We start from the raw sequence: 115,343 nt of genomic DNA, 5'->3' as shown, positions 1-115,343 counted from the left end.
CGGATTTCGGCATGGATAAAGCTTCATCCAGTCCTGTTTTTTGGGAGTTTTTCAAACCTGCTGGTGATCTGATCTACGGTTATCTGGACTACACATTTAAGGTGTTTAAGATTAATGGTAATCGTCTGGAAGAACAGAAGATTAGCCTGCCGATGGGCGTCCGCTTTTTTGACATGAAACCTGATCGCCACGGTGTCCTTCACTTTGCAAGTAATAAGGGAATATGGCGACTGGATGACCGGCGGGAGGTTGTACAGGTTCCCGTGAAGGGTTTGCCTGATAGCGATTTATCCAGGGTGTTTTTTGACAACCAAAATAATCTGCTGCTAGCTTCTGAAAATAAGGTATTTCTGGTGAGGCAAAAACAGTCGGGAACCGGGGACAAAGACGCTCTTTTTGTAAATAAGCAGGTTATGATCCATGGAGCTAATCTGGTGTTGGAAATTTCGGTCGGCAAAAACGGGGATTACTGGATCAATACGCGCAATGGCCTGACAAGGCTCGACCATCAGCTGAATTTTATTCAGACAATCAATGAAAAGAGCGCGCCTAATAACCTGAATTCCAGCGCGTCGCTCAGCTCTTTCATTGACCGTTCAAACTGTCTTTGGATAGGGACTTCCGGTGGTGGCGTTAATTATTGCGATTTGAATCAAAAGCTTTTTTATACCATTCACAATGTTCCCGGACAGGTTAACTCATTGAGTGGAAACCATATCCGTTCGGTACTGGAAGACGGGGATAACCTTTGGATCGGGACAAACGCGAACGGGCTTAATTTATACAATTTGAAAACGCAGCGATTTTCCTTTTACAACACCTACAATGCGCCCGTAAGGTTGAAAAATGACGAGATTACTGCGCTCACTTTTGATAATGACCATAACTTGTGGATCGGCAGCAATGCAGGGATTGAGATATTGCGGCCTGACAGGAAAACGCTGTGGAAACCTGCGGGATATGATGGCTTTCCCAAGATTAATATTAACACGCTTGCCAAAGATTGTTTCGGGAATATCTGGTTTGGCAACCTGGATAATTTTGGCGTGATATGGAAAGATGGGGCTGGCCAACATCGTGTTAAGATGTACACCGAGGGACATTTCATTTTGCCAGACGAGACCAAGCCCCAATTACTGGTTTCCAGCCGACAGGGTGTTAAGCAGCTATTAATCGATGGGGAAGGAAATATCAGCAAGGCCTTCTATTATAAAGCTTCCGCAAAAACAGGCTCTTTAAGCTCCGATTACATTACTGCGATCAGCCGCCAGAACGACAGCACTTATTGGGTCGGCACGATCGGAGGTGCGCTGAACCGGTTTTCACTGGATACAAAAGACAATTCCCACAAATTCCGCTCGTTTGGGTCTCAATACGGCGTTTTTAATGATGTTGAAAGCATTGAAACTGACAACGCGGGAAGTATATGGATGGGTGGTGATGGACTGGAACGGTTGGACCCGGCCAATGGAAAGGTGATCAGATACGATAAGAATGACGGTTTACAGGGAAATAGCTTCAAAATCAGGGCTTCTTACAAAGGAGCGGATGGGAGGCTGTATTTCGGCGGGATCAATGGCTTAAATTACTTTTATCCCGAACAGATTCGGGCAAACAAAATTGAGGCGAAACCAATCCTGACCGATATTTTAATCAATAATAAAAGGCCCGTGTATGCTGCGGAAGATTCCTTGCAAAATACGCTTCACGAGGCGGTGGGTTATGATAACGAAGTCGAGCTTAACTATTTACAAAACAATTTTGTGGTCGCCTTTTCCGCCATGCATTTCGCCAATCCCATGAAATGCAAGTACCGGTACAAGCTGGCCGGCTTTGACAATGAATGGAATTATACGGACGGCAGGCGGCCAACCGCTGCATACAGTAACCTGGATTACAAGGCTTACAAGCTGATCGTGGAGGCAACTAATAACGACGGAGTTTGGAGTAAAAACAGCGCAGAAATTGCAATTCTCGTGACGCCGCCATGGTGGAAATCGGTCTTTGCAAAACTTGTTTATGCATTGCTAGTTTTGTCTGCGATTTCGGGCATTTACATTTACCAGGCAAGGTGGTATCGCTTGAAGAGGGAAATGGAGGTGCGCGCGATCAATGAAAAGAAAAGGGAGGAAATCCACGCGCAGCGCGAAGCGCTTTCTCAACAGCAACTTGCGTTTTTTACCAACATTTCGCACGAATTCAGGACCCCGCTGACATTGATATTGGGGCCATTGGAAAATCTGATCAGCCAGAACCATAATGCAGTCCTGGATAATTCCTATCAGCTGATGCTGCGCAATGCGAAAAGGTTGTTTAACCTGATTAGTGAGTTGATGAATTTCCGCAAGGTGGCAGACAGCATGATCAAACTGCAGGTACAGCGATTGAAAATCAATCCGTTTTGCTGGAACTTGATCACAGAATTCCAAAATGTAGCTGACAGCAAAGACATTGATCTTGAATTCATTGACCACACTGAAAACCATGCAGATGTGCCGCTAACGGGCTTGTTGGACGTCCATATAATTGAAAAAATTCTCTTGAACCTCTTAAACAATTCATTCAAATACACCCAGCGGGGAGGGCAGGTTTGTTTCGAGATTTTTACGGACATCAAGCGTTTCAAACCCTCTTTCAATGCTGGTTTTGATCTGCTGAATGAATCGCATCGCGCTGAAAAATACCTGTATTTCCGCGTTGCGGATTCGGGCATTGGTATTTCAAGTGAAACGATTACCCACATTTTTGATCGCTATTACCGGATCAGTCGGGACCATCTTGGTTCCGGTATTGGACTGGCATTGGTAAAAAGCCTCACCCAATTGCATAAAGGCGACATTTACGTTTACAGCGAGCGCAACAAAGGGACAGAGATCATTATTGGAATCCCTCTGGGCGATGAAAATTACAGTGAAGCGGAAAGAGCAACCTCAGAAAGAGGCCCGGAAGTGCGGCTGGAAGCTGTTGATCATTCTGTTTTAATGCCGATGACCGAAGCTGATCGGGAACGCATCTCTGCGCCTTCACCGGTTGACAAGCGCATTCTGATCGTGGATGACAATGAGGAACTCGGGACTTTTCTCAGACAGGCTTTTGAGAAAAATTATTACATATACCAAGCCGAAGATGGTCAGACGGCATTGGAAATCGCTATTGAAAAAGTGCCTGACCTGATTATAAGTGATGTGATGATGCCTGGAATGAACGGGATAGAGCTTTGTAAAGCAGTAAAGGACCGGTTTGAAACCAGTCACATTCCGTTCATCATTCTGTCAGCAAAAGATGCGCTGGCTACCAAGATCGAAGGAATGGAATCGGGTGCTGATTATTATTTTGCTAAGCCGTTAAGTATTGATCTGCTGCTGCTTACAGTCCACAACATTTTCGAGCAAAGCGCAAAATTGAAATCTAGATTTACTAATAATCATCTCTCAGAGGCAACCGAACTCGTGCATTCAGAGAAGGATAAGTCTTTTTTTCAAACGCTTTTGAAACTCATTGAAGATCACATTGAAGATCCCGAACTGGACGTTGATTTTTTATGCAAGCATCTGTATATCAGTCGTACCAAGCTTTATCAAAAGATCAAAAGCATTACAGATCAATCTGTTGGGGATTTTATCCGGACTGTCCGCCTCAAAAAAGCGATCCAGATCATGACGCATGAAGACATTCCGTTGAGCAAGGTCGTGGAAAGGATTGGCTTGCAGAGCAGTTCCAGTTTTTCCAAAATTTTTAAAAAGGAATATGGGAAATCGCCTTTGCAATTCATGCAGGCGCTACGGCAAAATCCTGTGCTTAAAACGGATTCAAACACACCCTGACAAATAAGCAACTCACGAAAAAGAAGCCAAACAAAATCTGCAATGACCACAAAACGAATCAAGACGATTTTTCATCTTGCAATCATGATCCTGGTTGCCTGCAACAAAATTCAGGCCCAGAAAAAACCTGTTTTTACAAAATATGTCAACACATTCATCGGTACCGCCCCGCTCACTGATCCGAAAATATTAGGTTATAAGCTGCCAGAAGGCTGGCGTTCGTGGGCTGGGCTGACGTTTCCGGGAAGTTCGTTGCCCAATGCCATGGTGCAGTTGAGCCCGATGACAGAATACGGCTCGGGAGCGGGATACGAATATGAAGATTCGCTGATATTGGCCTTCACCCACACCAATAAAGGACATTGGAACCTTTGCAACATTCCGGTTTTGCCTTTATCGAATCCGGGAGCAAAGGTTGGCTCGCGGTTCAGTCATAAGAAAGAAAGCGCTGCGCCGGGGTTTTATCAAGTTTATCTGGATGATTATGAGGTTAATGTAAGGCTGACATCTACGTTGCGGGCTGGCTTTCACCAATACGAATACAAAAACAGTAAGGGAAGGCAAATCCTTTTTGATCTGGCCAAAGCCAATAATAAAATCTCAAATTGGAATATTGAAAAGGTCGGTAACAATGCGGTGCAAGGTTACCAGCAAACGGGTGAGAAAGTTTACTTCTATGCCAGCCTGAATACGAATATCGAAAGGTTGGAAGAAAAAGAGGAAGGAGCAAAGACAGGTTACGCAATCATTCATATAGTGGATGGTAAAGGGCCCGTGGAGCTTAAAATCGGCATTTCGTTTGTCAGTGTAGCGAATGCAAAGGAAAACCTGGAAAAAGAAATTGGCACAAAAACCTTTGACCAGATCCGTAACGAAGCCACTGGAAAATGGGAAACATTGCTATCCTTGATCCAGGTAAAAGGCGGAACGGACAAGGTAAAACAAATGCTTTATTCCTGCCTGTACCGCTCGTTCTTGTGGCCAGCGTTACGCAGCGATGTGAATGGTGAGTTTACAGATGCCAAAAAGCAGGTCGCAAAAACGGACTTTGATTATTATACAGAACCCTCATTATGGGACACTTACCGCAATAAAGATGTGCTGCTAGGACTGATCTCGCCAAAGGTTACATTGAATGTGATCAAATCCATGAAGGATGTCGGGGACAAAAAAGGCTTTATTCCAACTTTTTTCCATGGCGATCACGGTGCGTCATCCATTGCCGGAGCTTATCTGCGCGGAATCGATGATTTTGATATAAAGGGCACTTATGAAATTCTTTTGAAAAACGCCAATGTGGAAGGCGGCGCACGTCCCTACATTAAGGAATACAAAACATTGGGTTTCATTCCCGATCCGGACATTGCCAATCCCGAGGTGGAAACCAAAGCCGCTGCCGGTGTTTCCAAAACGCTGGAATATTCTTACGATGACTATTCTGTGGCGCAAATTGCAAAAAGCCTCGGCGACACTGCCAATTACAGGATCCTGATGGCCCGTTCGAAGAATTACAAAAATATGTTTGATCCTTCGACAAGGTTTATGCGCGGTCGGCTTGCCAATGGTGATTGGATCAAGCCTTTTGACCCGCAATATCCCTACTATGAATACATGTACCGCGAAGCAAATGCCTGGCAGGTTTCGTTTTTTGCGCCGCACGATATGCCCGGATTGATCGCGTTGTATGGCGGTCCGAAAGGTTTTGAATCCAAGCTGGATTCGCTGTTTACCGTGCCCTGGAATCCTAATCACATTGCGCGGAACATTGAAACAATGGTGGGCCAGTATTGCCACGGCAACCAGCCGGATCACGAAGCGCCGTTTTCCTATCATTTTATCGGCAAACCCGAAAAGTCGCAAAAGCAGCTCGACAACATACTGAACAATCTTTACGGAATAGGGGAAGACGGCCTGGCGCTTTGCGGGATGGACGATGCGGGCGAAATGTCGGCGTGGTATGTTTTTACGTCGCTTGGTTTATACCCGTTTTCGGCCACAGATCCGGAATACCTGGTAACAGTTCCACTTTTTGACGAAGTTAAATGGAGAACCAGCAACGGGAAGGTTATCACGATCAAAAAACCGGGAAATGGCAGGGCATTGACAGCGATAAAAGTGAACGGAAAAGAGAATAGTGGTTATTTCGTTCCGCATGAGTTGTTTAAAACTGGCGGTGAGATTGAGATTGTGACGAGATAGAACTAACTTCTCGATTAGGTTTATCATTCGCTCGGCCGTATTAACAATCAATGAAAAAGAAGCTTGTCCATCATTTGTTGGTAATATTGACAATTATCAGCAACTTGTTTTTTACCGGCTGCGCTGTTAAACGGCAATCTGCCCAACTTTTATTGAAGGCTTCGCCCTGGCACTTTCCAGAAGAGGCAGCACTAGCTACTCTGTCGCCGGAACGATTAAATTCATCTTTCACGGCTCCGTCTGGTAGCAGCAGTTTTACGGTTAAAATGAGTTTTCGCGTACTCTAAGAAAATGACACGGCTCAACACGCTGGCGGCAGGAATTGCCCTTACGGTCAGTTTTTAAAACGTAACAGCTGCCTTAATGAATCCTGTGAGATCGCTAAAAAGTGAGTAGCAATCAAGTTACTGCGCTCGCTCCTTCTCAGATTTGCCTACATCCTTGTTCCGGTAGCTGGATTGTTTTAAACGACCTAAATTGTACGAAATCGAGATTCGGACGTAGTGGGCATTGTACTTTCTGCCGTACACGATGTCGGTGGAGCCTAGCTTGTATTCTCCCGCTGCCCGTACCCCGTGAAATAGATCGTTAGCTTCGAGATTGCAGGTCAATGCATTTTTCAAGAATTTTTTTTCCAGACCGATGTTGACCGACGACTGATCTTCCCGTAAATAAATGCCGTCTTGCTTTTCGCTTTGGTACCATGCCGTGGCGTAGAGCATGATCCAGTTACCTAGGTTAAAGCGGTTTTGAGAGTATAGGTAATAATATGGCTTTTTGGCTCGTCCTGCAAAAACCCCGGCATTATCGATAGCATTATTGTAGCTCATGCTCGCCGTATTCGTAGAGTTCCACCACTTTGTGTTGACCGTTTTGCTGATCGAAGAAAAGTAGGCGTGTTCTTTGCGGATATTGGCACTCCGCAGAATGTACACGCGCGGATCATGCTCTGCCTGAAAAGCACCGCCGCTGATCAAATTGAGGGTATAGTTGTAGCCTGTCTTCATACTCCAATTATTTAAGGCTGCACCGAGCTCGAAAGCATGCACCTGAGAGGGCTGAATGCTGGGGTTCCCCTGAATGGAGGTGAAGCTGTCCTGATAAATAACGAATGGGTTGAGCGACTGGTACGAAGGCCGGTCGATCCGGGAAGAAAAGGTGAAGTAAGCGCTGACCTTCTCTGAAAATTTGGTGGTCAGCGAAGCATTGGGAAAGACATTAACGTACCGGTCTTTGAGTGCGGCTCCCTCTTTAACACTGGTCAGCAACGTATAGTCGGTTAATTCTGCCCGCATTCCTAGGCTATAGTCCCAGCCTTTCCTGATGCGGCCCCGGAAGTTAACGTATCCGGCAGGCACCCGCTCTGTGTAGTCAAAATCGCTTGAAAGCTTGTCGTCCTTTGTTGTCGTTCCGTTTTTGCTGATGTTCAGGAAAGTGGTGAACGAGTAATTGTTTACGTATGCCAGCTTGCCGCCAGCTTCCAGGGTGCCACCCATTTTAAAAGCCTTGGCGTAATCGGCCTGAATGCTCAGAATGCGGATGTTGCCTTCTCCCACATTGTTGATTAACGCCGTATTCTCCGTCCCTGCTACGGTTCCCGACTGCTGTATTTTGTTGTCGAAATAGTGCCGGTAGGAAGCGTAATGCCACCCAACAAATAGTTTTGAACCTAAACTGTCAATATCCCTTGCGTAGTTGGCATTGAATGTATTGTCCAACGACAACTCATCCCAGGCTAAAGTGCTCGTATAAAGTCCGGTTTCGTGGTCGACGATGGTATTAGAGCTCAGCTGGTGGCCACCCAGTTTTTCATAAGCCCCGGTGTACTGAAAAGACAGGTAACTGTTTCGGTCCAGGTCGTATTGAAGGCCCAGGCCATAGTTGGAGTAATTATCGTACTTGTATTGCCAGTCGGTGGTGAGCTCGGAGCTAAAAAGATCGTGTGGCGCGTTTCGGACACGGGTCGTTTTTAATATCATACGGTCATTACCTAGCTGCAAACCATAATTGCCGTTCACAGACCAGGCTCTCTTAGCGTAGCCCAGGTCGATGTTGGTCCGGTTGTCATACCCGGCAAACTTACTGTACGAATGGTAGTTTTTTAGCATGGCCCGGACATCCTCGTTGGCATTACGCCTGGTAATGATGTTGATCACCGCATTGCCCTGGGCGTCGTAGCGAGGGCCGGGATTTGTAATGATTTCGATCCTGACAACGTTGGTGGGCGAAAGGGTCGACAGCTGATCGCTGGATACCCGGACTCCATTAATAAAAAGTATTGCGTCCCCCTTCCCGAAAATACCGATCTGGCCCTCGGCATCGTACACCACACCGGGAGACCGGCTCAGTATCTCATCGACCGAAGTACTTGTCGCTAGGGGGGTGTTTTCGATATTTATTTCGATCGATCCATCGCTTCTTTCCCGTGCCAAGGGCGCCTTGGCCGTCACGACCACTTCTTTCAATTCATTGGCGGACCGCCGCAATATGATATTTCCTACATCTACCTGGGCACTGCCTTCGTAAAGAACGGTCAGGTAAGTATCGGGGAATACAAGGGAAGTGATTTTTAGAAGCACTTGCTGTTGATCCAACCCGGAGAGTTCAAATTTACCTTCTAGAAAAGATGTTCCCTTGACAATGCTGGAATCCTGAGGATTGATAATGATTGCGTTACCTAAAACGGCTTCTCCTCCCGTATCAATAACATTGCCCTTTATGGAGGTAATTGTTTGGGCGTTAGAACAGACGGTGAAAGCGAAGAGGCAGGCAGCGATGAAGATGATCGGGCGGCTTGTCATAGGATTTGTGTAAGGCGAATAATCGGTACGACTGTAAAAGAACCGAGGAAAGCCTTCGCGCAAGCGAAAAGTAGATCAATCGCCACTTGGCGCAGCCAGCGGAGGTTTAAGCAGGGAAGTATGGTTTACATCCACGCGAACCGCCTGTCTGACGCCTTGCATGGTTCAATTGACTACTTTTGTTTAGTATCGTCTTATTTGACGTTACCTTGCTACATCGCAATGAACACCCTAGCAAGTTTATACCATCGATGGGACACCCCTTTACTCAGGAACCTGATTTTCTGGGCGGTAATCTTTTTATTCCACCTGATCACGACCAATCAGGTGTTTTACAGCAACGCTATGCACCTGGTGGGGGCAATGTCCCTCATAACTTTGCTCCAGATCGGAGTCGCCTACACCACGCTCTACGGATTGATCCCCAATTTTCTGAACAAAAAGCGGTTTTTTGTCTTTGGCATTTTGCTGATATTATTACTATTCATTGCCGCAGTTGGCTACCACGCGGCCAATTACTATTACTTTGAACCTGCTTACCCGCAATCCTACGCAACACGTTTTGAAGCATTTGGCTACCAATCCATGTTCGAACGGATTACTGATATTTCCCTTACCGCCAGCAAAGCCATTTTCTTCTTCTCGCCTACCGTATTGATGCTGCTCTTTCAGTTTTACCGCGACCAGCAGCGCCTTTCGGAAATCAACGAGCAGAAAAAGACTTCTGAACTTACGGCCCTCAAGCACCAGCTAAACCCTCATTTTCTATTCAATACGCTGAATAACGTCTATGCCCTGGCTGTTAAAAAATCGGATAAAACTCCCGAGGTCATCAGTAAATTATCGGATATCTTAGACTATGTGCTGTATCGGTGTAACGAAGATTACGTACCACTTGGGAAGGAAGTCGAGCTGATCGAAAACTACCTGACCTTAGAAAAAATACGCTACGGAAAGCGGGTTGCCGTTACATTTAATCCATCTTACGGGCAGGAAATGAAGATCGCCCCTTTATTGCTATTGACTTTTGTAGAAAATGCCTTCAAACACGGCGTCAGCCAGGAGATCAACCAGGCAAGTATTGACATCATGTTACATGCTCATAAAAACACAATTGTCTTTTCTATCAAGAATACCATCCCAACTGATGCAGCCCAGGATAGCGAAGCAAAACCGCCTATTGGCCTGAAAAATGTCAGAAAGCAACTTGAACTGTTATATCCCAAAGCCCACCAACTGCGATTGGACGAAGCGAAGGATACTTATATGGTTACGCTAGACCTGAAAACACTATGACCTACACCTGCCTGATTGTAGACGACGAAGAACTTGCCCGCGAGTTGATTGCCACCCATTTGGAGAAACTAGCGGAATTCGAAGTAGTGGACGCTTGTGCTAATGCCCTGGAAGCGAGGAAGGTGTTGCAGCAGACACCAGTGGATCTGCTTTTTTTAGACATTGAAATGCCACTGATGAAGGGGACGGATTTTTTCAAGAATCTGCTCCATAAACCCAACGTTATTTTCACTACTGCGTACCGGGACTATGCGCTCGACGGCTTTAATTTGAACGCAGTAGATTATCTGCTGAAGCCGATTACTTTCGAGCGCCTGTTTCAGGCCACTGAAAAGTTCCTGAGCCAGCGGTCCGAGACGCTTCCTGATTTGCCCAGAACACCTCGGAAAGACTATATCTTCATTGGAAAGAACCGGAAACAGGTAAAGTTACTGCTGGACTCCATCTTGTTCATTGAAAGCTTTAAAGACTACATCACTATTCATCTGCCTGACGAAAAGCACGAAATCAAATATAGCATCTCTGCCTTTCAGAAATTGCTGGACGATCGCTTTATACGTATTCACCGCTCGTATTTAATTAATGTACACAAAGTCACCGCCTACACCAAGCAGGACATCGAAATCCAGGTGCATGAAATCCCGATTGGCGAACATTACCGCACGTTGGTGCAACAGTACTTTAATCAGGTGTGATGGCTCATAACATTCACTACACTTTCCGCCATTTCATTTTTTCTTCAAAAAGTCATGTTGTTTCCCTATTCACTTAGGTAGGCAATACGGTTTTGCATTATATTCTATCAGGTAACCTGATCAATCCTTGGCTTAGGACGGACTACTGATTAAGGTGTGTTCAATTGAAACAAGTTAATTTTCCGGCTTCTGTTTTATGTTTACGCCCTCTAGGTTTTCCGGTGTACGGCGCTTTTTCAACAACGGTTCAGGCGATATCACAAATTCAAAACCGGCTACTCCTTCATGATCAAAGATGGAAGCTGTGAAGATGCGTTTACTTGCGCTGTAATCAATTCCTCCTTTTGACAAGATTACTTCCAATGGCAGAGAACAACCCCGACCGGTCCGGACAATCGAGAATGCGTTTGGCTCATCTGTCGGGATCTGGTAAAGGTTCTTGATTTGTGTTTTCCTTGATTAGTGCCCACCTGAAGTTTTGTGGTATCAGGCTCATTCCCAATTCTTCAATCGTAGCTGATGGGAATATAATTTTGGTTGACTTGTTCAGGATTAATTTTGATAATATTTCTTGAAAACTGCCTGTCTGGTGAAAAATAGCAAGTGGCTCAATGGCATGTCACTGCATATGTTTTTCAAGAATTAGTTAGCACAAACAAAAGCCATAAACATACATTTCTTTTGTTCGCTCTGTTCGAATCTGGACACTGGCTTTTTTAAAGATTAAAGCTATATAGCTGTAAATTAGACATTTAACATTGAGTGATTTTTTGGTATACTATTTGATCGACATTATCGGAGTTAATCGCTTTTGATATGAAACGAACATTCCTCGGGGAATTTGAAGAGATTGTTTTGCTGACAGTCGCCAGCCTGCGTGAGAATGCATATGCGGTGACGGTGACCCAGGAACTTGAAACCAAAACCGGCCGGCAAGTCGGATTCAGCTCGGTGCATACGACCTTGCAGCGTCTGGAAGAAAAAGCCTACCTGACATCGGTCATGGGCGGGGCAACCGCCGAGCGCGGCGGGCGGCGAAAACGCTTTTTTATGGTCACGGCATTAGGACAAAAAGTTTTGAGTGAAGTCAAAACTGTTCGCGATGAACTTTGGAGCACGCTTCCGTCCGAATTTCAGCTAACAAACGGTTAAATGAAAAAGACAGCTCCCCCACATTGGGCCACCAAACTCATCGCCCGATTTTCACATCCCGATGCTTCCGAAGAAGTGCAGGGAGACTTATTGGAAATGTACGAGCATTGGGTACGTACCGTCGGCACCGCTCGGGCCAGCCGACGCTATATTTTAAATGTTTTCAAACTTATGCGGCCTTTTGCCAAAAGCACAGAGTCGCAGCAATATTCCAAAACCTATTCATTCAGCCCAGTCATGATCCGTAACTACTTTAAAGTCGCACTCCGAAACCTCATCAAAAACAAAGGTTATTCCGCTATCAATATTGGCGGCCTCTCCGCAGGAATAGCTATTGCCGTGCTCATCGGACTTTGGGTCCACGATGAATTTTCTTTTGATAAATACCACCAGAACTATGACCGGATAGCCAAAGTAATGCAAACCGTCACAGTCGAAGGTGTGCAATATCATGGTGAATACATGCCGGCGCCGCTTGGGAACGAGCTTCGCACGCAATATGCGGATGATTTTAAATATGTGGTAATGTCGTCTTTTAACGATGAGCACATTCTGGCTTATGGAGAAAAAAAGTTTACAAAAACAGGAAATTACATTAGTCCGGAAGCTCCGGAGATGCTCTCGTTGAAAATGCTTCAGGGGACCCGCGCCGGATTAAAAGAACAGAATTCGGTCATGTTGTCCGAGGGAGTGGCGCATGTACTTTTTGGCGTAGAAAATCCGCTTGGCAAAATCGTAAAGCTTGATAATGCGCTGAACCTGAAAGTGACCGGCGTTTATGAAGATCTGCCCTACAACACCGAATTCCGCGACTTGACGTTCATTGCGCCGTGGGATTTGTATGTGTCAACCCAAAACTGGGTCAAAGTGGCCTTGGAAGGCGAGCAGTGGGACAACAATTCTTGGCAGATCCTGGCGCAAATCAATCCAAATTCCAATTTTGAGTCCGTATCTCAAAAAATCAAAGGCGTTAAATTGAAACATGCGCCGCATACTGCCTACCTGAAACCCGGGCTTTTTCTACACCCAATGGAAAAGTGGCATTTGTACTCGACCTGGGATAACACGGGAAATGTGACGGCCCGTATCCAGTATGTGTGGCTATTCAGCATCATTGGCGCATTTGTATTACTGCTGGCGTCCATCAACTTCATGAACCTAAGTACTGCCCGGTCCGAAAAGCGGGCTAAGGAAGTTGGCATCCGAAAAGCGATCGGCTCCTTGCGCGGCCAGCTGATCGGGCAGTTTTTAAGCGAATCATTACTGGTGGTGGCCTTCGCATTTGTTTTATCAATTGCATTGGTGGTTTTACTGCTTCCTGCATTTAATGCACTGGCCGACAAGCAGATCCTATTCTTATGGACTAGTCCGAGGTTCTGGCTGGCGGGAATCACATTTTGTCTCATTACGGGTCTCATTTCAGGAAGTTACCCCGCGTTGTACCTGTCTTCTTTTCAGCCGATCAAGGTATTGAAAGGCACATTCTCACTGGGCCGTTTTTCAGCAATGCCGCGCAAGGTGCTTGTAGTATTGCAATTCACGGTTTCGGTAACGCTAATCATTGGTACGATCATCGTTTACCGCCAGATCCAACACGCGAAAAACCGTCCCATCGGTTACGATCGTAGTGGGTTGATCGATGTGGAAATCAATACTCCCGAGCTGTGTACGCAATATAATGTGTTCAGAAGAAGCCTGCTGGAAACAGGGGCGGTCGTCGAAATGTCCACATCGTCCACGCCGCCGACACATACCAATTCTAACAATGGAGGTTTTGAGTGGGAAGGTAAAGACCCGAATTTTAAAGATAATTTTTCGACCGTTGCGGTTACCCATGATTTTGGTAAAACAGTCGGCTGGCAGTTTGTGGAAGGCCGGGATTTTTCCAGATCATTTTCGACAGATTCCACGGGGATGGTCATGAATGAAGCCGCATTGAAATATATGGGTTTCAGAAAACCGTCGGATATGATCGGGAAATACATGAAATGGAACGGGGTAACCTTTACCGTGGTGGGTGTGATCAAAGACATGCTGATGGATTCGCCATTTAAACCCGTGGGACCTGCACTTTTTATGGTTAATTATGGCTGGGCAAATGTGATCAATATCAAGCTCAGCCCCGCCCTGCCTGCCCGTGAATCGCTGGACAAGGTTGAAGCCGTTTTTCACAAGCTTAATCCGGGAAGTCCGTTCGATTTCAGGTTCGCCGACGATCAGTTTGCAAAAAAGTTTTCTACCGAAGAGCGCATTGCCAAACTAGCCTCTGTGTTTGCCAGTTTAGCGGTGATGATCAGCTGTTTAGGATTATTTGGCCTGGCCTCCTTTACGGCCGAACAGCGGACGAAGGAAATCGGCGTCAGGAAAGTTCTTGGCGCATCGCTTCCTAATCTGCTGGCACTCCTGTCCAAAGATTTCATGCTGCTGGTGATCATCTCCTGCCTTATTTCCATTCCATTGGCATGGTACATGCTTAACCGATGGCTGTTGAGTTACGAATACCACACGGAAATATCGTGGTGGATTTTCGTGCTGACAACATTGGGCGCATTAGCCGTTACACTTCTTACAGTCAGCTATCAGGCGATACGCGCCGCACTGCTTGACCCAGTAAAATCGTTAAAAACAGAATGATATCCTGATTAATGGCGTCCTAAATTAGAACCGATATTTGATGATGTCATTAACATGGATTCTTATATTAATTGTAGAAAAAAAGTTGTTTGTAAAATATCTTTCTAACTACCAATGCTCTACGGAAACCTGGGTTATTGACGCACGATGGAGTGCATATAGGTATAGTTGTAATGTGGCCATAGCCGGCAGTGTGGTCAACTTCATAGTTCGTCTCACGGAACGTCCGAAATCTGATTCACGGAAATTTTCTGCTGACTTACGATACCCGGTATCACGATTGGAGGTTTTGAAGCATCCCCTAATAAGAATTAAATTGCAGTAAGCTTAGGGAACAGGTTAGAAGATGCGCTCGGCTTTAAGATATTTACCTGAGATTAAACGAAAGTTTAGACTTGCTTTGTCGTATTCTTTGTTTTGCCTTCATTTGGGATGTCGCCTCTATTGTCAATTTAATTATGCTTATGTACGATACTCTACTTTACTTAAAAGATAACGCAGTCTTAACCTTGAGAAATTCCGCGCTGCTTTGGATCCTGTTGTGCCTAATCTTTTCAGCGGCTTCGAATGCTTTGGCGCAACAACCCTTCATCACTACCTGGAAAACTGATAACCCTGGCAGTTCGAATAGCACATCCATCACAATTCCAACCTACGAAGGAAGCTACAATTATGAAATAGACTGGAATAATGACGGCATCTACGACCAGTCCGGTGTGACGGGTGGCGTAACCCATGATTTTTATGCATCCGGAATATATACGATTCGCATTAGAGGTGCTTTCCCAATGCTATTTTTTAATAATAACGGAGACAGGCTTAAACTGCTCGATGTCGGGCAGTGGGGAGATGTAGCATGGGCGGATATGACGCGTGCTTTTGCCGGTTGCGCCAATCTGAGCGTCAGCGCTACTGACTTGCCTAACCTTTCAGGAGTAAAAAGCATGTCAGGCATGTTTACTGAATGTACCAAGTTGAATGGCCCTGCCAACATTGGCAACTGGAATACCATTAGTGTGACCGATATGAGCGCCATGTTCAGACTTGCGACAAACTTCAACCAGCCAATCGAGAATTGGAACACAGCCAACGTGACAACGATGGTTGCCATGTTTTCGATAACGGCTTCGTTTAACCAGCCCATCGGTAACTGGAATACCAGCAACGTGAACTATATGGACGACATGTTTGGTGCTGGCGTTGCCTTTAATCAACCGATTGGCAATTGGAACACCGCTAATGTTAGTAGTATGGGTGGGATGTTTAACGGTGCTAGTTCCTTTAATCAGTCCTTGGGTGGCTGGTCACTCAATCAATATGTTCTTTTAAGTGATATGCTAAATAATTCTGGCTTGGATTGCAATAATTACAGTGCTACCCTGATCGGATGGAACGCAAATCCCTCGACACCAAACAACCGCTCCCTCGGTTCTATTAACTTGCTATATCGAACCCAAGCCGAGGCTGCGCGCAGCAACCTAACTACCACAAAAACCTGGTTAATCGAGGGTGACGAAGCTTCTGCGAGTGATTGCTCTGCCTTGCCAGTAAAATGGATCACATTCATTGGGAATATACAGGAAAACAGTGTCGTGCTATCTTGGGAAACTAGTTCAGAGATAAGCAATGAAGGTTTTGACATTGAAAAGAGTGCCAACGCGAGAACCTTCGAAAAAATCGGTTTTGTAGATGGTGGTGGAGAATCAAAGACCAAAAAGGTATATCATTTTGCAGATGTAAACCCACTACCAACCACTTATTATCGACTCAAACAGCGTGATATTGATGGGAAATTTGAGTATTCAAAAATTATTTCTGTAAAAAAGTCGGAGGGAAAGATAGTTCTTTATCCCAACCCAACCAGCAACGAGTTCAATTTAAGGGGTTTAAGCAAACCGCAGATATTAATCATTATAAATGCTGATGGTAAAGTTGTATGCAAACAACAATGGTCGCCTGGCAATACAGTAAAAATGGGCCATCTGCTCGATGGCTTGTATTTTCTTTTAATTGACGGTGAGACAAAAAAGGTTGTTGTGCGAAAGGTAAGTAATTGATTAATCTATCTATCGGGCTAATAACGGCTGATTGACGTGCGAGTTAAGTCTTTGAATAGTCATCAATGATTAGGAAGATTTGTTTCATTGACAGCGTGCTAATAAGACAACGGTAATGAGCCCGAAGCAGGTTACTTAATCAAATCATCATACATTGAACCTGTCTCATAACCTCTGAATGTGACATGGAATCTCAGCCAGCTCACGTCATATACCCGCCCGTCGCATGAAAAGAGCGTTTTTTGAGATAACGCTAAGCAATATAAATGAGTATTTAAGCTGCTTACCGAACTATGTATAAGGGATAACGAGCACGTGTAAATTTCAAAGTCAATGCTGATAACAAATTTCTCTTATGGAGCCAAAAAATAATTTGCGCAGCTTAGATAGGCAGATCAACGTGTTCCTTCCCGCGATTTCCTTGATTTGTATCCTATGTATTTTCATATCGTGCAACAAACAGGACCGCACAACGGTCATCTATGGCAAGGTAACTGACCAAAATCACCAAGCAGTCGATAGCATTTTAGTAGTGGCAGGTGGACTGTGGGACTTTAATATAGAGGTTGTGAAGCAAATTTATACCGACGAGAATGGAAATTATGAGCTGGTTATTGACGTCCCTAAAAAATATATCAAGCTTAATGTTTGAATTCCCTACCTACCGGTTGAAAATCCAAAATTTCAATGGAATTACGATGTGGATAAAATCTGGAAAAACGGAGACCAGACTAACAATTGTTGTACTGCATCCATTGGAGAAAAAACGGAATATAACTTTCAATTGATACCTCGGAAATAATTTATCCCTAATTCGCAGGCTAACTTGTGCAAACTGACAAGCTAATCATGTAATTGGACAAGCATTAAAATTTGAGGAAAAGTTAAACTACAGACGTCTCAAATAACGTCCGAAATGTGCGACGTGACTTGGCATCTAGAGAAAGATGACCGTCTCAATTTGGAGGGTTCTCTGACGCTGATTGACTTGAACTTCGGATAAACCTTTCATATTAAGCATCAATAAACAGAACACGACCCTGAAAGCGCTTTTTGGAGAGTTCTTCGTTTTATACAAGCACAGCTCACTTTTTGCCATTTTGTACAGATTACCAGCAACACTCGGTGCAGCTGGTAATCGATAGTAGAATTGCATTTAACCGGGAATCGTTTTAGGCTTGCTATTTCAACTAGTCTAAGTAAATATTTAACAAATTAGCTTATAACACAGTCTACTATAAACCTTATACAATGAACTTGCAGTTAGGTGCATTTAATAGTGATATTCAGGTAGGATTAATGATCACTGAACTGTAATTCATCCATGAAAAAGATAGTATTATCAAGCTTTGGTTTTTTTATTCTTCTATGTTGTGCCCAGGCTCAGAAACCTGAATTACCAAAGCTGTCTGCGGGAGACTACTTCAACAACTTTCAGAGATTCACCAATGAGAGTCCAAATATAAATGCAGCGTTCATCAATGTTCAAAAACTAGCATCCAATCCGGAATATGAACCCACTGCAACGTTTTTAATTCATAATAGCTTCGCACAGGATTTTGTTCAACGATCGGGCGAAGGCGAAGCTCCGCAGGAAATCCTTGCAAAACGAAGATGGATTGCCAGGCCAATTCTGGATAAAATGCTCGTAGACACTTCGATACTTGTAAAGCAACAAGTACAACCTTTGTTTTTGCTGATTAAAGTTCAAGAAGCTGCAAACGATTTAGAACAGTTAACCAGGCTGACAAATGAATTCATTACTTCAGAAATTGATGGACATGACGTTTATCGTTACCGGGCTGGCAGATATGGTTTGAGTATACTGAATGTAATACGGAGACATTCCGAATTGACCGCATTGTCACTAAGACTAACTAATAAATTAGAGGCTCGCCTTCGACAGGGGCAAGTAATTGTAACTGACTCATCCAGCAGAGCCGATCTGGATAAACGAGCGTGGTTCCGATTTTTATTTGCCAGTGTTAATTTTTTGAAATCAGAACAAACGACTGACCCCCAGCAAAAAGAAACCCTGCTAAAAGCTGCATTTGAATACAGCCCTGATCTCGTTGATAAGAACCATCAATCTGGATACTTCTATGACATGCGAATGCTTTGGGGCAATGAAAAAGAAGGATTTCAGGATGAATATCTAAAGTTTATCACCGCAAGTACGGATAAAAAGCAAGTTATGATCACGCTTTTGAAAATGGCACTTGTGGAACCTTCATTTAAAGAAAATTTAAGGGCTGTTCACGGGGAAGTTATGCCAGGTACAAGTTTCGGTGACTACTGGAAAGAAGGAATTGATGCGTCGGCAATTAAAGCTCCTCCCGTTACCTTGAAACTTCTGGCTAAAAATCAGTTTTCAAGTCAGTCATATTCTGGCCAATGGATATTAGTTGACTTTTGGGGAACCTGGTGTAAACCATGCCGTGAGGAACATCCGGCTTTGCAAAAATTTTATGACTCGACAGCCGTCAAAAAATCAAAAAACATTACTCTTCTAACAATTGCCTGTCGAGACACAGAGGAGAAGGTTATGGTGTATATGACAAAAATGAGGTATTCGTTTCCAGTAGCTATGTCGGATAACAAGATCGAAAAATCATTTAAGGTTCTAGGCTATCCGACAAAAATTTTAATCACTCCAACTGGTAAGTACATCACGGTACCGTTTGGGGTAGATTGGGTTAGTTTTGTAAACAAATACGTGGAAACGAACTGAAATAAATGATGTAAAATCGGTTTGTTTTAAACCTCTGCATTGTTTTATTTAGTCGCACGGAACCTCCGTTATTTGGTACTCATTCTTGCTTTAGCTATATCTCTTTCTAAAAGAACTGGGGGCATAACTTTTCTTAGGTTAAATTGATGTCCTTTGCCGTTGTAATTACCGCGCTTTTAAGACATAGACGGAAGGTTTTATACCCCAATATTTCCCTGGCTTTGCTTCGCATACTAGTTTCCATATGGTCTATAGCAATTAAATGTAGAACCGCGGGGATATATCAATTATTATTGTTAAGCTATTTATAGCCAACGGCTTGATGAAGGTTTTTTGCCGGAAAGTCGCCGACAATCACCTGTGCCGGTCAATCGATTTTAAAACCATCGCACCTGAGCTTTTCGATCAATGTAACCGAATCCTCCCGCATATTTAATACAGCGGGGATGTTCCTTTGCATCAGGTTTCGGGCTTCCAGGCTTGCCGAGAGTTTATAGAACGTCTGTGATACGACGCGGTAGAGAGCCATTACATTCAGTGTGATTGTGTCGTCAGAAATAGAAAGCATATCAGTGCTAGTGTTATCTGGAACGAAGAAAATTTCTGTGCCTGATACTTTTGTGAAGAAACTATGCATCAGACCATGTCGATAAATTGAGGATAGCAGCTTTTGCTTGCCAATAGTATATTCCCGTTTGGCATAGGTCAGAAATGCCTTTAGCTTTTGTTCGAAATTATTCGAATTTTTCGGCTCTATCAATGCCCCAAAGAAGTTAATAGTCGCAAATAAGGACATTGCCATCGGTACGGCGCAGCGCGCAGTACCTGGATTGAAATTGTAAAGTGGATTGGTAACATTTCGGGTAGTCGTCGCTTCTCCAACAGTATCACGGTATAAAAGAAATTAAACGGTATCCCCAATTAAACCTTTAACTGCAATTCACATCTCACAAACATTGGGTACCATTAACCAGATTGTGAATATGGCTTTGCTCGACAAATACGATAACCCATTGACCGCGCGGCAGGCTGCCCACCTATTGCGAAGAATTACCTTTGGAAGCTCACAAGAAAGTATTACGCAGTTAGCCGGAAAAACGACTGAAACGGTTGTTGGATTTCTTCTCTCCAAAACTACTGCCCCTGGCCCTCCAAAAGATCCGGCAAATAAAACGTTTCATGACTTGCCCTGGGGTTATCCGGCCACAGAAGAGATGGAACAAAATAAAAATGATGCGATCAGGTGCGCTCTCATCAAAGGCTGGTGGATCGGACAAATGTTACAGCAAAAGAGCAATATTATCGAAAAGATGACGCTTTTTTGGCAAAACCATTTTGTTTCAACCGCTACTGATGTATCGGACGCAAGGTTTATTTACGGTCAATACCAATTATTGAGAAAACATGCACTAGGCAATTTTAGGACTTTTGTGATTGACATCACGAAGGATCCGGCCATGTTGTGGTATCTGAATGGCAACGAGAATGTGGTTGGGAAACCCAATGAAAATTATGGGCGGGAATTGCAGGAATTGTTTACCATCGGGCAAGGTAATTACGATGAGAATGATGTAAAAAATGCGGCTAGAGTGTTGACAGGCTGGCGCCCGGTAGGATTTAGGAACACAGCATCCGCGGAAGTCACCGTAGAATTTCGGGCCCTACGACACGATACGGGCAATAAGATTTTCTCATCTCATTACCAGAACACGGTCATCAAAGGACGTAATGGTACGTCGGCGGGGGATTTGGAGCTCGGTGAGTTGGTTGATATGATCTTACGCCAGGACGCAACCGCATTATTTATTGTCCGCAAAATTTACCGCTGGTTTGTGCAAGCTGAAATTTCACCGCTGATTGAAAATGAGGTGATTAAACCTTTGGCTGCCCTATTCCGAAACGATTATGAGATAAAGCCGGTACTATCGCAACTCTTTAATTCGCAACATTTTTATGATGCTAAATTAATTGGCTCCCAGATCAAATCACCTCTGGAACTCGTGATCGGATCGCTTTCCCACTTCAACCAAAATGTCCCGGACCCGGTTAAGGACCGCGGAACGTATGATCTTTTTACACAATATCTTGCCGCCAAGGCAAGGGAACTGCAAATGGAAGTTTTTGACCAGCCAACTGTTTTTGGTTGGCAGCCTTATTATGATACCGATTTCTATGAACTCTGGATCAATTCCACCACGCTGGCTCTGAGAGGTGCATATTCAGATGCTATAATTAAAGGTATACCTGCATTAAAAATAAACATCAACTCGCTGGATTTAGCAAAGAAGGTCTCAGATCCATCCAACCCAATAGTCCTGGTCAATGAATTGACCAATTATTTATTTGCTTTTGACCTCACACAAAGCCAGAAGGATTATTTAATCGACGAAATATTAATTCCTGGCCTACCCCGCTACGAATGGGGTGTGGAGTGGAACCAATATATTTCTAATCAGGGTGATATCTTGAAAAGAAATTCGGTAAAAAGGAAAATCGACAACATGTACCAATACCTACTTCGTCTCGCGGAATTTCAGATGGGATAAAGATGATATGGGACACAAAATGTTAAAAACTTACTTCACAACTAAACTCCCCGGCCATGAAACGTCGTGATTTTCTTCAATATGCAACATCGTCGTTCTTTCTTCCATTGGTGCTGGATGGATATATGGCCAAAGCGGAAACGAACGCCAGTTCTACTTTCATGAAGGCATTGCTGGAACTGGCCGAGATAAACGATAAAATCCTGGTCGTAGTCCAGTTGAACGGCGGAAACGACGGCCTGAATATGGTGCTTCCCCTTGACCAGTACAGTACGTATACAGGTAATAGTTTCAGGGCAAATATTGCCATTCCCGAAAATAAGGTTTTGAAATTAAATGGCTTGCCCCAGACAGGGTTACATCCATCCATGACCGGTCTCCAAACCCTTTTCAATGAAGGGAAAGTATCTATCATACACGGAACAGGTTATTCGAACCCAAACTTTTCCCATTTCCGGTCCAGCGACATTTGGCACACCGCAGTGGAGTCGGATCAACTTTCAACGTCTGGATGGCTGGGACGATATCTTGAAGAAAGCTACGAAGACTTCCCTGATGCATTCCCGAACGCCGAATTCCCTGATCCACTAGCCGTTCAGATTTCATCAATATCTTCTACTACTTTCAACACGAGCGGGGCCTCTGGTGCACTTGCTATTAAAGACCCGGATACTTTTGCTAGAATTGTCGGAGACAAGCCGGTGATAGATCCCGGTACATTACCTGATACGCCGGCGGGAAAATATACCGCCTATATCCGGCAGCAACAAACATCCTCAGTAGCGTACGCTGGTCAATTGAAAGCGGCATCAGATAAGGGAAAAAATCTTGTGACTTATGCAACCGGCAATCCATTAGCTGAGCAACTTAAAATAGTGGCCAGACTAATTTCAGGAGGCCTTCAAACCAAAATATATTACGTTACCCTCGGCGGATTTGATACACATTCCCAGCAGGTGGACGCCACCGACACCACCAAGGGGGAGCATGCTAACTTGCTGAAATACCTTTCCGACGGCATTAAGGTGTTTATGGATGACCTCAAAGCAAATGGTAAGGATGACAAAGTCGCCGGGATGACATTCTCAGAATTTGGCCGTCGGGCCATTTCAAATGGAAGCAAGGGGACAGATCATGGCTGGGGATCGCCGTTACTCGTTTTCGGCACCGGTGTCAAAACCCAGGCCATCGGAAAAAACCCTGACCTCAAAGACCTGGATGGGGACAATATTAAAATACAAAATGATTTCAGACAGGTGTATGCCAGCATCTTGACCGACTGGCTGGGTGCATCAGAAGCCACCGTAAAAAGTGTATTATTTGAAAAGTCTTTTGCCAATCTGCCCATTTTCCGGGAAACAGTCCTCGCAACAGAGCCTACTTCTACAAGTCTGGCAAGTATTTATCCCAATCCTGCTTATGACCAAGTTGTCCTGGAATCGGAGATCCTAATTCCAGGGAAAGATAAGTTGACATTGACGGATATTCATGGGAGGGACTTTCCTTTGCAGGTTACCTACTTGTCCAATACCAAAATCCTCATTAACACATTCCATTTATCCTCCGGAAAATATTTTGTCAGATTAAAAAACGATGCTCATTCGATCGTCAAGCCACTGGTGATTTTGAGATAGCATACGGACATTGCCTGCCAGGCCCTTAGATAGCCAGGAATCCAGGTGGCACTCCCGATTGCAAATGGGGTGAGCAGGCTTTATTTAGATTCAGTGATCAACCATTGTACTGCTGACATAACTTTTGGGTCGTTCGGAATATCTTTCATTTTATTCACTGCATCCATATAGCTTTCGGGCTGCAAGGCATTTTTATAAACCTTACCGGAGTTGGGACAGTCTCAGATAACAGAATCTCACTTGAAATGTACAAATCACTTTCAAGCAATTTAAAGAAAGTCTTTAACCGGATAGGCTACTTTTATGTCGGAAAAACAGCAGAAGAAAGATTGAAAGAAGGTTGGCGCTTAGTCACAAATGAAAAAGTTTCCAGGATTTACGACTACTATGAGTGGTCGTCAGGCCCATATGGTCTGGTTTGGCGGTTACAGTATGGCACCAGTTTTTCAATATGTTGCCGCAATTTTGAGTGCATCACGTGGTTGTGCATTTTGGGAGGGATAAATATTGGGTATTTCTGTATTTATTCAAATAGCCATCCTTTCATATTACCATTTTGATAGTACGACGCACGAAGTATTGGGAGTAGGACAGGGGAAGTGTGACAGGCTGGGCAAATGTTCGTGTGAAATAGGAGAATGCCTAGCATAGGTTTTGATACGACAAGCATAGATTTGGATAAGTGTACCCGTCAAATCTTCCTGAATTTTGCTTACTTAAATCAAAAGCTAAAAACACGATGAAAATCATTGTCACAGGGTCATTAGGCCATATTAGTAAACCGCTCGCCGAAGAGTTGGTAAAAAAAGGACATCAGGTAACACTAATCAGTAGTAACCCGGATAAGCAGGCTCCCATTGAGGCGATCGGTGCTGTGGCGGCGATCGGTTCGGTAAAAGACGCCGATTTTCTGACAGACACATTCAAAGGCGCCGAAGCAGTCTATACGATGGTCCCGCCGGTCAGTTATTTTGACCCTCATCTGGATCCAATTGCACATTTCAGCAAGATTGGGAATAATTATGCGGAGGCTATTCGCCAGGCCGGCGTCAAACGGGTCGTGAATTTAAGCAGCTGGGGCGCGCATCTGGATAAGGGGAATGGCGGGATTGCGGGCGCTTACTATCTGGAGCAAATTCTCAATACACTTCCCGGCGAGGTCAGTCTGACTCACGTGCGCCCAACTTCTTTCTACTACAACTTGTTCGGTTTCATTCCGTCGATCAAAAACGCGGGCGTGATGGCAGCGAATTATGGCGGGGACGACCGTACCGTTCTGGTTGCTCCGACAGACATTGCCGCTGCTGTGGCCGAGGAATTGGAAAATGCAGTTCCGGGCAGAAACGTGCGGTACGTCGCGAGTGATGAACTTACATGTAACGAAGTAGCCCGCATTTTGGGGGAAGCAATCGGAAAGCCCGACCTGCAATGGATTGTGGTTCCGGGTGAACAGGTACAAAGTCGGCTGGAAGCTGCGGGCATGCCGCCGCACATGGCAGCAACATTGGTAGAACTGCAGGCGGGCCATCACAGCGGGCTCATTGCAGAAGATTATTTTGTAAACCGTCCGGCCAAACTAGGCAATGTGAAAACAACTGATTTTGCCAGAGACTTTGCAGCTGCTTTTCACCAGAAATAACGATCTTGTGCTATGACGAACGGACAACTTTACCACATCCAAAGCATCAGTGAGTTTCATCATTTCCGAAACCAGCCGGGGCCGGCGCACCCGCTGGTCAGCGTGTTGCAGTTTGAAGATATGCGTGAGTTGTCGGGCAACCATCCCCGCAGCTGGGTCCTCGACTTCTATGCCATTGCATTGAAAAGGAATTTTAATGCAAAACTGAAATACGGCCAGCAGGTTTATGATTTTGACGAAGGCGTTCTGACATTCATGGCGCCAGGACAAAAGATCGGCATTGAGGCGGGACCTGATGAAATTATTGACCATTCGGGATGGTTGTTGCTCTTCCATCCCGATTTTTTATGGCATACACCGCTGGCGAAGTCGATTAAGCAGCATGCGTATTTTGACTATTCTGTCAGTGAAGCATTGTTTCTTTCTGAGCAGGAAGAATCGATTATTACAGGAATCATGCAAAATATTCGCCAGGAATATCATTTGCATATTGATCAGTTTACCCAGAACATCATTATTGGACAGCTGGAAGTGCTGTTGAACTACGCCGACCGTTTTTACCAGCGCCAGTTTACCACCCGCAAAGTCAGCAGCCACGATATCCTTACCCGGCTTGAAAACTTGCTTACAGACCGATTTGAAAGTAAAGTATTGGCAACAAAAGGACTTCCAACTGTATTGCAAATCGCCGATGCATTGCATGTTTCGCCCAATTACCTGAGCAGCTTATTAAAAACAGAAACTGGTAAAAGTACCCAGCAGCATCTTCACGATCAGATCATTGCCGTGGCTAAAGAGAAACTCTCCGGGACCAATCTGTCTGTGAGCGAAATTGCATATGAACTGGGCTTCGGTTATCCACAGTCTTTTAGCAAATTGTTTAAGACCAATACGCAGCTGTCTCCCGTGGAATTTCGGCAGTCTTTTAATTAGTTTTTCGTGTTACCCTCTTAACTTTTTTTGCTTAGGAGTTGATTTAAGCAATGGGGTTGCGAGATAAAGACTACGAAATCCCTTTTTGCCAAATGACAAATCATTCCATTTTTGCATATAGCACCTTTGACCCGTTGAACATCAAAAATCAAAAAAAATGGAAAAGACAGTCTTAATCACAGGGGCTTCGGCAGGAATTGGAAAGGCAACGGCAATATATTTGGCACAGAATGGCTATAATGTATATGGTGCGGCGCGCAGAATAGAAAAAATGGAGGATTTGAAGGGATACGGAATAAAACCGATTTCTTTGGATGTCACAAGGGAAGAAAGTCTTGTCGCATGTGTTGAGCAAATTTTAAGAGAAGCCGGAAGTATAGATATCCTGGTAAACAATGCGGGTTCAGGCTATTATGGTGCATTGGAAGATATGTCGATATCGGATGCAAAATATCAGATGGAAGTAAATGTTTTCGGCGTGGCCCGGCTGATTCAATTGGTGTTGCCGTCAATGCGGAAAAACAATTTCGGTAAAATCGTGAATTTATCATCGGTGGGCGGCAAGGTAACTTTGCCCATGGGCGGTTGGTATCATGCCAGTAAATTTGCGATTGAAGGATTGAGCGATGCACTTCGTAAAGAAGTAAAGTCTTTCGGAATTGACGTAATTGTGATTGAGCCGGGAGGTACAAAATCAGAGATGATCGGACACGGGACCGAGTATATGATGAAGGTCTCTGGAGAAACGGCGTACGGCAAGCTGGCCAAAGGGGTAAGCAAAATGTATGAGAAAATAGAAAAAGACGCTGCCGAACCGATCGTCATTGCGAAGCTCATTAAGGAAGGGATCGAAGCAAAGAATCCGAAAACGAGATACGTCGGTGCTTCGGGGGCAAAACTGATGCTGTTTTTTAGAAGGATCTTGTCGGATAAACAATTTGACAAAATGGTAATGAGCCAAATGAATTAACCCCAATGGAATTGTTGGTTATGGAAGCACTCATCAACTACTTATTGCAGTTCGGCAATTTGAACCCAACCCAAATTGATTTAATCAAAAGCAGGGTTGTGTTTAAGGAAATCAAAAAAGACGAATATTTTCAGGAAGCGGGGAGAATACCGCGCGAGATTATTTTTCTGCTCAATGGGATCATGAGGATCTGTTATTACAATAACAAAGGCGAAGAGATTACGAAGTACTTCATGGAAGAGAATCATTTTCTGGCAGACATCAACAGCTACAATCAAGAGATTCCATCGACCGAATACATCCAGGCTGTTACAGATTGCTCATATTTTATTCTGTCAAAGAACGCAATGAGAGAGTTGTCAATGACCATCATAGAATGGGATAATATCATCTCTAAAATAACTGCCAAAGGTTTGGCAGATAAAGTGAACAAAATCAGCCCAATGATGTCGGAAGATGCAAAAGAGCGATACCTTTCATTTTTGGAAAAATTCCCAAATCTTGCAAACCGTATCCCGCTTTCTTATCTGGCCTCTTACCTGGGAATCACACAGTCCTCGCTGAGCAGGATACGAAGAAGTATTCGTTGACTTCTTGCGCAGTATTGGTTCCAAAGGTAAGGCGTATATGCTGTGCGCTTCGATGTGAAGAATTTGAGCGTCGGCGATCACCTCGTCTTATCCTATCTTCGGCAGCATTGTCATTTCCATGAATTACAAAGATTATTCTCATAATAATGATAGTGTTATGGAACTATTAAAATAAAATGGTGCAAATTTGATCGTAAAGTCCTTCTGCCAACAAGAAGGCCAGCCAGGATATGCAAATAAAGATGTCGATTTCAAGATCGCGCGACTGGGAAGACGAGCAAAGGCTTTGGCAAGATTTCAAGGCGGGAGACAGAGACGCCTTCGATTTGTTATATCAGCAGCATATTCAACAACTTATTCGGTACGGATTTAAAGTGACGCGGGACAGAGACCTGATCCAGGACTGCATCCAGGATCTTTTCGTGGAATTATGGGAATCCCGGCAAAGCATTGCCAATGCCCATTCTATTAAGCATTATCTTCTCAAAGCATTACGCTATAAACTAATCAGGAGCTCCGGGCACACAGTCACCGAACCCCTCCCCGAAAACGAATTCCCCGCAGACGATGAAACCATCGAAAACAAAATACTGAGGGAAGAAACCGTATCTAGGCAATCCAGGCAACTGACAGACGCCTTGAAGCAGCTCCCCAAGCGCCAGCAAGAAGCCCTTCATCTCAGGTTTTTTCAGGAATTAACCAACGAACAGGTAGCGCAGGTAATGGGCGTAAACTATCAGTCGGCCTGCAAATTTATTTACACTGGACTAAAAACGCTTCGTGACCTGCTCCTGCTTTCGTTTCTTCTTCCGGTTGCCTTTTCTGTCTACAAAGAAATTTTAAAAATTTTTTGAAAAAAATGGATTAATAGAAGTTGTTTTCTGCACTGGTACATGTACAGAAAACAACTTCTATGCCCCGCGACTTTTCATCCTTCGATATCGAAGATTTTGCTTTCGACGAAACCTTTCAAAACTGGGTGCTTGATGAAGTTTCATCCTACCGGAATTTTTGGGAACAATACATGGACGATAATCCCCATCAGACCGAAAAGATATTAGCTGCTCGTACGTTGGTGCAGGAGTTAAATACCGTGAACCACGGGATTTCTCATGATGCATTTGCTAGGGAGATTTGGGAGAATGTCCAACGTCGTATTCAAACGCCTGCCCGCGATTTGTGGAGTCAATGGTCGGTATGGCGGGTGGCGGCATCGATCAGTTTTCTGATAATGCTTGGTACTTCCCTTTGGTGGCTGCGTTCCGGTCGCACGGATGCCAATCAGCAAGCTTTTTACGGGTCAACGAAAAATGGACTGGTAGAAGAGGTCAACAATTCGGACCGGACGCTTCAAATTCGCCTCAGCGACGGCAGCGTGGTGAGCCTTGGGAAAAAAAGCCGCCTGGCATATCCCAGTCAATTTGAAAAGAACCAGAGAGTGGTCTATCTGAGCGGAGAAGCTTTTTTTGATATCCAGAAAAACCCGGATCGGCCCTTCCTTGTATATGCCAACGAAACGGTAACCAAAGTGCTCGGTACCAGTTTTCGGATCAAAGCATTCAAAAATTCTCCGAAGGTCATCGTGGCCGTGCGATCGGGGCTTGTTTCCGTTTTTGCTAAAAAAGATTTTGAAGATAATCCGCAGAATGCAAAGCGCACAGGACTGGTGTTGACACCAAACCAGCAGGGTGTTTTTTCAAGAGACGACTTGCGGCTCAGCAAAACGCTGGTTGAGCAACCGGTACTCCTTTCGCCTGCGAGCCAGGAACCATTGTTTGAATTTAACAATGCGCCGGTTAGCGAGATATTTACCGTTTTGGAAAAGGCATATGGCGTAGAAATCGTATACGATGGCGACCTGCTTGCAGGCCGAGAGCTCACCGTTAGTATGGAGGATGAGTCTCTGTACGAGAAGCTTGACATTGTTTGCAAAACATTAGGCCTGGCTTACGAAATCGTCGACACGCAGGTAATTATCGAAAGCAAAGCCCAGCGATCACCGAAATAAGCCCTTAATTATCGTTACCCCCCAGTTTAATAATAAAGCCGGTAATGTTTCCAGCATTACCGGCCCAAATACATCCATAGCCGGATGCAGTAAGTGCGTTGCAGATCCAATTTCCATTAAACCAACAAAACATTCAAAAGTATGAAAAAACTTCGACCACCCCTTCGGGTTATTCTGGTTATGATTAAATTTTCCTGCATCCCGCTATTTCTTGCCGTACTTACGGTGGGGGTGAGTGCCGCCAAAGAAGGCCACGCCCAGGAGTTATTGACCCGCCCTATGTCCCTGAATGTTCAAAACCAGGAGTTTGCGGCCGTGCTGTCAAAAATTGAAAAAGCATCGGATGTCAAGTTCAGTTATGAGCCATCGCTGATCAACAGTAAAGGCAAAGTCAGTCTCATTGCCCAAGCCGAGCCGCTTTCCCAGGTTCTTGACCGACTATTAAAGCCGAATCAGCTCGCTTATGATGTGTCAGGTAAGTACATTATTATTACCCCTGCGACGGGCCAGACAGGGTTCGGAAGCTCCGTGCAGTCAATACCAGACGTGCCGGTTCCAATAGACATTACGGGAAAAGTTACCGATGAAAATGGCGCGGGCTTACCTGGTGTTAGTGTTGTTCTCAAAGGCACTCAAAAAGGAACGACCACCAATGCTGCCGGAACCTATACGATTGCGTCCACCGAAAATTCGCCTGTGCTTGTTTTTTCTTTCGTCGGCTACCTGTCCCAGGAAATTACAGTTGACAGCCAAACAAAGGTTTATATTACCCTCAAGGTTGATAACAAGTCCCTCGAAGAGGTGGTGGTGATCGGCTATGGTACCGTCAGGAAATCGGATATGACCGGTGCCGTATCTTCGATCTCGACTGACAAGTTTTCAGAACAGAACATTTCGCGGGTCGATCAGGTATTGCAGGGTAGGGCTCCGGGCGTCATCGTGACCAACACAGTTGGCGCGCCGGGGGCTGATGTGACCGTCCGGATACGCGGGGCTAACTCTGCGTTGGGAAGTAACGAGCCGCTTTATGTCATCGATGGTTATGTGGGTGCGGATTTTAATCTGATCAATCCCAACGACATCGCCACACTGGAAGTGCTGAAAGATGCTTCATCCACGGCCATTTACGGAAGCAGGGGATCAAATGGTGTGATCATCATCACTACCAAGGGTGGGAAAAAGGGTAAGCTCAGGCTTACTTATCAGGGGCAGATGTATCAGTCGGAGGTGATAAAAAAATATGATGTGCTTAGCGCGGCGGATTTTGCTAAGGTAGTGAATGAACGAAATACAGCTCTCAACCTAGCACCAGCATTTTCTCAGGAACAAATCAATGCATTTACCCAAAATGGCGGATCTCGCTGGCAGGACGACATTTTTCGCAAGGCTGTCGGACAAGATCACCAGTTGGGCATTTCCGGGGCCACTGAGAAAACCTCGTTCCTGATATCTGCAAATTATCTGAACCAAAACGGGGTAGTCGAAAACTCGTACTTCAAGCGTTATTCGCTCAGATCGAACATGACCACCCAGTTGAACGACAAGTTGTCGTTCAGGCTGAATGTCTTTGGCGCAGGGTCGACCAACTTCAATACCCAAATCCGGACCGGATCGTCCAGTAACCCGATTGTGCAATCCTTATCGTGGGCACCTACCACCCCGGCGTTCGGGGCTGACGGAACATATACGATCAATGACCCGACCAGTTCTAATAAGCCCAATCCACTGGCATTGATCTACGATCAGGAAAATATTCTGGAAAAATCATCTATAAATGCGATTGGAGGCTTGAAATATGAATTCATCAAAGGGCTATCCCTCAACGTGCAATATGTGGTGGATTATTTGGCGCTGACCAATAAATCGTTTAGCGGAAAGTATGTGACGAATTTTAATCCGACAGCCGGACAATCCAATGGTCGTCAGCTCACCCTGCAAAGTACCAGTTCCCTGAATTTCGACCGTGTTATCAACAACATCCATAAAATCAATGCAGTAGCTGTTTTTGAAACACAGGAATTTACGGGGAACTATTTTAATGCAAATGCAACCGGACTGAAATTTCCTGAACTGAAATATGACAATCTTGGCCAGGCAAGCGCCTTCACCACCGGGTCGAACTTCACCAAATGGTCGTTGCTTTCACTATTGGGGCGGGTGAACTACTCTTTGAAGGACCGTTACCTGCTTTCCGTATCGGTTCGGCGCGACGGCTCTTCCAAATTTCGCGGAGATAACCGGTACAGTACCTTCCCCGCCGTGGCCTTAGGATGGAACCTGGCCAATGAGCCTTTTATTGAAAACCTGGATTTGTTTACCACTCTAAAACTGAGGGGCAGCTGGGGCAAAACAGGTAGCCAGGCAATAAGTCCGTATGCGACCGAATCTGGCTACATTACCAACATTTTCTACGCCTTCAACAGCACGGGACTGTCGTCAGGTATCCAACTCGGTAATCCAGGTAACAAAGACCTTCGCTGGGAAACCACCACACAGCGGGACCTTGGATTGGAGGTTGGACTGTTCAACGGTAGGCTTAATATGGAGTTTGATTACTTTATCAAAAATACGACCGACCTGCTGCTAAACCGTCCATTGCCGTTGTATGCTGGTGGAGGCAGCATTGCATCCAATCTGGGTGAGATCGAGAACAAAGGCTGGGAATTTTCAATCGGTGCGACGATCCTGAAAGTGAACGACTTGTCATGGAAAACAGACTTCAATTTTTCCAAAGTAAAAAACAAGGTAGTTTCTCTAGGCAATGTAGCGACACGCATTTTTTCTTCCCCCAATGTATCCGGGATCGCGTCTGCTCCCGAGTTTGTATATCAGCCTGGGCAACCGCTAGGTTCGATATGGGGGTTAAAATACCTGGGAACCTGGAAACCATCCGAAGCGCAGGAAGCGGCTACATTCGGCAATAAACCAGGCGATGCCAGGTATCAGGACCTGAATGGAAATATGCTCATTGGCGCGGAGGATTTTCAGATTATTGGCAGCGGTATACCGCAAATGGCGGCGGGCTTCAACAATACCGTTACCTATAAAAATTTTACGCTGAACTTTTTTTTCCAGGGGATTTTTGGTGTAGATAAGCTGAATTACTCGCGCGGAGCAGCATTAATGGCCGAGCGCGATACCCGGCAGGCGATCTTATCTGAAATACAGGAAAGGTACATTCCTGGTGTGAATGAATCGTCTGATTTCCCGGCATTCAGCGTCAGCAATAAAATTCAGACGCAATCGACCATGTTTCTTGAAAAAGGAGATTTTATCAGACTGAAAAACCTGGGCTTGTCCTACAACATCCCGAAAGTGATCCCTCAGATCGAGGATATTAAATTGTCGGTCAGGGTTGCCAACCTGCTCACTTTCGCCAAGTACAAAGGCATCGATCCGGAAACCAATTCGGTGGGAACGACTACAGATCTGAACCAGGGGGTCGATTATGGCTCTTATCCCAATGCAAAGACCTACACGATTGGCTTGTCCGTGACTTTTTAAAAAAACCTGAACATGAAAACAATTACTATTCTGCTATTTGGCGTGTTGCTCATCACTGCTTCGGGCTGCAAGGACTTTCTCGAGGAGGACCTTCGGGGGAAAGTGGTGGGTACTGGCGTACTTGAAACCGAAGCGGGCCTGGAAAGTGCTTTGACGGGAGCCTACAAAGGTCTGGCTTACACCTGGACATATGGTTTCAACGGGGGTGCGGCGGCCGATGCCGCGATGGGCGCCGACGACATTACCTGCCCGCCAAGCGCACAATTGCAAACCGAGTTTGAAATTTTGAATGTAAGCACCAACGAGGTGGCGACCAAACCAATCTACCAAGGTTGTTATAAGGCCATCCAGGGCGCCAATAATGTGATTGCCAACTATGAAAAAACAAAAGGCGATGCCAACCGGATTAAAATCATCGCTGGGGAAGCACACTTTCTTAGGGCTTTGAGCTACTACTGGATGGTTCGTTATTATAAGGACATTCCGTTGATCACCAATCCGGATTTCTCAATGGAGCTGCTCAAAATTAAAAGATCCAGCGCCGTCGAAGCTTATAAACTCATCGAGGCAGACCTGGCCAAGGCCGAAACTTTGCTGCCCAATCTTAAACGGGACTATGGAAGGCCGGGTTTGGGATCGGCGAAAGCATTGCTGGCGGACGTGTATCTGACACAGGCTGGTTGGCCGGTCAAAAACCAGTCCAAATACGCGATGGCGGCCGCAAAGGCCAAAGAAGTGATTGATAATAAACAATTGTACGGCTTTGATCTGGTGCCCTCTATTGCTACGCTGTTTGAAAATGATCCTGCTAAAATTGGTAATGTGGAAGACGTATTTGCTGTAACCACAAACAAAGCCAACGGCACAACAGCTAATTCGCTTCTCGGTCAGTACTACATGCCTAATGACATCGGTGGCTGGAATGTAGCTTATGCTGAACTGAATTTTTTCAAAAATTTTCCTGAGGGCGCGAGGAAAGATGCAACCTTCGCTTATACCTATAAAAAAGCCGACGGAACTGTATTGACTTGGCAGCAACTTAGCAGCAAGCGTCCGTATTACAAAAAACGCTTCATCAATGCGAGCAGTCCACCAGTAACCTGGGAATCATCTTTGCCGATCTCATTAATACGTTACGCTCACGTGCTCACAATTTATGCAGAAGCCAAGGCGCGTTCGGGCGGCGCCGACGAGCTTGCCTATGCGAGTGTCAATGCCATCCGATCCAGGGCTGGTTTAGCACCATTGAAGGGTTTGAGCGCCGAAGCTTTCGCCCAGGCAGTCGTACAAGAACGTGCCTGGGAATTTGCTGCCGAAAACACGCGGTTTTTCGACCTTGTCCGGCTGGAAATGGTCAAAGAGGCTAATTCTGACCGGGATCCTTCGGAAACAGCATTGAATCTTACTTCAATCACGGAAGCCGATTACACTTTTCCGTTTCCAAGTACCGAGTTTCTGATCAATCCAGATTTGTAACCACTAGTGAAGTATTATTATCAAATGTTCAATTACTTTTTTTTTATGTTGTTGACGGCTGCCAGTATAACGGCTGCCGGGGCGCAGGTATCTATACTTCCCGCCGACTCGTTGGCTTTCACTGCAAATACAAAAAGCGCACCAAAAGCAACCTTTCGACAGGTCATTGTAAACAACCAGCCATTTAAGTCAGCCTATCACATCGACACCGGCAACGAGGCGGGCCTTGAGCGCTTTACCTTGTCCTACCCCATAGATGAGGCTGTTCGCGAAGGTGATGTACTGCTGCTTTCGTTATACAGCCGTTCGTTGCAAAGCAAAAAGGAAACCGGAGAGTCTTTCATTGAACTATCATTAGATCGAACAATTGCGGGCAAGTACGAATGGCCCCCATTGCTTGAGCGGGGGATTTCGTTCGGCTCAGAATGGCTTCAAACACAAATCCCTTTCGTTGCTAGTAAAAATGTGCCAAGGGGAACCTTATCGCTGGTTATAAAATGCGGTGGCTTCCCTCAGGAATTTGAACTGGCCGATGTGTCGCTGATTAATTACCAGCAAACTAAAAAGCGGAGTGATTTACCGCGAAGTATTGTTCATTACGATGGCGATGCGCCCGATGCACCCTGGCGAAAGGCCGCAGAAGCGCGTATTGAAAAGTTCCGAAAAGGTGACTTGAAAATTACAATTCTTGACAGCAATGGTAGACCGATACCAGATGCTTTGGTTTCGGTAAATCTCAAGAAGATTGCCTTTGGCTGGGGAACCGCAACAAACTCGAAGCTGATTTTGGATACGCTAAACCCTGAGACCAAGCAATACCGAGATACGCTGTTGCGCTACTTTAACAAAGTCGTTTTTGAAAATGAGATGAAGTCAAAGTATTGGGCTACGTCAAATCATGAACAGACCAAGAAGGTCGTAGCATGGCTAACCGCACATGAAATACCGGCTCGTGGGCATGTGATGGTATGGCCATCATGGCAGCATTCACCCAACCTGGTAAGATTCAAGGAGGATACGGATGCACTGGACGCTGGCATTCTGGATTTGATCCAAGATCAGACGAATGTAATGAAGAAGCAATTTGTTGAATGGGATGTTGTCAATGAGCCCTTCGCCCACCACGATATTACCGATGCTTTGGGAGGAAGAAAGAAGTTGGTGAACTGGTTTTTGGCCGCCCGTGAAAACACACCCGGTGTAAAGTTATTTTTAAACGAATACACCATGTTTCATAGTGAAGGTCGGGGCAGCGAAGACTTTTACGACAACTTGAACTATCTAATTACTAACCACGCCCCGATTGATGGTATCGGAGAGCAGGCGCACATTGGAGGAACTCCGCCAGGCATCGAATTTATAATCAAAAAATTAGATCGTTTCGGCATGTTCGGCCTTCCCATTCAAATCACCGAGTTTGACATTACCAGTGACGACGATGATTTCAAGGCTCGTTATATGCACGACTTTATGACCGCTATATTTAGCCATCCGGCTACAATAGGTTTTATGCAGTGGGGTTTTTGGGAGAAAGCTCACTGGATACCGGCAGCGGCTTTGTGGGACAGGGACTGGCATATACGGCCACAGGGGGAAGTATTCAAGCATCTGGTTTCGGAAGCTTGGACAACCCATGTTAATGGTGTTACCGACAACAACGGTCAGTATATGGTACGAGCGTTCAGCGGAGAATATGAGATAACAGTCAGAAAGGGTAACCGCCATCTTATTCAACACACCAATTTAACTTCTAAGGGGGAAACCCTTTCGATTAAATTGGAATAGAGACGGTACTAAATTCCATTTCAATGGAACAAGAATTTAAAAAGGACAGGCGTGAATTTTTTAAGTCATCTGCATCCCTCGCGGTGGCGGCTACCTTTGGGTCACTTTTGGATGTTTTGAAAGACAAACCTCGCTTGTCTTTTTCTACCCTTGGGTGTCCAGGATGGTCTTTCAAGAAAGTAATTCAATCCGCTGTCGAAAATGACTATCAAGGGATAGAATTAAGAGGTATACTTGTGTAAATCTAGGCTCATCGGCCCAGATGCACATTTTGGAACCGACTCTTCGAAATTGGTGATGCGATTGGCTGAAACCTATCTGCTAAGGGCAGAAGCGTATGTGATGAAAGGCGACAAAGTCAGCGCCGCGGCAAATATAAATGCTGTAAGAGCGAGGCACGAAGTATTTTTCATTAGTTTTCAGAAATAAAAGGAGCAAACCAATATAAAGAATCTTTCATGCAAAACAGACGTGATTTTATTAAAAATGCCGCCATTAGTTCCATAGGCATCGCAACCGGTGGATCTGCTTTGGGGTTCAGTGCGAAAAGCTATCGCCGGATCATCGGGGCCAATGAATTGATCAGGGTGGCAACTATCGGAGTGAACAGTCGGGGCAACAGTATGGGAGGGACCTTCGCAGGTCAGAAAGGTGCCGAAATCGGTACTGTTTGTGATGTGGATGAAAGGGCGATCCCCAAAGCCATTGAATTCATCAAAAAAATAAAACCTACTGCGGACCCTAAGTCGGAAAGAGATTGTCGGAAGATTCTGGAAGATAAAACTATTGACGCGATTTACATTGCAACACCCGACCACTGGCATGCACCCCTCACCATCATGGGATGCCAGGCAGGCAAGCATGTGTATGTTGAGAAGCCATTGAGTCACAATCCGAGAGAAGGGGAACTGGCTGTACAAGCCGCGCGAAAATATAATAAAGTCGTACAAATGGGGGCTCAACGACGGTCAGCGCCCATTCTGACCCAGGGGATTAACGAGCTGCATAAGGGTATCATTGGTCGGGTGTATATGGCCAAAGCCTGGTACACCAATAAACGCAAGGCAACAAATCTCAAACCAGGCACGGTGCCTTCCTGGCTCGACTATGAGCTATGGCAAGGCCCAGCGCCGCGTATGGCTTACAAAGAAGGACTGATCCATTACGACTGGCATTGGTTCTGGCATTGGGGGACCGGCGAAGCACTCAATAATGGCACCCATGAGGTAGATGTAGCACGATGGGGGCTGGGGGTTGATTACCCGATCAGGGTGAGTTCCATGGGTGGACGTTACGAATTTAAGGATGACTGGGAAACACCCGATACCCAGGTGATTATCATGGATTTCCCAAACAGGGTTTCTTTGATGTGGGAATCGCGCAGTTCTAACGGCCGTAAGATCGAGGGCCTCGACCGGGGAATTATTTTTTACGGTGAAAATGGCAGCCTTGATACGGGAGGCGACAGCTACAAGGTGTATGATCTGGACGGGAAATTAGTAAAAGAGATCAAAGCTGCTGGTGAGGGCGAAATGGCTGGTAGAAACACGGCCAGTCCAAGCCTGGGCATGGATAGTCTTCACGCCGCAGACTTTTTGGATGCGATCAAAAACAACAGACGTCCTAATTGTGATGTTGAAATAGGGTACAAGAGTGTACTGTCCATGCAGTTGGGCAACATTGCCTGGCGGGTAGGGCATAGCCTTGAAATCGATCCGTCAAATGGGCATATTGTGGGAGATAAGGAGGCACAGAAGCTGTGGAGCCGAGATTATGAAAAGGGCTGGGAGCCAAAAGTATAGTTAGTACTTCTTAATGTCGGGGTATTCTTATCTGTATTGAATCGTTGCCGCCCGCCTGCGGGACGATTGCTTGAAGAAAGTCCTATTTTACCATATATTAAAATATATAAATTATGACATCGGAAAAACTCGCACTTATCACAGGCGTCAGCCGGGAAATGGGACTTGGCTACGAAACTGCAAAGCAACTTAAAGAACTGGGTTATAAAGTAATTATAACAGCTCGAGAGTTTGAAAAAGTAAAAGAGCTTGCTGAAAAAATAAATGTAATTGCAATGGCTTTGGACATTACAGACGACCAAAGCGTTGAGCAGCTTGCTCATTATATTGAAAAACAATTCGGGAAACTTGATGTACTTGTAAATAATGCGGGAGCATTCTTTGACCAGGATGGTGAGCCGCTTTCGGCAGACATACAATTTATTAAAGAAGCTATTGACACCAATCTTTTAGGTGCTTGGAGAATGATAAAATCTTTTGAGCCATTACTTCGAAAAAGTGAAAACGGAAGAATTGTAAATGTCTCAAGTGGTGCAGGTTCGTTTGGTGACCCGGTATTTGGTTTGGCAAATCATTTCAGTAAAGTTCCGGTTTATGGCATAACAAAACTGGCTTTGAATGGCCTAACCGTAAAACTTGCTCGACAACTTAAAGACACGAAAATTAAAATCAATTCCGTTGACCCTGGTTTCACAGCAACTTATGCAGGCACTGAAAATTATGGGGCACGACCCGTCAGTGAGGGAGCAAAAAGTGTGATTTGGGCCGTTACAATTCCGGACAATGGACCAAGTGGCGGGTTTTTTAGAGATGGAGAAACGTTGAGTTGGTAAAACGAATAGAAGAAACTGTTGAACTCGCAACGAAAAACGTAAAGGCAAACCACTACCGACAATAATGACTTTACCCGGCAAAAAGCGGTAGCGGGTAATATTGGGTTCCAGCAATAATATTCAGTCCGGGTAAAAGCTGTGATGGACCTCGGACTATGGATCCTCAAAGATAGAGCTGCCTCGGAAAACAACCCGTCGCGCCGGGGCGTTCATCCTGACCGTAGAGGAGCCGAAGGCAGAGGGAAATTTCTCTGTTTTGCACGACATCATTCTATTCAATTTCATGGCATATTAGGAGATGCTGGTCGTAGGCGAGACATTCACGGTGGGTGGTAAGGTCACGGAAGTTCAATAATCTTAGCACATTTTTTCCGGATCCAGAAATGAGGGTTTTTATACTTGGCGTAGTTGTATTGTTATTCTGCGGTCAAACCAGGGCCCAGCAGGTCTCCAAGCGACTTTACATTGCCAATGACGATCATACTGACTACATGTGGACAGGTAATGAAGCCCAATACGATTCTGCATTCGTACATATGCTGGATTATTATTTAGATCAGATCGATTCCAGTAAAAATGAGCCTGAGGATTATCAGGCAAGATTTAATTGTGATGGCAGCTTTTGGGTTAATGCATATAAAAAGTACCGCTCTCCTTCGCAATTTGACCGGCTCGTCAGTGCAATCCGCTCCCGTCACATTAGTGTGCCGCTCAATTCGCTGGTGAGCACTTACGGCGCCCAGCCGACGGAAGCAGTAATTCGCGGAATGTTCGATGCAGGTATGATGGAGCGCAGCTTTGGGGTTCGTTTTCCATTGGCCGTATGTATGGAAAACCAAACCATGCCGCTTGGATTGAGTGCTTTATGGGCAGGTTCCGGTGCGAAATACAGCTGGAAAGGCATTTGCGGATGTGCCAGCCGCATGCTCAAAAGCAGTTTTACCGGTAGAAAACATCAATTATACAACTACACCGGCTTGGATGGGTCTGCGGTGATCATGAAATGGTACAACCTCACGGGAAGCAATACATCGCTGGGCGGATACGCCGAAGCAAGGCTGGACAAAAAGCCTAAAAACATCGATAACGACCTGCTGCATAGCATTAAGCTCCTCTCAGCCATGGGTGATTCAGCAGCAGGCAAGGCGAAATACCCGTTCGATGCGGCAGGAGCATTCGGATATGGCTGGGACGACCTGGCCACTTATGTGTCGCCGCAGTTTATCAATGCGGCTAAAAAGAGCACAACGGCCCAAGCGAAAGTACGGGTATCCAATGAGGAAGACTTTTTCGAAGATATCAATAAGCATTATCCCAAGCTGCCTTCCGAATCGCTGAGCTATGGAAATGAATGGGACACATACAGCGTTTCTATGAACGAAACGACGGCCCGAGTCAGGCGCGCGACCGAAAAACTGCGCACTGCCGAGGCAATGGCTTCCATTGTTTCAATCCGCGACAAGCACTTTGGTGAAAACCTGAATAATGCCAAAAATACAGCCTGGGAGTCCTTCGGACTCTATTGGGAGCACGACTGGACCGCCGATGGACCTGTTTCGCAAAAGGAGCGGGCTCAATGGCAAATCAAAATACAGCAACGCATTACAGCTTACACGGATTCCCTCTTCAATCAGGCCGCGCAAGCACTGGGTAAGCAGCTCAGGCAATCAGCCAATCCACGTTTTTATGTATTCAATCCATTGAACTGGGTTCGTCATGACGTCGCCGATCTGTTATACGACGGAGCATTCCCTGTTCAGGTGGTTGACCTTCAAAGCAACAAAGAAGTGCCCAGCCAGTTGATGATCAAAGGCGGCAGGAAATATTTACGCATCCGCGCCGAAAATATTCCATCAGTTGGGTATAAGGTATTTGAGATCAGGAAGGGGACAGGCCAGCGCTTTCCGGCAGCTGCAACGCTCTCAGGCGATTACCTCAAAAACACGCGTTACCGGATCCGCCTGCGGAAGTCGGGTGTGATTACCGAGCTGATAGACAGTCTTGCAAACAGCCGTCAGTTAGTGAAAGCCATCGATGGTAAATACCTCAACGATCTGGGATCGACGGGTATTGACGAGGGTAGTCCGCTGGTGATCGAAAACGCAGGGCCGGTATCGGTAACCTGGAAAGCGATATCGGGTAATCCGCTCCCACATACAGTGCGAGTGACCCTGTTTAAAGACAGCCCCAGAATTGAGATAGAAGATAGCATTCAGGCCAATTATAAAGATCTCAAAACCTGGGCTTTTTCCTTTGATATGCAGCAGCCTACCACCCGCCACGAAGAGCTTGGATCAGTATTAACGGTCAAAACCGACGATAATGGTGGCCATTACGCAAGCCAGAATGCGCGATACGATTGGCTTACATTTAACCACTTTGCCGACATGAGTGAGAAAAATTACGGGGTTAGTTTATCAAATGTGGATTGCAGCTTCTTTAAGCTAGGTAACAGCACGCCCGATTCGCTTGATGCAACATCTTCACAGCTTCATGCCCTTGCCGGCGGGCGCACGGATTCACTTAAAGATACGGCCATGCTGGGCATTCCAGACCAGTTTGGCCAAAAGGACTTCCTCTACCAATTCGCGATCCAGGCGCACCAGAAAGAATTTGATCCGCTTACTGCCATGAAGTTTTCGCTCGAACACCAAAATCCGTTGAAGGCGGCGATCATTACAGGTACCAATTCGGCCAGTGACGATCTCACATTTTCACTGCTCTCACTTGATAATCCAAATATGTTGCTATGGAGCGTAAAACCTGCCGAAGGCGGCATTGAAAACGGACTGATCACCCGGTTCTGGAATATGAGCAGCAAACCTGCTAATGCCCGCATCACGCTTCAAAGGCCCGTCCGGGCGATATGGCAGACTACGCACATTGAAACCGATGAAAAAAGGCTTTCTTCGGCGGGTGAGGCGCTAAGGGCGACATTCAATCAGCAGCAGCTGAAGACATTTAGGTGGTTGCTTAAATGATCTTTAAATATTTAACATTACCATCAACACTTAACCAGATCCTATCATGCATGATATAAAAAACCTCTTGGACCAGTCCCAACACAGAAAAGCATCAGAAGAATCAAGACGCAGCTTTCTGAGAGTAGTTGGTGTGGGCTCCGCGGGCCTTTTTAGTGTCGAGGATTTTTAGCATCATATAGCGGGCGAAATGGAAGAAGGAATCCAAGGGTTTGGTAGACGTCCGGGATTTTAACTTCCGGCCCCAAAAATGAGATAAGATCAATTGGAGAGAACCTCCTGAAACGCCGAAGTAAAATAATAGAGATAATTGCTGTTTCGATGACTAAGCAATCTATTTTAAGAAAGGACCAATGCTAAGGAAAATATCTTGATTATTTAATGCAACCCAGACCGAAACATATCCAGCCAAAATCAGCCAAAGCAATCTCGGTAAAAAGCACCAGAATGATTTTTTTGATATTGGATAACTCATCATTGTAACAAGTACAACCACTAGTAAGCCCAGGAGCGTGTCGACAGCTCCAAGTATCGGGCTCTTTAGGTAAAAGTAGAGGAATGTGAAAATGGCAAATAAAATCCAGGCAATGTATTCCAGCAAAATGATCGAACGCCGGTTTTTTGTGTTTGCGGGTAAGTTTGAAATGGTGTAGAGGCCAATCAGGGATGTAATATTAAGAAACAGCCACATGGGTGCGAATAGCCAGTCTGGAGGTGCCACACTTGGCTGACTGAAATTATTGTAAAAGGCTTCGTCGCCATTATATCCTGCCGGAATGAACGAAATGATATTTGCTACAAAAAATATCATTACACAATGCCACCATTTTAATTTTTTTGGAGGACTTTGAAGATTTGACCTTTCAGCGACTGACTTTTCCATTTGTCGACGGACTATTGTTTTTAACTGGATATAATAAGTTATGTCTAAATGAGGGCTATTATGAAGTCAATAGTGATTACTTTGAATTTTTAGAAGGTCAGAAAGCTGAGACCCGCTGTCATTCATGCAGTAAATATAAAACAATTTAGTTTTATATTTACAACAATTTAGTTATAAATAAATGATGGAAGTAAAAAATTCATACTTACCGCTCATCATTGAATGGGAAAACTATCTCACTATCAGCAAGAAAGCGGATATCACAGATTTTGCGTTTTGGCTATTGGCAAAGGGCAAAGTCGAAGAAAAGAATGAAGAAGCGGATTTGGAAGTCTACTTTGATAAAAATTCGGAAGCGCATCATTATGCGTATAAGAGTTCAGATGCGGCTTTTCTTGTATGGAGGTTAAGTAAATTCATCCGATACTACACAAAACCCGTACTCTTGGAAAATGAATTGGCAAGTCAAGACGATTTTGCGATTCTTGCGCATATCGACTATAGAAAGTCCTGCTCGAAGAAAGAGGCTATCGATGCAAATATGATCGATTCCACTACGGGCATCGAAATTATCAAGCGTTTAGTAAATCAAGGCCTGGTCTCGGAAAAGATAAACCAAGACGACAAAAGGCAAAAGTTGGTTTCCCTTACCGAGAATGGCAGACAAAAGCTTTATAATATCTTCATCGGTTTTTCCAAAATCCCGGATGTAATGGCTGAACTGAACATTGAACAACGAGAATTGTTAATTCAGACACTTAAAAATTTGGACTCCTATCACACTAAAAACATTGATAGTTTTACTAGCAGCAAGAAACGGACCTGATACATCCAGGCTCCTCGATCCGTCCAATGGGCATATTGTGGGAGACGAAGAAGCCTAGAAGCTTTGGAGCCGCGATTACGAAAAGGGCTGGGAGCCAAAACTTTGAGTTGGCAATCATGGAATTAAAAGACGGCGTACATACTTTCTATGCCAAGTCACAAGAGGAATCGCGGAAATGGTTAAAGGAAAATCACCAATCAGAGAAATCTGTTTGGCTCATTATCTATAAAAAAGAGAGTGGGAAACCAAGCGTTAACTACACAAACGCGGTGGATGAAGCTTCATGCTGAAGCGACCAGAGACAAAACAAAAACGAATAGAAGAAACGGTTGAACTGGTAATGAAGAATGTGAAGGCAAATCACTTCCGCAATAATGGCTAATGCCCAACAAAAAAGGTGCCGGGCATTAGCCAAGTTTCTGGCTGATCTGCATCGCCGCGTCGCGCAGCGCCAGGATAATTTCTTTTTGCCGGGCTGCCGAGCAACGGTATTCCGGCAGAAAAACGCTTAATCCCGCTGCGACCACTGCATTGGCAAATATCGGCACAGCAAAGCCCCGCACCTGCGTGTTTTTCAAATGTGTCGTGCAAATGCCTTCCCGCCGGATATTGATCAGCGCTTCGAGGAGGGACATTTTGGTTGCAGCACCTTCCCAGAGTTCGGGATCAGGCAGCCCGTTGCGCAGAATCAAACGTTCCAACTCCTTCTCAGGCAGGTAGGCAAGTAGCAGCCGTCCACTGGCCGTTTCATATACATTGCGCTCCGAACGGATCTGTACCTGTATGTCTTGCGTGGAATGCACGGCATGCAGGATATACCTCTTTTGATTTCTTAAAACACCTAGCAGGCACGACTCATTCAGCTGAGCTGTCAGCTGACTCATCGTTTCGCGAGCGGCACTAACCAGGTCTTGCTCGTAGTTCACCTCGTTGGTGAGCCGGTAAGCAGCAAGTCCCAGCCGGTACCCCTTCTTTTTGCCCACGTGTTCCAGATACCCCTTGGTAATCATCGTATTGATGATGTTGGACGCGGTTGCCTGATTGAGCTGCAACTCGTGCGAGATCTCTGTAAGCGTCACAGCTTGCCCGCTGCGTTGCGCAACCAATTCCAGAATGTCCAGCGCCTTAATAATTACCTGTACCATACTTTATCATTATGAGAGTAAATTTAGGAAATAGATGTGGTTGACACAACGTTCGTTACTATTTTTGTGAAAACAAACACTTTAGATTATTTCTTCGAAATGAAGATTAATTCGTTGATTAACTGTGTATTACATGGATATTTGACCTATAATGTGACTATCGTCTCTTGAAAATTTTAATTAAAATAAATTTATTATACTAAAAATGTTGCCTTGATTGGTTTGTTTATTATTATTGCAATGTGAAAGTATTATTCATCATTGTTGAAGTATATAAACAAAGTAATCCAATGGAAACAATCTTTATCAGCAAGTCGGCCCGGTGGCTTTGTGTGTGCATGCTGCTGTGGACAGGTTCTGTTTTTGCCCAAACGATAACGGGCAAAATTGCCGACGAGAGCGGTACCAAGCTACCGGGAGTGAGTATCGTATTAAAAGGGACGCAAAAGGGCACTTCTTCAAATGCCGACGGAGCTTATTCGATTGAGGCCTCAGGGCTTTCGTCTACGCTGGTTTTCTCCTATGTAGGATATGTCAGCCAGGAAATCAATGTTGCCGGTCGCACGCAGATTGACGTCACGCTGGCAGAGGACAATAAGTCTCTCAGCGAAGTGGTCGTAGTAGGGTATGGCACGCAACAGAAAAAAGACTTGACCGGCGCTATATCATCGATTTCGGCTAAGGATATTGTGAAAACACCCGTTTCAGGCTTCGATCAGGCTTTGCAAGGGCAGGTAGCGGGATTGCAGATATCAAGTTCGTCAGGCGCGCCCGGCGGCAATACCAATATTCTGATCCGTGGGATTGGGTCTATATCGGGAGGGAATGAGCCGCTTTTTGTCATTGACGGTTTCCCGATTTCGGGAGCAGGGGTAGGAAATCCATTGAACACCATCAACCCGAACGACATTGAAAGCATCGACGTGCTGAAAGATGCTTCTGCAACAGCCATTTATGGTTCGAGAGGCTCTAATGGCGTCATCATTGTAACTACCAAACGCGGCAAGTCAGGCAAGGCGCAAATCCAGGTGGATGCGTATGCGGGTGTTCAGCAACTGGGGCACAAGATCGATATGATGAATGCAGAGGAATTCGCGCGTTTTACGATCGACGGCCGCAATAACGGTTATTTAGACAATGTCTTGACCGGTAAAATTACGGACCCGAACAGCGCACGCCCTGCTACATTCCGTATTCCGGTAGATTTACAAAATCCCGCGTCGCTAGGCGCAGGGACAGACTGGCAGGATGAGATTTTTCGCAGCGCGCCTATCCGGAATTTTCAAGTGGCAGCGCAGGGAGGTAGTGAAAACGTACGCTACGCCATATCAGCGGGGTATTTTGATCAAAAAGGAATTATTGTCAACACCGGTTTGAAGCGGTATAGCTTCCGGGCCAATGTGGACGCCAAAGTCTCAAAGCGGCTTTCGGTAGGGGTGAGTCTGCTGCCCAGCTTCACATCACTGGACAACCTGCCTTTCTCGGGGCACTACGGTGGCTTCGGGATCATCCAAACGGCCATGGGAATTTCACCACATGTGCCCGTATACCGTGCCGACGGCTCTTACGGAAACGAAATCCCTGCTCCCGAAGGCTCAGCTGGTTTTCAAAGCCCGGTTAAAATTGCTAATGAATACAAAAATCCATCTTCTCAATTCAGGTTGCTGGGAAATGCGTATGCCGAGTTTGCCATTTCAGCCGATATCAAGTTTCGTACCACTTTTGGTGCTGATTTAAATTATTTCAAAAACCAGGTATGGGTTCCGTCTACACTAAGTACTTCGGCGCCGATCGGCATAGCGTCGGCAACTGCTACAAGATCAGAAAGCGTCAATTGGCTCAATGAGAATACATTAAGCTACAAAAAGATTTTTGGTAAGCACACCATTGACCTGGTTGGCGGCTTCACCGCCCAGCGTGAAACGAGCGATGCCATTACTGCAAACGCCATCAATTTTCCGGATAATCTGATCACCAATATCAATGGCGGGACTGTCAATAGCGGAACAGAAAGCATTCAGGATTATACGATCCTATCGCTACTTGCCAGGGCCAACTATACCTTCAACGACAGGTACCTGATTACGGCCACACTTCGCCGCGACGGCTCCTCACGTTTTGGGGAGAGCAACCGCTGGGGTACTTTTCCATCCGCTTCCGTAGGCTGGCGCGTATCTGAAGAGGCTTTTATGAAATCGCAGCGGTTTGTCAACGACCTCAAATTCAGGGCGAGCTATGGGTTGACCGGTAACAACGCCATTGGAAATTACCGCGCTATCGGCCAGCTCACCAACGCCCATTACATCATTGGCGATGCCCTCACGCCCGGACTCGCGCGCAGCTCTTTTAACAACGCGCAGCTCGGCTGGGAATCGATGAAACAGCTTGATTTGGGACTTGACCTTTCTATATTGGATAGCAGGATCAATCTGACTGCCGACGTGTACGATAAGCGCAATACAAACATGCTTTTCAACATTTCGACACCAGGCGCGACCGGACTGACCAATGCCGTTGTAAACTTGGGTGAAGTACAGAACAAAGGCCTTGAACTTGCGCTAACGACCCGTAACACAACAGGTGCGTTCAAATGGATGACCAATGCTAATATTACCTTCAACCGTAATAAAGTGCTGGCCATGAGCACAGACGCTGAACGGATTTTCAGTACGGCAAACGGGCAGGTTGCCAACACCCACGTCACACAAGTAGGCAGCCCGATTGGCGTTTTCTTCGGTAGGCGGCAGCTTGGCATTTTTCAGAGCGATCAGGAAGTCGCTGAATACAAGGCTCAGCCCCTTGCCAAAGCAGGCGACGTAAAGTGGAAGGATATTGACGGAAACGGCGTAATTAATGACAATGACCGGGAGGTAATCGGCAGCCCGCATGCCAAGTATTTCTTTGGCTTCAACAATACATTTTCCTACAAAAATGTGAGCCTGGACATCGCTACGAATGGCATGATCGGCTACCAGATCTACGACGGAACCTTCATGATCAACAATGCCGGTGTACAGAACAATACCAAATATGTCTACGACAATCGCTGGATTTCTCCTGAGCAGCCAGGCGACGGCCGGATTGGCAGAACGATCCGAGGTGGCAAGAACACCAACACGGTTTACGGTTCTCAATACCTCTTTAATGGTTCATATCTGCGGATCCGCACCGCTACACTGGCCTACACGCTGCCACAAAAGCTGACCCAGCGTATCGGTCTACAAAACGTTCGTGTATATGCGACCGGAACCAACCTGTTGACCTTTACAGGCTACCGCGGTTATGACCCGGAAGTGAGTGTGTCCAATGATAACCTGCTGGCGTCCCGTTCGGACTTTGGTAACTATCCGATTGCACGTTCCTACACACTCGGTATCAATCTCTCATTCTGAAACCATCATCATGAAAACAAAAATGATATGCTTCTCCATGCTAGCTTTCTGGCTGAGCGCATGCAGCGATTTCCTCTCGGTTCTGCCTGAAACAGAGCGTACCGTGGCCAATTTCTACAAAACCGCAGCTGACTACAATACCGCCGTGGTCGGTACTTATGCCACATTCAAGCATGCCGGTCTGTACGGAACAGGCGGCGGCTCGCTCATCTGGCTGGGGGAAGTATCCACCGACAACACTGAGTATGGCTACACCCGCACGCCGGTCAGCGCCATTGGCTTTGAAATCGACGACCTTAACTATTCACTGTCAAACACTTATTTCCGCGATGCATGGCTGGGACATTATCAGGGAATCGGCCGTGCGAATGCGATCCTGGACCGCATTGGTGAAGCAAATATTGACCCAATACTAAAAAGCCAATATGAGGGAGAAGCGCGTTTTCTGCGCGCATTCTTCTACTTTAACCTGGTTCGCCTTTTTGGTGATACTCAGTTGGTCACCAGCGAGATCAATGATCCCTACGCTACTGCGAACATAGCCCGCTCGCCAGGCACCGAGGTTTACGCGCTCATTGAAAGCGATCTGGCTGCGGCCGAAGAAAAGCTGCCAACTACGATCACCGCGGCTAATGCTGGCAGGGCGTCCAAATGGGCCGCCAAAACCTTGCTCGGAAAAGTATTATTAACCCAGAAAAAATATACGCCGGCAGCTGCCAAGCTGAAAGAAGTAGTGGACGCCAATGTGTATTCTCTTTTGCTCAACTACACAGACGTTTTTGCAGCGTCCACATCTTTTGCCAACAACAAAGAGGTAATCCTGGCAGTCCAGAATAAAACAGGCCAGATCGGTCAGGGAGGAGGTTTTTACACCCTGTGGACACCTTTTGGCGCAGTATCGCCCGACTTCGGAGTGACGGGCGGGCCCGGTGATGGGGTGAATAAGCCAACAGCCGATCTGATCGCTGCATACGAGGCAGGCGATGTACGAAAAAATGCCTCGATTGCCACATCCTATGCAAATACAACCGGCACGGTCATTAACGAGGCTTACCCGATCAAGTTTAAGCAGACAGGCATCATTCGTGGAGAATCGGACGTGGATTATCCCATCCTGCGTTATGCCGACGTACTGCTAATGTATGCCGAAGCTTTGAACGAGCAAGCACAAACCGCTGCCGCGCTGCCATGGATCAACCAAATACGCAAGCGGGTAGGGTTGACCGCGCTGACAGTAACCACACAAGCAGACGTACGGCTCGCTTTGGAAAAAGAACGCCGCGTAGAATTCGCATTCGAAAGCCAGCGCTGGTTCGATCTGAAAAGGACAGACAGGTTCGTACCGGTCATGACCGAAAAGGGTTACCCGGCCAAATCGTTCCAAACGCTCTATCCAGTCCCATTGCGCGAGCTTGAACTGAATAAAACGCTGACTCAGAACCCGGGATATTAATGCTGTTCAAAAACAATAAAAGATAGCAAATGAAATTCTCATACATCAAGTTGCTGATCATGACGGCAATATTTCCCATGGCAAATATATGCGACAGCCTGGCTCAAATGTCAGACTTAAAAGCAGGCAATGGCGTCGTGAAAATTGCCTCTAGCAGGATCATCCATCGTTTTTTTGACACCTCCCCCATTAGCCCATCCGGGAAATACATGGCGCTGTTCCGCATGCCTTATGAGGATCATACGCCAGCCCCTGGAGATGCTGGTGAGGTGGTGCTGGTTGACCTTCAATCCGGCGTTGAGCGCGTTGTGACTACCTCGCGGGGTTGGGAAATGCAGTTGGGAGCCCAGGTGCAATGGGGCGCGAGCGATCAGGAATTGTATTTCAATGATGTTGATATAAGCAGCTGGAAAGCGTTCGCCGTCAAACTGAATCCGCTCACAGGAGTGTCCCGGCGGCTGGACGGAACGGTATTCATGGTCTCCCGCGACGGGAAAAAGCTGGCCAGTCACAATCTGATCAAATCCAGGTACGCGCAGATCGGATATGGGGTGATTATTCCAAAAGAGCTAGCCGCCCGAAATGTCGGAATTCCAAATGATGACGGGGTTTTCATCACCGATACAGACTCGGGTAAGTCAAAACTGCTGGTTTCGATCCAGGATATTTATGACAGGTCGGTTCCTTCCATAGCCATTTCCAATCCGCAAGACTTCGAATATTATTGTTTTCAAGTTAAATGGAACCCCCAGGGAACGCGGCTGTTGACCACAGTTCAATGGTCGCCGGTAGGAGGCGGAGCCAGGAAGAGAGCGGTGATCACTATGAAAGCCGACGGCTCGGACTTGAAAACCGCCGTTACACCCGATCAATGGGCAAAAGGCGGGCATCATGTAAACTGGATGCCGGACGGCGATCATATCTCAATGAACCTCGAACTCGGTGGTAAGCCTGGCTTGGAACTGATCACTGCCCGCTACGACGGCACCGACTTAAAAACGGTCTTTCAGCCGGGTTCGGGTCACCCTTCCTATCACCCGAAAGGCTTGCCACTCATCGTCACGGATGCCTACCCGGGCGAAATGGTAACCGCCGGCGACGGAACGGTGCCCATTCGTCTGCTCAACACAGAAACGGGCATCGAAGAGAAACTGGCCGGTATTTTTCTTTCCAAAGCGGAGGGCGAGTTCCGTATCGACGCGCATCCGGCTTGGGACAATACCGGGAAATATGTCGTTTTTAATGGTTTATCGGATGGCACCAGAAGCGTTTTTATGGCCTCCGTCGACGGTAGCGAACCAACGCCATTGTACCCATGGAAAGTTATTGGGCAACTTAAAACGCGGGATGCGAAACAGATCGGGAAAAGTAGCTGGTCTATCGGCGGAGAGACGCTCGACCGGGATTATACCGATTATCAATCTTATAAAACCTACCTCGGCCCACTGGGCGCGAAGCGTATACGATTGCAGGGAGGTTGGTCCAAGTGTGAGAAGATCAAAGGAGTTTATGATTTTAAATGGCTGGACGCCGTGATCCCGGATGCGGCATCGCGCGGGGTCTTTCCGTGGGTGGAGCTTTCATATGGTAATCCAATTTACGAGGGAGGAGGGGATGCCAGGTTGGCCGGGCACATTCCAACATCGCCGGAGGCATTGCAGGCGTGGGACAATTGGGTGCGCGCCATTGTAACACGCTATAAAGATCAGGTTCCTGAATGGGAAATTTGGAATGAGCCAGACCTGAACCCAACGCATACCGGTCGCGAAATCGGTGCTTTTTACCTTCGTACGGCCAGGATCGTTAAATCTGTCCAGCCAAAAGCCAAGTTGATTGCGCTTGGAATGGCGAGCGTTACACGCCTTGATTTCATGAAGGAATTTATGGACTACCTGAAAGAGAACGACAGTCTGCAATACATCGATCTGCTTACCTATCACGGCTACGCCTACAATCCAGATGAATCTTACCCAAAAATAGAAAAGCTTCGCGAGCTAGTTTGGCGTTACAAGCCCTCCATTGTTTTTATGCAGGGAGAAAACGGGGCGCCTTCAACGCCTAAGGAAGTGACGATCGGCGCCTTGCGTGATCAGGATTGGACGGAGCTGACACAAGCCAAGTGGGACTTGCGAAGGATGCTCGGCGACCATGGCCGGGGGATCGCTACCAACCTGTTCACGATCAGCGACATTCACTATGCGGCTGGTGATCATATGGTGGGTGTCAATACCAAAGGCATTCTCAAGACCAATTCTGACAAAACCATCGAGCGACCCAAAATGGCCTATAAAGCTGCTCAGCACGTGTTTTCACTTTTTGACGATCAGTTGGAGTTGCAGCCAGGTAATCCGGAGGTCAATCAGGAAAACCTGTATGCGTTCCAATATAAAAGCAAAAAAGGAAGTAACCTGCTTACATTGTGGAGTGGCGAAGCCCGCCCAGCGGAAAATTACAACGCCCGAATGGCTGACATTACAGTTACGGGAGAATTCAAGGAGCCCGTCCTAGCAGACCTGATCTCGGGAAAGACCTATGCGGTCCCAAAAGAAAACTGGTCAGTAAAAGACGGAAAGACGACCTTTAAAAGCATAGCGGTGCCGGATTACCCGGTGGTAATTGCGGAAGCTGCATTACTCCATTAAGAAGTCAGGGGATTGACAACATGGTAACCCAACCCTGAAACGAAGCCCGCAAAAGGCGTATCAGCTGTGACGAATGCCCATGTAGAATCAGCCAGCAAACGAAATGAACAAAAATGTAACGCATCCAATGTGCGAATCGGATACTTTCTTCCTTCTGTCTTTAATAACTTTTCTGACTCATGAAGTACAAGAGAATTAAGCGGCTGGATATGAAATTGCTGAATCGAAATTTCAAATCCGTTTATTGCACTTTGAATTTGGATAGCGCTAAGTTCGCCGGTACGAAAGCGGCGAAAAAGGGCACTATAGAATTCTGTTTTGAGCAGTTCACTAAGCCAGACGTGATTTTCGGTCGAGCCGATAAGTTGGTCAACTTTATCCGAACCCGCTTCTGGAAGATAATATTTAACCAATGCCGAAGTATCAAAGAAAAGATTCATATCCTTTCTTCCCGGGAAACAAGAATGTCATTTGAGAGGCCATTTTTCAGAACAGCTAAGGCTTCTCTTACTTGCAAATGCGCCTTGTTCGTTCCCGAAGGCAGTTGTGGGCGACCTTTTAATAATTCGATGTAGCCATATATTAACATGAGCTCCTCGATCGAAAGGGTATCTATTTGATTAATAACCTGTTCCTTCAACATAAGTGTAGTGTAGTTTAAACGCAACTTATTAAAGTTACTAAGAAATAACAAATTGACGAATCGCAGGTCAATTTAAAATATTAAGTATTTAAATGGTCCTTAACCAACTAACATGAACAAACTCCATACCCTGGACTACATCACCATCATCATTTACATGGTTTTAATGTCGGGGATAGGCATTTTTCTGGGGAGGTACGTCAAGAATATCGGCGATTACTTCAAGGGCGGAAGCGGCATTTCGTGGCTCGCTGGCGGGATCAGCAATTTCATGACGAAATTCAGTTCGTTCGTTTTTGTCGCCTATGCCGGGATAGCGTATTCTGATGGTTTGGTAGCTATCACGCTCATTTGGAGCACGATATTTCCTTCTATACTGGCAGTTTTCGTCTATGCCAAACTTTGGAAAAGAGCCGGGATTATCAGTCCGGTGGAGTATCTGGAAACGCGTTTCAATGCACCGATCCGTCAGATATTCTCATGGAGTGGCGTGTTGCTGAAAGTGCTCGATGATATGCTCAAACTTTATTCGATCGGTATATTTGTGACCGCAGCTTCCGGAATACCCTTTGAGACTGCCGTCATTTTCTGCGGGCTTGTGGTGGCCATTTACACCGTGATCGGCGGCTTTTGGGCGGTAATTGTAACGGATGTCGTCCAGTTTGTGATTTTGTTCTTTTCAACATTGATACTGGTGCCGCTTGCATATCATGCAGCCGGAGGGATAGCACATATGCAGGAAGTCATCCCGGATAATATGCAGTTCTTGAATGGGAAAAAAGGAACGCCGTTCTTCGTCTTCGTCTATTACATTCTGATCATCATCAAATACAACGGCAACTGGACATTCATTCAAAGGTTTTATAGTGCCAAAACAGAGGAGGACGGGAAAAAGATCGGTTGGCTTTCCGCAGGGCTCTTTTTGGTTTTCCCGGTCATATTCCTGTTCCCGGCCGTAGCGGCGAGGGTCATTCTGCCAGAGCTGGAAAACCCTGAGATGGCCTATGTGGCTCTTTGCCTCAAATTATTACCGGAAGGGATTATGGGCCTCATGCTTTCGGCAATGTTTGCTGCCACAATGTCCGTACTTAGTGCCGAGTACAATGTCACGGCAAGTGTTCTTACCCGCGACATTTATCAGCGGCTTTTTCGCAAGCATGCCAGTCCTAAGGAAACACTTTGGGTTGCCCGCTTGATGACATTAGCGGTAGGTCTGGTCGTTACGTTTGGCGCGCTTTACGTCGGCCAGTTTGGAGGCGCATTTAAGGCCAACCAGTATCTGACGGGCATTTTTTCTATTCCAATGATTATACCCGTAATCATGGGGATCGTTTTCTGGCGGCCGCAACCCTGGGGTGCCATTGCAACTTTGGTGATCGGCATTGCTACCGGGATTGCTCTGAACCTCAATACCCAGATCAGTTGGGAAATGGCCACCTTTATCGAGATTGTCGTCTGCATTACCGTCTTTCTCGGGTCTGGTTTGGTACTTTCCAGAGACCGCGAGTACAATGTCAGGGTAGTCGAGTTCTTTAAAAAACTGGCTAAACCTGCGCCGAAAGTGAGTGATGTCGACGAGTCCCCGGTCATGACCGGACTAATGATGTTGTATGCCTTTGCGTTTTTGGTGACAGGGACCATGTTTATTTTCATGGGTGTTCCCTCGGCCGGTAACCTCAGTGGCCGTTTGGCAATTGGCTCAGGAATAATCTGTCTGGGTGCGGCAGCCGTTTTCTATCGACGTGGCAGCGGTAAAAGTGTAAGGTAAGGGCTTGTCTTTATTGTTTTTAAATTCGATTTGATGAAATACTTTAAAATTATTAGTGCCTTCTTCCTGGTTAGCATCTGTACGCAAGCTAACATGCTGCGTGCACAGAATCAGCCAGTTGGCGCACAAATTTCGTTCAAAAAGATCGGAGAGGTAAAGGCAAAAAGCACCAACGAGATCATTAGTTCCAATTGGATACTGGGTTGTGAAACGCTCGACCGGGACATGGCCGATTATGAGCAGTATAAGGAATACATTGCCCCACTGGGCATTAAAAGGCTCCGGATGCAGGCCGGATGGGCCAAAACAGAACGGGTGAAAGGCCAATACGACTGGGCGTGGCTGGATAAAATCATCGACGATGCTGCCAGTCGTGGTTTTCAGCCCTGGCTCGAAACGTCTTACGGCAATCCGGTGTACGCCGGAGGTGGAGGTATCAATTTGAGCGCAGGTATTCCCAGCTCAGAAGAAGCATTGAAAGCCTGGGACAAATGGGTTGCCGCATTGGTGACGCGTTACAAAGGCAAAGTGCGGGATTGGGAAGTCTGGAACGAGCCGAACTTTGGCGACAATGAAATCAATGCACCCGAAAAAGTCGCAGACCTGAACATCCGGACGGCCGAAATCATTAAAAGGATACAGCCCGGGGCGCGCATTTCGGGCCTGGCGATGGGGCACATTGACCTGAGGTACGCGGATGCTTTTTTTAAATATATTCATGTAAAAGGCAAAATGGGCCTTTTTGACAACATGACGTACCACGACTATGTCTACAATCCTGACTCCAATTACGGGCATGTTGCCGAATTAAGACGAGTACTTGACAAATACGCTCCACTAGTGAAATTACGGCAGGGCGAAAATGGCTCGCCGTCATTCTCCGGCGGCGGGCGTGGAGCATTGGGCGATTACGACTGGACTGAACTGTCGCAGGCCAAATGGAATACCCGAAGAATGCTTGGTGACCTGGGCCACGATATCGAATCGAGCATTCTGGGTATCATCGATATGAATTATGCGGTCACAGCCGGGCCTATCAAGAAATTGAATGTAAAGGGATTGATCGAATCTGATTCGTCCAAAAGAGCCATTCGGCCTAAAATGGCTTACTATGCTATGCAGCATATCGCTGCCATTTTTGACGATACGCTGATCCGCCTTAAAAACCTGAACCAGACTTTCAACAGCAATGCCAAAACGGCTGCCGACGAGATTAAATTCTCTAAAAGTACGGACAGGAGTATTTCTGTTTACGGATATGAACATGCGACAACCCGTAAGCAGCTTTTTACAATCTGGTCGGACGAGGCCATTCCGGCGAACACCAATGGATTAAGAAACATCACGTTTACATTCTTGACTGCGCAGATCACCCAGCCGGTTTATGTGGACATCATTACGGGCAGCATTTACGAAATACCACAATCGCAATGGAAAAAGGACGGAAATAAGTTGACATTCATGAATATACCTGTTTACGACGCACCGATCCTGATCGCTGACGCATCATTGGTCCACATCAAGTAAAAAGTATGTTTAAGCCAGACTCGCTATTAACCAATTCCACCGGAAAGGTGCTTTTTTACGAAGTGGCTTCCAGGCTGCCCATTATCGATTTTCATAACCATGTTGATCCCAAGCCACTTGCGACCAATCAGCGCGCTGACAATATCTATCAGCTGTGGGTACAAAATGATCCCTATAAGCACCGGGCAATGCGCATTTACGGCATTCCGGAGGCGCTGATTACCGGAAAGGAGGCAACCGATTATGAGAAGTTCCTGGCTTGGGCCGAATGTTTGACGCATACTGTGGGTAACCCGCTTTTTCACTGGTCATGCATGGAATTGCAGCAGGTCTTTGGCATTTACCAGCTTTTGAACACCTCCAATGCTCGCCACATATGGGACGCCAGTCAGGAGCTCCTGGCAACAGACAAGTTCAGGGCGCTAGACATTCTTAAAGGTTTCAACGTAGAGTTGCTATGTACATCGGATGATCTGCTCGATAGTCTGGAACACCATCAGGCTCTGGCACATACGGAGACAGGCGTGACCTGCTTACCCTCGCTTCGTGGCGATAGCATTGTTTCGTTCCAGCCAGATTGGATGGGCCAGTTAGCGATCCAGACAGGCATTAAAATCAATAACCTGGAATCATACAAAGAAGCAGTTGTCAACCGACTTGATTTTTTCGACCAGGCAGGCTGTCTGCTCTCGGATCATTCCCTTGATGCCGGGTTCAATTTCATTTCAACCAGCGAGTCAGAGGCAAGTCTGCTATTCATGCAACTCATCCAAGATGGGGTACTCGCCTTAGCGGATTTGGTAAGGTTGCAATCCCATATGCTTGTCTTTTTGGGGCAGCAATACGCAGCCAGGGACTGGAAAATGCAGCTGCACATTGGTGCCAACCGTTTTACAAGTACCCGGTTGCGCAACCGGCTCGGACCCGCTGGCGGCTATGCTAGTATCGGAAATACGGTCAATGTGCACGCGATCAGTCGTTTTCTGGATGAGCTGGATACGGTTGAGCTTTTACCAAAGACAATCCTTTACACCCTGAACCCGGCTGATAATGCGGTTTTCGCCTCTCTCACCGGTTCTTTCTCGCAGGATCATGTCCGGGGGAAAGTTCAGTTCGGCCCGGCATGGTGGTACAATGACCATCAGGAAGGTATAACCCAGCAATTGATTGCACTGAGCAGCTATGGGCTGCTGAGCACCAGTATCGGCTTTACGACTGATTCGCGCAGCATCCTGTCATTTGTCCGGCATGACTATTACCGGCGCATCCTGTGCAACCTGATCGGGGCATGGTCAGAGGAGGGTAAACTGCCCGATGACCGGGCCGTTTTAGAGCAGCTTGTCGCCAATATCAGTTACCATAACATTCAAAATTGGATCAAAAAATAAGCGCATGGAAATTCAAAAAATAGCAGTGGTTACCGGGGCAGGAGGGACACTTTGTTCCGAAATGGCGAAAGACCTCGCGCGGCAGGGCTATCACGTCGCTTTACTGGGACGGAACCTGGATAAGCTACAAATTGTGGAAAAGCAGATTGGGGCTGCGGGAGGAGTGGCCATTTCAGTGCCCACCGATGTGGCGAATGAGGAGTCTGTACGGGCAGCAAAAGAGGTTATCCAACGAGAGCTGGGGATCTGTTCGGTATTGATCAACGGCGCAGGCGGAAATCAAATGGAAGCATTGACCAACACCACTGAATTTGATGAGCGTGAGCTGCTCGATGACGGTTCCGTGAAGGGCTTCTTTAATCTGAATATGGACGTTTTTCAAAGCGTGATCGATGTGAACACCATGGGCACGGTGCTGCCCAGCTTTGTTTTCGGTAAAGAAATGGCAAGGCATAAGCGGGGCGTGATCATCAACATTGCTTCCATGAACAGCTTCCGTCCGTTGACCAAAGTAGGGGCTTACGGCATTGCCAAGGCTGGTATTGCCAATTTTTCGCAATGGTTGGCGGCCTACCTGGCGCCCGCAGGTATTCGCGTCAATGCGATCGCGCCCGGATTTTTCCTGAATGATCGCAGCCGGAAAATAATGTTCAATGAAGATGGTTCCAAAACGGCCCGTGCGGAAAGCGTGCTGGGCCACACGCCTCAGAAACGTTTTGGCGAGGCGGCCGAACTGCTTGGTTGCATGAACTGGCTGATCAATGATGACGCAGCTGGATTTGTTACCGGGATCATCGTTCCGGTCGACGGTGGGTTTTTGTCCAATGCGGGAGTTTAAAAGATTGATAAAATTGTAAACGATATGAATATGAACATTGAAAATCACACAAATACAAGTATGTCGGGTTCTGAGCAGTACCGGAAAGAGGTAGGAATGATGAACCTGGAACGGTTTATTGCGGAGCGGGAAACGGTTTCGACCAAGCCATTCCCGATTCCGGATAACGAATTGCTGGATCGGTTTGAGCAGCTCTACACAGGCGCAGTCAATGATGTTTTACGTGAATTCTGTCTGCTGCACCAGGCCTTGCCGAACCGGATTGTGCCACTCAGGGAATATCGGACGGTGGCTGGCCTGGCTTTTACCGTTAAAAGTGCGCCGAATGCTAAAATCACCGGAGAAATGGAATTCCGTACCCAAATGCTCGATGCCATGCATGAGAATGCATTTGTCATCTGGGATTCGAGCAAGGACGAGCAGGCGACGATGTGGGGTGGCGTGATGACCGCTACGGCCAAGCAGAAAGGCATCAAGGCGGCTTGCCTGGACGGAGGCATACGCGACACGCACCAGATCCTCGAAGCTGATTTTCCCGTTTTTTATAAATATCGGATCTCAAACGGCAGCCTGGGGCGTTGTCTGATCACCCATTTTCAGACAGTGATCCAGATCGACAATGTGACCATTAAACCAGGAGATGTTGTGTTGGGAGACATTGACGGCGTGCTGATCGTTCCACGGGACATTGCATACGAGGTTTTACTTCGCGCAGAAGAGATCCGTGAAAACGAAAAACAGATTTTCGGCTGGGTTCACAGCGGAGAATCAATTCAGACCATTACGGAGCGGGGAGGATACTTTTAATATGATTCTTTCTTTTTTGTTTTTTGGAAATACGCCGGATGAAAAATGGCAGCTTTGCCGGCAAATGGGCATTGAGCATGCCATCGCTAAGCTCGCTCCTGAACTTACCGGCGATATTGCGATTGATAACTACGAGTCACTTGCACGCTCAAAAGCTATTTTTGAATCCAATGGGTTCAAATTGACCGGAGTGGAAGGGGATCAGTTCGATATGAGCCGCATTAAGCTCGGGTTGGATGGCCGCCAGGGAGACATTGAGCGCTACTGCCGGATGCTCGAAAACATGGGAAAGCTCGGCATCGGCTTGTTATGCTACAATTTTATGGCCACGGGCTGGTACCGGACAGATATTGATTTGCCGGAAAGAGGCGGAGCGGTCGTAAGCGGGTTTTCAATGAAAAAAGCAAAGACTGAGCCAGTCTCCTCACATGGGACATTCAGCGAAAGCCAGATCTGGGAGAACTACCATTGGTTTATCGAGCAGATAATGCCCGTTGCAGAAGCCAATGGTGTAAAAATGGCACTGCATCCCGACGATCCGCCGATAAGCCCGTTGCATGGCATCAGCAGGATACTTACTTCCGCAGATGCAATCCGGAAAGCCCTTTCGTTCTCAGATAGCAGCTCCCATGGCCTTACCTTCTGCCAGGGCACCTATACCACTATGAATGAGGATGTGTTCGGGCTGATCCATGAATTTGGGAGGCAGAAAAAGATCTTTTTCGTACATATTCGTGATGTGAGAGGCACGCCGGAAGATTTTCGCGAAACCTTTCACGACAACGGTCCGACGGATATGTTTAAAATGATGAAAGCTTATCGGGAAATTGAATTTGAAGGGCCGCTCCGCTCGGATCATGTACCGACTATGGCCGGGGAAAGCAATGATCATTTTGGTTATGAAATGAAAGGGAATCTGTTTGGGATTGGCTACATCAAAGGGCTCATGGACGCACTTTGACGTCTGGGAAGCAAAAAAAAGCTGGATTATTTTCCCGAAAAAATGGACTAATTTATCGCGGCCTGCTCATTCATACTAAAAGAGAATACTGTTTCAATCAGGCCGAAAACAGGCTCCGGTCTGTGAAAAGCGGCATCTGAAGCTGCAAAGGCAGTAATCGACGCCGATGCGCTTCCAAATCTGGGGAATTACAAATCGCTTTTTAATACCTTCAACAACAACGAAATTATTTTTACCAGACGCAACGGCGCCAGCAACCAGTTTGAAAAGAACAAATCCCCGATCGGCTTCAACCTCGGGCTCAGCGGCAATACGCCTTCACAGGACCTGGTAGACGCATACGAAGTGAAGGTCAATGCGACTACGGCTGTGAAGTTTAACTGGAATGATCCGGCAATGGCTGCTAACCCCTATGCGAACCGCGATCCGCGTCTTGCTATGTCTATCATTACCAATAACAGCACATTCGGCACGCCGCAGCGGAAAGTGCGGCTCTGGGCGGGCGGTTTGGACGCAAGGCCAATTATCGATGCTTCCAAAACGGGCTACTATCTGCGAAAATACCAGATCGAAAGCCTTAACCTGCTCAATAACAATACCGGCGTGCACAGCTGGATTATCATCCGCTACCCTGAGATCTACCTGAATTAGGCAGAAGCGCTCAACGAATGGCAACGACAGCACTTTTACTTATATACCTACCAAAGTAGAAGATCGGGTCTTTACACCCAAAATGTATCTCTATCCCATTCCGCAGGGGGAGATCAGTATTTCAGGTGCTTTGGTACAGAATCCTTTATGGTAGGATGATCCTGGGATGATGACGGAATAGTCGCAGCTATGAACAGAGAAGAGGCAAATAAACTGTAAATTGTTCATTGAAATCGACTTTTAACCACTCGGCGCATGAACCTTTCTAGTAATACGATATTGATCACAGGCGGTGCCTCCGGGATTGGGCTTGAACTGGCCGAAGCATTTTTAAAAGAGGGGAACGAGGTGATCATTTGCGGCAGAAGGGAAAGTTTGTTGCAAGATGTAAAAACGAAATATCCTCAGTTGCACATCAAGCAAGTGGATTTGTCCGTGTCGGATGAGCGTAAGAGCTTCGCGCAATGGCTGATCCGGGATTTTCCGAAGTTAAACATCCTGGTAAACAACGCCGGTATCCAACGGGAATTCCGGGTTGACCAGGACAATTTGGCGGAGGTGTTTGAAAATGAAAATGAGATCGAGACTAACTTCACTGCGCCAGTTCATCTCACATTTTTGCTATTACCACACTTAATGAGTCAGGCCGATGCGGCGATTGTAAACATTTCCTCCGGTTTGGGTTTGGTACCGCTGGCGATCATGCCTGTTTACAGCGCGACAAAGGCGGCCATGATTTCATTTACAAAATCTCTCCGGCACCAGTTGCAGAATAGCCGGGTGAAAGTGTTCGATGTGGTTCCCCCGATTGTAGACACCGATCTGGATAAAGGGGCGCGGGACCGGCGAGGGCAAACCAATAAAGGTATTCAGCCTGCGCAGGTTGTCAAAGAGACATTAAAGGCCATGAAGGCTGATCAGCTCGATGTTGCTGTGGGGATGGTGAAAATGTTAAAGATTGGTTCCAGGATTACCCCGTCCGGCTTTTTTGCAATCATGAATAAAAAGGCCCGATGAGTTCCGCCGGGCGGTAAGAGTTTATTGGGACGATTTTAAGCTTTGGAAAAATAAACAACCATAAATGACGATGAAGAATTTTACCGCTTGCATGCTATTAGCCATGTTTTTTTTCAAAACAGCATTTGCAGCCAATTACTATGTTTCACCGAATGGCAATGATCAAAACAATGGTAAATCCGAGGCCAAGGCATTTCGTACCATTCAGAAAGGAGCTGATATTGCCGAGGGCGGCGACACGGTTTTTGTCATGAACGGGACATACCATTCCACTTCCGGAGCCATATTGAACGTAAAGAAGTCCGGAAAGGCCGGTGCTTACATTACATTCAAGGCGCTGAAAGGGCATAAGCCCAAAATTACGGCTTCCGGAAACGTCTGGAATGCAGTGGCTATCAACAGTTCTTACATTGTGCTGGAAGGGCTGGAACTGGCGGGCAACAATGCCAATCTTACCTACGAAGGCGCGATGGCCGTTTACAACGAGCATATCAATGGAGGAAAAAACTACCCCTATTATGCCGGGTATAATACCAACGCGATCACAATTGGCGGCCCCAAAAAAGAATCCAGATTTCCGCATCACGTCGCGATCCGGCATTGTACCGCGCACGATTTTCCCGGCGGCGGCATTAACGCCATTCAGGCAGACTATGTCATGATCGAAAACAATGTGGTTTTCAACAATGCCTGGTACATGATGTATGCAGGCAGCGGGATCAGCATTCTGACACCGTATAACAGTGATAGAATTGCTACCTACAAAAACTTTATTCGCAACAACATTGTCAGCAACAATAAAACCACTGTTCCCTGGGTCCAGCTAAAAAGGCTGAGCGACGGGAATGGGATCATTATTGATGTAAACCAGCACGCTTACAGTAATCAGGATGCACCTGCACCAACTGCCGAGGAGGCTTATACAGGCCGGACATTGGTTGAAAACAATGTCAGTTTCAATAACGGCGGGTCGGGAATTCATTCGTTCAAGGCCGACCATGTGGATATCATTAATAACACGGCCTATCACAATGGTACGGTGATGAATTACCCGGATATTTTCACCAACCAGTGCCACGACGTAAAGATCATCAACAACATTATGTATGCGCGGGAGGGCGGTCAGTGCAATTCTATGCCGAAAAATCCGACGGAGATTTATGCTAATAACATTTATTTCAATGGCAAAGTGGGTTTTAAGGGTGAAGGCGACATCGAGGCCGATCCACAATTCGTCCGTCCGTCGACAGATTATGCGAATGCAGATTTTAAGGTAAAAAAAGGCAGTCCGGCTATCGATCAGGGAAATCAGGTTAAAGGTCTTTACAGTCAGAGAGATATCCTGGGTAATAGCCGGCCAAAGGGAGCGGCACCAGATCGCGGCGCTTACGAATGTATGGATTGACAATAATTAATTAGAAGTATGAAAATCAGGATCCTTTTTTGCGGGCTTTTGGTGATGCTGGCGTCGCTGCAAATCAGCGCCCAGCAATATAATATCACTGACTTCGGTGCCAAAACGGACAGTACATTTCTCAATACCCAGGCTATTCAGTCCGCTATTGACCGGTGTTTTGCCGGGGGCGGTGGAGAGGTAGTGGTGCCAGCCGGTCGCTATTTTACCGGCACCATTTTCCTCAAATCCAATGTATACCTGAACCTGATGCCAGGGGCTGTGCTACAAGGAAGTTATGATCCGGCAGACTACCCTGACCATTCGATCCTGGCCGCGAAAAAGTTTGGCACCATCACCCACAATGGGCTGTATGTGGAAAGCATGAAGGCGATTGTTATCGCGAACGGTGCGGCGCATACCGGCATTTATGGAATGGGAGCCATACGGGGTGCTGGCGATGGAAAGGCATTTCAATTGGGGCTGAATAAAGATGGCAGGCCGAAAAATCTGTTTTTTATCAGCTGTACCGATGTTCTGCTCAAAGGCATTCAGGTACTCAATTCGGCACAAGTTACCATTTCTATTTCTGGTTGTGAGCGAGTCAATGTCGATGGCATTTACCTTCGAAGCATGTCCAATTGGAACTGCGATGGTTTGGATATGGACGCAAAGGATGTTACAATCTCTAATTGCACCATTGATGCCGAGGATGACGCGCTTTGTTTTAAAAGTGAGTATCTGGACAAATTCTGCGAAAATATCACGGTCACCAACTGCATACTCTCATCACTGTGCAACGGAATTAAGTTTGGTACCGGCTCGCGGACAGGCTTTCGCAACATCACAGTAAACAATTGCATCGTAAAAAAAGCCTCGTTCAATGGGTACCGTCACTGGAAAATGACGCCGGATCTGGTGGATCATCCCGACGAGCAGAGTGTGAATACGGGCATTGTCATTCTGGGTGTGGACGGGGGAGTTGTTGAAAACATTAATATCTCGAATGTTGTCATGTCAGACGTGCTTAGTCCGATCTTCATCCGCGTTGGGGGACGGTTTATGAATCCTGATAAAAAGCCTTCCGTCATGCGGCACATCAACATACAGAATATCCATGCAGAAAGCAGGAGCGTCATTCCATCTATCATTGCCGGTTTGGAAGGCAGCCCTGTGGAGGATATCCGTCTTTCCGATATTCAGGTTAAAGTCCGGATCGCTGTAAATGCCGACCTTCTCAAAACTTTTCCGTCACAAATAAAGGAAGACGTGAAAGGCTACCCGGAAAACCGTCTGACATTTGGTACCAGGTTGCCTGCGAGTGGGTTTTATATCAGGAATGCAAAAGGAATCACCCTATCCAATGTATCGGTGACACTTCCTGATGATGAGGCGCGGCCAACTTTTGTAATGGATCACGTACAAGGTATTGAATTGAAAAACGTAGAAGTAAATGGCCGAAAATTAAATGGCGATAAAAAAGATGTTTCCCAGTCTGGAAGCTTAAATGTAAATATTGAGAAGTAAACATGTTAAAATATAAGCCGCTTTTTCTTTCCTTATTTTTTTCTTTTTTCCTGATCACCGCGGGCTGGTCGCAGGTGAGCAAGTCCCAGGGGCTCACCACAAGACATTACCAGCTGATCGAAGCACCCACTGGCCCCGAGAAATGGGATGCCTGGCGAAATGAGCTCAGAGCCTGGAAGGATTCCACGCTGCGGCATTTGAACTACAAGGACGAAAATTACCGCAACCCTGACTTCAAATGGGCTTCCAATGCGTATTCAACCTTCTTTTTGATGGCCAATGAAAAGACTCTTTACGATCGGAACGGGAATTTCGACATTCGGGCTTGTCTGCGAAAGTATGAAGATGAATACGGCGGCGTGGACGTAGTGGTGCTGTGGCCGACTTATCCCCAGCTGGGTTTCGACGACCGAACACAATTCGACTTCTACCGGAATTTGCCCGGCGGAATCAATGGTTTGAAAAAACTTTCCGCGGAGCTGCATGCGATGGGCAAAAAGCTAATGATCGCCTACAATCCCTGGGACAACATTGCCAGAAAGCAGGGGATCCGGGATGAGGACGAACTGCTAAAAATGGTGAAGGAAGTAGGCGCTGACGGTGTGTACCTGGATACGATTTCGATTGTAGACGGTTTTTTTGATGATTTACAAAAAGCTAAAAAAGGTGCCATATTCCAGTCTGAGATTCCTATCAACCCCGAAGCATTGAACCTGGTACACCAGTCGTGGCTGGAAGTGGGTTGGAATGAAAAATACAAAAACCTGGAATTTGGCGAAGTGCCGCACCTGGTACGGAACCGCTGGCTGGAACAAAAACACATGATATACCGGCTATCACGGTTCAGTCATGAACAATCAACACTCATTCAAAATGCATGGGTCAATGGCTGCGGACTCGTGATCTGGGAGAATGTGTTTGGGACGGTAAACCCATTGAACCCGCGTGACAAGTACTATTACAAAGCTATACTGCCCGTCCTGCGTCAATACACTCCTTTTTTTACAGAAGGCGAATGGACACCGCTTTTTCCAATCAAGTTAAACCGCGTATTTGCTTCTGAGTGGAAGCTGGGGACTAAAACACTTTGGACGGTCATCAACCGGCAGGAGCAGGGGACGGTCGGGAAGCTTTTTGAGCAGGAGTATGTGAAAGGAATGCGGTATTTCGATCTCATTAGCGGAGCTGAAATATTGACCACCCTGGAAGAAGGAAAAGTCAGTATCTACGCAGATTTCAAGCCCAAAGCCATAGCCGGAATACTGGGTATTCCTGAGGACGAATGCTCTCCGGAATTCTACGCGTTCCTGAAAAAACAAGCTGTCGAGTTTGAGAAGGCAGATTTCAGTACAGCATTTGCGCTTCCAGCGCATACACTCAAACCAGTCAATGCGACTGAGAAATACAAAGTAAGCCTGATCCCGAAGGAAATGTCCCGTATTCCTGTATCTGCGGATTCTGTCAATATGACTTTTGCCTTTCGCCAGCGGGAATGTGGCTTTTACCCGATCGGTAATTATGTGGATTATTCGTACAGCCAAACCCGGAATGAGATCACGACCGGGAAAGTATCTCTTAGATTGCAGCCGTTTGCAATGGACAAAAAGCTGGTAACCAATGCGCAGTTTGCTATTTTCCTGAAAGCATCCGGCTACAAACCCGAGCATCCGGAAAATTTCCTCAAACATTGGAAAGATGGCAAGCCTTCCAAAGGACTGGAGAATCATCCGGTAACATATGTTGATCTCCACGACGCGCGCGCTTATGCCAAATGGGCAAAGAAGCGACTACCCACCGAAGCCGAGTGGCAATGGGCTGCGCAGAATGGGCAGGAGGCAACGGCTTATCCCTGGGGGAACGCGTTGGACTCAACCTTGGTCAATACAGGACAATGGTCGGCTACAACGCCAGTTACGCAATTCGAAAAAGGCAAAACAAAAACAGGCCTTTACGACATGAGCGGGAACGTGTGGCAAATGACCGAAAGCGAACGTACCGACGGATATAACGATTATTGTATTTTGCGGGGCGGCGCCTGGTATATCAACCGGGCTTCCGAGTGGTATGCCGATCAGGGCGCTCAGAAAACCAATTTCGGCGCGAAGTACCTGCTCACCTGGCCGGGACTGGACCGTTGTGCAACCGTCGGATTTCGTTGCGTGGCGGACATGGAATAGTAACTTAAAAAGCAAAATGAAAAAGACATTCTTTATGCTATTGGTATCGACTTTGACCATCTGCCGGGGTTATGGACAGCAGGTGCTGATTGTGGCGGACGAAATTCCAGCCATGGAAGTACTCGCCGGGGCATTGAAAGATTATGAAAATCTGGACAGTAAAATCGTGGTGCAGTCTGAAATGCCAGCCTCGCTTACTGGCTTTCGTGCGGTTGTGATTTATATTCACAAAGACCTTGACCCGGACGCCGAGAGGGCCTTTATTGACTATACTCAAAATGGCGGGCGGCTCATTTGTCTTCACCATTCGGTGAGTTCGATGAAAAGGAAAAATGCGTCATGGTTTACATTTCTTGACCTGGATCTGCCAACTGGAGAGGTGGAATCTGGCGGATATAAGTATGTCGGCGACATTGATATGATTGTCGTAAACCTTGCGCCGAAACATTTCATCACCACGAACAAAATCCGCTACGATTCAACTTTTTCCTTCACACCAGACGTACGGAAAAAGGAAGAAAAGAGAGACGGTTTCGTATTGTCCAGAACAGAAGCATTTCTGAACCACAATTTGCATGTGAACCCCGCCAGAACGATATTGCTGGGGATGATCATGCAGGACAAAAGTGGCAAAAAGTGGATGCAAAGCCGATCGGCCTGGTACATGCCTGCTGGAAAAGGCTGGATTTTTTACAGCCAGCCCGGACACGCCGTCAGCGATTTTGAAAACCAGCACTACGCCCGTATCGTGACAAATATGGTTGTTTTTGAGACTGGGAAGAGGGGGCGTTAATGGATTGTGGGAATTATAGTTTCCTAATATCTATGTCGCTGATCTTACTAACTGTTGGTTGAAGTATCTTGTTAAGATAATGTTCCTGAGCTTGTATTAATGAATTGGCTCATTGTAATGATTTTTGTATTCTGATACTCACTTACAACTAATAAATCTTCATCTCCAGTAATTATGTAATAAGCTTTTTGGTTTTTTTCATTTCGGTACGCATTGATTTCATCCTGGATCTCTTGGGAAGACATTTCTACATCAGGCAATTCTGCGTCGAGTTCTTCAAAGAGTTGATCAATCATGCGATCCTGTATTTTTTTGCAATAGATAGCCGCGCCTTTGCCGGGAAGGCCTCAAAGGTCTTTATGAATTCGGTCTGTGTCATTGCAATACCTGTTCTCATTTCCCTCAATTTTATCATACAGCAATCTAAGTTGCTAGAAAAATCATTGTCATCGAAACACAATATGATTTCCATGCTGATTGTCAGCTATTTCCCAATCAACCGCTCCAACCGCCCCATCATCTTCTTCGACATCAGCTCATTCAAATACTCAATGAAATCAAACAATCTCTCTATTCTCTGAGGTAACATAATTTGCGATGTTTATGCAGGCTGCAACGCCTTCGGTTGCCATATTGCACGAATTTTAGATGCGTCTACACGCTTCCTCGCCTGTGCAAGATCATAATTTTTCTGTACGGCTAACCAAAACTCGGCATCCGTGTTAGGGAATGCCGCACCTAAACGGATTGCCATTTCTGGCGACACCGCAGACTTTCCATTGATAATTGCAGACAGCGTTTTACGGGTTGTCCCCAATACTGCGGCAACCTGCTCAACTGTAAGTTTTTGCCCTATTTCCTCAAAAATCCCGTCAAGGGTTTCTCGAATAAGTTCGCCCGCATGGGCTGGATCAAATAAAGCCATAATAGTACCTCCTGTTTAGTGATAATCTACATCTGCAGCGTTCTCTCCAACAAAACGAAAGATAATACGCCAGTTTCCTGATACTCTGACCGAATAAAATCCTTTTAGATCGCCTCTCAGAGCAGAAAAATACTAAAATACCCACTGGCTTACGTCATTGGAATCCGCGTAGCCGCAGAGCGGCTTCCTGTTTATAGAGAAGTATATATCAAGTTTATTGCAAGGCCCCAGCGGGGCCTCCTGATTTATTTCCAATTCCAAGGAGGCCCCGATGGAGCCAAAAATTTATGATCTTTGATTTTTTTTCTATAAACAGTTAGCTCCTCCGGAGCTTTAAGCTGTTTTTTCTACTTCCCAATCAACCGCTCCAACCGCCCCATCATCTCATCTTTCTCCTTCAACATCCGCTCATACAAAGCAATCTTCTCCTCATGAAGTTGTATCATTTTGTCAATTGGATGGATTGTAGAGTTATTAAAAACAGAGGCTGGTTGAGCACAATTGTCGAAAGTATTATTTGATATTATGTTGATTGCCTGTTGTTCATCAAAATTCCTTATCGCCTCAGCAGGAATCTTCAAAATAGCAGCAACCTGCTCCAAAATATCCGAATCAATCTTTTCCCTCTGTTCGAGCAACGAGACTTTTTGCTGGTTCCAATCTTCGCCGAGCTCGAATGCGAGGTGATCTTGTTTGATCGAGAGCATTTCCCGAAATCGTTTGAGATTCCGGCCTTCGTGGATCTTTGGATTGGAGGTAGTATGTGCCATGTGGAAAGGGTGTTTGGTTAAAAAAGCAATTTATGTAAATATGTCGGGAAGTGTAGGGATAATTTACGGGGGTTTCCAGGTAAAGTACAGGCATCATTCATGGCTAATGCACGTCCGTCCCCTTGTTTTTCCTGTAATGCACCGGTGAAACGCCCATCTGTTGTTTAAACAATCTTGAAAAATAAAACGGATCGTCAATTCCGATCCGGGAGGCTACTTCATTGATGCGAAGATCGCTGAAATGGAGTAGCTGGCATGCTTTCTGGATCCTGAGATGGTTGAAATATTCAATCGGCGCATAGCCCGTATCCTGTTTGAATTTTCTTGAAAAAAAAGAGATCGAAAGATGTGCCGACTGGGCAATATTATCCAGTGTAATGGCGTGGGAAAGATTATCCTGCATAAATTTTACAGCACGATCGGTAGCATTGATCTGGGGTGTGATGTTATTGTTGTGGCTAAAATGCTCCGGCGCGATGAATGTGGACAGGTAGTAGGGCAATGACAGGTTGGCGAGCAGCAGGTTGGCGGCACTGTACCCTTTCAAAAACGTGGTCGCGATCTGTTTGAACACCACATTACGCTCATCCGAAAAACCTACCTGAACAGCCCGAAATGGTTGATTTTCCGAACCCATGATCGCATAGGCAGCATCATTTCCCTGACTTCCATTTAAATGAAACCAATAAATACTCCAAGGGTTTTTTGCATCAGCGCCATAAGAATGGGGTATTCCTGTTGGAATGACGAATAATTCACCCGCTTGCATGTTGATATTTTCGTCCTCGATCCGGATCCAGCCTTTTCCATCCGTACAGTAGAGCAGGATCACCTGCGAAATACCGGCTGGTCGCTGGTAATAGTGGTGTAATGCTTTGGGATAGAAGCCCATACGGGAAATGAACAGCGACCGGATGAGCGGAAGTTCCTCACAATTTGTAACGGCCATTTTCGGAACCTCAATGATCAATTCTCCCTCAAAACCTCTGCTTTTCCTCATCACGCTGTACGAATTTATCCAAATGGCTTACTTAAAATCAAAGGTATAATAATCCATGTTTAGAGTAAAATCGTTCAGTTGATTTTTCCCGGAATAGATGAATTTTGAATGGTAATAGTACAACTGTAAAAGATTTGAAAATCGCTGCTTATGGCCGGGAAAACCAAGCTGTTCTTATTTATATGTTATTTAATCATCTCAACAAACCTCTCCGCTCAGGACATTTACGCAAAATGGACCGCTTCTGAGCTGATCCTTAACAACGGACTTGTAAAGAGGCTGATCCAGCTGCCTGCATCTGGTGGGCATTACTTCACTTCTGAGTACAAACCCGTGGAGGGCGATTTTAAATATTTTGATAAAAAAAGCCCGGAATTTCAGTTTGAGATCAATAGTAAAGTCTACTCCGGGCTGGGTGATTGGACTTTAAAGAATATTGAGAAGATCACAGATGTAAAGTTGGGAAATGGCGCTGCGGTGACACTTTTGAGCAGTAACCATCTGGTGGAGGTTACAGTTAGCTACTTACTGTATCCCGATTTACCCGTTATCCGTAAACACCTCGCTATTAAAAATCTTTCAGACAAGGATGTCCAGCTGGAATCTGTTGATATTGAGAAGTTTAAAGTCACGCCTTACCATGCAACTACATTCAGCTGGATTTGTCACGATTACGGACGTCGTCGTTCTATTGGCCCGTATGATGGCAATATGCAGGATGCATTGGTGACTGTGCATAACAGTGACTGGCAGCAGGGGATTGTCATTGGAAATGAAGCGTCGGGTGTAGTGAAACATACCTCTGCATTTTGGGACGAACCCGTGATCCTGAGCGGTCTGACCCACAAAGATGCCCGCTATCCATTTCGCAAATACATTCGGAAGGGCGAATCCTTCGTGACGCCGCAGGTTTTTACCATGGTCTACAACAATCACAGAGACCCGGATGAGATACTGAACACCACTGTACCTGATTTCGTAAGAAAACACATGGGCATAAGGTTATGCGAACTGGCGCAGAAGCCGACGTTCGTTTACAACACCTGGATGCCTTTTCGCAAAAATATCAACGAAAAGCTGGTGATGGAGCTTGCAAAGGCAGCCGCAGATGCCGGAATGAAGGAATTCATCATCGATGACGGCTGGGCCGATAACTATGGCGACTGGCTCATTGACAAGAAAAAATTTCCCAATGGTTTGAAGCCGGTCTTTGACTATATCAAATCGCTGGGCATGAAGCCGGGGCTCTGGGTCAGCGTAGGCAGCGCATCGCCTGACAGTAAAGTCTACAAAGCGCACCCGGAGTGGTTTGTGCTGGATGAAAAGCAGCAGCCTGCCAACCTGCACGAAGATGACCTCAATATGCGGACAGCCTGCTTTGGTACGCCTTGGCGTGGATACATCAAAGATGTGTTGCTCAAACTGGCCCTGGAATACGGCCTGGAATATTTGAAACTGGATTTTACGGTCGTTACCAGCACTTACCGATTTGGTAATAAGGTAACGGGCTGTTATGCAAAGGGCCATCCGGGGCATCGCGACCATCACGAATCGCTGTATGCCAATTACGAAGAGGTATGGAAGCTTTTTGACGAGCTTCATGTGGCCAAACCGTCGCTCTTTATCGATTGTACTTTTGAAACGATGGGCGGGCTGCAGCTGATCGACTACGCCATGCTCAAACATGCCGAAGGTGATTGGCTCTCCAATTTTTACGGGCCGGGAACACACGTTGACTTGCGGGTGCGAAACATGGCATGGTGGCGTTCGCCGGCTGTGCCAGCAACGGCTTTGGTAATCGGAAATCCAGAAATGCAGGACGAGGGTTGGGCATTACACATTAAATCACTGGCAGGCGCATTGCCTATTATGTTGGGCGATCCCAGAAAACTGTCCGGCGACGACCTGAAAAAGTATCGGGGGTATGCCGATTGGCTGCAATTAATGGAAAACCGGCATCAAATCATGACCTACCGACAGGATTTGCCGGGTTTTGGCGAACCCAAAGAAGGTGCTTGGGACGGGTTTCAGCGGATTAATACAGAGTCCAAATCCGGGGGCACCATCGGCGTATTCCGGCAGGGCGGTACGGATCGGGAGCGGCAGGTGACTATCCAATATCTGGATCCCGCCAAACGATACCGGATTGTGGAGGCGCTGACTGAAAAGGACGTTGCCTCGGGAACGGGAAAAGAGCTGGCTCAATCCGGGTTCAATGTAAAGCTTGATGAATTATACGACGGAAAATTATTTGAAGTAACAGCAGAATAATCACGAAATTAAACATACAAGAACATGCCAAAGCAAACATTGACTACCGACCAGATTGAACAGTACAACATAGATGGCTATCTGATCGTCAGGGGATTTTACAATGCTGATGAAGTTGCCAAATTGTATTCCATTGCTATTGACGACAGCGCGATCAGCAAGCACGCGATCAATGTAAACGATAGCGCGGGCAAGCGCAGCAAGCTCTCGCTTTGGTACAAACCCGGCGATGATGTGTATGGATTACTGACTCGTGGCGAGACATTAGTTGCCGCTGTCGACCAGTTATTGGACAGCCAGCCAGGAAATGAGCAGCATTCGGTATGTCATTACCATTCCAAATTGATGCAGAAAGAACCCAAGGTGGGCGGGGCGTGGGAATGGCACCAGGATTATGGGTATTGGTATAAAAACGAATTCCTGCTGCCCGACCAGATGATGTCCGTAATGTTTGCAATCACTGACGCCAATGAGGAAAATGGCTGCCTGCAGGTCATTAAGGGATCTCACAAAATGGGTAGGGTGGAGCATGGCTTTTCGGGAGAACAGGTAGGTGCTTCGCAACGTTATGTGGATCTTGCATTGCAAACCATGGAGCGGGTGTATGTGGAGCTCAAAGCCGGTGATGTGCTGTTTTTTCATAGCAACATCCTGCACCGTTCCGAAGCCAACCTATCCGACAATCCACGCTGGTCAATGATATCGTGTTACAATCGATCTACAAACATTGGTTACAATGAATCCTCTTCATCGTCGGCAAGCATCACACCGATTGAGATCGTACCGGACGAAGCACTGCTCACCTGGGATACTGCTGGCTTAGTCGAGGATGGAGCAGATTTTCTGAGTAAGGAGGGGGATGTATCTTTGAAGTGAGCTACTATGGCAGTTACAATAACGACCGGGCGTGATGTGAGTACCGGCAACTACGAAATCAACAAGGGTTACGTCTACCTCATCAGTACCATTGCGGCTTTGGGTGGGTTGTTGTTTGGGTTCGATCTGGTGATCATTTCCGGTACTGTTTCATTTTTTGCCGACCATTTTCGGCTTAGTGAGCTTGAAACGGGTTGGGCGGTGGGCTGCATTAATCTTGGTGCTGCGATCGGCGCTGTGATTGGGGGTAAGCTGAGCGAAACGCTGGGGCGAAAGAAGTTGCTGATGCTTTGTGCTGTACTTTTTGCATTAACCGGTGCAGGTACTGGTTGGGCTGGTTCGTTTCCACTTTTTGTGTTTTTCAGGATGCTGAGTGGAGTGGCGGTCGGTGCAGCTGCGCTGGTTTGCCCGATGTATGTAGCCGAAATTTCGCCTTCTGCCATGCGCGGCCGGATGGTGTCGTTTTACCAACTATCCATTGTGATTGGCATTTTATTAGCCTATCTGTCTAATTATCTGCTGCTTAATACGGGTGAAAATAACTGGCGCTGGATGTTTTCTTCTCAATCCGCGCCTTCATTGTTTTTCTTTTTTGGCTTGTTTTTTGTGTCCGAAAGTCCGCGCTGGCTTATTGGGAAAGGGAGAAATACGGAAGCAGACCAGATCCTGGCGCGGATCGGAGGGGCAAACTATGCCAGGGCGGAGTCGGATCAGATTACACTCAGTTTTGCAGAAAAGTCAGTTGCAAAGGTTTCTGACCTGTTCAAAAAGGACGTCTGGCATATTGTCTTCATCGGCATTGTGATCGCCGTATGTTCCCAGGCCGTTGGGCAGAACTCGCTGTTTTCCTACGCGCCTGAACTTTTCAAAAAGGCTGGTATGGCGCAGGATTCCGCGTTTTTACAGTCCATTATCATCGGGGTCATTAATTTTATATTCACCTTCATCGCCATTGCCACGATCGACCGTGCGGGCCGGAAAAAATTGCTTCAATACGGGTCATTTTTACTTTTTATAGATGCGCTGGCACTGTCGACTGCCTTTTATTTGCAGTTACCAGGCATTTGGGTGCTGATTTTCGTCCTTGCATTCATTGCCATTTATTCCGCTACACTGGGCCCCGTTACCTGGGTGGCATTGTCGGAGATCTTTCCTAACCGGATCCGTGGCAATGCATTGGCAATGGCAACCCTGGCTTTATGGATCGCCAATTTTTTCACTACTTCCCTTTTTCCGGTGATGAACAAGTATTTTGGTTTGTCGGCAACATTTTTGATCCATGCTCTAATTTGTCTTGCTTACTTTCTATTCGTCAGGACACGGGTACCTGAAACGAAGGGGCAATCCCTGGAAGAAATAGAAAGGTTATTGAGCAGGAAATAAGTAGGGTTACGCTACGAATGAAAACGAAGTCGCTTAGGCTTCTACCAATAAAACACAAAGTATCAGGTATTACATTATGAAGGTTGCAACCCGGGCCATTGAACGACTTCATGCTTTGGGAGGAGAAACTTTTGGGGTTTCGGTAGGCAATGCTAAACGTTTGAAAACGCCTCTGGAAAGAGGCCGGGACGTGAAGCATGTCCAGGATTACCCTACCACCATGTCGGCGCCCTGGGAAATGTCGCACCGGGGACGTTTGTCACGTCGAGCGCTTCGTCGGTGTTGCTGGCAACCGTGACGGTCTTTCTTCACTGCCGGACGGAGAGTTTCTGCCCCCCCTTTTGAAATGAATTGCATTGAAACCCATTTTCAAAAATCGGTTTCAAAAAAGTACAGTGACCGCCATTTTATTATTAGCAGGACAGCCAATCTGAGCCGTCCCGCAAAAATACACAAGGACCTGGGACGCACCTGCTGCATGTCCCGAAACTGGTGTAACCGGGGCTGCCCATTACTTTAAAATTATCGGCCAGAAACGGTAATCGGATGAATGAGCCTGTTTATACCTAGTGGCTTTGGAAGATAAGCTGCCCGAAAACGTCGACTACAATGTGAATATCAAGCGGTGAAACCGATTTTGACTTGAAAAGTCCAGGATTATTGCGATTGATATTCTTTCCGGATTACGAAAACGTTGCGCATGGATGTCACGCTTTGTTTCTTGCCTTTTAAACAAACTTTATGTATCAGGCGATGAACCTTTCACGGATAATTTTACCATCTTCCCAATCTTGAATAGCGACTTGGGTTACTTTAATAGCACCATTATTAGCGTGGTCAAAATCCAGCGACCAAACCAGAAAACTACGGTTGCCCTTTATAATTTTTCCGACAGCCGTGAAGTCCCGGACTGCGGTTACTTTGGATAATAAGTCAAGCCCGATTTTTTCATTTACAGTCTTGCCTTGATGTGTTATTCCATCCAAATCTGTTTTTTCCAGGTTTTCGTGGTAAAATTTTTCAAAGGCTTCCATTGGTTTTCCTTCTGCAACCAAAGACACTAATTCGTCTAATGCTGTTGCGATTTGTTGTTCTGTCATTTTTTATTTTTATTAAATGATTTATAAATTTTCTAACAATTCATTTACGGATAGCCGATTATTACTATTTGGGTCTGAATAAGGGTTTGAATTAAAATACCTATATGAAATTTTGTCATCTTGCCCAATGATAAATGCAGAAAGCTTCACTAAGAAATCACCATTTTTCTTGTAAAATCTGGTGCCTTTTCACCAACTATTAAACCACTTTGCGCGATGGCGACAGTTGAAAATAAAATTGCTGTGAGTGCGGAAATTATGTTTCTCATTTTTATAGATTTTGTTAGTTATTAGATTAATCTTGAACCACCATCAACATGGATTACTTCGCCAGTAATAGAAGCATTTGACATTAAAAAGACTGCGGCTGAGGCAACTTCGTCAGCGGAAGCTATTTTTTTAAAAGGTAGTCTTTCAGCTACATTTGCTAATATTCCGATTTTATTTTCTCCCATAATACCATCCCACATGGGTGTATCTGTATTGCCAGGTGCAACGGCATTAAAACGAATCGTTGGAAATTCCATAACCAATACTTTTGCTAATTGCTCCGCAGAAGCCGTAGCTAAGCCAGAAACCCAGGCCCCTGTGATCGGTCTATCGGTAGAAACACCACCGGTAAAAGTGATAGAGCCAGCAGATTGGCAACAGACAACCCAATGCCCGAACTGCCACCAACGATAATGATGGTTTTGTCCTTCAAATTTTTCGTTATCATTTTTTTGCTTTTTGATTACTAGGAAACAAAGGTAGAAGCCAATATATTTACTGCCTAAAAAGGAAGTACATACAATTTGGTAAGTATAAAATGAGAAAGACAAATTCAACCAATCACGTCAACGAAAAGGCAATCACGATTAACTGCCCTATTACTTCTACCATGCTTGCCATTGGTGGACGATGGAAAATAGTTATCCTTTGGCAGCTTAAAAATGGGTCGTTGCGGTACAATGAAATCAGGAAGGCAATTCCTAATATTTCCGAGAAGATGCTTATCCAGCAATTAAAAGAATTGATGCAAAGCAAGTGGGTGGATAAAAAAGATTATAACGAAATCCCGCCACGGACGGAATACAGTTTGACACAAATTGGGAAATCTTTTATGCCAATTTTAGAAAATATTTACAATTGGGGAATTGCAAACAATATTACAGCACCCAGACAAGAAGACGGGAGCTAAAAACGGTATTTCTGCAATTTGGGCTGGACGTTGTAGCAATCAGCAGCAGTGTATATCAGAGCTACAACTATGATATTTCATTGAATTTATCGAGAAGCATTTTCATTCAACTGCGTTTTAATAAGCCTTTTCTCACGCTCAATCTCCGCAATCAACTCTTCCGCTGTCGGCAGATAAAGCATATATTTAGTAGCAAATAGCTGCTTGCTATCATTCAGAATGCTATACTTCACAACAGTTTTGTCTTTTTCAGTGCAAAGAATAATTCCTATTGTAGGATTGTCATCATCTTGCTTTTTCAGATCATCGAACATTCGGATATACATATCCATTTGCCCGGTGTCCTGGTGTGTAAGCTTGCCTGTTTTTAAATCGAAAAGAACAAAACATTTAAGAAGGTAATTGTAGAAAACCAGGTCAATGTAGAAATGACTTGTTTCTGTACTAATCCTGAATTGTCTTCCTACAAATGAAAATCCTTTTCCTAATTCAAGTAAGAATTGTTGCAAGTTTCCGATTAAAGCCTTTTCAATGTCTTGCTCCAATGCATTTACCGGTTCTGGAATATTCAGGAATTCGAAAACGCAGGGGTCTTTAATGAATTCATTTGCGGGAATTTTGTCAGAGTCTTGATCGTGAATCGAGACGTCTGACTTGGTTTGCGAAGAAAGTAAACGCTGATAATACAAGGAATTAATATTGCGCTCCAATGTTCGCGTGCTCCACGTTTGATTGGCACATTCTTTGAGATAATAAGCCCGTGCATCTGAGTTTTCTATTCTCATAATCAGCCGGTTGTGGCTCCACGACAATTTGCTACACACTGCGTAGCACATTACCTCATCAGGATAGGTAAGAAAAAATTGTCTGAAATTACGAATATTGGCATAGGAAAAACCCTTCCCTAATTCAGCAGTGAGTGCAATGGACAGCGTTTTCAAGATTGCCTCTCCATAGGCAGCTTTTTGCTCTCCATGCTGTTCTTCCTGCACGATCCGCTTTCCCATTTTCCAATAGGCTATTACCATTTCACTATTTACTGCACTATAAGCCTTCTGTCGGGCTAGCTGTAAAATTTGCACAACATCTTGTATCAAAGACGTTGCGGGAGTGTCAGATTCGCTCATCGGTGTTATAGTTTCAAATGATTCAGTATCGGAATGAAGATAATACCACTAACGATCCCCAATCAGCCTTTCCAACAATTTTATCTGATCATCCTTTGCTTTCAGCAGTTCTGCATTCAAACGTTTATTTTCCTCCAAAGCTTCTATCCATTTTTCGATCGGATTTACATTGTAAGTAGGCTGCAAATTCACGCCACTTGATTGGTCATGAAATTGCTGGAATGTATTTGAGATAATGTTGATTGCCTGTTGTTCATCAAAATTCCGGATTGCCTCAGCCGGTATCTTCAAAATAGCCGCAACTTGTTCCAATATGTCAGAATCGATCTTTTCTCTTTGTTCAAGTAGAGAGATTTTTTGCTGGTTCCAGTCTTCGCCGAGCTCGAAGGCGAGATGATCTTGTTTGATCGAGAGCATTTCTCTGAATCGCTTGAGATTGCGCCCTTCGTGGATCTTCGGGTTGGAGGTAGTATGCGCCATGCGGAGAGGTGTTTGGTTAAAAAGGCAATTTATGGAAATCCATCGGGAAGTTCCCGGATATTTTACGGGGATCGACATGTATGTTACCGCACTGAGATGTGTGTACCATTTGCGGAATCGTGTTTTTTCAAATAGCATTCATGCAAGGTTATGAAGCTGATTTTGACGCAAAGTCCTTTATCCAATACAATTTTTAATCAATAAGTTTATAAATATGCATAAGCAATATACTTTTGCGGTATGCCAATGCCGAAGGATATCAATCACAAGGAACTTCCTCTCGTTTCCGCCGATCTGGCAGGGGATCATTTGCTTTGGCAGGACTTCAAAAAAGGCGACAACATGGCTTTTGAGGCGATGGGTCACCCGATTTTATCCAATACTGCTCAAATATGGGATCCGCCTTGTCCGTGATCAGGATTTCGCACAGGATTGCCTGCAGGATTTTTTTATAGACCTGTGGAACCGGCGTTTGGGACTGGATGATGTTCAGGTTGTAAAGTCTTATTTGTTGCTAGCCTACCGCCGCCGGCTTTTTCGCGAACAAAAGCGCAGTACCTGGTTCAACTTCGCTACCAAACTCGATGACGAACTTGATTTTGAAAGTCAGTTTAACATTGAAACGCACCTGATAGAACACGAGACCGAGCACGAAAACCTCAATAAGCTCCGATACCACCTGGGCACGCTCACCAAAAGACAGCGCGAAGCGATTTACCTGCGCTTTAATCAGTCGATGGGTTATGATGAAATCGCGGAAATCATGTCCATCAATCACCAGTCTGCCGTAAATCTTGTTTACGAATCGCTTCGCTTACTCAGAAAAAACTGGCTTCTGGCCCTGCTAACTGGCCTTTTCATTTATTTCTAAAAATTTCTCCCTTTTTTCCAGTATTGCAACCAGCGAGTTGCCTCATTACCTATAAGACTTGGGTAAGTTTTAATTTATATATGAAAAATTACAAAGAATTTCTGGCCGAAGACTTTGTTCAGGATCCGTACTTTCGGAGCTGGGTGCTCGGTGAACTGGATCTGGTAGATTCGTTTTGGGAGAATTGGCTGATACTCAATCCCGAAAAGAATGAGTTAATAAGGCAAGCAAAAGCAATGGTGATCGCACTGCAAATGGATGATCAGCCACTTTCCTCCGAGGTCGTCGACGCTGGTCTTGAACGGATATTTAGTCAAACGACCAGGCGCAAAGTAACTCCTATTTATCAGCAATCCTGGTTCCGCGTTGCGGCGATGTTGCTGCTGGTATGCGGCCTGGGCTGGGGAATATTTGGTGTGAACAGACAAAATGCTAAACCGGATCAAGGGATAGTGCTCTCCGAAACCAAAACCGCGGATATCAAAACCATCCATTTAGCCGACGGTAGCGTCGTAACCCTGGAAAAAGGCGGAAAACTTACGGTGGACGAGGATTTTGGGAAGAAAGACAGAACGGTCTTTCTAACCGGCGAGGCATTTTTTGACATTCAAAGAAATCCTGATAAACCGTTCCTGGTGGTCAGCGGCAGTCTGGTGACGCGGGTCCTGGGGACCAGTTTCCGGATCAGCGCTAACCCTACGGACCCGGAGGTATCGGTGTCTGTCAGGACCGGAAAAGTGACCGTTTTTCGTGAAACGGCCGGAAACCGCTACGCAATGCCTGCTGAGCATCTGGTGCTGACGCCAAATCAAAAGGCGGTGTTTACGAAATCAGCTGACAAATTGGTCAAAACCCTTGTCGAAAAGCCGGTAATCCTGGATGCGAAAGCTCCGGTTGAAAAGTTTGAGTTCTCCGAAACATCCATTCCCGATGTGTTCGATCAACTTGAAAAGGCCTATGGCGTGGAAATCATTTTCGACAAGCAACTGCTTCAAAACTGCAATTTGAATGCATCATTGGGCGATGAGCCATTATTTGAAAAGCTGGATTTGATTTGTGAAACAATCCGTGCAAAATACCAGATCGTCGACGGGCAGATCATCCTCGACGCGCAAGGATGTAAATAAGTGCAATCATCTAAACCCTATTCTATGCTGAAACAAACCAAATAATACACAAAAAGGCCGGCTGTGCTTGTCCCACTGCCGGCCCGGAAAGTCCCTTCGCATCATGCTGCTGCAAACAGCTGAAAAGGAAGTTTTTGCCTAATCTTCAAATCATACAAAAACAATCAAAAGTATGGAAAGTCATTTACGAATACGTGACCTATGTCTTAAAATCGTGAAAATCTCATTGACCCAGTTCTTCTTTCTGATCGTGTGCGCAAGCATTGCTTATGCATCGGATGCCTATGGCCAGGAATTGCTGGAAAGGCGATTGACACTCAGGATGCAGGATGAGGAGGTTAAATCGATTTTAACTAAGATTGAAAATGATGCGCACATCCGGTTTATGTATAGTCCCCGTGCGATACAAGCCCAACGGCATACGTCGATCCAGGTTACTAACCAGCCTTTACAAGAAATTTTGAATTTACTGCTGACCCCGCTTGCCATTCAGTTCAGGGTCGTTGGCAACCGCATTGTCCTAAGCCCGCAGAACGAAACGGGCCTAAACGGCGCTAACGCGGACAATCCACCTGTTATCGAGCAGCAGGTCACGGGAACTGTCGCGGATGAAACGGGCGCAGGGTTGCCCGGTGTAAGCGTTCTGGTGAAGGGCAGCCAATCGGGAACCACAACCGATGCCGCTGGCAGGTATAAGCTAACAGTACCGGATAATTCGGCAATCCTTGTTTTCTCGTTTGTCGGGTATGCCACGCAAGAGGCCGCCGTTGGAAGTTTAAGCGAGTTGAATATGACCTTAAAGCCTGATTTGAAGTCGCTTGAAGAAGTGGTCGTGATCGGTTATGGCGCGCAGTCACGCAGAAATGTGACCGGGTCGGTGTCCAAGGTTAATATGAAAACCATTGAAAACCTGCCTACGACCAATGTTTCACAAGCGCTCAGGGGCCGCGTTGCCGGTGTGCAGTTTATTGACAATGGTCGTCCGGGGCAGGGCGGGAGCATCCTGGTCAGGGGGCAGCGGTCGATTTCGGCAGGCAATAATCCATTGATCGTTTTGGATGGCATTTTCTTTAACGGCAGTCTGGCCGACATTAACCCAAATGACATCGAGTCGATGGAAGTGCTTAAAGACGCGTCGGCCGCGGCGATCTACGGATCACGCGCCGCCAATGGAGTGGTATTGATCACATCAAGAATGGGCAAAACGGAAAAACCAACGATCCGCTTCAACTCCTATTACGGCGTTTCAGACTGGAGTTATAAAATGAAGCTGCTTACGCCTGAACGATACGTCCAGAAAACGCTCGACCTGAGAAGCCAGACCGGCCTGGAAGCCGATCCCGCGAAGATCGAAAGCTACCTTACCTCCACGGAAGCTCAAAACTACCGGGACGGGAAGACGATTGATCCCTGGAAGGAAATTTCACAAGATGCGGGCATTCAGTCCTATGACCTGAGCTTATCAGGAAGGTCTGCCAAAACCGCTTATTATTTATCAGCAGCATTTGTGAAAGAAAAGGGATTGATCTACAATGATAACTCGATCAGGACTTCGTTCCGGGTGAATGTAGACAATCAGATTACGGACTGGCTGAAAATCGGCGTCAACGCCACCTACATCAACCGAAATCTGTCCGGGCAGGAGGCAAGCGTTTACAACGCTTATTGGACCAGTCCATACGGCAAGCTTTACCATGATGACGCCAAAACGCAGCCAACGCAATTTCCGGTTCCAGAGGATCAGCTCATTGGCAATCCGATGGCCGGGTTGCTGAACAGGAATGAAGAAATCAACCAGAATTTGTTTTCCAATTTTTTTGCCGTGGCCGACATTCCATTTATCAAGGGATTGAGTTATCGTCTTAATTTCTCGCCTAATCTCAGATGGTCACACAATTATAATTTCAACCGGCAGGATAGTAAGCGCCCACTCGTCAACACCACCAGCGCCAGTAAGGTGAACCGCCAGGATTACGATTGGGTGGTCGAAAACATCCTGACCTACAATCGCCAGATCAACGATAATAACAGCCTGGACGTAACGCTGCTGTACGGACGCAACCATATGGGCTGGGAATCCACTAGCGCGAGCGCTTCGCCGCTGGCCAATGATGCGCTGGACTGGAACAACCTGAATCTCGGACAAGTGCAGATCAGCCGGTCGGACGGTGCAGCATCCGATGGGATTTCGTCCATGGCCCGGTTCAACTATCGTTTTAAAGAGCGCTATCTTGCAACGTTTACAGTGAGGCGTGATGGGAGTTCGGTGTTTGCTGCCAACAACAAATACGCCACTTTTCCCTCTGGCGCATTGGCCTGGGTCATGTCTGAAGAACCATTTATCAAACAGATTTCCGCCATTGATTTGCTCAAATTCAGGGTATCCTATGGGTCGGTAGGCAATCAGGCCATAAGTCCCTATCAATCGCTTGCCTTATCCGGGACCAGCCAATACGTTTTCGGCGACGGCGGCTCCACTTCGACGGGTATCTACACATCCAATATGGCCAATACCGACCTGAAATGGGAAACGACCCTATCGTCGAACGTTGCATTGGATTTCGAACTACTCAAAGGACGCATTGGCGGAACGGTGGAATATTACAATATGAATACACGCGACCTGATCCTGAGCCGCGCATTGCCGACTACAACCGGTTTCAAATCGGTGCTGACCAACCTTGGGGCCACCAATAACAAAGGTTTTGAACTGACACTCAATACCATTAATCTGCGCGGGGCCAAGTTTGAGTGGAGTAGTAATGTGGTGTTTTCGGGCAATAAGAACAAGATCGTGCATATCTACAACAGCGATACCAATGGCGACGGCAAGGAAGACGATGATCTTGGAAACCGCTGGTTTATCGGCAAGCCGGTAAGCATTGCATACGACTATCTGTTTGATGGAATTTACCAGGACGGCGATGCTTTTCCCACCACGAGTTACAAGCCGGGCTGGGTGAGGGTTAAGGATTTGAATGGGGACGGGAAGTTTGATGCCGCCAATGACCGGAAGATTGTGGGGCAGCTTCAACCCAAAGTCCGGTGGGGAGTGACAAACAATTTCCGGTATGGCAATCTGAACTTGTCTGTGTTTGTCAATGCAATGGAAGGCTGGATCCAGTCGCTGAGCGTACTCGACATCCGCAATGCGCCGACCGGTGCCGGCAACTATCCGGAGCGCCCTGCAAACATGATCGACGCGGGTTGGTGGACGCCGGAAAATAAGTCTGCGACGCGACCGGGCATGAGCTACACCAATCCGCTGGGGCACAACTATTACATGAGCCGGAATTTTGTGCGGTTACAGGATGTGTCCTTATCTTATGATTTTCCCAAAACACTGCTTAACAGGCTGCATGTGGGGAGTTTAAGGATTTATGCAAGCGGAAGAAACCTGCTGACTTTTACGGATTGGCTCGGACCGGACCCCGAAAGCGGTTACAATACGCAGGGTAACTTCTATCCCACGCCGCGTACCATTACCATGGGTTTAAACCTAAGCTTTTAACTTCTGATATCATGAAAATTTACATATACAAAAGATTTTACATTGGGATACTAGCACTCTGGCTGGTTTTTTCAGGAAGCTCCTGCAAGGATGATTTCTTAACCGAAGTCCCGGTCGCCCAGCTGAATCCGGACGCGGTACTGACTACCAAGCCCGGATTTGAAAGCTACATTACCGCCTTGCATGTTGCCGCCCGGGAAGAATTCGCCGGTTTGGATGGGTTGCATGCGCAGGTGACTATGAATATGGGAACCGATGTGGGTACGCCCGCCTTGACCACCTATAATTTTGTGGATTACAATGTAACGCTCACACCCACCTACCAGGGAGCGCAGTATTACTGGGACTGGGCTTACACCAGAATGCTATCCAGGGCCAATACGATTATTACCTATGCCGAAAAACCTGAAAATACCGCAATTTGGGCAAGCGACGCGGAAAAGAATGCGGTGATTGCGGAAGCAAAATTTTTCCGGGCGTACACCCATAACCTGCTGGCCAATTTGTTCGGCGGCGTGCCCATTGTGGAGCAAATATTCTCCGGGCCCAAAACGGACTTTGTGCGCAACACCCGAAAAGAAGTTTACCAATCAGCTGCCAATGACCTGCTCTTTGCCTCGCAATGGCTCCCGGCCACCGTTGACAAGAGTAAGGAAGGGAGGATTGTGAAGGCCGCGGCTGAACATTTGCTGACCGAAGTTTTTATCAATTTGGGAGAATATGACAAGGCGATCGAAAGTGCCACAAAGGTTATTTCGTCGGGGACTTATCAGTTAATGACTACAAGGTTCGGGAGCGATAAAGATCTTCCCGGCGATGTTTTTTCAGATTTATTTAAAGATAAAAACATCAACCGGAGTTCCGGAAACCTGGAAACAATCTACGCTTTGCAGATCGAGGACCAGACTCCTGGCGGCAGGCCGGTATCCAGCATTTATGGCGAAACGAATGGGGGCGCGGGAGGAAATCACTGGCTAAGGGCCTGGGGGCCTTTTTATGCTAATCTTAAAGATCCGGCTGGCAAATCTGGCATGGTACTGGTGGATTCGATGGGCAGGGGCGTGGGCTGGATCAGGCCTACCAATTATTTTATTTATGATATATGGAAAGATAATTTCTCGACTGATATCCGGAACTCTCCGTATAACATCAGGCGAAACTATAAATACACCAATCCGACATCTTCCTATTTCGGGAAACTCGTTGGAAAGCTAACTGGTGAAATTGATACGATGCAATCAATATATCCTACTATCCGAAAAATCGAAGGGAAAGTGGGACAAACTACCGACAATACTTATGGCAAAACATTCAAAGACTATCCGGTGATGCGGCTGGCGGAAACCTACCTATTGCGTGCCGAAGCGTACATTCGTAAAGGAGAACAGGTCAATGCGGCAGCCGATATCAACATGGTACGTAACCGCGCGAAGGCCAAGCCAGCACTGGCAAGTGAAATGACAATCGACTATCTGCTGGACGAACGCGCCCGGGAATTGATCGTAGAAGAGCAGCGTCGCCGGACACTTTCCAGAATGGGTAAGTTGGTGGAGCGGGTAAAAAAATACAGTATCAGGGCCTCAACACGGAATTCCATCCTCGAAAAACATGAACTGTTCCCAATTCCGCAATCCGCAATTGACGCGAATTTTTCCGCTACGCTGGAACAAAATCCAGGTTATTGAGCGGCATTTTATTGCTATTCTGACGACATCCAACATTAAAAAGTTAGTTAAAAAACATTCAATTCAATATTCAAATGGACAGAAAAAAATTTCTCCAGCAGCTGGGTGCAGTATCCGCTTCGGGCCTTTTTTTAATTCACCCCGCGATGGCCGCGGCATTGGCTAAGACAAAAAAAATCCTGGTCGTATCGGGTTGGCAGGATGTGAACATTGGCGACATTACCCATACACCCGGTTTGCTGCATATTTTGGAGACTTACCTGCCCGAGGTGGAGGTTACACTCTGGAAACGCAGCCGGGGCGAGGATGTGAAAGCCATGCTGAACAAAAATTTTCCAAAAGTGAAAATCATCTACGGGGATGTGGACGAGGCTTTGAACGTCAATAACCCGGAGGTTACCGAAGCTTTCAAAACCAATGACTTCATGCTTCACGGTTCTGGCCCGAGCATTGTCGGCCAGGTGAACCTGGAAGCCTGGGTGAAAGCCACGGGCAAACCGTATGGCGTTTTCGGCACGACGATCCAGCAAATCAATCCCAAACTGAAAACGCTTCTCGAAAAAGCAAGCTTCATCTATACCCGGGAAACTGCTTCCATCGGTGTTTTGAAAGAAAACGGCATTGCCGGAGACCATATCGGATTTGCTCCGGACGCGACATTTTATCTTAACATTGCGAACAAACAAAAAGCGGATGCGTTTCTGGCTTCCGCGGGTTTGACGCCCGGGAAGTTCATTTGCGCGATTCCCCGACTACGATATACGCCTTATTATAAATTTGCCAGCCGTTCGGGGTGGTCGGAGGAGCGGATCAAAAAGGTCGAAGAAACGAATGAAAAATACAAGGAGGCGGATCACGCCAAGCTACGGGAAGCCATTATTGCCTGGGTGCGGGAAACCGGAAACAAAGTGCTCGTTTGTCCTGAAATGACCTATCAGGTAGAAATTATGGATGAATTGCTCATTAATCCGCTTCCGGACGATGTAAAACCATTTGTGATCAAACGCGGGTACTGGCTGCCCGATGAAGCAGCATCAGTGTATGAAAAAGCGTTTTCGGTACTGAGCTTCGAATGCCATTCACCCATTATCGCGGCAGCGAATAAAACACTTTTCTTCTATTTGAGGCAGCCGGAAGATACCATCAAAGGACAAATGTATTATGACCTGGGGTTCAATGACTGGGTTTTTGAAATTGAGCAAACTACCGGCAGGCAGATTACGGACCGTTTGATGGAGGTTTGGAAAAATCAGGCGGCTTCAAAAGAGAAACTGGCCAAATCGATGCAAAAGGTGGGTGAATTGTATAAAACGGCTACGTCCAAAGTTTCGAGCGTGGTGTAATCGATGTACCGCAGGCAGATCTGGGTGATTAGTGCGAAATCAAATGTTAGCTGATCCTTCGCCGAGCTTATTTTTCCCAGCTGTCTGCATGTATTCTTTTCTGTATTTCATAGGAGACTGTCGCACGATCTTATTGAAATGCTTGCTGAAATTGGACCAGTTGTGAAATCCGCTCTCGTAGCAAATTTCTGTGATGGACTTCTCCGTCGTGACAAGCAGTTTGCAGGCGTGGGAAATCCGTATTTCGGTCAGGAATTGAATGTAATTTTTCTTGGTACTTTTCTTGAAATAGTGACTGAATGCGGAGACACTTTGATGGGTAAGACTGGCGACATCTTCGAGCAGGATCTTTTTCTGAAAATTTTGCATCGTGTATTCAAAGACCTTGTGGATGCGGTCCTGGTCCTGCTTGGAGAAATTCATAATGGCTGACTGTGTCAGATAGCTGATTTGATCCGATATGCTGATCTGGTGCAGGCAGTCCAGCAGTGCGGATAGTTGCGTAAACCCGGAGAGCGATTCGATCCTTCGAAGGGTCTGTCCGACTGTTTCCCTAAGTTCTCCTTTCAAAACAATGCCTTGATTAGCTTGACTGAGCGTCTTCCTGATCAGTTGCATTTCGGGAAGCATTAGAAAGTTTTCTCCAAAAATATCCTCCCGGAACTGCACGACGATGGCGCTGCAAATCATATCAGGTTCTTTTTTTCTGAACCAATGGGGCAGATTTTTACCCAACAAAAACACATCTCCTGCGCTGTACTCTCCGATATGGTCACCAACAAATGCAGACCCGCTCCCGACCGCTTCAATCAGCAGTTCATATTCCTCGTGCTGGTGCCAGGGCGTTTCGAAAAACGGGGTCATGTAGGAACGGGCCACAAATGAGGTGCTACTGTCTAAAGGCAATTTTTGAACAAGGGGTTTCATCTGTTATGTATTACCATTTCGGCACATAAATGTATTAATTGTTCAAAATAACATATAAAAATGCGATAGTAGCGATGGAATCGACATTTAATTTCTCGGTACTTTGTCTTGTTAATATTTCAAGAAGAGGCTTGAACGATTTTTGCTCCTCACTTCAAAAATTCATTCAGGAGCGCCGATTATCAAAAGTGGCTCCTCTAAAAATTAAAGGAATTGGAAGCAGACCCTTTTGACATGAAGTTTTTTCCAGATTGGACTAATCACTAATAGAATTCATTTCAACTCGTCGGCCTATATTTTGGATCTAATGCAAAGAACCTCTCGGCAACGAAGAAATAACCCATGAGTGACCAATCAGCTATTACTTACACAATTTAGGATGGATCTCGATTTATGATGTCCTGCGATAAGATTTTTTACCAGAATCCTCGGTTTTTACCGTTTAATCATAATATCTCGAAATAGTTTTATGAGACAGAAATAATGGCGAATTTCCGGTAGCTAACGACTCTGCAACCCTCGACCATCACAATGAAAAATATAGCTCTTGCTATGTCCGGAGGCGGATTTCGTGCTGCGGCATTTTCCCTCGGAGCAATTGCTTACCTCAATCAACTTAAATCAGGGGATACCTCTCTGCTGGAAAGGGTTAAATTCATTGGTTCTACTTCCGGCGGTAGCATTGCCAATCTCGCATATGCGGCAGGAATTTGCAGCGGAACTTCATTCCATGAGATCTACCATCTGCTACTTGAAACACTGGAAGGTGAGCGGGTGATTACCAAGGCTTTCGAACTTTTGGATAACGATGGGATATGGAAAAACCATCCGGAGAAAAGCCGCAATTTGATCAACGCCTTCTCCATGGCATATAATGAATTGATATTTCCCGGACAGCATCTCGATATTTTGAATTCAGAATTGAAGTCTACTCATATAGAGGAAATTTGCGTGAATTCGACCGAGCTGGCAAACGGACTAAGTTTCAGGTTCCAATCGCAACATCCGGATGAATCCATAAGCAAGGGTAAAATAGGGAACAGCTATATCCACTTCAAGACCGGTACCTCTGAGATCTTTGGCAAGGTCAGATTATCAGATATGCTGGCTGCATCATCTTGTTTTCCAGGTGGATTTGAGCCTATGCTATTTCCAGAGGACTTCACTCACGCCCAGCTTGATGCAAAAACACTTACAGGTGCGATTAACTACCGGGAAAACCCGTTTTCGACCCGAGATAACCCAGAGGATTTGTTCAAGGATAAGGATTTTAAATCCAATCCCAAGCGCTTTGGATTGCTTGACGGAGGTATCGCCGACAACCAGGCCACTGACAGCATACTGCTTGCTAATCAACGCAGGGTGGAAAATAAACGGGAACCGTTTGATATGATCCTGATCTGTGATGTGACCAGTTATCTGATGGACGCTTTTACGTTGCCCATGCAGAAGAAAACATTTTTAAATAATTTTTCTGTCAGGTTTATACAACGGTTTCTGTTTTTACTGGCGGGACTTTTTCCTATTACGATTTTGGGACTGGTTTTTTACGGCTGGAAGCCAAATTTGACACTGGTATTACTCCCGCTCCTGGCTGCATTTTCCATTAATCTGTATTCAAGGTTTCAAGCGAAGGCTGCCAAAGAGAATGTGCATCAAACCAAGAGTACGTGGGGTATTATTTTTTTTCGCTATGTAAAATATTTTTTAAAGCTGCGCCTTGGGTTGATCTCGCAGATGATAGAAGCCAGGCTCAAATCGGTTTTCATGATTACGTCGGATGTCTATTTAAGACAGATCCGGGCGCATTATTACAGCAAGTTGTTTTCCGACGACAAATTCCGCAATATCGTCGTAACCAATGCAATTTATGATTTGAGCCTGGTTAAACAGAATGCCCGGAATAGAGAGGAGCATTCGGAAAAGGAAAACGGTAATACTTTGGCCGGGAGGGAATCTTTGAGCGGCAAAACGGTGCTGGAATCATCGAATAAAATCATCCAAGTAGCAGAAAAAGCGCGTTTGGTAGCAACTACATTATGGTTTGATGAACATAGCCGGGGTAATGACGAAAAAGCTGCTGTTGTTGCGACCGGGCAGTTTACCCTTTGTTATAATTTGATCAAACACCTGATAAAGGTTCGGGAGCGTGCGCTGCTGGTACCGTCGGTAACAGAACCCGTTCAGAACGACTCATCAAAACAAGTTTTCGACCAAGACACTACTTTACTGCTGGAAATGCTTCTGAAAGATTGGGAACGATTTAACGAAGACCCATTCTGGCTATACAAGCAAAGCTTTAAGTAATGCATTGACACGGTAAACAATCCCATCTACCTAGAACACATTTAGAAGCAACAACTATGATACAAGAATTTAATGCCGGCGAAGCAGGTGCTAAAACACATGTACTAATGATTGGTGTAGGTGGTTATCCGTTTCTAAAAGGAGGCACCAGCGTTAAGCAGCAATTTCCTGAATTAGAGGACCTAGGCCAGCTTACTTCACCAATGGCTTCTGTTGTGTCTTTGTACGAAAAGATGGTTGAGTATAATACCAAAAATGTATGGAGCAAGAAGTTGGGTAGCATAGAAATTTTACTTAGTCCGCCACCTGGTTCCGCGCCTGTGTTACCAGGTTTAAATATCGAGAATGCTAGCCTGGCAAATATTCATAAAGCGTATTTTTCGTGGAAGGCAAGGTGTGATCAGGATGAAGATAATGTGGCCCTGTTTTATTATTGCGGGCATGGATTTCAAAAAAAATATCACTTTCTGCTGGCGGATGATTTTGGCGCAATACCACAGAATCCCTGGTTGGGAGCTTTTAATTTTGATGACACACGTGACGCTTTTTATTCCTGTAAAGCCAAAACACCGATCTTCCTGGTGGATGCCTGCAGACAGGTTACTCTCAGAATGCTAGAAAGTGACTTGACAGTACCACCAATCGAAAATCCTTCCTTATTTAACCCTGAGGAAAGTAAAAATCACCTCACGCTGAAAGCGACAGCCTCGGGCCAAAGCGCTTATGGAAAAAAAAACCAGCCGACCTATTTTGTACAGGCAGTGATTAGCGGACTTGACGGGCTTGTGGCAAGGCAGGATGAAAATGATGATTGGTTGATAGAGACCAGTGGGTTGTGCACCAATATTCACATGTTGCTTGAATTAATTAACAGCAAGCAATCTTTTAAACAACGTTGCCAAATAGCTTGTGGCGTTCCAACCGATATCATTAAAAGAAAAGATGCCCCGATCGCATGGTTGGAAGTTTCCTGTACCCCTGATGAAGCTTTAGCACTTGCGGGACTGACTTGTGTAGAAGATATAGATGTTGAAACGGGTACACTCAGTCGTATACCAATGGTCGATAAGTGGAAATTAAATGTTAAAGCGGCAACTTATAAACTGGGTGCAACCTTTCAGGCTGGTGATAATTTTAAAAATAATACAAAAAAGGCCTCGCTGATTCCCCCTTTCAAAAAAGTAAAACTTGTTTGCAAATGAGCGCTACAGATAAAATACCAGGAAATGTATCGGTAAGAGTAACAACGTTCATGCCCGATTCTCAAAGGATACCCAAGCTTATTGAGATATTTGACAAGTCGCTAAAGTCTATATGGAGCCAATGGTATGAATCAAATGAATTTATTATAAATGATTTACAGCCAGGAACTTACACTTTGAGGCTTTCTATGAGTTCCGGCATACAAAAAGATGAAACATTTGAGCTAGAGGAAGGAAAGCGGAAAGAGATCACGATCGAGATAGGTAATAACAGCCCGCACGAATCGCATGAGTGGGCGTATCTCAATAAAAGCTTTTCAATTGAATCAATCCGGGATACGGATATGAAGGCCATTCAGTATTACAAGGAACCGGGAAAATTGGTCAATAGTAAAATATGGAAATTCAGTGATGGTAAGTGGCAGCAGAAATTGCTTCCGCAGTTTATGAGCCAGAGGATACGTAGGGATGGAAATGTATTTACTTACCGTACAGATGATCTGCTAAGCGTTCTCGAAATCAGCGGGCGAGCCATGCCAAACCTCTATGTAAGCTTGCCTCCGGGAAATGATTTAAATTGCCTGGTAAAACTAGCTGAAGGCGAGGGTGAAGAGATCCACCCGATTGATGTTACTGTATCGACGGATCATTTCAAAGCGGAAACATTAATTGCATTGCTCACAAGCGGTAAAATACGGCAAGCTAAGAAACTCAGTAATGCGGCAGAAGCAGAAGAATTGCTGTATCAAAAAATGGTTAACCCGGTCGCGGCTGCTATTGGTGGTTATTTTTTATTGAAAATAGGCGAGCTTGAGCGTTTGCATGACTGGGCGAATAATCTCGCCAATTGGTTTCCATGGCTGCCTGATGGAGCGATTATTCACGCTACACAATTGCTGAATAAAAAAGAAAAAACAAAAAACGATATTGACTTGATCAGGAAAAGATTACTGCAGGCTGCCGGAGAAGGAGTACCAGTGTATTCCGAGGGATTACGCCTTCTCGAAAAAGGATTGACGCAACTGTGGTATCATTCTGAACAAAAGGATAATGAAATCAAAAAAGCACACGATAGAATAGGTGATTATCTTGGGGTAACCGATTTCAGTCAGGAAACCACCACGTTTATCGGCATTTCCCCGTCTGAACCCGGAATGAGGGCACCGAAGAAGATCAAAGTGTAAGATCAGTTCAATAGGATCCAGCAAAAAAACAGTCATGGGACACCGTCGCAAACGGTTGATAGATAAAATTTTAATATAAATAACAACTGCTCTATGAAATTTGATGTTAATTTTTTGCCCGCACGTTATGGCGATTGTATCTGGATAGAATATGGTAACAATAGCAAAACCCATCGTATACTGATAGATGGTGGGACAAGCGGTACCAAAGCCGATATCAGGAAGTTGATTAAAGCCTTACCGGAAGATCAGCGGCATTTTGAGTTAATCGTTGTTACACATATTGACCGAGATCATATTGAAGGTATATTGTCTTTATTAGAAGAAGAAGAGCTAGCCTTTGAAGTGGATGATTTCTGGTTCAACGGCTGGCAACATCTGCCGGAAGATGAGGATGAAGTATTGGGGCCAGTACAAGGTGAAAGACTCACTGCTACTATCACTAAACATAATATTACTTGGAATAAAGCATTTGGGAAGAAAGCTGTGGTAATACCAGGTTCAGGAGACCTTCCAAAAATACAATTGCCCGGCGGCATGACAATAACATTGCTTTCTCCATTAATTAAAAACCTTGTAGATCTCAGACCAAAATGGGAGAAAGAAGTTAAAGATGCAGGGATGGTACCAGGTTTTGGAGCATTGCCTGTTCCTGATGTGGAGGATGATGAAGAACATCTTGGCCTTTTACCAGATGTAAATGCATTGAACGATGAAGATTTTCATGAAGATAAAGCTGCGGCAAATGGCAGCAGTATTGCTTTTTTGGGCAGCTTTGGAGGAAAGACAGTTTTCTTTGGCGGGGATTCATTCCCCAGTGTTGTGCTTGATTCCCTGAATAAATTATATGACGATAAAGCACCGGTTGATCTGGTAAAACTCTCTCATCATGCCAGTGCCCACAATACAAGCCCAGAACTGATTGAAAAATTTGACTGCAATAAATACCTTATCTCCACCAACGGCTCAAATTACCATCATCCATCAGCCGTTACAATAGCAAGGGTCATTAAAAGGGGAGGTGCAGGGGTAGAACTTAATTTTAATTACAGGTCTGAAGACAATGAAGTATGGGATTCTCCCACGCTAAAAAATAAACATAGCTATAAGGCTATTTTTCCAAAAGAGGGTAAGGTTGGGCTAAAAATTACTGTCATTTAAGTTTAACCGTTGCTCAATTAGAAATTTAAAACATGGATATGATTGATCCCTTTTCCTGACAAAATGTTGCTAGCCAGATAGCTTATCAAAATCAATCAAAACCCTGCAAATCAATGATTTACAGGGTTTTTGTTTTTTGGGACAGTGTTGAAATATGCTTATCCTTCCTTACGACCAAATATTCGCTCAGGAGCATGATTTTCGTGCTGAGAAAATTCATTGGGGGTGAGCTTTGTAAACTCTTTAAAGTCGCGTACCATGTGTTGATAATCATAATATCCCGATTCTACGGCAATGCTCAGCCAATCTTTTCTGGGTTGAGCATTGCTCATTTTCATGGCTTTATCGAAGCGGATAATGCGGTTATAGAGTTTGGGACTAACACCCGTGCGCTGAATAAAATTTTGATAAAATTGCCGGGTACTCAAACAAGCCTGATCAGCCAGCCATTCTAACGAAACTGTACCAGGGTTCTGAAGCATAAACAGACCTACTTTATCGATAGGTTGCTCTAGCCTCGGTTTGGTACGGTTAATTAAATAAAACAGAAAATTTTCGACGATTGGAATCATCTCAGTGTAGTGGCTCGTATAGCTTAATCGTTCGTTCACCCGCCGTATTTCACTGCCGAAGACTGCCTCGGCATCCAAAAATGAATTAGTTAATTCGCAGGCCGGAATGCCTGTTAATCTGAATAAGGCTCCCGGCTGAAACTGTACTTGGAAAACCATAAAATTTCGGCCGACATATCGGTTCGTTACAATCGTATATTGACCATTGAGTGTTGAACAGGGCTTTCCAAGCAACTTTCCATCAAAGCCATATTCAATTTCTTCGGTATCTTTTGGGTAAAATGCTAGCGAGTCTTCGCCTCGTGGCCAGTAGGATTTTACGGGTAGGACAGCCATCGACTCAGGAAATGAACAGCCTACAATCTGTAACTGCCTTACGTAGCAACGTAAACCAGGGCTAGGAGATCGATAGTCAAAAATAGCATCCATATTTCATTTTAATGACAGAGGCGGCCCCAGCACTTTCATGCCATGTTCCATATGAATTTTCTGTATTTGATCTTCACTTGGTGGACCTTTAAGCTGATTCAATTCCGAAAAGAATTGTTCCATTGTGCCGGAAGGCTGTACTAAATATACTAACTTCCCGGTATCCGACATCTGTATCCAAGTATGCGGTACGTTTCGTGGACCAAAAATTGTATCGCCGACTTTAACCATCATTTTTTCACTCCCAACCTGGAACAGATATTCTCCTTCAACGACATAAAAGATCTCGTCCTGGTTAAAATGTATGTGAAGCGGAGGTCCCATTTTTTCCTTACCAACATACTCAAATACAGAGACACTCCCCGCGGTATCTTTTGAGGATACCTTTAAGTCATTGGCATTGACAACCCGAAAGGGTGTACGTTCTCCAAACCGTGTTTCGCCGGCTTTTATAAGAAATCCTTTTTCAGGTGCTTTGGAAGTTGTTTGTGAGTGAGAGGATGTGCCCACAGTTGTAAGCGCTACTGTTGAAACCATTGTGGCCTTTGTTAAAAATTTTCGACGTTGCATAACAGATTAGTTAAAAGTGTGATGCAAAGTTGCACTGGTTGGTCAGAGGTTTAGTGGTAAAAATCAGCGAATGTTGAGGTCAAAATGGCAATTGAGCTGGTGAAAGTCATCTATTTGTTTCTTGATATTTAATTAATTCAAAAAAAAGTTAAAATAATTTTAATGTCGAGGGGGTCTTTTTCGATACTTCCACGTCTTTCGGGATATGGATGAAAAAGACTACAAACTGTTTGACAGTAAGGCATTTTTGGAAAAATATCTCCAAAACAAGTCGACGTAAGACTTCCATAGGCTCCCAATCATACGATGATCATCTAACAAAATATTTTCATCTACCTCATATTCAGCCAGCTAGCTCGGATCGTAGTAGGTCCTTTGTTGTACGAAATGTTTTCGATATCTGTAAAATAGTACTATATAATTAATAAATAAATTAATTAATTATGAAAAATATCTACACCCTTGCTGCTGCTCTGACAGCTCTGATTTCCTTTTGCCAAGCAGGCAATGTTACTAACCCTCAGTTAAATAAGATTGCATTTGTTACGTTCGAGAAAGTTGAACTCTCTTTTGGCGTCGATCAGACTTATGCACAGCCAAATGACCCGGAAATAGTCGCGGTAGACGCAGAGGTGACACTGCCAGGCGGTAGTACTCTTATTGTGCCATGCTTTTTCTTTGTTCCTGTCACTTTCCAGGAGTCTTCACCGACTTTTTGGAATGCAACTGAAAATGATGCTCAAAAGCAATGGAAATTACGCTACTCTCCAACGGTGCCCGGAGCGTATTCGGTACGCGTCAGAATTAACGACGGGGCTACGACCTGGTCAGCACCCATAGCTTTCAACGTGACGCAGGGCAATGCGAAAGGATTTGTGAGAATTGACTCTGATAATAAGCAGTTTTTACGGTTTGATAACCAGGATCCTTACTATCCGGTTGGCCATAACTTATGCTGGAATTCTGGAACCCTTACCAAGTTCTACGATGACTGGATCACGGATCGGCTCGCACCCAATCGCGTCAATTGGACCCGTTACTGGCTGACCGATTTTGCACGTCAGGCCCTTGAATGGAGCCCTTCACATTGGTCGGGCTGGTATGGTGGGCTGGGAGCATACAGTCAGAAAGCAGCTGGATTGCTGGATGATGTGATCAGCTCTCACGAGGCAAACGGCATTTACATGCAACTCGTATTACAGCATCATGGCCAGTTCTCAACGAATGTGAACCCGGAATGGGATGGGAATCCGTATAATACGGCAAATGGCGGCTTTTTGTCGCAACCAGGGGATTTTTTCACAAATGCCCAGGCAAAAGAACAAACTAAAAAACTGTATCGCTACATCGTTGCGCGCTGGGGATATTCCCAGGCCATATTGAGTTGGGAGCTTTTTAACGAAGTTGAATTTACCGGCGGAACCGATGCTGGCATTGATGCCTGGCACGACGAAATGAGCCAGTACCTGAAAAGCATTGACGTAAACAGGCACCTTGTGTCCACCAGCTCCGGCGGCGACGATTCTACCATTCCGCTCATGGAAGATAACGTTGATATGGACGTACTTCAATGGCATACGTACAGCAATCAGATCGAGAAGGCTATTTATACACGGATACCGGCATTTGCTGCACTTGGGAAATCGACAATGAATGGAGAGTTCGGGACCGGCATTGCTTATCCAACCGACGGCTCACATCCCGATAATTGGGGGGATCATGTCCGTAAAGCGATGTGGATCAGTATGATGAGCGCCTCGCCCGCCATGTTTTGGTTTTGGGACACCTACATAGAAATTAAAAACTTATCGTCTGTTTTCAAGCCACTGGCAACATTTCTGGAGGGGGTTGATTTGGCAAAAACCAACAACGGGACACCTGAAAAACTAAGGTTTGCAAGTGCACCAAGCGTTTCAGGCTCGGTAACGGTAGTGCCGGGCGTCTCTGACTTTGGAGCAACGAACGTGCCGAACCCGTTCATCAGTACGGTTTCCGCCGACGGCGTAGCTTCCAACCAAACAACACTGAATACGTTCATCCAAGGGTCGTATCAGGGCAACCGTAACCGCGATCTAAGTTTCACGCTTAATTTCGTGGAATCAGGCAGTGCCTCACTGGTGGTAAGTGGATTCTCCACTTATGGTACAAAAGGATTTGAGGTTTCAGTTGACGGGGGCACTGTCACGAACTGGGACATCACCTCAGCACAAACCTATACATTGAACAACATTCCTGCTGGAACGCATACAGTACGTTTTAATAACACAGGGCAGGACTGGGTCCAATTCAGTCAGATTGTGTTTACAGGAACATCGCCGACTTATTCCGTGGAAGCATTTGGCTACACGGGCGTCGAAAACGCTTACGGTTACATAAACAATCTCGCGTACGGCGATTGGGCCGCACCGCAAACCATTGCCGAAGTTTCTGATGCTTCTCTTGAGATCGAGGGATTGCAACCAGGAAACTATAAGGTAACATTTTTCGATCCTGTCACGGGCAGCTCGCTTCCGGTTACAAATATTACCCATGATCCCGACGAACTTCCCGACGGCCGCACCAATGCATTGGCGCCGCTAATCCTGGAATTGCCTGATTTTACAAAAGACCTGGCCTACAAAGTCGAATTCAGCAGTTCCCTTCCTGTACACCTGATCTCTATTTCAGGCGAGGCTTTGGAAGACGACATACGGCTAAACTGGTCCGTGACCGACCAAGTGAACAATAAAGGATACGTGATTGAAAGAAGCCTGGATTCCAGAAACTTTAAGCCCATTGGTTTTGTCGAAGGAAATGGCGACCAGGCCGCACTCACCACCGAGTCATTTGTTGACAAGGACATTTTGGGAGGCAAAACCTATTATTACCGGCTGGAACAACAGGATTTTGACGGGTCCTCTGCATTGTCCAAAATAATTGCCGTTAAATCCAACGGCCGCGAGAATGGCCAGCATGTTTATCCGAACCCAAATCACGGAAACTTTACACTCGAATTGCCCGACGCGAACAACAAAACGATTAAAATGTTCTCTATAAACGGTATTGAGATTCCTGTAAACCGTGAAATTAAATCCGGGAATGTGGTCATCCAGGCAAAAGGCAAGGTCGTGCCAGGTGTGTACTATCTTAAAATAAGCTCAGGCCTGGAAAAGAACACATTTAATGTTGTAATCCATTGATTGGTATTGACCAAGAACCAATTTCGCAGGATGCTAATATTCCAGCCATTTTGCTGGACATGATGAATTACCTTCCGCGGGAATGTGAAGTATGTTCAGGAAGCATCCATCCAGACAAACTAACGGAGCCTTGTGATCACCAAATGTGCAGAGACAGGATAGCCAAAGAATCCTCCTCCGGCGTATGGTGTAATTGTCAATGCCAGGGAGCTGCCAGATGGATTTCTCAATTGCAATGTAGAATAGCCAAAAGTTGATTCGATAAGAGCCATGCCAACGATTTGAGTAGCTCCCGTGTTCCTGCCCACTACTGTATACGGCAGCTCAGATCCGTCGAGACTTAATATCAACTGACCAGGCTCGTCCACACTCACCTGAAAAGATACCTGATAAACACCAGCTTCAAGCAACAAAAATGTAGCGGGATCATTACGTAGAATCCCCTGGCTGGTAACTCCATCGCTAGGAAACTCCACTGGCGACCCTGGGGCAAGTGTGGCTGCATTATCAGAAGGTGCCAATGCGTAGAAGTCTCCATATGCGAGGGTTCCGGCTGTTGTAGCTGTCTTTGCGTACAGCGCATATGGAACACTCAGCAACTCATTCGTTCCGGAAATGGTATAGTTTGTGCCACCCGCAGGGTCTGTCTCCGTCTTTATAAAATACGGCCCGCTGGCCCAGTTAATGGATGAAAACGATCCCGTGACGACGAGACCAGTGCCAACAGACAAGGTGACCAATCCATTCGCGTTGGCACCAGGCGTATGGGTTTCCACATACACGGCCGTTCCTGCAACGGAACCTAGCAGAATGCTGATTTTCATTCCGACCGTCTGGTTAACAACCAATTCACCTGCGCCATTCCGGATCACCGCCTGGTAACTCATTTTTTCCGGAGCCTGGGCATGGAGTGTTATCCCGATGAAAACGATTAAAGTTAATATCGCACTCGTTTTACGTAAAGTTGCTGCCATCATTTAGTTTTTTATAATCGTGAAATGTTCTGTTACACTTTTGCCAAAAATCTGGATGATGTAAGCGGCTGGCGAAAGCTGGCTCACATTGATTATACCTTCTTTCAAGAGTTGGCTGTCTCCTATCAATCGTCCACCTAAATCGAAGATCTTATAACTCCGAACTTCGGTTTTAGCGTTGCTTACATGCAGATAGCTGTTCACCGGATTAGGATAAACGAGTGTTTCAGTCATATTTTGGGTTCTCACAGCTCTTATTCTGGAATAAGCGAAAGTGCGGTCGAAGTCAGTTTGTTTGAGGCGGTAGTAACTGGTTCCGGGATGTGGGAGAGGATCTGTCCAGCTATATTTTTTCAGCGTCGTGCTGTTGCCCTCGGCGCTTACACGCATTGCTTCAGCGAACGTGGTACCGTCAACGCTTCTTTCAATGGTAAAAAAGTCATTGTTGAATTCAGAAGAAGTTTCCCAGCGGATCAACACTTGCCGGCGGTTTTCGATGGTTATGGGCAATGCCTCAAAGGAAATCAGCGTTACCGGCAAATTGGCGTCGTTGAAGGCTTGCTGTACTCCCGCGCTCACCGTCCCACCCGCAGCGGTGTTGCTGATATAAAAAACCTGCCCTACAGAATAGCTGACCGAGCCCCCGCTTCCAGTTGCATTGCCGCCAGAAGAAACACTACCCTGCTGGGCGAGAGCCATTTGAAAAGAAAAAACAAACGGCAGAAGAAGAAAGCAGTATGCAGAGTATCGAGGATTCAGTCCGGTGCGCCTGGTTTTCACGTTTGTAGGTTAGATTTAGGATAATTATAGTAATAATACTGAATTTGCCCGTTAAAAGCCCTATCAAAAATAGAAGTTTTCGCTGGAAAATCGGCGAACCACAGCATTGTCATGCCGACAATTCCACCTAAAAGGGCAAGAGCAAAAACTATTTTTATGATTGCCGATGTCGGCGTAACCGAATCACCGAATCCCCGAATGGCTAAAACCTTATGATGTCGAACCAGTATATCAGCCCCATTTTTAAAGTAAATCCAACGAACTGCCAAAATCCAAATAACAATGATATAGAAGTGGAGTATCAAAACGAAAGGGTTAAGCGTCCTTGGATGGAAGTAGTCGTAAACCGAATTTGTTCGTCCGGTTAAGCTGCCAATGGCCATGATAAACCCAGGAATAGTTCCGTAGATAAAAATGGCCTTCAAAATTTTGTCATATCCGGATTTAAGATCAGGATTTTTGTCAATGTGTTCTTGGACCCGGGATTTGATCATAAAATAATTAACTACCATCACTCCGATAAATAGTACCCAGGCATATCTAGAAATTATATCCATTTGTGGAATGGTCTTTAAAATTGGAACAATAGGTAAATCTACAAAATGTGTTCGACCAAAATGGTGAAACGAAAGCCTGCAACCCGGAAATGGAAGCTCAGAAACCCATTTGGAGCCGGTCGGTTTGTCACACGAACAATGGCTTTCACTCTGTTCCGCCTGGTGGCGCACCCAACATATTATTGTACGCAATTTTGCGGAACTATTGCCGACTAAATAATTGATAGTTAGTCAATAATAGTTCTATGTTTCTTTACGCTATATGGGTAAATCTGACTCTTACTAACGTAACAAAAGTTGCGATGAGCGGCTGATTTAAGGGCGTGAGGGAGATAGGTCACTTTATTACGTAAAATCATGTGCTGCTAGCTAGCGATACTTAATAAAGTTACAGATTTCATGCGCGTTAATCTATTCAAAAATGCAATGTTTGATAGCGAAATAGAATGATAACCTAACGTCCCGATAAACGTCCGTTTTGGCTCAGTACAAGTCTTTTATAATTAAGTGATATGTTCCTTTTGCCAAGCTAAGTATCGGTAAACTGTCGCTCTGCTCAAAGGAAACAACTTGTCAATCTCGGCGACCGTGTTCATCTTGCTGACATACACTGAATTAACTGCCTTTGCTTTCGCCTCAGGAGTAAGCCCCTTGGGTCGTCCGCCTAAACGTCCCTGGCACGAGCAGCAGCCAGAGCAGCCTTCGTTCGTTCGCGTATCATGTCCTGTTCAAATTCAGCCGGTGATGCAAATAAATTAAAAACTAATCAGCCCTGAGCTGTCGTCGTATCAATAGCATCATTTAGACTTCGAAATCCAATTCCGTTGTTCTGAAAGTCATTTATCAGTGTGAATAATCCTTTAAGAGACCTACCTAGTCGATCCAATTTCCAAACTACAATGGTATCCTCCTCACGAACGACGTCCAGCATCTTTTGGAGTTGTGGTCTCAATTTTGCTGAGGATACCTCTTCTTGAAAGATTTTCTGACAACCCGTTGTTTTAAGGGCATCCAATTGCAGTGCTAAGTTTTGGTCCTGGGCGGTCGGCCGCTGCCGTCGGAACGCGTGCGTAGCCAATGAGCATGGTTTTTCAAACATTAGAAGAAATGGTACTTAGCGCTTTATGATTTAATAAGGAGCTATCCCTGCAATTTTAATTGGGAACTCCGCGAGGTTAAAAAGGTTACAGCATTTACAAATAGCGCTCATTCTGCTGCTATTTTATCTTTTAGGTAAGTACAATATCTCTTCAAATAGAGATTTAGATGCATTGTCGGTAAAAGAGGGTTTTGAGAATGAAAAATTTAAGTTCGGTTAATGGATTTCTATGTAAGTGAGCTTCCAGAAAAACAGCTGCATCAAGTGAAGGTGGGATTTTTACAACACGTCGTAAAACCCCCAGTAGATGAACAAAAATATTAGCATCAGGTAAATGAGGTTATTTAGTGTCAACAGCAATTTAGATGGCATTCGCCAAATATTTTTGGCAAAGACTTTAATATTAACATTTAAGAGAGGGAGAATAAGTAATATCAGGATGAAAGGCAGGTATGCAACAATATTTTTTAATGAAAACTGAATGTCATGATATGGGGCTTGGCTATAAAATATGCCAGGGTTTCTCACAAGCAGGAACATATAGTATAACATTGGAACACTAATTACAAATAACAACAGCTTAAAACCCAAATATGAATCCGGGAACCGGGTCAACCTCCTTTGGCTTATCAGATAACCGATTAAAAAGTATACGGCAGAAAAAGCAAAAATAACACCACAGAAAAGCAGAAAAAGAAAAATGCGTTTGTCGTTCTGTGGGACTTTGTAGCCAGCTAATATTTCATATTCAGCATTTTTAGGAAAGAGGGAGACTATATCAAGAATATGATCTCCTTTTGCCAGTTCGCTTGCCAAATTGAATGTAACTTCTTTGGTGTAATCGTGGTAAAAATACAACCTGAAATCGCCATTTTGAAGATCGGCGATTGATGAATACATGGTGCCATCACCCATTTTTTCACGGCATTCATGCATTGTATCTACAAGAGCAAGGCAATAATTAGCAGTTGTATCCGACTGGTGTGTATTAATAAATTCACGGCCCCTTCGATATCGGGTCCAATCTAGTCGCTCTTTTTCGGGTGTGACAGATGGGCAGAAGTTGGCAATAATATATTTGTCGTCATTCCCCAAAATCAGTGTGTCGGGTTCCATAACCAGATAATGCCCCGATTTATCTGCAAAAAATAGTTGACCATTGCTGATAATATGCCTGTTATATTGAATCGCAAATTGCTCCACTTCTTCAACAGTTTTACAGGTCTGCATAATTTCCGTAACGAACTGGGAGAAATTGGTAACTGTTTTTTTTGATGAATCAACTTTAATTTTCTCCTTATAAATCGTCAGTCCATCGAAGGCCAGCCCGGCTTCGTTCATTCCGCCTTGCGGGAAAAGATCGCTGTAACTCACATATAATGCCCCCAATTTGCCCACAGGCGCATTTACAAAGTTTATACGTGATCCTGTCCTCCAAGAATCCTCGTTATTACCTAAATAGGTTTTACCATTGATTGTTACCTTGCACATACTACATGCTAAACCAGTTGGACTGAACATTGGTGTAAAGGCAACTAACAAGAATAGACAGATGCGGAGAGTAGTTTGCATAAGGCTTTATAATCAGTAACTTATGAGGTTATCCAATTATTGTGCGGTTATTCTTCTGAAATTATAGTGTTTTCCGTAATCAGTTGATTGCATTCAGGGTCACAATAATTAGTGTCATAAAACGTCCGATGCCAGATAAGGTTGACGGTAAAGATAGGGTATGAGGCAGTACCAGGAATGGAGCGTTTTTGTAAGACAGTTGCATTTACATTTCGTTAACCTTCTTTTACAGGTCATTAACAGACGACACGATAGAAACTTTTAGCTTTGTGGCCCACCGCAGTGGCGGCCACCGCAGTGGCCGCCACTGCGGTGGTTAAAATCCTTGAAAACAAAACCAAACCATCCATGAAAAACCAACGCCTCTTTCTGATTCTTTCCTTTCTATTCGTTGTATTTCACGTCCACGCGGATGATCTGGACGATTTTATCCGGAGCCAAATGCAGAAGCGGGGTATTCCCGGTTTGTCCCTGGCAATCATTCAGGACGGAAAAATCTTGAAGGCTCAGTCATATGGATTTATTGATAAGGATGGAAAGGTGCCTGTCACGACGAACACCTTGTTTCAGGCAGGCTCGGTTAGTAAATCGGTTGCGGCTATGGGCGCTCTGTATCTTGTTGAACATAATAAACTTCTTCTGGATGAGAATGTTAACGTAAAACTTAAAAGTTGGAAAGTTCCTGATAATGAATTTACAAATGACAAAAAGGTAACACTGCGCGGGATACTCAGTCATACTACCGGTCTTACTGTACACGGATTCCCGGGATACGCTGTGGGCGCGAAGATCCCTTCGGTAGTTCAGATTCTGGATGGGACAGCCCCAGCCAACACACCACCGGTTCGCGTAGACTTTGTTCCGGGCTCCCGTTGGAGGTATTCAGGTGGCGGTTATACCGTCATGCAACAACTGATGGTGGATGTGACTGGCGCTGTTTTTCCGGAATTCATGAAAAATAATGTGCTTTCGCCACTTGGTATGAAAAATAGTACCTACCAACAACCTTTACCTCCAGAACTGGCAAAATTGACGGCAACCGGTCACTATAACAATCGAAGTTTAGTGGAAGGTCGCTGGCACATTTATCCTGAGATGGCAGCAGCGGGATTGTGGACTACGCCGTCCGATCTGGCTCGATTCGCGATTAGTATTCAGAATGCATATGCTGGAAAATCAGAAAGTGTATTATCCCAGTCCATGACCCGCCAAATGTTGACAGATCAGAAAAACAGGGATGGACTTGGTGTTTTTTTGCAGGGTGACAGTACTACGCTCCGCTTCGGTCACAATGGGCGCGACGAAGGTTTTGATGCATTACTTACTGCTAGTGTGAACAAAGGACAAGGCATTGTGATCATGATCAATGCGAATGATAACTCGCTTATGATGGGCAGGATTGTTGATTTTATCGCTGACTATTACCACTGGGATGGGTTTCCTGTAAAGAGCGCTAAACCGGCCGCAGTAGATGTGGATTCTAAAACTTTAACGGCTTTCGAAGGTCGATATGAATTATTTAACAATCGAATTGTCACTTTTGACGCTGAGAATCAGCGGCTTTTTACCATCGAAGATGGTTTTATTGATGAAGAATTTGTGCCCGTCGCTAATAATACGTTTACATCGACTGACCGGAATGTTTCCGTGATCTTCAATCCCGACGCTAATGGAAATGTGACTGCCTTCACGCTTAAAGACAAAGACCAAGGCTATGAGCGGACAGTACCACGTATTGGGCCGCTTGCCGATGCCAATAAAACCAATGCCGATCCTGATCCGTCACGCACACCCAAAATCATGGCGGCTTTGCAGGCTATGGTAAAGGGTGGTAAAATATTAGAAGAAGCATCAGGCCTCACTTTGGGAGCCAAACGCGATTTTGCAGGAGGAATGCGAGAGCCGGAAACTTTGAAATCATTAACTTTTATTCATTCAGAAAACGTCGCAGGCCGGGGAATTCAACGCCACGAAAGCGACGTAAGCGAAATAGTAACTTACCAATTGAAGTCCAATAAGCCGGACACCTATATACTCGTCCATCTGACCTCCGACGGCTTGGTTACGGATTGCGATCTCGTTGAAAAATAATGACTATTTGAAGCGAATTATGCAGGTATTGATTTCCTTACCCTGCTGAGCGTTTCAGGAGTGAGTTTTAGATAGCCTCGTCGTCGGTGAAATTGCATACCTTGAACTCATAAACAAGTTAGGCTCATGCCAGACATAGTCAAAATCGGATTGGGAGGAAGCTGCCACTGGTGCACTGAAGCGATATTTCAGTCTTTAAAAGGAGTCGTAAACGTAAGCCAGGGTTGGATAGAGTCAGATGAGAGTTTGACGGAATTTTCAGAAGCCGTTGTCGTGGAATTTGATCCTGATTTAATTTCTTTCGAGAATATTATTGAAGTTCACCTTCACACGCACAGTTGTACTTCAGAGCATTCAATGAGATCTAAATATAGATCTGCCGTTTACACTTTCAGTGAAGAAAACGTAAGCTCAATAAAACAAGCCATTGAAAAGTTTCAAATTGATTTTGAACACCCGATCATCACAAAGGTGATGTCGTTTAAAAGCTTCAGATTGAACAATGAAAAGTATCTGGAGTATTACTACAAAAACCCGGATAAGCCTTTTTGCAAAACATACATTGTTCCGAAATTACAGATTCTTCTAAAACAGTTTTCAAGTCATGTCATGACGATAAATTGAAATAGTTAATTTGCGGGCCGATGTAAAGGATAAGGTATGAAATCGATAACAAAAAAGAAACTATGAAGGCAATCATTGTCCCAACGCTCACGGTAGGAAATGGAGCAGAAGCAATTGCATTTTATCAGAAAGCATTCGGTGCTAATATTCTCATGTCCAATACCGCACCTGATGGATCGGTGGTCGCAGAGATGGAAATAATGGGCGCCAGGTTCGTGGTTGCAGATCAGTCGGAAGAGCATGGTAATTTTAGTCCTGAAAAACTAAATGGCACACCCGTGAGGATCGGTTTGCAGGTTGAAGATCCGGACCAGGTATTTGAACTTGCAGTAAAAGCAGGGGCATCAATAATTTATGAGGTAGCCGATCAGGATTATGGCTACAGGTTGGGCCATCTTTCAGATCCTTTTGGTCATCAGTGGGAAATTTTTAAGCCGTCCTTGTAATTGGCATATCGACGCGCCTTGGTAAAACCGTCTGTAGATATTTTCACGCCATCTCGCCACCGAAAAACCTGTTCTTATTCGATTTAATTTGTATTTCTGTATTGTTGTGGTGTCAGTCCTGTTTTGGTTCTAAAAACCTTTGTGAAATGTGAGGGATATTCAAACCCAAGTTCATAAGCAATTTCACTAATTGATTTTTCGGTGCTCCATAAAAGCGATTTTGCAGCGTCAACAAGTTTGAGATGTATGTGTTCTTGTGTTGTCTTACCCGTGAACCTGTTCAGCAAATCGGATAAATAGTTAGGTGACAGATTTAATTGGAATGCAAAAAACTTAACGTCGGGCAATCCAGCCTCAATTAATGTTTCCTGTGCAAAATATTCATTCAATATGTGTTCAAATCTTTGAACAATGTCTTTATTTACTTTACTCCTGGTAAGAAACTGTCTGTCGTGAAAGCGATTACAATAATTCAGAAGTAATTCCAGATTACTTACAATCAAGGCTTCTGTGTGCTTATCGATATTTTGCGAATATTCTTTTTTGATTTTTTCAATACAATCTTTTAAAATTTGCTTTTCATCGTCTGAAATATGCAAAGCTTCATTGGCCTCGTAACCAAAAAATCCGTATTGGTTTATTTTTCTACCAAGGGCCGTACCGTTAATTAAATCAGAATGAAAAAACAAGCCCCAACCTTCGTCCATTTGAAGATTGTGGCTTGCACTCACAACTTGATGAGGGGCGGTGAAAATCAGGGTGCCTTCATTGAAATCGTAAAGCGATTTCCCATACTTGAAAGCACCTTCAAAGTGCTTGCAGGATATGGTATAAAACGCCATTTGGTAAGAGGCCTCTAATGCAATTACTTCAGGTTTCATATGAGTCAAATCAACCAATGAAATAAGCGGGTGCCTGGGTTTATCGTACCCAAATACCTTATGTGCTTCGCTTATAGATGGGAGTTCTACAAATTTATTTGTCATTGTCTATTTACAAAACTTTTGTTGGTAAAGAGATTATTGAAAGTGTAGAGATTTTGGCTTTTACACTTTCAATAATTTTTATGTCCGAACAAGTATTTTAATTTAAATTCTTTTTAAAAAATTCGTCCAGTTTTGGCACAGATTGTGAAACATGGTCATAGAGTGAAACGTGTGTCTCACCTTCAATTAAAAACAATTCTTTTGGCTCGTTTGCCTTTTCGTAGGCATCTTTTGTCATCCATAAGGTCTGTGCATCCGTTCCTGCAATCATCAATACTGGTCGTGGTGCAATTAAGTAAGCAAAATCAGGTGAATAGAAACTTGCAATACGTTCTACACTACTTAAAGGAGTGAAATTGGATTGTCTGGGGTTTTGACCTCTATCGGTACAATAATATTCCCAACCTTCGTAGGTAATGCTTCCTGCGGCTTTGGCTTCTTCTGGCGTTGGGCGTATGGGAAATGTGCCTGGGGCTTTTCCGTTGAGTACCGCAATTCTGTCAGCAGCAGCAGCATCAAGCATGCCTTGGATAATTTTAGGGTCTTGCTTCCCGTCAGAACCTTTTCTGTTCCAGTCGCCTAAATCAACGCCACTTACGGTTGCAAGTGCCTTTATAGTATGGTCCGTGGCAGTGGCGACGATCGAATAACCACCTGAAGCACATATACCGAGAACCCCTATGTTTTCAGCATCTACATCCTTTATCGTAGTTAAAAAGCCTGCGGCAGCTCTAATATCTTCTACCCTTTGCGAAGGGTCTTCCAGGCCGCGTGACGTTCCTTCGCTTTCTCCCTGGTAAGCTGCATCAAAAGCCAAAGTGATAAATCCTTTTTCCGCCAAGCTTTTTGCATAAAGCTCAGCGGTTTGCTCTTTCACCCCAGCGGCTGGATGTGCAACAACGATTGCCGGTGTAGGTTTATCTCCCTGCTTAAAACCGGCTGGATAGAAAAGATTTGCAGCAATTTTTATTGAATTAGATTCAAAGCTGACTTTTTTTTCCGATACGGTATCTTTCATGTTTGACATTTTTTTTTGTGTTTTTTGGTTGGACTCTTGCACTAAGAGCAAAATTCTGACAAAAGACAGAATTGGGCTTATACATATCTACGCAAGACTTATACATTTCCCGGTTGTAATAGGGATAATGTGACATACATAATTCTGATATTCAGCAATTTAATTCCCCACAGCCTCTATTTTAAAGATCACATTTGCTCAAAGTGGGATAAAACTTAGAGCGCAAGGTTCATTCCTCATTTCAAAATGAGTGGAACAGTATTTGCTATTTTGGCAAAACTCAGCTTCGAATTATTCAATCGAGTATTTAAATAATTTGATCATTTTCAACTAAATTCCATAACTATGAGGCGCGCACTTTTTCTTCTTTTGTTTTCTGTGGTACTCTTTTCCTGCATGGACCACGAGAACCCGACTGTTGGTACTGACATTCTTTATATACAAACCAATAACTTCGAAGACAACCAAAATGCAGTACTTGCCTACAAGGTTAGTAACGATGGATCATTGGAACCTTTGGTGGGCAGTCCTTTTCTTACCAAAGGATCAGGCGTTGGTAACCCCATGCAAATATTGGGACCACTTGATTCTGATTATGAATTAAGGGTATCCGCAGATGGGAAATTCCTTATGGCTGTAAACTCAGGCAGCAATACAATTGCGGTGTTTAGCATAAAAGCCGATGGAGCACTGGAGCATGTTGCTGGATCACCCTTCCCATCCAATGGGCAAACCCCTGTGGTAATAGACGTTTCCGGCAATTTTGTATTTGTACTCAACAAGAGTCAAGACCCCTTGCATGCTACTCCGGAGCTCCCAAACTATTCAACATTTACAATCGATGGTGCGGGAAAATTGACTCCTGTTCCAGGTGCGAAATTTGAAACGACAGCAGGTACTTCTCCTTCCAATGCACTGGTTTCCCGAGACGGCAAATTTTTGTTCGGCACCGACTTCCTTGGTTTTATGTTGATGCCCCCGGTTGGTACCCTACGCACTTTTACAATCAGCGGATCGGGTAATTTAACCCCGGTAGCCGGTTCGCCTTATGTAGTACCAGGCATGAACGGCACAGCATTGGGATTATGGCAGCATCCGTCAGGATCCGTATTATATGTGGGTAACCCGCTACAAGGAATGGTGAATGTGTATGCAATCAATGGTGTCACTGGCGCTCTAACCCTTCAAACATCCGTAGCGGCCGGAAAAGCAGCTTGCTGGATCCGTACCAATAAAGCAGGCGACCGGATGTACGTTCTTAATTCAGCTGATAATACCGTACAAGTATACAACACTTCAAACCCCATGGCTCCTTCGTCCATACAAACGTTCGAGCTCCAAAATTCAGGGCCTATCTATCCTGGACCCGGAGGTGTAGCGTTCAAAACAAGTCAGGATTTCTCGATAGTTTTTTCTTCAGCGGAAGAAAAGTTGTTTATAGTCAATCAACATACAAACGTGGACTTCAGCATTGGCAACTTCAACTTTTTACATTCTTTGAAAATTGCCGCTGACGGAATGGTAACTGAAGAAATGGAGCCGGTTCAAATACCTGTTCCTAATACTGTCAGGCCAAAAGGGTCTGTCATTATAAGCAGATAATTAGAAACAGGTATCGTTAGATTTGGCCTGACTTCGAAATGACTATCGAATCAATCAGTGTGACTCCGTCGGCAGGCCAATTCTGATGTGTATTGCGTATAATAATAGACGTTCAGGCAATCTTAGGCTTAATATGCTTAGGCGGCACGCATTTTGTTGCAGTTAGAAAAGAAACAATCTGAACTTCAATCAATGAGACATTATCCAAAAGCCAAAGAATTTACCGGTCAAAAGCAGCCCTATCCTGCAAAGGAATCCGAAATGGATCCTGTACCACAAACAGAACTTCTACATTACAAGCCAGCTCAGAAATTGGTTGACAAGGTTGCAATCATCACAGGCGGAGACTCAGGGATCGGTCGGTCTGTGGCCATTGGATTTTCCATGGAAGGTGCAAACGTTGCAATTATTTACAACGAAAATGACGACGATGCCGACGAAACCCAGAGGCTTTGTGAAATGCGGGGCACCAAATGTCTGGTAATAAAAGCCGATTTGCGGCATTCAGAAGAATGTAAACGAGCAGTTTTGGAAACAGTAGCTGAATTTGGTTCGTTAAATATTCTGGTCAATAATGCGGCCTATCAGATGGCACAAAAGGAGTTTGAAGAAATCACAGAAGAGCAACTCCGAAGAACTTTTGATACCAACATTCTTGGCTATTTTTTTATGGCCCAGGCTGCTTTACCTTATTTACATGAAGGCGATTCCATTATCAATACCGGAAGTATTGTTGGGCAGACAGGCATTCCAATTCTGATAGACTACTCTTCTACCAAGGGCGCAATCCATTCTTTTACCAAATCGCTGGCCTTAAACCTTGGCGAAAAAGGTATCCGCGTGAACTGCGTGGTTCCAGGGCCAATATGGACACCCATGATCCCCGGCACCATGCCCATTGAAGAGGTTCAAAATTTCGGACACGAAGTTGCGCTGGCAAGGCCAGGCCAGCCAGAGGAGCTTGCACCTGCTTATATTCTGCTGGCCTCGGACGATGGAAGTTTTATGACAGGAAGTTTTATACATGTCACAGGCGGAAAATTGTCGAGCGACTAATATGCTAAATGAGCGAGACAAATCCGGCTGGGTTAAGGATGTTTTGCAAACGGATCAAGTGAGCGATAACACGCGAAAAGTTCTTGATGAAAGACTCAACAGACAGCCCACCACCAAAGCGTCCTTTTTTGCTACCGGTGCTTTTCAAACATTACAAGCACTTTGCAGCAGGCTAATACCCCAACCGCAGGATCGTCCGCACCCGGTAGATTTGCCGGGTCTTTTAGATCAATATCTCATTGAGGGGAAGGGCAACGGATGGAGGTATGATTTAATGCCAGCCGATGAAGAAGCTTTTCGTCAGGGGATAGCCGGGTTCGACGAAACGGCTGTTTTGATATTTTCAAAGCATTTTATCGAGTTAGATAAGAACAGTCAACACGATGTTATACGGTCAGTTCAATTCGGAGAAGCGGCTGGTAATATTTGGCAAAAAGTCCCGTCACAACTATTCTTCGAGGAGCTGCTCGGAGTTCTGGTTGAATTATATTACAGTCACCCGACTGCAAAAGAAGAGATTGGGGACGCGTCATTCGCGGATGCGAACGGCTGGAATAACATTGGACTGGAAAATGCGCCGATATAAAAACGCTGACCTTGTAGATGCGGTCGTGATTGGAACCGGCGCTGGAGGTGCTCCTTTACTCGCAAAACTGTCCAAAGCAGGTTTGAAAGTGGTGGCATTGGAGGCGGGCGAGCACTGGGACCCGACCCGAGATTTTGCTACCGATGAGGTAAGTCAATCCAAATTGTTCTGGAACGACGAGCGGCTGAGCGCGGGCAGTGATCCGTTGCCGTTTGGCAATAACAATTCCGGGACCGGCGTTGGCGGGTCAACTTTGCACTATACTGCCTATGTTCCAAGGCCCCAGCCAGACGATTTTCTTCTTCATACCCATTTTGGGAAAGGCGTTGACTGGCCAATTGGGTATCAGGACCTCGAAAATTATTATGATGAATTGGAACAGTTTCTGGGCATTTCGGGTCCCGCTGACTATCCCTGGGGGCCAAAAAGAAAAACGACTTATCCGCTTGCTCCATTGCCGTTGAACGGCGCGGCGATGTTGATGGAGCGGGGCTGCAAGCCACTGGGAATCAGGACTGTGTCTGCGCCAAATGCTGCGCTGTCCGCCCGGTATTATCAACAGGACGTGGGTTGGCGTAACGCTTGTAACAACCGCGGATTCTGCCAGGCTGGCTGCAACATCGGAGCCAAAGCAAGCATGGATGTAACTTATATTCCCGTCGCTATTCATTACGGTGCAGAAGTTCGCTCAAAATGCTTCGTTACCGGATTTGAATTGGATCAATCAGGAAAAGTTGGCGGGGTAATTTATTGGAATAATGGTACCGAGATGAAACAGAAATGTTGCCACGTGTTTGTTTGTGCCGGCGCGATAGAAACCCCTCGACTTCTTCTGTATAACGGTATCGCCAATTCAAGCGGTCAAGTTGGAAAAAACTTCATGGCGCATACCGGTATTCAGCTATGGGGCCAATTTGACGAAGAAATTCATCCGTACAAAGGCATACCGGGAGCCTTGATTTCTGAGCAAAATCACCGTCCGGCAGATGCTGATTTCGCGGGTGGTTATTTATTGCAATCCATTGGGGTCATGCCCGTTACTTATGCAACTCAGCTGGCCAGGGGACAGAAACTTTGGGGAGAGGACCTTATAGGGCATATGAAAAACTATAACCATGTAGCCGGGATCAATATACTCGGCGAATGCCTCCCGTATCCTTCCAATTATCTGGAACTCTCACAGGAATTGGATGCACGAAGATTACCAAAGCCCCGAATTCATTTTACTTTCGGTGAGAACGAAAATCGGCTGACGGCGCACGCGGAAAAAACGATGCGGCAAATCTGGGATGTAGCTGGCGCCGAAAAAGCCTGGTCTTTCAATCGGGGTGCACATACGATTGGTACCTGTAGAATGGGAAACAGCGCTGGAGATGCCGTGGTAAACAGTGATGGGCAAAGTTTTGACATACCAAACCTTTTCATTGCAGATAATTCGATTTTCCCAAGCGCGCTTAGCGCCAATCCCGCCCTTACGATCATGGCTTTGTCGTTGCGTATTGCGGAAAGATTTTTAATGAAGTTGAAATCTTAAGGTATTTATTCGCCTTTCACGATGGGTCAGGCGATGAAAACAGACAGATATGAAAAGCAAAAGTTTTCTTGATATTATTAAAAAGAAGCGAGGGAAAGACCATTATTCCGGCGATCAGTACGGGGGAGCAACCGGTAAGTCCGGCTCCGGGCTTCCCGACGGGTCCAATCGGAATTTTATGTTTGCCACAGGAATTGAATGCTCCTACCCGACAATCGGTCATGGTAAAATACGCCGTGATCAGATGGACGAATGCGGGCATTACAAGTTTTGGAAAAGGGACTTTGAGCTGGTCAATGAGCTCGGATTGAAAGTGCTTCGGTACGGTTTACCTTACCATAAGATTCATTTGGGACCGGGTAAGTATGACTGGACCTTCGCGGATGTGGTGATGAAGGAACTGAAACGAAAAGATATTACGCCGATCCTGGACCTGTTGCATTTCGGCTTGCCTGACTGGCTTGGTGATTTTCAAAATCCTGAATTGCCCATTCATTTCTCTGATTATGCCGGTGCCGTGGCCAAAAGATATCCCTGGGTCAGATATTATACACCGGTAAATGAGATTTATGTAACCGCAAAAGCGAGTGCGAAGGATGGACTTTGGAACGAGCAGCTTAAGTCCGATGAGGCGTTTGTCACAGCATTGAAAAATATCGTAGCGGCAAGCATTCTGGCTACGCATAGCATCGTAAAATTTCGCCCCGACGCCATCATAGTACAAAGTGAGTCGGCAGAATATATGCATGAGGCAAAGGCTGAACAGTCCCCCGAAGTCAAATTGTTGAATAAGCAGAGATTGCTGTCCCTGGATCTGCTTTATGCTTACTCTCCCGATGCAGAGGTTTACATTTATTTGATGGACAATGGCTTGACCAGGAATGAATATGACTGGTTTATGAAAGGAGAGCCGCCAGGTTATCAGGTGATGGGAAATGATTACTATGGACGCAACGAAAAAATAATGAAACCCGATAACAGCATCTGCACCGCAGAAGATGTCCTGGGCTGGTACCAGATCACAAAAGGCTACTATGACAGATATAAAAAGCCGGTGATGCATACGGAGACCAATACTTTTCTCCCGGATCAGGCCCCAACGTGGCTTTGGAAGCAATGGGTAAATATTCTCAGAATGCGTTCGGACGGTGTACCGGTTCTTGGATTTACCTGGTACAGTCTCACGGATCAGATTGATTGGGACACGCAACTTGCGGAAAAGAACGATACTGTAAATGCTTGTGGATTGTATGATTTGGATAGAAACCCCAGACCAGTCGCCGATGCTTATAAGATGCTTTTAAAGGAATATGGGCA

At 45.5% G+C, this 115,343-nt stretch carries 90 protein-coding genes and 2 pseudogenes (2 of these 92 only partly in view); 67 read left to right on the top strand and 25 right to left on the bottom strand.

Annotated elements, in window-relative coordinates; translation table 11 throughout:
* The 3 genes in view from FHS68_RS18770 to FHS68_RS18760 are tightly spaced (at most 50 nt apart) and all read left to right on the top strand, a layout consistent with a single transcriptional unit that may run on beyond the window.
* Positions 1–3,824 carry the 3' portion of a hybrid sensor histidine kinase/response regulator transcription factor gene (locus FHS68_RS18770; RefSeq protein WP_167273149.1) on the top strand. Its footprint begins 349 nt before the window's first position, so 3,824 of the gene's 4,173 nt are visible here — the last part of the coding sequence; its start codon lies off the left edge, out of view; it ends in the stop codon at positions 3,822–3,824.
* Positions 3,825–3,866: 42 nt separating this feature from the next.
* Positions 3,867–6,023 (top strand): GH92 family glycosyl hydrolase, encoded by a 2,157-nt coding sequence (locus FHS68_RS18765; protein WP_167273145.1) that lies wholly within the window; start codon positions 3,867–3,869, stop codon positions 6,021–6,023.
* Between the two features lie 50 nt (positions 6,024–6,073).
* Positions 6,074–6,310 (top strand): hypothetical protein, encoded by a 237-nt coding sequence (locus tag FHS68_RS18760; RefSeq protein ID WP_167273142.1) that lies wholly within the window; start codon positions 6,074–6,076, stop codon positions 6,308–6,310.
* 117 nt (positions 6,311–6,427) lie between these two features.
* Here FHS68_RS18760 and FHS68_RS18755 read toward each other — a convergent pair whose 3' ends face one another.
* Positions 6,428–8,824: a TonB-dependent receptor gene (locus FHS68_RS18755; protein ID WP_167273140.1), complete on the bottom strand. Its 2,397-nt coding sequence runs from the start codon at positions 8,822–8,824 to the stop codon at positions 6,428–6,430.
* Between the two features lie 222 nt (positions 8,825–9,046).
* Here FHS68_RS18755 and FHS68_RS18750 point away from each other — a divergent pair, with 222 nt between their 5' ends.
* The 7 genes from FHS68_RS18750 to FHS68_RS18720 all read left to right on the top strand — a co-directional run bounded on the left by FHS68_RS18750 (position 9,047) and on the right by FHS68_RS18720 (position 19,389).
* A complete protein-coding gene (locus FHS68_RS18750) occupies positions 9,047–10,120 on the top strand; it encodes a sensor histidine kinase (RefSeq protein ID WP_167273137.1) in 1,074 nt (357 codons plus the stop codon).
* The gene (locus FHS68_RS18745; RefSeq protein ID WP_167273135.1) at positions 10,117–10,815 is read left to right on the top strand and encodes a LytR/AlgR family response regulator transcription factor; all 699 of its coding nucleotides are present in this window, start codon (positions 10,117–10,119) and stop codon (positions 10,813–10,815) included. The genes FHS68_RS18750 and FHS68_RS18745 overlap by 4 nt, the downstream gene beginning before the upstream one ends.
* 816 nt (positions 10,816–11,631) lie before the next feature.
* Entirely contained in the window at positions 11,632–11,967 is a 336-nt protein-coding gene (locus tag FHS68_RS18740) for a PadR family transcriptional regulator (RefSeq protein ID WP_167273132.1), read from the top strand.
* Positions 11,968–14,601, top strand: coding sequence for an ABC transporter permease (locus FHS68_RS18735; RefSeq protein ID WP_208408351.1), 2,634 nt, complete (start codon positions 11,968–11,970; stop codon positions 14,599–14,601).
* Positions 14,602–15,065: 464 nt separating this feature from the next.
* Positions 15,066–16,658: a BspA family leucine-rich repeat surface protein gene (locus FHS68_RS18730; RefSeq protein WP_208408350.1), complete on the top strand. Its 1,593-nt coding sequence runs from the start codon at positions 15,066–15,068 to the stop codon at positions 16,656–16,658.
* A gap of 355 nt (positions 16,659–17,013) precedes the next feature.
* Positions 17,014–17,310, top strand: a complete 297-nt coding sequence (locus FHS68_RS18725) for a hypothetical protein (protein ID WP_167273127.1) — start codon at positions 17,014–17,016, stop codon at positions 17,308–17,310.
* Between the two features lie 672 nt (positions 17,311–17,982).
* Complete coding sequence (locus FHS68_RS18720; RefSeq protein WP_167273124.1) at positions 17,983–19,389, top strand: TlpA family protein disulfide reductase; 1,407 nt, start codon at positions 17,983–17,985, stop codon at positions 19,387–19,389.
* 367 nt (positions 19,390–19,756) lie between these two features.
* Here FHS68_RS18720 and FHS68_RS18715 read toward each other — a convergent pair whose 3' ends face one another.
* The gene (locus FHS68_RS18715) at positions 19,757–20,185 is read right to left on the bottom strand and encodes a hypothetical protein (RefSeq protein ID WP_167273123.1); all 429 of its coding nucleotides are present in this window, start codon (positions 20,183–20,185) and stop codon (positions 19,757–19,759) included.
* 160 nt (positions 20,186–20,345) lie between these two features.
* On the opposite strand from FHS68_RS18715, the gene FHS68_RS18710 reads away from it, so the two are divergent.
* The 16 genes and pseudogenes from FHS68_RS18710 (at position 20,346) to FHS68_RS18635 (ending at position 42,090) form a co-directional block, all read left to right on the top strand.
* A complete protein-coding gene (locus FHS68_RS18710; RefSeq protein WP_229211957.1) occupies positions 20,346–21,935 on the top strand; it encodes a DUF1800 domain-containing protein in 1,590 nt (529 codons plus the stop codon).
* A 56-nt stretch (positions 21,936–21,991) separates the two neighbouring features.
* Entirely contained in the window at positions 21,992–23,569 is a 1,578-nt protein-coding gene (locus FHS68_RS18705; protein WP_167273117.1) for a DUF1501 domain-containing protein, read from the top strand.
* A gap of 739 nt (positions 23,570–24,308) precedes the next feature.
* Complete coding sequence (locus FHS68_RS18700) at positions 24,309–25,208, top strand: NmrA family NAD(P)-binding protein (RefSeq protein ID WP_167273115.1); 900 nt, start codon at positions 24,309–24,311, stop codon at positions 25,206–25,208.
* A 12-nt stretch (positions 25,209–25,220) separates the two neighbouring features.
* Positions 25,221–26,141 (top strand): helix-turn-helix domain-containing protein, encoded by a 921-nt coding sequence (locus FHS68_RS18695; protein ID WP_167273112.1) that lies wholly within the window; start codon positions 25,221–25,223, stop codon positions 26,139–26,141.
* A 157-nt stretch (positions 26,142–26,298) separates the two neighbouring features.
* Positions 26,299–27,111, top strand: a complete 813-nt coding sequence (locus FHS68_RS18690) for an oxidoreductase (protein WP_167273109.1) — start codon at positions 26,299–26,301, stop codon at positions 27,109–27,111.
* A 5-nt stretch (positions 27,112–27,116) separates the two neighbouring features.
* On the top strand, positions 27,117–27,701 hold the full coding sequence (locus FHS68_RS18685) for a Crp/Fnr family transcriptional regulator (protein ID WP_229211956.1): 585 nt from the start codon (positions 27,117–27,119) through the stop codon (positions 27,699–27,701).
* Between the two features lie 242 nt (positions 27,702–27,943).
* Positions 27,944–28,555: an RNA polymerase sigma factor gene (locus tag FHS68_RS18680; protein WP_167273107.1), complete on the top strand. Its 612-nt coding sequence runs from the start codon at positions 27,944–27,946 to the stop codon at positions 28,553–28,555.
* Between the two features lie 59 nt (positions 28,556–28,614).
* Positions 28,615–29,709 carry a FecR family protein gene (locus FHS68_RS18675; RefSeq protein ID WP_167273104.1) on the top strand — a complete coding sequence of 365 codons (1,095 nt, stop codon included), beginning with the start codon at positions 28,615–28,617 and terminating at the stop codon, positions 29,707–29,709.
* A 141-nt stretch (positions 29,710–29,850) separates the two neighbouring features.
* The gene (locus FHS68_RS18670; protein WP_167273102.1) at positions 29,851–33,213 is read left to right on the top strand and encodes a TonB-dependent receptor; all 3,363 of its coding nucleotides are present in this window, start codon (positions 29,851–29,853) and stop codon (positions 33,211–33,213) included.
* 12 nt (positions 33,214–33,225) lie between these two features.
* Positions 33,226–34,689 carry a RagB/SusD family nutrient uptake outer membrane protein gene (locus FHS68_RS18665; RefSeq protein WP_167273099.1) on the top strand — a complete coding sequence of 488 codons (1,464 nt, stop codon included), beginning with the start codon at positions 33,226–33,228 and terminating at the stop codon, positions 34,687–34,689.
* A gap of 24 nt (positions 34,690–34,713) precedes the next feature.
* Entirely contained in the window at positions 34,714–36,474 is a 1,761-nt protein-coding gene (locus FHS68_RS18660) for an endo-1,4-beta-xylanase (RefSeq protein WP_167273096.1), read from the top strand.
* Between the two features lie 23 nt (positions 36,475–36,497).
* Entirely contained in the window at positions 36,498–36,716 is a 219-nt protein-coding gene (locus FHS68_RS18655) for a hypothetical protein (protein ID WP_167273094.1), read from the top strand.
* A gap of 31 nt (positions 36,717–36,747) precedes the next feature.
* Positions 36,748–36,870, top strand: a pseudogene (locus tag FHS68_RS18650) (RagB/SusD family nutrient uptake outer membrane protein); the annotation flags it as partial.
* A gap of 62 nt (positions 36,871–36,932) precedes the next feature.
* Positions 36,933–38,276, top strand: coding sequence for a Gfo/Idh/MocA family protein (locus tag FHS68_RS18645; RefSeq protein ID WP_167273088.1), 1,344 nt, complete (start codon positions 36,933–36,935; stop codon positions 38,274–38,276).
* 113 nt (positions 38,277–38,389) lie between these two features.
* Positions 38,390–39,109: an SDR family NAD(P)-dependent oxidoreductase gene (locus tag FHS68_RS18640; RefSeq protein ID WP_167273086.1), complete on the top strand. Its 720-nt coding sequence runs from the start codon at positions 38,390–38,392 to the stop codon at positions 39,107–39,109.
* 383 nt (positions 39,110–39,492) lie between these two features.
* The gene (locus FHS68_RS18635) at positions 39,493–42,090 is read left to right on the top strand and encodes a glycosyl hydrolase-related protein (protein ID WP_167273083.1); all 2,598 of its coding nucleotides are present in this window, start codon (positions 39,493–39,495) and stop codon (positions 42,088–42,090) included.
* A 334-nt stretch (positions 42,091–42,424) separates the two neighbouring features.
* Here FHS68_RS18635 and FHS68_RS18630 read toward each other — a convergent pair whose 3' ends face one another.
* Positions 42,425–42,901, bottom strand: coding sequence for a tryptophan-rich sensory protein (locus FHS68_RS18630; protein ID WP_167273081.1), 477 nt, complete (start codon positions 42,899–42,901; stop codon positions 42,425–42,427).
* A 253-nt stretch (positions 42,902–43,154) separates the two neighbouring features.
* On the opposite strand from FHS68_RS18630, the gene FHS68_RS18625 reads away from it, so the two are divergent.
* Together FHS68_RS18625 and FHS68_RS26905 are read left to right on the top strand one after the other, a co-directional pair.
* On the top strand, positions 43,155–43,799 hold the full coding sequence (locus FHS68_RS18625; protein ID WP_167273078.1) for a MarR family winged helix-turn-helix transcriptional regulator: 645 nt from the start codon (positions 43,155–43,157) through the stop codon (positions 43,797–43,799).
* Positions 43,800–43,825: 26 nt separating this feature from the next.
* Entirely contained in the window at positions 43,826–44,089 is a 264-nt protein-coding gene (locus tag FHS68_RS26905; RefSeq protein ID WP_510185965.1) for a hypothetical protein, read from the top strand.
* A 117-nt stretch (positions 44,090–44,206) separates the two neighbouring features.
* On the opposite strand, the gene FHS68_RS18620 is transcribed toward FHS68_RS26905, so the two are convergent.
* Positions 44,207–44,944 (bottom strand): IclR family transcriptional regulator, encoded by a 738-nt coding sequence (locus tag FHS68_RS18620; protein WP_167273076.1) that lies wholly within the window; start codon positions 44,942–44,944, stop codon positions 44,207–44,209.
* Positions 44,945–45,234: 290 nt separating this feature from the next.
* On the opposite strand from FHS68_RS18620, the gene FHS68_RS18615 reads away from it, so the two are divergent.
* The 3 genes from FHS68_RS18615 to FHS68_RS26475 are packed head-to-tail and all read left to right on the top strand — an operon-like array spanning position 45,235 to position 52,431.
* Positions 45,235–48,336: a SusC/RagA family TonB-linked outer membrane protein gene (locus FHS68_RS18615; protein WP_167273074.1), complete on the top strand. Its 3,102-nt coding sequence runs from the start codon at positions 45,235–45,237 to the stop codon at positions 48,334–48,336.
* Positions 48,337–48,346: 10 nt separating this feature from the next.
* Positions 48,347–49,789, top strand: coding sequence for a RagB/SusD family nutrient uptake outer membrane protein (locus FHS68_RS18610; protein WP_167273071.1), 1,443 nt, complete (start codon positions 48,347–48,349; stop codon positions 49,787–49,789).
* 29 nt (positions 49,790–49,818) lie between these two features.
* A complete protein-coding gene (locus FHS68_RS26475; protein WP_229211955.1) occupies positions 49,819–52,431 on the top strand; it encodes a GH39 family glycosyl hydrolase in 2,613 nt (870 codons plus the stop codon).
* On the opposite strand, the gene FHS68_RS18600 is transcribed toward FHS68_RS26475, so the two are convergent.
* Both FHS68_RS18600 and FHS68_RS18595 read right to left on the bottom strand, forming a co-directional pair.
* Complete coding sequence (locus FHS68_RS18600) at positions 52,428–52,871, bottom strand: type II toxin-antitoxin system VapC family toxin (protein ID WP_167273069.1); 444 nt, start codon at positions 52,869–52,871, stop codon at positions 52,428–52,430. The genes FHS68_RS26475 and FHS68_RS18600 overlap by 4 nt on opposite strands.
* Complete coding sequence (locus tag FHS68_RS18595) at positions 52,868–53,074, bottom strand: hypothetical protein (RefSeq protein ID WP_167273066.1); 207 nt, start codon at positions 53,072–53,074, stop codon at positions 52,868–52,870. The genes FHS68_RS18600 and FHS68_RS18595 overlap by 4 nt, the downstream gene beginning before the upstream one ends.
* 112 nt (positions 53,075–53,186) lie before the next feature.
* On the opposite strand from FHS68_RS18595, the gene FHS68_RS18590 reads away from it, so the two are divergent.
* From FHS68_RS18590 to FHS68_RS18535, 13 genes are all read left to right on the top strand, one after another.
* Positions 53,187–54,842 (top strand): sodium:solute symporter family protein, encoded by a 1,656-nt coding sequence (locus FHS68_RS18590; protein WP_167273063.1) that lies wholly within the window; start codon positions 53,187–53,189, stop codon positions 54,840–54,842.
* Positions 54,843–54,875: 33 nt separating this feature from the next.
* Positions 54,876–56,369 carry a GH39 family glycosyl hydrolase gene (locus FHS68_RS18585; RefSeq protein WP_167273061.1) on the top strand — a complete coding sequence of 498 codons (1,494 nt, stop codon included), beginning with the start codon at positions 54,876–54,878 and terminating at the stop codon, positions 56,367–56,369.
* A 5-nt stretch (positions 56,370–56,374) separates the two neighbouring features.
* Positions 56,375–57,757, top strand: a complete 1,383-nt coding sequence (gene uxaC, locus FHS68_RS18580) for a glucuronate isomerase (protein WP_167273058.1) — start codon at positions 56,375–56,377, stop codon at positions 57,755–57,757.
* A 4-nt stretch (positions 57,758–57,761) separates the two neighbouring features.
* Complete coding sequence (locus tag FHS68_RS18575; protein ID WP_167273055.1) at positions 57,762–58,595, top strand: SDR family NAD(P)-dependent oxidoreductase; 834 nt, start codon at positions 57,762–57,764, stop codon at positions 58,593–58,595.
* Positions 58,596–58,625: 30 nt separating this feature from the next.
* Complete coding sequence (locus tag FHS68_RS18570; RefSeq protein WP_208408349.1) at positions 58,626–59,402, top strand: RraA family protein; 777 nt, start codon at positions 58,626–58,628, stop codon at positions 59,400–59,402.
* Between the two features lies 1 nt (position 59,403).
* Positions 59,404–60,363: a mannonate dehydratase gene (locus tag FHS68_RS18565; protein WP_167273052.1), complete on the top strand. Its 960-nt coding sequence runs from the start codon at positions 59,404–59,406 to the stop codon at positions 60,361–60,363.
* 156 nt (positions 60,364–60,519) lie between these two features.
* A complete protein-coding gene (locus tag FHS68_RS26470) occupies positions 60,520–61,014 on the top strand; it encodes a RagB/SusD family nutrient uptake outer membrane protein (RefSeq protein WP_310588600.1) in 495 nt (164 codons plus the stop codon).
* Positions 61,010–61,168 carry a RagB/SusD family nutrient uptake outer membrane protein gene (locus FHS68_RS26795; protein ID WP_374757524.1) on the top strand — a complete coding sequence of 53 codons (159 nt, stop codon included), beginning with the start codon at positions 61,010–61,012 and terminating at the stop codon, positions 61,166–61,168. Before FHS68_RS26470 ends, FHS68_RS26795 begins: the two co-directional genes overlap by 5 nt.
* Before the next feature lie 101 nt (positions 61,169–61,269).
* Positions 61,270–62,031 (top strand): SDR family oxidoreductase, encoded by a 762-nt coding sequence (locus FHS68_RS18555; RefSeq protein ID WP_167273050.1) that lies wholly within the window; start codon positions 61,270–61,272, stop codon positions 62,029–62,031.
* A gap of 70 nt (positions 62,032–62,101) precedes the next feature.
* Complete coding sequence (locus FHS68_RS18550) at positions 62,102–63,436, top strand: right-handed parallel beta-helix repeat-containing protein (RefSeq protein WP_229211954.1); 1,335 nt, start codon at positions 62,102–62,104, stop codon at positions 63,434–63,436.
* An 18-nt stretch (positions 63,437–63,454) separates the two neighbouring features.
* On the top strand, positions 63,455–64,951 hold the full coding sequence (locus tag FHS68_RS18545; RefSeq protein WP_167273047.1) for a glycoside hydrolase family 28 protein: 1,497 nt from the start codon (positions 63,455–63,457) through the stop codon (positions 64,949–64,951).
* 2 nt (positions 64,952–64,953) lie between these two features.
* Positions 64,954–67,128 carry a formylglycine-generating enzyme family protein gene (locus FHS68_RS18540; RefSeq protein WP_167273044.1) on the top strand — a complete coding sequence of 725 codons (2,175 nt, stop codon included), beginning with the start codon at positions 64,954–64,956 and terminating at the stop codon, positions 67,126–67,128.
* 16 nt (positions 67,129–67,144) lie between these two features.
* Entirely contained in the window at positions 67,145–67,921 is a 777-nt protein-coding gene (locus tag FHS68_RS18535; protein ID WP_167273029.1) for a ThuA domain-containing protein, read from the top strand.
* A gap of 71 nt (positions 67,922–67,992) precedes the next feature.
* On the opposite strand, the gene FHS68_RS18530 is transcribed toward FHS68_RS18535, so the two are convergent.
* The 5 genes from FHS68_RS18530 to FHS68_RS18510 all read right to left on the bottom strand — a co-directional run bounded on the left by FHS68_RS18530 (position 67,993) and on the right by FHS68_RS18510 (position 70,616).
* Entirely contained in the window at positions 67,993–68,217 is a 225-nt protein-coding gene (locus FHS68_RS18530; protein ID WP_167273027.1) for a hypothetical protein, read from the bottom strand.
* A 305-nt stretch (positions 68,218–68,522) separates the two neighbouring features.
* Positions 68,523–68,846: a HigA family addiction module antitoxin gene (locus tag FHS68_RS18525; RefSeq protein WP_167273024.1), complete on the bottom strand. Its 324-nt coding sequence runs from the start codon at positions 68,844–68,846 to the stop codon at positions 68,523–68,525.
* 15 nt (positions 68,847–68,861) lie between these two features.
* The gene (locus tag FHS68_RS18520) at positions 68,862–68,966 is read right to left on the bottom strand and encodes a type II toxin-antitoxin system RelE/ParE family toxin (RefSeq protein ID WP_167273423.1); all 105 of its coding nucleotides are present in this window, start codon (positions 68,964–68,966) and stop codon (positions 68,862–68,864) included.
* Positions 68,967–69,193: 227 nt separating this feature from the next.
* Positions 69,194–69,616: a helix-turn-helix domain-containing protein gene (locus FHS68_RS18515; RefSeq protein WP_167273021.1), complete on the bottom strand. Its 423-nt coding sequence runs from the start codon at positions 69,614–69,616 to the stop codon at positions 69,194–69,196.
* Positions 69,617–69,719: 103 nt separating this feature from the next.
* The gene (locus tag FHS68_RS18510; RefSeq protein ID WP_167273019.1) at positions 69,720–70,616 is read right to left on the bottom strand and encodes an AraC family transcriptional regulator; all 897 of its coding nucleotides are present in this window, start codon (positions 70,614–70,616) and stop codon (positions 69,720–69,722) included.
* 150 nt (positions 70,617–70,766) lie between these two features.
* Here FHS68_RS18510 and FHS68_RS18505 point away from each other — a divergent pair, with 150 nt between their 5' ends.
* From FHS68_RS18505 to FHS68_RS26690, 4 genes are all read left to right on the top strand, one after another.
* Positions 70,767–72,887, top strand: coding sequence for an alpha-galactosidase (locus tag FHS68_RS18505; RefSeq protein WP_167273016.1), 2,121 nt, complete (start codon positions 70,767–70,769; stop codon positions 72,885–72,887).
* A gap of 24 nt (positions 72,888–72,911) precedes the next feature.
* Positions 72,912–73,763 (top strand): phytanoyl-CoA dioxygenase family protein, encoded by an 852-nt coding sequence (locus tag FHS68_RS18500; protein WP_167273014.1) that lies wholly within the window; start codon positions 72,912–72,914, stop codon positions 73,761–73,763.
* Between the two features lie 6 nt (positions 73,764–73,769).
* A complete protein-coding gene (locus FHS68_RS18495; protein ID WP_167273011.1) occupies positions 73,770–75,146 on the top strand; it encodes a sugar porter family MFS transporter in 1,377 nt (458 codons plus the stop codon).
* A 76-nt stretch (positions 75,147–75,222) separates the two neighbouring features.
* Positions 75,223–75,444: a hypothetical protein gene (locus tag FHS68_RS26690; protein ID WP_208408348.1), complete on the top strand. Its 222-nt coding sequence runs from the start codon at positions 75,223–75,225 to the stop codon at positions 75,442–75,444.
* A 448-nt stretch (positions 75,445–75,892) separates the two neighbouring features.
* On the opposite strand, the gene FHS68_RS18485 is transcribed toward FHS68_RS26690, so the two are convergent.
* The gene (locus tag FHS68_RS18485; protein WP_167273008.1) at positions 75,893–76,246 is read right to left on the bottom strand and encodes a SnoaL-like domain-containing protein; all 354 of its coding nucleotides are present in this window, start codon (positions 76,244–76,246) and stop codon (positions 75,893–75,895) included.
* Between the two features lie 290 nt (positions 76,247–76,536).
* Positions 76,537–77,067: an SDR family oxidoreductase gene (locus tag FHS68_RS18480; RefSeq protein WP_167273005.1), complete on the bottom strand. Its 531-nt coding sequence runs from the start codon at positions 77,065–77,067 to the stop codon at positions 76,537–76,539.
* Here FHS68_RS18480 and FHS68_RS18475 point away from each other — a divergent pair.
* A complete protein-coding gene (locus FHS68_RS18475; RefSeq protein ID WP_167273002.1) occupies positions 77,055–77,426 on the top strand; it encodes a winged helix-turn-helix transcriptional regulator in 372 nt (123 codons plus the stop codon). The genes FHS68_RS18480 and FHS68_RS18475 overlap by 13 nt on opposite strands.
* 86 nt (positions 77,427–77,512) lie before the next feature.
* On the opposite strand, the gene FHS68_RS18470 is transcribed toward FHS68_RS18475, so the two are convergent.
* Together FHS68_RS18470 and FHS68_RS18465 are read right to left on the bottom strand one after the other, a co-directional pair.
* Positions 77,513–78,553 carry a PDDEXK nuclease domain-containing protein gene (locus tag FHS68_RS18470; RefSeq protein WP_167272999.1) on the bottom strand — a complete coding sequence of 347 codons (1,041 nt, stop codon included), beginning with the start codon at positions 78,551–78,553 and terminating at the stop codon, positions 77,513–77,515.
* 48 nt (positions 78,554–78,601) lie between these two features.
* Positions 78,602–79,033 carry a helix-turn-helix domain-containing protein gene (locus FHS68_RS18465; protein ID WP_167272996.1) on the bottom strand — a complete coding sequence of 144 codons (432 nt, stop codon included), beginning with the start codon at positions 79,031–79,033 and terminating at the stop codon, positions 78,602–78,604.
* A gap of 214 nt (positions 79,034–79,247) precedes the next feature.
* Here FHS68_RS18465 and FHS68_RS18460 point away from each other — a divergent pair, with 214 nt between their 5' ends.
* The 5 genes from FHS68_RS18460 to FHS68_RS18440 all read left to right on the top strand — a co-directional run bounded on the left by FHS68_RS18460 (position 79,248) and on the right by FHS68_RS18440 (position 87,570).
* Positions 79,248–79,904, top strand: coding sequence for an RNA polymerase sigma factor (locus tag FHS68_RS18460; protein WP_167272993.1), 657 nt, complete (start codon positions 79,248–79,250; stop codon positions 79,902–79,904).
* An 80-nt stretch (positions 79,905–79,984) separates the two neighbouring features.
* On the top strand, positions 79,985–81,031 hold the full coding sequence (locus FHS68_RS18455) for a FecR family protein (protein WP_167272990.1): 1,047 nt from the start codon (positions 79,985–79,987) through the stop codon (positions 81,029–81,031).
* 172 nt (positions 81,032–81,203) lie between these two features.
* A complete protein-coding gene (locus FHS68_RS18450; RefSeq protein WP_167272988.1) occupies positions 81,204–84,542 on the top strand; it encodes a TonB-dependent receptor in 3,339 nt (1,112 codons plus the stop codon).
* Positions 84,543–84,553: 11 nt separating this feature from the next.
* Entirely contained in the window at positions 84,554–86,227 is a 1,674-nt protein-coding gene (locus tag FHS68_RS18445) for a RagB/SusD family nutrient uptake outer membrane protein (protein WP_167272986.1), read from the top strand.
* Positions 86,228–86,301: 74 nt separating this feature from the next.
* Positions 86,302–87,570 (top strand): polysaccharide pyruvyl transferase family protein, encoded by a 1,269-nt coding sequence (locus FHS68_RS18440; RefSeq protein ID WP_167272983.1) that lies wholly within the window; start codon positions 86,302–86,304, stop codon positions 87,568–87,570.
* Positions 87,571–87,609: 39 nt separating this feature from the next.
* On the opposite strand, the gene FHS68_RS18435 is transcribed toward FHS68_RS18440, so the two are convergent.
* Positions 87,610–88,476 (bottom strand): AraC family transcriptional regulator, encoded by an 867-nt coding sequence (locus tag FHS68_RS18435; RefSeq protein WP_229211953.1) that lies wholly within the window; start codon positions 88,474–88,476, stop codon positions 87,610–87,612.
* A gap of 552 nt (positions 88,477–89,028) precedes the next feature.
* Here FHS68_RS18435 and FHS68_RS18430 point away from each other — a divergent pair.
* The 4 genes from FHS68_RS18430 (at position 89,029) to FHS68_RS18415 (ending at position 94,351) form a co-directional block, all read left to right on the top strand.
* Positions 89,029–90,804, top strand: a complete 1,776-nt coding sequence (locus tag FHS68_RS18430) for a patatin-like phospholipase family protein (protein WP_167272978.1) — start codon at positions 89,029–89,031, stop codon at positions 90,802–90,804.
* A 56-nt stretch (positions 90,805–90,860) separates the two neighbouring features.
* Complete coding sequence (locus FHS68_RS18425; protein WP_167272975.1) at positions 90,861–92,006, top strand: caspase family protein; 1,146 nt, start codon at positions 90,861–90,863, stop codon at positions 92,004–92,006.
* Positions 92,003–93,190: a hypothetical protein gene (locus FHS68_RS18420; RefSeq protein WP_167272972.1), complete on the top strand. Its 1,188-nt coding sequence runs from the start codon at positions 92,003–92,005 to the stop codon at positions 93,188–93,190. The genes FHS68_RS18425 and FHS68_RS18420 overlap by 4 nt, the downstream gene beginning before the upstream one ends.
* 93 nt (positions 93,191–93,283) lie before the next feature.
* The gene (locus tag FHS68_RS18415) at positions 93,284–94,351 is read left to right on the top strand and encodes an MBL fold metallo-hydrolase (protein WP_167272971.1); all 1,068 of its coding nucleotides are present in this window, start codon (positions 93,284–93,286) and stop codon (positions 94,349–94,351) included.
* 158 nt (positions 94,352–94,509) lie between these two features.
* Here FHS68_RS18415 and FHS68_RS18410 read toward each other — a convergent pair whose 3' ends face one another.
* Both FHS68_RS18410 and FHS68_RS18405 read right to left on the bottom strand, forming a co-directional pair.
* On the bottom strand, positions 94,510–95,352 hold the full coding sequence (locus tag FHS68_RS18410; RefSeq protein WP_167272968.1) for a helix-turn-helix domain-containing protein: 843 nt from the start codon (positions 95,350–95,352) through the stop codon (positions 94,510–94,512).
* 3 nt (positions 95,353–95,355) lie between these two features.
* Entirely contained in the window at positions 95,356–95,889 is a 534-nt protein-coding gene (locus tag FHS68_RS18405) for a cupin domain-containing protein (protein ID WP_229211952.1), read from the bottom strand.
* A 476-nt stretch (positions 95,890–96,365) separates the two neighbouring features.
* Here FHS68_RS18405 and FHS68_RS18400 point away from each other — a divergent pair, with 476 nt between their 5' ends.
* Positions 96,366–99,101 carry a T9SS type A sorting domain-containing protein gene (locus FHS68_RS18400; RefSeq protein ID WP_167272963.1) on the top strand — a complete coding sequence of 912 codons (2,736 nt, stop codon included), beginning with the start codon at positions 96,366–96,368 and terminating at the stop codon, positions 99,099–99,101.
* Positions 99,102–99,220: 119 nt separating this feature from the next.
* On the opposite strand, the gene FHS68_RS18395 is transcribed toward FHS68_RS18400, so the two are convergent.
* The 5 genes and pseudogenes from FHS68_RS18395 to FHS68_RS18375 form a co-directional block, all read right to left on the bottom strand.
* Complete coding sequence (locus FHS68_RS18395; protein WP_208408347.1) at positions 99,221–100,078, bottom strand: DUF8740 domain-containing protein; 858 nt, start codon at positions 100,076–100,078, stop codon at positions 99,221–99,223.
* Entirely contained in the window at positions 100,079–100,855 is a 777-nt protein-coding gene (locus FHS68_RS26685; protein WP_167272960.1) for a T9SS type A sorting domain-containing protein, read from the bottom strand.
* Complete coding sequence (locus FHS68_RS18385; protein WP_167272958.1) at positions 100,852–101,604, bottom strand: hypothetical protein; 753 nt, start codon at positions 101,602–101,604, stop codon at positions 100,852–100,854. The genes FHS68_RS26685 and FHS68_RS18385 overlap by 4 nt, the downstream gene beginning before the upstream one ends.
* Positions 101,605–102,076: 472 nt before the next feature.
* Positions 102,077–102,511: pseudogene (locus FHS68_RS18380) on the bottom strand (recombinase family protein).
* Between the two features lie 279 nt (positions 102,512–102,790).
* Complete coding sequence (locus FHS68_RS18375) at positions 102,791–104,002, bottom strand: C45 family peptidase (RefSeq protein WP_167272955.1); 1,212 nt, start codon at positions 104,000–104,002, stop codon at positions 102,791–102,793.
* A 348-nt stretch (positions 104,003–104,350) separates the two neighbouring features.
* Between FHS68_RS18375 and FHS68_RS18370 the strand changes: the two genes are divergently transcribed.
* From FHS68_RS18370 to FHS68_RS18360, 3 genes are all read left to right on the top strand, one after another.
* Positions 104,351–106,174 carry a serine hydrolase domain-containing protein gene (locus FHS68_RS18370; protein WP_167272953.1) on the top strand — a complete coding sequence of 608 codons (1,824 nt, stop codon included), beginning with the start codon at positions 104,351–104,353 and terminating at the stop codon, positions 106,172–106,174.
* A gap of 126 nt (positions 106,175–106,300) precedes the next feature.
* A complete protein-coding gene (locus tag FHS68_RS18365; protein ID WP_167272950.1) occupies positions 106,301–106,798 on the top strand; it encodes a peptide-methionine (S)-S-oxide reductase in 498 nt (165 codons plus the stop codon).
* 62 nt (positions 106,799–106,860) lie between these two features.
* Positions 106,861–107,244, top strand: a complete 384-nt coding sequence (locus tag FHS68_RS18360; protein WP_167272948.1) for a VOC family protein — start codon at positions 106,861–106,863, stop codon at positions 107,242–107,244.
* Positions 107,245–107,327: 83 nt separating this feature from the next.
* Here FHS68_RS18360 and FHS68_RS18355 read toward each other — a convergent pair whose 3' ends face one another.
* Together FHS68_RS18355 and FHS68_RS18350 are read right to left on the bottom strand one after the other, a co-directional pair.
* The gene (locus FHS68_RS18355; RefSeq protein WP_229211951.1) at positions 107,328–108,125 is read right to left on the bottom strand and encodes a helix-turn-helix domain-containing protein; all 798 of its coding nucleotides are present in this window, start codon (positions 108,123–108,125) and stop codon (positions 107,328–107,330) included.
* A 202-nt stretch (positions 108,126–108,327) separates the two neighbouring features.
* Positions 108,328–109,248 (bottom strand): alpha/beta hydrolase, encoded by a 921-nt coding sequence (locus tag FHS68_RS18350; protein ID WP_167272943.1) that lies wholly within the window; start codon positions 109,246–109,248, stop codon positions 108,328–108,330.
* A 345-nt stretch (positions 109,249–109,593) separates the two neighbouring features.
* Between FHS68_RS18350 and FHS68_RS18345 the strand changes: the two genes are divergently transcribed.
* The 5 genes from FHS68_RS18345 to FHS68_RS18325 all read left to right on the top strand — a co-directional run.
* Positions 109,594–110,850, top strand: a complete 1,257-nt coding sequence (locus FHS68_RS18345; RefSeq protein WP_167272940.1) for a beta-propeller fold lactonase family protein — start codon at positions 109,594–109,596, stop codon at positions 110,848–110,850.
* A 192-nt stretch (positions 110,851–111,042) separates the two neighbouring features.
* Positions 111,043–111,906: an SDR family oxidoreductase gene (locus FHS68_RS18340; RefSeq protein ID WP_167272938.1), complete on the top strand. Its 864-nt coding sequence runs from the start codon at positions 111,043–111,045 to the stop codon at positions 111,904–111,906.
* A gap of 1 nt (position 111,907) precedes the next feature.
* The gene (locus FHS68_RS18335; RefSeq protein WP_167272935.1) at positions 111,908–112,492 is read left to right on the top strand and encodes a gluconate 2-dehydrogenase subunit 3 family protein; all 585 of its coding nucleotides are present in this window, start codon (positions 111,908–111,910) and stop codon (positions 112,490–112,492) included.
* Positions 112,479–114,026 carry a GMC family oxidoreductase gene (locus FHS68_RS18330; protein ID WP_167272934.1) on the top strand — a complete coding sequence of 516 codons (1,548 nt, stop codon included), beginning with the start codon at positions 112,479–112,481 and terminating at the stop codon, positions 114,024–114,026. Before FHS68_RS18335 ends, FHS68_RS18330 begins: the two co-directional genes overlap by 14 nt.
* 49 nt (positions 114,027–114,075) lie before the next feature.
* Positions 114,076–115,343 carry the 5' portion of a family 1 glycosylhydrolase gene (locus tag FHS68_RS18325; RefSeq protein WP_167272931.1) on the top strand. It continues 73 nt past the right edge of the window, so only the first 1,268 of its 1,341 coding nucleotides appear in the window; its start codon is at positions 114,076–114,078; the stop codon falls past the right edge of the window.

Origin of the sequence: Dyadobacter arcticus (genome assembly GCF_011762185.1) — a bacterium.
GTDB classification, from domain to species: domain Bacteria; phylum Bacteroidota; class Bacteroidia; order Cytophagales; family Spirosomataceae; genus Dyadobacter; species Dyadobacter arcticus.
This window is presented reverse-complemented; position numbering and strand designations above follow the sequence as displayed.

Bases quoted from the DNA above. Each gene is read 5' to 3' on its own strand.
- FHS68_RS18620 (WP_167273076.1), bottom strand. From the start codon at position 44,944: ATGGTACAGGTAATTATTAAGGCGCTGGACATTCTGGAATTGGTTGCG.
- FHS68_RS18495 (WP_167273011.1), top strand. From the start codon at position 73,770: ATGGCAGTTACAATAACGACCGGGCGTGATGTGAGTACCGGCAACTAC.
- FHS68_RS18765 (WP_167273145.1), top strand. From the start codon at position 3,867: ATGACCACAAAACGAATCAAGACGATTTTTCATCTTGCAATCATGATC.
- FHS68_RS18530 (WP_167273027.1), bottom strand. From the start codon at position 68,217: ATGATTGATCAACTCTTTGAAGAACTCGACGCAGAATTGCCTGATGTA.
- FHS68_RS18505 (WP_167273016.1), top strand. From the start codon at position 70,767: ATGGCCGGGAAAACCAAGCTGTTCTTATTTATATGTTATTTAATCATC.
- FHS68_RS18750 (WP_167273137.1), top strand. From the start codon at position 9,047: ATGAACACCCTAGCAAGTTTATACCATCGATGGGACACCCCTTTACTC.
- FHS68_RS18685 (WP_229211956.1), top strand. From the start codon at position 27,117: ATGGAATTGTTGGTTATGGAAGCACTCATCAACTACTTATTGCAGTTC.
- FHS68_RS18355 (WP_229211951.1), bottom strand. From the start codon at position 108,125: ATGAAACCTGAAGTAATTGCATTAGAGGCCTCTTACCAAATGGCGTTT.
- FHS68_RS18525 (WP_167273024.1), bottom strand. From the start codon at position 68,846: ATGGCTTTATTTGATCCAGCCCATGCGGGCGAACTTATTCGAGAAACC.
- FHS68_RS18595 (WP_167273066.1), bottom strand. From the start codon at position 53,074: ATGTTGAAGGAACAGGTTATTAATCAAATAGATACCCTTTCGATCGAG.
- FHS68_RS18500 (WP_167273014.1), top strand. From the start codon at position 72,912: ATGCCAAAGCAAACATTGACTACCGACCAGATTGAACAGTACAACATA.
- FHS68_RS18330 (WP_167272934.1), top strand. From the start codon at position 112,479: ATGCGCCGATATAAAAACGCTGACCTTGTAGATGCGGTCGTGATTGGA.
- FHS68_RS18340 (WP_167272938.1), top strand. From the start codon at position 111,043: ATGAGACATTATCCAAAAGCCAAAGAATTTACCGGTCAAAAGCAGCCC.
- FHS68_RS18680 (WP_167273107.1), top strand. From the start codon at position 27,944: ATGTCGATTTCAAGATCGCGCGACTGGGAAGACGAGCAAAGGCTTTGG.
- FHS68_RS18635 (WP_167273083.1), top strand. From the start codon at position 39,493: ATGAGGGTTTTTATACTTGGCGTAGTTGTATTGTTATTCTGCGGTCAA.
- FHS68_RS18660 (WP_167273096.1), top strand. From the start codon at position 34,714: ATGTTCAATTACTTTTTTTTTATGTTGTTGACGGCTGCCAGTATAACG.
- FHS68_RS18695 (WP_167273112.1), top strand. From the start codon at position 25,221: ATGACGAACGGACAACTTTACCACATCCAAAGCATCAGTGAGTTTCAT.
- FHS68_RS18425 (WP_167272975.1), top strand. From the start codon at position 90,861: ATGATACAAGAATTTAATGCCGGCGAAGCAGGTGCTAAAACACATGTA.
- FHS68_RS18725 (WP_167273127.1), top strand. From the start codon at position 17,014: ATGGAGCCAAAAAATAATTTGCGCAGCTTAGATAGGCAGATCAACGTG.
- FHS68_RS18395 (WP_208408347.1), bottom strand. From the start codon at position 100,078: ATGATGGCAGCAACTTTACGTAAAACGAGTGCGATATTAACTTTAATC.
- FHS68_RS18715 (WP_167273123.1), bottom strand. From the start codon at position 20,185: ATGTCCTTATTTGCGACTATTAACTTCTTTGGGGCATTGATAGAGCCG.
- FHS68_RS18485 (WP_167273008.1), bottom strand. From the start codon at position 76,246: ATGACAGAACAACAAATCGCAACAGCATTAGACGAATTAGTGTCTTTG.
- FHS68_RS18740 (WP_167273132.1), top strand. From the start codon at position 11,632: ATGAAACGAACATTCCTCGGGGAATTTGAAGAGATTGTTTTGCTGACA.
- FHS68_RS26690 (WP_208408348.1), top strand. From the start codon at position 75,223: ATGAAGGTTGCAACCCGGGCCATTGAACGACTTCATGCTTTGGGAGGA.
- FHS68_RS18755 (WP_167273140.1), bottom strand. From the start codon at position 8,824: ATGACAAGCCGCCCGATCATCTTCATCGCTGCCTGCCTCTTCGCTTTC.
- FHS68_RS18745 (WP_167273135.1), top strand. From the start codon at position 10,117: ATGACCTACACCTGCCTGATTGTAGACGACGAAGAACTTGCCCGCGAG.
- FHS68_RS26905 (WP_510185965.1), top strand. From the start codon at position 43,826: ATGGGCATATTGTGGGAGACGAAGAAGCCTAGAAGCTTTGGAGCCGCG.
- FHS68_RS18640 (WP_167273086.1), top strand. From the start codon at position 38,390: ATGACATCGGAAAAACTCGCACTTATCACAGGCGTCAGCCGGGAAATG.
- FHS68_RS18460 (WP_167272993.1), top strand. From the start codon at position 79,248: ATGCATAAGCAATATACTTTTGCGGTATGCCAATGCCGAAGGATATCA.
- FHS68_RS18515 (WP_167273021.1), bottom strand. From the start codon at position 69,616: ATGGCACATACTACCTCCAATCCAAAGATCCACGAAGGCCGGAATCTC.
- FHS68_RS18415 (WP_167272971.1), top strand. From the start codon at position 93,284: ATGAAATTTGATGTTAATTTTTTGCCCGCACGTTATGGCGATTGTATC.
- FHS68_RS18720 (WP_167273124.1), top strand. From the start codon at position 17,983: ATGAAAAAGATAGTATTATCAAGCTTTGGTTTTTTTATTCTTCTATGT.
- uxaC (WP_167273058.1), top strand. From the start codon at position 56,375: ATGTTTAAGCCAGACTCGCTATTAACCAATTCCACCGGAAAGGTGCTT.
- FHS68_RS18555 (WP_167273050.1), top strand. From the start codon at position 61,270: ATGAACCTTTCTAGTAATACGATATTGATCACAGGCGGTGCCTCCGGG.
- FHS68_RS18575 (WP_167273055.1), top strand. From the start codon at position 57,762: ATGGAAATTCAAAAAATAGCAGTGGTTACCGGGGCAGGAGGGACACTT.
- FHS68_RS18655 (WP_167273094.1), top strand. From the start codon at position 36,498: ATGGAACAAGAATTTAAAAAGGACAGGCGTGAATTTTTTAAGTCATCT.
- FHS68_RS18365 (WP_167272950.1), top strand. From the start codon at position 106,301: ATGCCAGACATAGTCAAAATCGGATTGGGAGGAAGCTGCCACTGGTGC.
- FHS68_RS18600 (WP_167273069.1), bottom strand. From the start codon at position 52,871: ATGAATCTTTTCTTTGATACTTCGGCATTGGTTAAATATTATCTTCCA.
- FHS68_RS18420 (WP_167272972.1), top strand. From the start codon at position 92,003: ATGAGCGCTACAGATAAAATACCAGGAAATGTATCGGTAAGAGTAACA.
- FHS68_RS26475 (WP_229211955.1), top strand. From the start codon at position 49,819: ATGAAATTCTCATACATCAAGTTGCTGATCATGACGGCAATATTTCCC.
- FHS68_RS18670 (WP_167273102.1), top strand. From the start codon at position 29,851: ATGAAAAAACTTCGACCACCCCTTCGGGTTATTCTGGTTATGATTAAA.
- FHS68_RS18450 (WP_167272988.1), top strand. From the start codon at position 81,204: ATGGAAAGTCATTTACGAATACGTGACCTATGTCTTAAAATCGTGAAA.
- FHS68_RS18700 (WP_167273115.1), top strand. From the start codon at position 24,309: ATGAAAATCATTGTCACAGGGTCATTAGGCCATATTAGTAAACCGCTC.
- FHS68_RS18405 (WP_229211952.1), bottom strand. From the start codon at position 95,889: ATGGTTTCAACAGTAGCGCTTACAACTGTGGGCACATCCTCTCACTCA.
- FHS68_RS18335 (WP_167272935.1), top strand. From the start codon at position 111,908: ATGCTAAATGAGCGAGACAAATCCGGCTGGGTTAAGGATGTTTTGCAA.
- FHS68_RS18410 (WP_167272968.1), bottom strand. From the start codon at position 95,352: ATGGATGCTATTTTTGACTATCGATCTCCTAGCCCTGGTTTACGTTGC.
- FHS68_RS18630 (WP_167273081.1), bottom strand. From the start codon at position 42,901: ATGATATTTTTTGTAGCAAATATCATTTCGTTCATTCCGGCAGGATAT.
- FHS68_RS18465 (WP_167272996.1), bottom strand. From the start codon at position 79,033: ATGGCGCATACTACCTCCAACCCGAAGATCCACGAAGGGCGCAATCTC.
- FHS68_RS18510 (WP_167273019.1), bottom strand. From the start codon at position 70,616: ATGAGGAAAAGCAGAGGTTTTGAGGGAGAATTGATCATTGAGGTTCCG.
- FHS68_RS18375 (WP_167272955.1), bottom strand. From the start codon at position 104,002: ATGTGCAAGGTAACAATCAATGGTAAAACCTATTTAGGTAATAACGAG.
- FHS68_RS18400 (WP_167272963.1), top strand. From the start codon at position 96,366: ATGAAAAATATCTACACCCTTGCTGCTGCTCTGACAGCTCTGATTTCC.
- FHS68_RS18345 (WP_167272940.1), top strand. From the start codon at position 109,594: ATGAGGCGCGCACTTTTTCTTCTTTTGTTTTCTGTGGTACTCTTTTCC.
- FHS68_RS18585 (WP_167273061.1), top strand. From the start codon at position 54,876: ATGAAATACTTTAAAATTATTAGTGCCTTCTTCCTGGTTAGCATCTGT.
- FHS68_RS18350 (WP_167272943.1), bottom strand. From the start codon at position 109,248: ATGAAAGATACCGTATCGGAAAAAAAAGTCAGCTTTGAATCTAATTCA.
- FHS68_RS18690 (WP_167273109.1), top strand. From the start codon at position 26,299: ATGGAAAAGACAGTCTTAATCACAGGGGCTTCGGCAGGAATTGGAAAG.
- FHS68_RS18535 (WP_167273029.1), top strand. From the start codon at position 67,145: ATGAAAAAGACATTCTTTATGCTATTGGTATCGACTTTGACCATCTGC.
- FHS68_RS18610 (WP_167273071.1), top strand. From the start codon at position 48,347: ATGAAAACAAAAATGATATGCTTCTCCATGCTAGCTTTCTGGCTGAGC.
- FHS68_RS18705 (WP_167273117.1), top strand. From the start codon at position 21,992: ATGAAACGTCGTGATTTTCTTCAATATGCAACATCGTCGTTCTTTCTT.
- FHS68_RS18440 (WP_167272983.1), top strand. From the start codon at position 86,302: ATGGACAGAAAAAAATTTCTCCAGCAGCTGGGTGCAGTATCCGCTTCG.
- FHS68_RS18455 (WP_167272990.1), top strand. From the start codon at position 79,985: ATGAAAAATTACAAAGAATTTCTGGCCGAAGACTTTGTTCAGGATCCG.
- FHS68_RS18645 (WP_167273088.1), top strand. From the start codon at position 36,933: ATGCAAAACAGACGTGATTTTATTAAAAATGCCGCCATTAGTTCCATA.
- FHS68_RS18545 (WP_167273047.1), top strand. From the start codon at position 63,455: ATGAAAATCAGGATCCTTTTTTGCGGGCTTTTGGTGATGCTGGCGTCG.
- FHS68_RS18675 (WP_167273104.1), top strand. From the start codon at position 28,615: ATGCCCCGCGACTTTTCATCCTTCGATATCGAAGATTTTGCTTTCGAC.
- FHS68_RS18470 (WP_167272999.1), bottom strand. From the start codon at position 78,553: ATGAGCGAATCTGACACTCCCGCAACGTCTTTGATACAAGATGTTGTG.
- FHS68_RS18625 (WP_167273078.1), top strand. From the start codon at position 43,155: ATGATGGAAGTAAAAAATTCATACTTACCGCTCATCATTGAATGGGAA.
- FHS68_RS18445 (WP_167272986.1), top strand. From the start codon at position 84,554: ATGAAAATTTACATATACAAAAGATTTTACATTGGGATACTAGCACTC.
- FHS68_RS18760 (WP_167273142.1), top strand. From the start codon at position 6,074: ATGAAAAAGAAGCTTGTCCATCATTTGTTGGTAATATTGACAATTATC.
- FHS68_RS18360 (WP_167272948.1), top strand. From the start codon at position 106,861: ATGAAGGCAATCATTGTCCCAACGCTCACGGTAGGAAATGGAGCAGAA.
- FHS68_RS18665 (WP_167273099.1), top strand. From the start codon at position 33,226: ATGAAAACAATTACTATTCTGCTATTTGGCGTGTTGCTCATCACTGCT.
- FHS68_RS18475 (WP_167273002.1), top strand. From the start codon at position 77,055: ATGAGAAAGACAAATTCAACCAATCACGTCAACGAAAAGGCAATCACG.
- FHS68_RS18615 (WP_167273074.1), top strand. From the start codon at position 45,235: ATGGAAACAATCTTTATCAGCAAGTCGGCCCGGTGGCTTTGTGTGTGC.
- FHS68_RS18565 (WP_167273052.1), top strand. From the start codon at position 59,404: ATGATTCTTTCTTTTTTGTTTTTTGGAAATACGCCGGATGAAAAATGG.
- FHS68_RS18730 (WP_208408350.1), top strand. From the start codon at position 15,066: ATGTACGATACTCTACTTTACTTAAAAGATAACGCAGTCTTAACCTTG.
- FHS68_RS18570 (WP_208408349.1), top strand. From the start codon at position 58,626: ATGAACATTGAAAATCACACAAATACAAGTATGTCGGGTTCTGAGCAG.
- FHS68_RS18735 (WP_208408351.1), top strand. From the start codon at position 11,968: ATGAAAAAGACAGCTCCCCCACATTGGGCCACCAAACTCATCGCCCGA.
- FHS68_RS18590 (WP_167273063.1), top strand. From the start codon at position 53,187: ATGAACAAACTCCATACCCTGGACTACATCACCATCATCATTTACATG.
- FHS68_RS18430 (WP_167272978.1), top strand. From the start codon at position 89,029: ATGAAAAATATAGCTCTTGCTATGTCCGGAGGCGGATTTCGTGCTGCG.
- FHS68_RS18550 (WP_229211954.1), top strand. From the start codon at position 62,102: ATGAAGAATTTTACCGCTTGCATGCTATTAGCCATGTTTTTTTTCAAA.
- FHS68_RS18540 (WP_167273044.1), top strand. From the start codon at position 64,954: ATGTTAAAATATAAGCCGCTTTTTCTTTCCTTATTTTTTTCTTTTTTC.